Genomic DNA, 108,054 nt, shown 5'->3' on the forward strand with positions numbered 1-108,054 from the left:
ACATCATGAAATGCGCCGCTGAAAACATCATTCCGTCCACCGTGGAGCTGGGTGGCAAGTCGCCGAACATCTTCTTCGAAGACATCATGAAGGCCGAGCCAAGCTTCATCGAAAAAGCCGCCGAAGGCCTGGTGCTGGCGTTCTTCAACCAGGGCGAAGTCTGCACCTGCCCTTCCCGCGCCCTGGTGCAAGAGTCGATCTACGACGACTTCATGAAAGTCGTGATGAAGAAAGTGCTGTCGATCAAACGTGGCGACCCGCTGGACACCGACACCATGGTCGGCGCCCAGGCGTCCGAGCAGCAATTCGACAAAATCCTTTCGTACCTGGAAATCGCCAAGGGCGAAGGCGCCGAGCTGCTGACCGGCGGCAAGGTGGAAAAACTCGAGGGCAACCTGGCGACCGGGTATTACATCCAGCCGACCCTGCTCAAGGGCACCAACAAAATGCGCGTGTTCCAGGAAGAAATCTTTGGCCCGGTGGTGAGCATCACCACCTTCAAGGACGAAGCCGAAGCCCTGGCCATCGCCAACGACACCGAGTTCGGCCTGGGTGCCGGCCTCTGGACCCGCGACATCAACCGCGCCTATCGCATGGGCCGCGCCATCAAGGCCGGTCGCGTGTGGACCAACTGCTACCACCTGTACCCGGCACATGCTGCGTTCGGCGGTTACAAGAAGTCCGGCGTCGGTCGTGAAACCCACAAGATGATGCTCGATCACTATCAGCAGACCAAAAACCTGCTGGTGAGCTACGACATCAATCCGTTGGGCTTCTTCTAATCCGGCGCGATACCGCGTAACGGCTATCGCGAGCAAGCTCGGCTCCTACAGGACTGCGTTGTACCTGTAGGAGCATGGCTTGCCAGCGATGGCGTCCTCAATGACACCGAAAAACATTGCCCTGCCGCTCTGGCACGGGCTTTGCGTGCCCGCTCTACACGAAAATTTCGTACTTGAAAGTCCAACAAATCAAAAAATAAAAAAGACAGCGAGGACTTATGACTTCTACTACACAGCTCAAACCCACACTCGGCACCCTGCATTTATGGGGCATTGCCGTCGGCCTGGTGATTTCCGGCGAGTACTTCGGCTGGAGTTACGGCTGGGGCACCGCAGGGACCCTGGGTTTCCTCGTCACCGCTCTGATGGTGGCGACGATGTACACCTGTTTCATCTTCAGTTTCACCGAATTGACTACCGCGATTCCCCACGCGGGCGGGCCGTTTGCCTACAGCCGACGGGCCTTCGGTGAGAAAGGCGGACTGATCGCCGGCATCGCCACGCTGATCGAATTCGTCTTTGCCCCCCCGGCGATTGCCATGGCCATCGGCGCCTACCTCAATGTGCAATACCCTGAACTTGACCCCAAGATCGCCGCCGTTGGCGCCTATTTCGTGTTCATGGGCTTGAATATCCTCGGCGTCAGCATCGCCGCGACGTTTGAACTGGTCGTCACCGTGCTGGCGGTCGCCGAATTGCTGGTGTTCATGGGCGTCGTTGCGCCGGGCTTCAGCTTCAGTAATTTCGCGCTTAACGGCTGGTCGGGCGCCAACGAGTTCACCATGGGCTCGATTCCCGGCATCTTTGCGGCGATCCCCTTTGCGATCTGGTTTTTCCTTGCGATTGAAGGCGCGGCGATGGCGGCTGAAGAAGCCAAGGACCCGAAACGTACGATTCCCAGGGCGTATGTCAGTGGCATTCTGACCCTGGTGTTCCTGGCCATCGGCGTGATGGTGATGGCGGGCGGCGTTGGCGACTGGCGTCAACTGGCGAACATCAACGATCCGTTGCCTCAGGCAATGAAAGCCGTGGTCGGCAACAATTCGAGCTGGATGCACATGCTGGTGTGGATCGGCCTGTTCGGTCTGGTGGCGAGTTTCCACGGGATCATTCTTGGCTACTCGCGACAGTTCTTTGCGCTGGCCCGGGCCGGTTACCTGCCACGCGGCCTGGCCAAGCTCTCGCGCTTCCAGACCCCGCACCGGGCGATCCTGGTCGGCGGCGTGATCGGCATCGCGGCGATCTACAGCGACGGCCTGGTCAATCTGCAAGGCATGACCCTGACGGCAGCAATGATCACCATGTCGGTATTCGGTGCCATCGTGATGTACATCATCAGTATGCTGAGCCTGTTCAAACTGCGTAAAACCGAGCCGAACCTTGAACGCACCTTCCGCGCGCCGGGCTATCCGATCGTGCCGGGGATTGCGCTGTTCCTGGCGGTGGTGTGCCTGGTGGCGATGGCCTGGTTCAACACACTGATCGGGTGTGTGTTCCTCGGGTTTATGGCTGCCGGTTACCTGTATTTCCAATTGACCGCCAAGCAGCGCTTCGATGCGCCGGCGGACGCGATGCTCGAAGGCGTCTGAGTTGCACCGGCGCCGGGCTGATTGCCGGCGCCTGCCCTATTGAAGTGCACGCAGTTTCCATGTGGGAGCGGGCTTGCTCGCGAAGGCGGAGTGTCATTCACCACCCATGTTGAATGTCAGTCTGCCTTCGCGAGCAAGCCCGCTCCCACAGGGGTTCGGCGGTGTATTTGAGTTGTTTATAGAATCAGGAGGACCCCGTCCCATGGCCGCATTTTCCCATTCCGTCGGCGCCCAGACCTATCGCTTCGACAGCCTCAAGGACGTCATGGCCAAGGCCAGTCCGGCGCGTTCCGGGGACTTTCTGGCCGGCGTCGCCGCCCTCAACGATGGCGAGCGGGTGGCCGCGCAAATGGCCCTCGCCAACATCCCGCTCAGCCACTTCCTGCAAGAAGTACTCATTCCGTACGAGGCCGATGAAGTCACCCGACTGATCATCGACACTCACGACAAACAAGCCTTCGCCGCCGTCAGCCACCTCACCGTCGGCGGCTTTCGCGACTGGCTGCTCAGCGATGCCGCCGACGAACAGAGCCTGCGCGCCCTCGCGCCAGGCCTGACCCCGGAAATGGCCGCTGCCGTGTCGAAGATCATGCGCGTGCAGGATCTGGTGCTGGTCGCGCAGAAAATCCGCGTGATCACCCGGTTCCGCGGCACGATGGGCCTGCGCGGTCGGCTATCCACTCGCCTGCAACCCAACCACCCCACCGACGAACCCGCCGGTATCGCCGCGAGCATTCTCGACGGCCTGCTGTACGGCAACGGGGACGCGATGATCGGCATCAACCCGGCCACCGATAGCATCGCCTCCATCTGCGCCATGCTGGAAATGCTCGACGCGATCATCCAGCGCTACGAAATTCCTACACAAGCCTGCGTGCTGACCCACGTCACCACGTCCATTGAGGCCATAAATCGCGGTGTTCCGCTGGACCTGGTGTTCCAGTCGATCGCCGGCACCGAAGCGGCCAACGCCAGTTTCGGGATCAACCTGAACGTGCTGCAGGAAGGTTACGACGCCGGTTTGAGCCTGAATCGCGGCACGCTGGGGAAGAACCTGATGTATTTCGAGACCGGCCAAGGCAGCGCCCTGTCAGCCAATGCCCACCACGGCATCGATCAACAGACCTGCGAAACCCGCGCCTACGCCGTTGCGCGACATTTCAAACCGTTCCTGGTGAACACCGTCGTAGGATTCATCGGCCCCGAATACCTCTACAACGGTAAACAGATCATCCGCGCCGGTCTCGAAGACCACTTCTGCGGCAAGCTCCTGGGCGTGCCCATGGGCTGCGACATCTGTTACACCAACCACGCCGAAGCCGACCAGGACGACATGGACACCCTGCTGACCCTGTTGGGCGTGGCCGGGATCAACTTCATCATGGGCATCCCCGGCTCCGACGACATCATGCTCAACTACCAGACCACGTCGTTCCACGACGCGCTTTACGCCCGCCAGACCCTGGGCCTGAAACCTGCGCCGGAATTCGAACAATGGCTGGCGAGAATGGGCATTTTCACCCAGGCAGACGGCAAGATTCACTTCGGCGACAGCCTGCCGCCGGCCTTCCGCCAAGCAATGGGGCAACTGGGATGAGTGTTGAAATGGACAAACCACCTGCCGATCCAGAAAACCCGTTACTGGAACTGCGCCGCCTGACACCGGCACGGATTGCCTTGGGTCGAACCGGCACCAGCATGCCGACCAGTGCGCAGCTGGATTTCCAGTACGCCCACGCTCAGGCACGGGATGCGGTGCACTTGCCGTTCGATTCTGCGGGGCTCAGCGCACAACTGGCTGAACGCGGGCGTGCCAGTTTGCGGCTACACAGCGCCGCTACGGACCGGAACAGTTATTTACAACGCCCCGATCTGGGGCGAAAGCTCAGTGATGAGTCGGCTCAGACACTGCGCGACTACGCATTGGCCAATCCCGGCGATGTCGATCTGGCCATTGTCGTTGCCGATGGGTTGTCGGCGCTGGCCGTTCATCGCCACACCCTGCCGTTTCTGGCGCGGATGGAAGATCAGATTGTGAATGACGGCTGGTCCGTCTCACCGGTCATTCTGGTGGAGCAGGGGCGGGTCGCCGTAGCTGACGAGATCGGCGAACTGCTGGGTGCGAAAATGGTGGTGATTCTGATCGGCGAACGCCCTGGCCTCAGTTCCCCGGACAGCCTGGGGCTGTATTTCACCTACAATCCAAAGGTCGGGCTGACGGATGCCTATCGCAACTGCATCTCCAACGTCCGACTCGAAGGCCTGAGTTACGGCATGGCGGCACACCGTTTGCTGTATTTGATGCGCGAGGCCTGTCGGCGGCAGTTGTCAGGGGTCAATCTGAAGGACGAAGCCCAGGTTCTGACACTGGAGTCGGACGCCGGAGCGGACAAGAAAGGTAATTTCCTACTGAGCCCGTCGGATGCCTGAACCGTTTCCGCATTGCGTTTCTGATTCAGTTTCAGGCAGGATCGATGCACGGCCGCCAGGGTTTCCCGTCGCCGTCACCACGTAAGACAGCCACTTGAAGACGAGACCTACCATGCGGATTATTCAAGCGACCCTCGAACACCTGGACCTGTTGACGCCGTTATTCGTCAAATATCGCGAGTTTTATGGCTCCCTGGCTTATCCGGACTCGTCCCGGGCGTTCCTTGAAAAGCGCCTGCGTCGCAAGGAGTCGGTGATCTACCTGGCCCTGGCCGATGACGACAGCAACAAACTGATGGGTTTCTGTCAGTTGTATCCGAGCTTTTCGTCCCTTTCGCTGAAGCGCGTGTGGATCCTCAACGACATCTACGTCGCCGAAGAGGCTCGCCGCCAGTTGGTGGCCGACAACCTCATCCGCACCGCGAAAAAAATGGCCAAGGAAACCAACGCTGTACGCATGCGCGTTTCCACCAGCAGCAATAACGAAGTCGCGCGCAAAACCTACGAATCCATCGGATTCAAGGAAGACACCGAGTTCAAGAACTACGTGTTGCCGATCAGCGACGAGCTGTAAGCCAAAAAGATCGCAGCCCTTATGGGTAAGGCCCTGTGGCTGCGATCGTCTTATCACTGCGCTCCGAAATTCCCCGCTACAAACTCAACGCGCTTTTCACTTCTCAGATCGTATAATGCCGACCTTTCCGGCTCGTAAGAAAAACTACACCCGTCTGTAGGCTTTCGCGAAGTCATCCGCACAGGCCTGCAGAGTCGGGCCGTCACCACAGGTGCTCTCCATGGATTTCAACCCGCTCGACATTATCCTGCATCTCGATGTGTACCTCGATTTGCTGGTAAACAACTACGGGACATGGATTTACGCCATTTTATTCCTGGTGATCTTCTGCGAAACCGGTCTGGTGGTGATGCCGTTCCTGCCGGGCGATTCCCTGCTGTTCATCGCTGGCGCAGTAGCCGCCGGCGGCGGCATGGACCCGGTGCTGCTGGGTGGCCTGCTGATGTTGGCGGCAATCCTTGGCGACAGCACCAACTACCTGATAGGACGAACGGCCGGCGAGCGTTTATTCAGGAACCCGAATTCGAAAATCTTCCGCCGCGACTACCTGCAACAAACCCACGACTTCTACGACAAGCACGGCGGTAAAACGGTGACGTTGGCGCGCTTCATGCCGATCATTCGCACCTTTGCACCGTTTGTCGCCGGCGTGGGCAAAATGCCTTACCCGCGTTTCTTCGCTTTCAGTGTTTTGGGCACGATCCTCTGGGTGGGCGGTCTGGTGACCCTCGGTTACTTCTTCGGCAACGTACCGTTCATCAAAAAGAACCTGTCGCTGCTGGTCGTGGGCATCATCCTGGTGTCGCTGCTACCGATGATCATCGGCATGATCCGCAGTCGCCTTGCTAACGCCGCATCCAAAACTCAATCGCACTGATTCACCATGTGGTCCCTTAGCGCCTGGCGTCGCCGGCGCATCCTGGCCAAGCATCCGGTTGCCGACGACATGTGGCAACGGGTGCGCCATCACCTGAGTTTTCTCGATGGCATCAGCGCCGCCGAAGACCAGTGGCTGCGCGAAGCCAGCGTGCTGTTCCTCCAGGACAAACACCTGACCACCCTGCCCGGCGTCGAGCTCCACCAGGAGCAACGCCTGCTGCTCGCCGCTCAGGCGCAACTGCCGCTGCTACACTTGGGCGATCTGAACTGGTATCAGGGCTTCCATGAAATCGTCCTCTATCCTGACGACTTCCTCAGCCCCCAGCGCCATCGCGATGCCAGCGGCGTCGAACACGAATGGGACGGCGAACACAGCGGTGAAGCCTGGCAGCAAGGCCCAATCATCCTCGCCTGGCCCGGCGTGATGGCCAGCGGTGGCTGGGAAGGCTACAACCTGGTGATCCACGAACTCGCGCATAAACTCGACATGCTCAACGGCGACGCCAACGGCCTGCCGCCGCTGCACACCGACATGCGGGTCAGCGATTGGGCCAAGGTCATGCAAGAGGCCTACGACGATCTAGATCGGCAACTGGAGCGCAATCCCGACGCTGACACCGCTATCGACCCGTACGCGGCGGAAAACCCCGCCGAGTTTTTCGCGGTCACCAGCGAGTACTTCTTCAGCGCCCCGGATTTGCTGCACGAGGCGTATCCTCAGGTCTATGAGCAGCTGAAGCTGTTTTATCGTCAGGACCCTCTGGCGCGGCTGCGGCAACTTCTGGCCGAAGACCCGGTCTATCAGGCACGCGACTAGTGTCCTGTCTCACCGATACGTTGCTCTTTTGACGAGTGGCCGTTGTGGCCAGGCAAGGCGCCGCGACGAGTCATAGCTGGCTATGGCGAGGATCGGCAACGCAGCATGACCACAACGGACGCCGTCAAAAAGCGACAGTATCGGTGAGACAGGACACCCGGGTCTCTACGACCTCTGGTACATAGCATCGGCGGCGGAATATGCCTATAATCGCCGCCACTTTTTGGTCAATCCGGCCAAGTGTTTTTGGTCAACTAACGGGGGCACCGCCCAATGAGCTACAGCAAGATTCCGGCTGGCAAAGACCTGCCGAACGACATCTACGTCGCGATCGAGATTCCGGCCAACCACGCGCCGATCAAATACGAAATCGACAAAGACAGTGATTGCCTGTTCGTTGACCGTTTCATGGCCACCCCGATGTTCTACCCGGCCAACTACGGCTTCATCCCGAACACCCTGGCTGACGACGGTGACCCCCTCGACGTGCTGGTCGTGACCCCTTACCCGGTTGCTCCAGGTTCGGTTATCCGCGCTCGCCCAATCGGCATCCTGCACATGACCGACGATGGCGGCGGCGATGCCAAAGTCATCGCAGTCCCACACGACAAGCTGTCCCAGCTGTACGTCGACGTGAAAGAATGCAGCGACCTGCCACCGCTGCTGATTCAGCAGATCGAGCACTTCTTCGCGAACTACAAAGACCTCGAAAAAGGCAAATGGGTGAAGATCGAAGGTTGGGGCGACTCAGAAGCCGCTCGCACCGAGATCATGAAGTCGGTTGCTGCCTATAAAGGCTGATAACCGTCTCTCACGAACGGCTATAACGAAGAACCCCGGCTGATCCGGGGTTTTTTGTGGGCGTTTGAAAATCATGTTCAACAGCACATTTAACGGGCGGGCAAACCGGTTTTTTCTTGTTTAATTTTTACAAAAGACGTCTTACATCAGGACTTAAATTTCACGCCACATTTGAACGTTTTGTTGAATCAAAGCCTTATGCCGCACGGCTAGACTCGTGTTTATGAAAAAGAACAAAACCTGCGGCCCACGATTCAGAATGCTCCTGAAAGAGCTACAAATCACGACAACGAGATTTGCCGAATTCCTGGGCATTTCCGACCCTCAAACTGTCCATAACTGGTATACCCGCGGCGTTCCCGACTACCGCATGGAAGATGTCGCCAGAAGACTGTCCGTGAACACTGAATGGCTGAAAACCGGCGAAGGACCGCAAGACGCCAGGGCATTGCACCTGATCGACGCATCAGGCAATACCTTCGACGCACAGTCAATCCGGGGCACCTATCGGGTCATCGACCCAGTCGACATCGAACTACCCTTTTACAAAGAAGCGGCCACCGCCCCCGGCTCCGACAAAACCCATGTCATCAAAGACCCCAGCGAATCGATCCGCTTCCCGCGCAGCGATCTTGATTCCCTGGAAATCAACCACGCCGATGCCATCTGCGCCCGCATGGTCGGCAACAGCATGGCCGAAAGAATTGAAGATGGCTCCATCGTCGCCATCGACCGCGGGCTCACGCAAATTGTCGACGGAGAGATTTACGCAATCGAGCACGACGGCATGTTGCGCATCAAATACCTGAGCCGGGTACCAGGCAACGCGATACGCATGCGCAGCCACAACAGCTCCGATTACCCGGATGAAGTCTTCAGACCTCCGCAAATCGAAGAACAACAAATAAGGGTGCTGGGATGGGTGTTCTGGTGGTCGACCCTGAATAAACGCAGGCCACCGATACCTTTTCTGTAAACACATAGCGCTGTAGCACCTGGCGAAGCTGTGGCGAGGGGATTTATCCCCGTTGGGCTGCGAAGCGGCCCCTGTTTTTCCAGCCACACCGTGTCCAATGAATTACGACGGCTTCGCCGCCGAACGGGGCGGTGCGACGTTTCACTAAATCCCCTCGCCACAGCTTCGCCAGCTGCTACACGTAACCGCAATAGCTCTAGGTCGCACACCACGCTGGGAATTCCCCCAAAAAATCAGTATGCTGCGCCCCACATTTGCGCATCGACCCGCCTCGCGGCGTCAGATCGCACCGACAAGGCAGATGACTTTCTCGCCAAGTCCCACAGCCGGACGCAAGATCCGGGTGTACGTTTTGAAGGCTGGCGCGGTTTACCAAAAATGATCCAAGCCAGTCCCCGAGAAGCCGGCCACAAGCCGGCTTTTTAATGCCTGCGAAAAAGTGAGCCTCAACGATTAGCGAGCTAGATCGACATCCCGCGCTGATCCAGCTCGTCAGCCGTTGGCAAATCAGACTGAAGCAGGTTGTTCTCATGCATGAATCCAGCTGAAGCACATTTCCATTTAGTACCTGATGGTACCTGCGCTGCCTAATCGGCAAGACCTGTTAAATTCGCTCAGTCGATTTTGCTCTTGAGTTCGCCGGTGACTACCGTGTGTTGCTCCACAGCTCACGCGCCCGCTGAGCAGGCGCTAAAAAGTGAGGGGGGATGATAGCGCTTGGGTAAAGCTTTCTATGCCAGACGGCGGAATTTATTGCGCAGGGATGTTCTGTAGGACGAAAGCCTTTCTATACACAGTGGCTTACGTTTTATCAGCGCCAACGCCTCCCTCGCGCGGGATACCTGAATGGACGTTAACTTATACTCGCCCGCCAATCAGCACAAAACCGTAGCCATCACAGGGAAGCGTCCATGTCCGTTCCAACTTACGATCAGTTCATCGAGCCCATCCTGCGGTTTCTCGCCACAAAACCCGATGGGGCACCCGCTCGGGATGCCTATGAAGCTGCAGCAAAAATGTTGCAACTGACTTTAGAGCAGCGTGAAGAACTGATCACCAGTGGGCAGACGACCTATAAAAACAGAGCGGGCTGGGCACACGATCGGCTGAAGCGTGCCGGCCTTTCCAGCAGTGCCAAACGCGGGTATTGGAAATTGACTGATGCCGGTATGGCCTACGCCAAGGAACATCCAGCCCCCATGTCGGCCGGCGCGGTGGAACATTTAGCCATTGGCTATATGAATGTGAAGCTGAAGGTTGCACCGGACGCGGCACCGCTTGATGACGAAACACCTGTTGAACCTGACGCCACCTCCGCGACCGCCAGCCCAGATGATCGGCTTGAACAAGCCCTCCAGGAATTGCGTGATGCCACAGCGGCCGATCTATTGGATAACTTGTTACAGGTCAGCCCCAACCGCTTCGAAGTGATCGTACTGGATGTGCTTCATCGCCTGGGATACGGTGCTAGCCGCAATGACCTGCAGCGTGTCGGTGGGTCTGGGGATGCCGGTATTGATGGAATCATTTCGCTCGATAAACTGGGGCTCGAGAAGGTTTATGTCCAAGCCAAGCGTTGGCAGAACACAGTGGGGCGTCCTGAGTTGCAGGCATTCTACGGGGCACTCGCCGGGCAAAAGGCTAAGCGCGGGGTGTTCATCACAACCTCTGGTTTCACGGCACACGCTGTCGACTTTGCTAAATCGGTGGATGGGATTGTGTTGGTTGATGGCACGCGACTGGTGCATCTGATGATGGATCATGAGGTGGGGGTTACGTCGCGATTGTTGCGGCTGCCGGCGTTGGATCGTGATTATTTTGATGAGGAGTGAATAGCACCTATTGCCGACATGGCCCATTTTTCCGTGGGATGGTCTTTCCAATGATCAGATTTACCCAAGGCAACCTTCTGGAAGCCAAAACCGAAGCCCTCGTAAATACGGTGAACACCGTGGGCGTGATGGGCAAAGGTATCGCGTTGATGTTCAAAGAGCGCTTCGCGGAGAATTACCGTCTTTATTCGGCTGCCTGCAAGGCCGGCGAGGTAGAAACCGGCAAGGTTCACGTAACGGCAGTCAACGAGCTCGACGGTCCTCGCTGGATCGTAAACTTTCCTACCAAACGTCACTGGCGATCACCGTCGCAGATGGCGTGGATTCCCGAAGGCTTGCACGATCTGCGTCGCTTCCTGATTGAAAACGATGTGAAGTCCGTGGCGGTTCCACCTCTAGGTGCCGGTAACGGTGGTTTGAAATGGCCTGAGGTTCGCGAACAAATTGTTGATGTCTTGAGTGATCTGGATGTCGATGTGTTGGTATTTGAGCCTTCCAATCAGTATCTGAACGTCGCCAAACGTAGCGGCGTGGAAAAACTCACGCCTGCTCGCGCACTCATCGCCGAACTGGTCCGACGCTACTGGGTTTTAGGTATGGAATGCAGCCTGCTTGAGATTCAGAAACTGGCCTGGTTCCTGGAGCGTGCCATTGAGAAGCTACCAGACACTGAAAACCCACTGAATCTTAAGTTTGTTGCTCATAAATATGGGCCATATGCCAATCGGCTGGAGCATCTGCTCAATAACCTGGATGGCAGCTATTTGCATTGTGACAAGCGCATCAGTGATGCGGGTATCAGCGATGTGATCTGGTTTGACCAAGAGCGCAAAGCCTTTTTGCAAACCTATCTAAAAACAGAGGCCAAGGAGTATTCCGAAGCCTTGGAGCGCACTGCTGAGTTAATCGACGGCTTTGAGTCGCCCTTCGGCATGGAATTGCTGGCGACGGTCGATTGGCTACTGAGTCAGGAGGGGGTATCTCCGACCGTTCCTGCTGTGCGTGAAGCGTTGAAGCATTGGGATGGCGGAGCTGGTGCTGCCGCTCGCAAGAGCAGACTGTTCGAAGATTCGGCGCTTGATATCGCTCTCAAACGCCTGACATCCAGTAGTTTTAGGCCTGAAATGGCTGCCTGATAACCTCACTACCGTCGATGATTGTCCAACAACCGTTGGACAGTTAGGGAACGGCTTGTAGCACCTCAGCGAGCAAAGGTCTGTCTGGATCATCTCGACTGTTCAGCTGCCAAATTAGACGACGCCTGAACACTCCGAAATTGGTCAGCAGCCTGCTGACTAATTCTGTCTGATCGCTTTCAAGCAATTGGGCTGCAAGCTGCTGCCCAATTCAATTGTGCAAGAGCTACTTGCACAATCACCCCTCACGGATAACTAAACCCCTTAACCAACGTCAACTCCCCCACCGCCCGCATCGGCACCAGGAACGTCTCCATCTTCTCGTTCGGCGTCCCCTCCTCCGTAATCACCGTCACCTGTGCCGTCGTCAGCGGCTGAACCGCCTCCTCCTGCCCCTCATCATCACTGCGATACCCGCCCCCAAAGTAGTTCACATAGACGAGGTATTGGCCTTTGATCGGCGCCGGCATGGCGAAGATTTCCGGGCCATAGCCCGTCGTCACGTCCACATCGAGCGCAGCACCGTTAGGCGCAACGCGGTCGCCGTACCAGATGTGGGCGCCGTCGGGGGTGATGAGGTGCAAGTCGAGGTCGGTGCCGTCACTGTCCCAAGCCAGTAGCACCCGCAACTTCGCCGGAGTGGCCCCGCCGCTGGCGTTGAGGAATTGCGTGCGATGCCGCTGCTGGCCATCGGGGCTGCGGACTTCGACGCTGTTGCTGCCATTGGGGAATGAGAACGGGCGATCAAAGCGTCCGGCAGGATCGATCTTCAGCGGCATGCTGACGCCGTTGACGATCAACCGGCCCGGCTCTCCGGACTTGGGCGTCGCGTTGATTTGCCCGGTGATGCGTGCAGTGTTGGCCTGCCCCACCGGGGTGTTCACCGAGGAGGCCGGGTAGTTGACGATCTGGCGAAAGTTTTCGCCATCGCCTTCAGGCGCGCCAGTGCGCCAGCCGCCAACGGGGGTGTCGAGTTTGGCGGCGCTTTCGGCGGCGAACGTCGTCGGCCATACGCAAAAGGAGCAGAGGAACAGGAGGACCTGTGGATAACGGAGTTTCATGGCCTATTCCAGCAAGAGGTGGCGGGCGAGCCCTTCGATGTAGGTTTCATCCTGGCCGTTGGGGTGTGCTTCGAAGGCCAGGTGCAGGTATTCGTGGGTCAGGTCGAGGCGGTCTTGCAGCGACAACACGCCGCGCACGTAGATGCGCTGGCGTTCGCGGTCGACATAGGGACGGCCGAAGGCCAGACGGCAGACGGCGAAGGTGCTGACTTCGTTGTAGCCAACCTCGCTTTCCAACCGCGGACGCCAGCCGCGGCGTTGACTCTGCAGCCAGTCTTGCGCGGCGGGGAGCGCTTCGCAGGAAGCGACTGGATTGTCCCAGCGGCTTAGGCTCGCGCGGGGGTAGGCGTGGAGCAGGATGGCGTCGTAGCGTTGGCCGGCGTTGGCTTGTTCGACGGCTTGCTGCCAGGAGAGTTTGTCCGGGCCGGGCTGGTCGGAGTGGTAGGTGACGGTGCTGCCGGCGAGGACCAGGTCGCTGGTCCAGGCGGCGATGTCGCGTGACTCGGCGGTGGCTGGACGTGGGGCGACGCGTTGCCGGCTGCTGCTGTCGTCGATGCTCAGGCAGTCGCCGTGGCGGGTAGCGTTTTGCAGCAGGTACGTGCGGATGGCAATGGCCAAAGCTTTGGCGGCTTCGGCGGGTTCGGGTCTGGCTTCGCGCTGGAGGACGCGGGCGACGTATTCTTCGCGGTCCAGACGGGCGATCAGTTGGTCTTTCAGCAAAAACAGTTCGCCGTCGCTGTGGATATCGAGTTGGTTGCCATTGGTGAATTCGACGCGGTAATCGCCCAGCAAGGGGCCGGACTCAACCACACGATCCCCCGTCAGAACGCGCCCGATGGGATAGCGTGAAAACAGCCCCACCTCGACACACCGTCCAGCATCCGAAGGCCAATCCACCGGCAACACCGAAGCCAACGCCCCACCGTAGTGACGCAAGACCATTTGACTGGTCCCACGCCCACCCGCCCAAACCGGCGTGCCATCCGCCGTCCACCCGGCAAAACCGCCCTGACGCGACGAAGGGTCCTGATCCCCCAACCAGCTCCAGGTTTTCACCCGCAACCGGCCACCGAGTTCGCCCACGACATTGCCGTCAGCCGCATTCAACACCACATCCAGCAACACCCGCCGCGCTTGATCCTGCGCCGGCATCACGGCCAGCATTCGCAGCAACTCAGTCACTGAAACGCGCGTGGAAGGCTGCAACGAAGCCAAATCCAGCAACCACTCCGGTGCCTGCCGCGCCTGCCAATACGTGCGCCAGTCAGCGCCAGCAATGCCTAGCCGCTGCGGTTCAAAGTACAAACCGCACGACTTCACCAAGGCCTGATCGCGCTCAATCTTGCCGCCCGCCGTGCAGCAGTAAACTTCATCTTTCGACTGACCGCGACATTCGTAAGCCGGCTCATGGGCATTGGTATCCACCAGCCAGCCGTACACAAACAACTTCCACACACTGCCCAACGGCGTCTGCAGATCAGCAGGCAACGGCTCGCGCGCGATCACCTGAGTCTGGCTCAAGGACAGCAACTCACCCTTAAAGGCCAGCCGCAGCGGCGGCTCCTGCGCGGTTGCCAGCGCAGGGATCAAGCACAGCAGCCACCAGACCAGAGGTCGGGTCATGTCAGTTGACCGTGACCTGGCCAAGCGCCGGTTTCTGTTCCTGGGCCTGATGCTGTGGCGCGTAAACCTGAGTGAAACGCACCGGCGGCAGGTTGAACTGGCCCTTCTGCGAGAAACGCACCAAATGACGCAGGCGCAATTCACCACTCAAGGCATCGACCGGAATGGCATAGGCCATCTGCCCCGACTCGAAACGCGCCTTCTCCAACGCGGACGGTTCGGTGCCAGTCTTGCCCATGAGTTTGATGCCCCACGTGGTGCGCTCGACATCGGCGCCCGGTGGCAACGGCACTTCGAGCAAGCCGTAGCGCAGCGGTTTCGCGGCTTTGCTGGTGATGATCACTTCGTCCAGATACAGGCTGTCGCTGGACAACGGCTTGGCACCCACCGCTTCCAGTTTGAAGGTGAAGGCTTCGTCGCCCGGCACCAGACGCGACAGGCGACGGGTGATGGTCACGGCCATCGGATCGACCAGCGGTTGTTGGGTCTGAAAGCTCAACGCCGCTTGCAACGGACGCTCTTGCGCACCGGTCAGCGACAGCACTGCGGGCACCGGCGCAGCACCCTGCCACGTCCAATAAATCTCCCCGGTATCACCGTATTTTTTCTTCCAGCCTTCACCCGGTGCCAGTGCAATGGTAGGCGAAGCCTGCTCGATGCTGCGTTGCAACCAGGTCAGCGCCAATGCGCGTTCCAGGGTCGATTGCTGTGGCAACAGTCGTTGCAACAATGCTTGCGCGTGAGCCTGATCGAAGGCTTGCAGCGACAGGTTCAAGGCTTCGGCAAACGGCTGCGAACTGACCGCCAATCGTTGTTGCGCGTCTGGCAATTGACGACTGAAGGCGTCCGGCAGAGTCACCTTCGATTGCTTAGCCAACGAGGCCGTCAGCGCACGAGCAGCTGCCAGACCGAGCGCCGAATCCGGATCGCTCATGACGATGCTGTCTTCACCATCGTCCATCAGGTTCGCCGCATTACCTTCGCCCGCTTTCGACAGGTCATCCATCAAACCGCTGAGCAAGGTGTTCACCGGCAATTGCATCTGTTTGGCGAACGACAGAATCAGCGCTCTCTGCAACAGTGGCGTGTTTTTCGCCTGCTTCGAATAGACTTCCAGCACTCGCTGCCAATGCTCCGGCGGCAGGCTCAGTTCCAAGGCTTTGCTGGCGTGCCAGTCGGCGTAGTAAGCGTAAGCGGTGAGGAATGCATCCGGCTCGCCGTCCATGCCCCACCAGGTGAAACTCGCCGAAGGCCCGGCCATTTGCACCAGGCGCAGACGGCTGTTCTGCATGATCAGGCGCAAGCGATCGCGGATTTGCGGATTCGACGACAAGGTCGGATACGCGATGCTCAGCGGCAGCAAACGACTGGCCGTTTGTTCGACGCCGCCGTACGGGTAACTCAACAGATCGTCGAGTGCCGAGCGGAACAGCGCTTGCGGACTGTCATCCAGACGCAGGCGAATATCCGTCGCGTCTGCTGGCAAGGTCAGCGGCGTATCACCGCTGGCCGCGTCCAGGCTTTGGTTCTGAGTCACCTGCCAACCTTCGCCGGTCGCGGTCAGCCGCACAGCCAAGGCATCAGCCGTTTTGCCGTCCTGCACCAGTTCAGCCGTCCACTCGCCACTGGCCAACGCGAACGCCGGCAGCGCGATGTAGTTGATGCCGTTGTTCAGCGTCACGGGGACGCGTTGTTCGGCACCAGCGAAATGAATCACCAGCTCAGCCTTGACCGGTTTCTCAGCCTGACTGAACGCGAACACGCCGAGATCCGGTTTGTCGCCGTTGCGGAATTTGGTCGGGCCGCTCCACTTCAGGTACAGCGGTTTTTCCGAACGCACGAATTGCTTCTTCTGCCCGACCTGACCGTCCTCGGCGATGGCGCGGGCGGTGATGCGCCAGCGGGTCAGCGAGTCCGGCATCTTGAAGGTGAAACGGGTTTTGCCGTTGGCGTCGGTGATCAATTCCGGCTGCCACGCGGCAGTGTCGACGTCTTCACGACGCGGCCGCTCCAGCACTTTCACGCCGCGCTCGCTACGATTGGCTTTACCCGGCGCGCCAGGGCTGCCCGGCAATGCCACGTCGTAGCTGATGAACGACAGGCTGGCGCTGGTGCGCACGTTGTTGCGGCGCGGGTGGTAGAAAAACTGGTCGATGGTCGGCGCAACTTCCGGTTGCAACGCGTAGACCATTTCGTCGACCACGCTGACCGTCAGGTGCGCTGGAACAGGCTTGCCAGCGAACTGCGTGGTCAAGTCCACCGACACGGTATCGCCCGGCTGATACGCCTCTTTATCGGTGACGATGGCCACGTCAATCTGCGGCGCGATCACCTTGATGCCGGCGTTCTGGAAGCTGTACTGACCGCCCTTGGTGTACAGCACGGAGAACGTCAGGTTCGGCGCAAAGTTGTCTTTCACCGGGATCCGCGCGCGGTATTGGGTCTCGCTGAGTTTTTCCATCTTCAGCCAGTCGCCGCCCTTGGACAGCAGCGCTGTGGCCTCGACCTTGTCACGCTCCAGCGACAGCAGCGCATCGCTGATCGGCTCAGGGAACGTGATCAATGCCAGGGCTTCGTCGCCAGCCTTGTACTCGGGTTTATCGAGGACAATTTCCACGGTGCCCGGCACGGCTTTGACGCCGTCGCCCGTGACCGAATGACCGGTGGCGCCCACCACGCGGCCATGGTCATCCTTCAACGTCAGGTTGTAAGTACCCGGACGGTCGAAGGCCAGGGTGAAGCCTTTGTCTTTCGCGGCAAGTTTGCCTTCACCGGTGCTCTGGTCTTCCAGGCGCACCCAGCTGTAGCTGCTCGGCGTGACCGCTTTGCTTTGCTCGCTGCCGCCTTCGTTCAAGTAGCTGAACGCAACCTTGTCGCCCACCGCGCTAAAACGCTGAGGCGCGCGCAGGCTGAAACTCGCCGCGCCGCGGTCGATGAGGATTTCCTTGGTGGTCTTGACCCGATACGCCGCGCCATCGCTGGCGAACACGGTGAGCATGTAACGGCTCGGCTTCTCGGCCGCCGGCAGATCCAGCGTCGCGTTGCCCTTGGCGTCGGTGGTCAGTTCGGTGCTGGTCAGCTCCACCGGGAATTGCCCGAGGTATTGCAGTTCGTTGTCGACCATCGACAGTTGTTGGGCGCGCAGGCTCAGGCTCAACTTGGCGTTGGCCACCGGTTTACCGTCCGGGTACAGCAGCACGAGGCTGCCCTTCACCGGTTCGCCGGTACGGTAATCCTGCTTGGCCAGGTTCAGGGAAATCTCGAAGTGCGGCTTGATGTATTCGGCGACACGGAAGGCGCTGCTGTAGGCCTGATCCTTGTAGCTGAAACGCAGCTCGTAACCGCCCGCTACCGCGTTATCCGGCAACTGGAAACGGCCTTGAGTGCCCGCCTTGGAATCGAGTTTCAGCGCCAGCGATTGCAGCGCCGTGCCGGTGGCATCGAGTACGGTCACGTTGACGTCGGCCGCAGTCGGCAGCACCGAGTCGCGGGCATTCTTGAACTCGCGACCGACGATCTTCAGCGACACCCAATCCCCCGGCCGATACAGCGGCCGGTCGGTGAAGGCATAGAGTTTGGTGTCGTAGATTTCGCTGTCGTAATAGAAGTTTTCGGAGACAAACACCCCGCCCTCTTCGTCCTCGCCAATCACGAAGGAACGCTCAGGGCTGACGTGTTTCAGACGCAGCAAACCATCGGCATCGGTAGCGCCACTGCTCATCACGCCGAGGCCATCGGTCCACAGCACATTCACCTTTGGCACCGAACTGCCTTCATGCTTGCGCGCGGCCCACACCAGCAATTCATCACCGGCAATCTTGCTCACGGCCACGGTGTTGGAGACGAAGACCATGGTGGTCGCACGGTACTTGCCGATCAGCGCTTCCACCAGGTACAGACCCGGTTTCAGATTGCCCAACGGAATGTACACGTTGCCCGGTGCAACGCTGACGAACTCGCTGGAAGATCCGGCCAGGTTCACGCCTTCAGGCGGCTGGATCGGTTTGGCCTGCCACAGCGGATAGCGGAATTGGCTGACCACCGGCAAGCCCGGAATCAGCGCAAATTGCGGCTGAGCATCGTAAGGCGTTGGCGCGGCCATGGCGGCGCCCATCTTCAGTTCCGGCACTTCCTCGGTGACTTGCTTACGCGATTCGTAGGAGAACGCGCGCTGCATCACCCGACGGGATTTGCGGTACCAGTTGTCCCACAGGTACGCGAGGGTGTTCGACAGGCCTTCACCCTTGAACTGACCGTCGCTGACCACGCGGTGCAGGTTCTTCTGGCGCTTGAGGAAATCCAGCGGCTTGTCGATGCGGTACACGCGAATGTCAGCGCCGCCGTAAGGCTCCATGCGGAACCGACGATAATCGCGACCCGGCGCTTCGAGGCGAACCATCGCCTGTTCGTCGCTGGCAAAACTGCTGTCGGCCAGCAGGAAAAAGCTTTCACCGGCCACCGGCGTGTAGCCGCTCGGCTCGACGGTGTCTTCGGCGTTGACCGCCGAAAACGGCAGCACCAGGACCAACAGCAGGGACAGAAAACGCAGCATGCGGGCACCGATCATTGGGAGAGAAAGTTCAGTCGATAGACGCCGATGAAGTTGGGGTTGGCTGCGTCGGGTATCCATCGGGTGTCCTTCCATGTCATGAGTTGCTGCAGGCTTGCGGAGCGCATGCCGTTGTCAGTCGGGGTGGTGGTGCCGGTGTGATAGGCGATGTAGCGGCCCATCCAGATCATCAGGTGCTGGTCGTCGCCCTGATCGAAAAACATCAGGTCGCCGGGCCGGGCTTGCGCCAAATCGCGGCCGACCAAATGGCTGTTGAACTGAATCAGTTTGATTGCGTTGACGTACGGGCCGACCTTGCCGCCGCCCTGCTGCCATTGCTGGGCCAGGCCGCGTTGCGCCTCGCTGAGTTGCAGTTCTGGCGGCAGGTAACGGTTGGACAGGCCATTGCTGCGCAGCCATTTGTCGTCATGGACTTTCAGCGCTTCGTTGGCGGCGAAACGGACCAGGCCCGCGCAGTCCTGCTGATACCAGCGCGGGCTCGGGCCTTGGGTCAGTTGCTCCTGGGCGATGCGCACGAACCAGGCGCGGAACACCTGGGATTGCTGCACGTCCAGCGGCGGCGCCTCAGTGGCAAATGCCCGGGTGCCCAGCAGCAACGCCAGCAGGCCGAGGCCTCGGATAAGGGCTGTCACAGGGCTTTCCATTCCAGCGGCAGCCATTGCCAGTGGCCGTCCGGCTCACTGCCCTTTGGCAAGGTCAGGGCGTATTTGCCGTAGCCGCCGAGTTTGCGCAGTTTCGGGATCAGGTAGGTTTGCGCGGCGTTGTAAAACACCGGTTCCATGTCCTGCGGCAGGCTGTCGAGGGTTTCCTGTTGCATCAGTTGCGCCATCGAATCCGGGCCGAAGTAGACCGGCATCAGCAGGTCTTTCGGTACCACGTCGGCCATCGGCGGGAAGCGTTTGTCGAGGGTGCCGAGGGCTTTGTCCACGAGCTTGTCGTCGAGGGAAAACAGCAGCGTCGAACCGTGGCGCGCCAGGCTGACTTTCATGAACGCCTTGCCGGTGATCGCGTCCGGGTTCTCGGCATCCTTGGCCTTGTAAGGACCGAAGTTGGAGCTGACTTGGCGCTGCCATTGGTGGGTTGGGCCTTGCTGTTTCTCGATCACCGGGAACGCGTGCTCTTCGACGTTGCCTTCGTAGGCGCCGACCATCGAGCCGAACAGATTGCCCAGGTCGCCGTCGAGTTTGGCGCTGTCGTCATCGTTCAGGCTGGCCACTAACAGCGGCGTGTACAACCGCGAATCTGCGTACCAGCACAGGCCAGCGGCACCGGCCATGTGTTCGGTCAGGGCCTGGGCCACTGTTTCTTCGGCGCCGAGTTTTACCAGCAATGGTTTTTGCTGCTCTGCGGCGAGCGGCAAGGCGACGCAGGCACTGGCGCCCATCGGCATGGCTTGCCAGATCGGCTTGAAATCGAAGTTCGGCTGTTCGTCCAGTTCATCCATGGCCAGGAAGCTGTGCCAGCCCTTGTCGTCCATGTCGAAACGCAGCCCGGCGAAGTTCGGGATGAAACGCTGGTAACCCATGGCCAGGACGCTGGAATTGACCGACAGGCGTTGTTTCACTTCAGGCGCGCGTGGTGGCAGGCCGAAAGCTTCGGGGAACAGTTTCTGGCCGCCGAGCAATGCTTCCAGCGATTCAGTCGACACCATGCCGGGTTCTTCGACCGGACCGTGGCCGGCCTCATACAGCTTGGCCGGATTGGACAGCACCACCAGTTTGTCGCCATGAGAGGCGAACAGCAGCGCTTTACTGTGGTTGTAGGTGAGTTGATAAAGCGGCACCACATCGCCGGCAACCTTGATTTCAGCCAACTGGGTCAGCTGCGAATCATCCAGCGCTACTTTCGCCAGCGGCTCCAGCACCTTGGCCAGACCACCGCGATCCATCACCAACAAAAAGTCTTTCAGGCGACCATCCGCCCCACGCCACAACGCCACGTCTGCCGGTTGATCGAAGAGCTGCTCGATCAGGCTGTCCTGCAACTTCAGGTCATGTTCGTAAATGATCCGCCGCAGACTGCCGATCAAGCCGAGGCGATCGGCGTGCGCTTCGTAATAGAAGACGAAATCTTCGGTCAGGGTTTCCTTGAGGAACGGCACCGCCAGCAAATCCTTGGGCAACTGGCTCAAGGAGTGGGTTTCGAGCAGACCGTCCGGGCGGCTCATGCCCAGTTTGTCACTGGCCAACTGCGCCGGGGGCGCCTTGGGTTTGTGCATGAACCAGCCCAACCCGGCCGCGACGCCGGCCACCAGGACCAGCCCTACTACCAGAGCCGGCCAGCGGCGAGGAGTTTTGGCTGCAGGCGTTTCGGCGGCCGGAGAAACAGTGTTATCGCTCATGTTCACAAAACCCGATGTCATCCGTGGAGCGGGATGTTTAATAGTTGAAAGTCTTGACCAGCAGCAGGTCACCGATGGCCCGCAGGGGCACGATGAAGGTCTCGCGTTTTTCGTCGACGGTGTTTTCGTTGAGCACCAGGTTGATCTGCGAGGTGATCACCTCGTTCTGGTTGCTGGTCTCATCGAAGTTATAGCCGCCACTGCCAAAGTTGCCCCAATAGTTCACGTAAACCAGATAAGTGCCATGCATCGGCGCGGTCATGGTGAACATTTCCGGGCCGGGACCATCGACACCGTCCGGGTCCAGACCGCCGCCGTTGCTCATCGCCGGGCGAGCCCAGAACGCATGCTGGCCGTCGGGGGTAATGATGTGCAGGTCGAGTTCGGCTTTCGGGTCATCCCAGCCCAACACCACGCGAATCCGCGCCGGGGTGCGCAGGTTGTTGGCTTCATAGAATTGAACGCGCTTGAGGGATTGGCCTTCAGCGCTGCGTACTTCAACGCTGTTGGAGCCGGCGCCGAACGCATACGGCCGGGCGAAACGCCCTTGATCGTCGGTGTACAGATTCAGCGGATTGCCGTTGACGGCCAGGGTGTGCGGCCCTCGCTGAGTGCCGATGGCCTTGAGCTGGCCCTGGATCATGGTGCGATTGCGCTGCACGCCCCGGTCGATGGGCGGCGTCGGATAGGCAACTTGAGGATATTCGCTGCGATCGAGCAGGCCGTTGTAGCGCCAGCCCCCGACCGGCTCCGACAACTCGGCCGTCGGCTCGGCCCAGGCAGCGGTCGCGCAGACGAGCCCCATCAGCAATAGAAGAAATGAACGCATGTGACGCCTCCTGCCATGCATAACGAAACCTTGCGCCCGATCCTCGGCGCGTTACAGATCCAAAAACTGCGTTTCGTCAGAAAGACCCATGACTATCGGGTCGTAGAAGGCGCGAAGATTAGCCATTCGGCGGTTTTTTAACAATCAGATACATCTATTTTTGCGGTGGAATTCACGCTGTCAGGTGGACGGTGAGCCGAATAGGCGTCATATTCGGCTCACTATATGAGCCGAATAACATTTCTATTCGGCTCACCCACTCCAAGAGTACCGAGTTCATGGCACCTCACTGGATCTGGCAGCAGCCCGACTGGCCCAATTTCAACTGGCAAGCAGAGCGGTTGGGGCCGTTTTTGCGCGAGTGTGTCCAAGCCCAAGGGCGATTGATGGGCATGGCGAGTTCAGTGGGCAGTTCGCTGAGCGCTCAGAGCGAACTGGATGCACTGTTGCAGAACATCGTGACCTCATCCGCCATTGAGGGTGAGCAGCTCAATGTCGGCTCGGTTCGCTCCTCTTTGGCGCGACGGCTGGGCCTGGAGCTGGTCGATGGCAATAATGTCAGCCAGCGCAGTGAAGGGCTGGCGCAGTTGATGCTCGACGCCACTCAGCATTTCGCTGAACCGCTGACGCTGGAGCGATTACTGGATTGGCACGAATGGCTGTTTCCCGAACAAGAGACCGATCTCGCCGCCCGGCCGATCCGTGTCGGTGCGCTACGCGGCGATGATCCGATGCAAGTGGTGTCCGGCCGCCTCGACAGACCAACCGTTCACTTCGAAGCCCCGCCTCGTCAGGGCCTTGAGCGACAGCTCGACACCTTCCTCACCTGGTTTACCGCCAGCCGAAATCAGGCGGGACTTGATCCATTGCTGCGGGCCGGCATCGCGCACTTCTGGTTTGTCACACTGCACCCTTTCGACGATGGCAACGGTCGCCTGACGCGAACGATCACCGATCTGGCATTGGCTCAGGGTGAAGACCAAGCCATCCGTTTCTATGCCATGTCCGCGAGTATTCTCGAAGACCGGTCCGGCTATTATCGAGTGCTCGAAGCCTGCCAGAAAGCCACGCTGGATATCACCGAGTGGCTGGAATGGTTTCTGCAAACCCTGCTGCGCAGCTTGCAACAGGCCATGGCGCGGATCGAAAGCGTGCTGGGTAAGGCGCGTTTCTGGCAGGCGCACCGGGAATCAGAGCTTTCAACCGAGCAAACCAAGGTGCTGAACCGCTTGCTCGATGGTGGGGAGCGAGGTTTCTCGGAGTGCATCAGTGCGGCGCAGTATCAGGCCGTGGCGAAGGTATCCAAAGCTACCGCAACCCGTCATCTGACCGATTTGTTGGAGAAAGGATGCCTCATACGTCTGCCCGGTGGTGGGCGCAGTACCCGCTATCAAATCAGCTATCCCGATGATTCAACACAGTAACCTGCTGCAACACACAACTGTGGCGAGGGGATTTATCCCCGTTGGGTCGCGAAGCGGCCCCCAGCGTCCGGCCAAACAGACCGAGTTGTCCGGATTGACGACTGCTTCGCAGCCGAACGGGGCGATGCGGCGTTCCGCTAAATCCCCTCGCCACAGGGTTGGTTTACTGGGGAAATACAGCGGTTGAGTCCCCCGCTCATTTGCCCATAACCCCCATGTCTGCTAGTGTCGCGCCGGTTTAACGTCAACCGGAAATAGCCGCCATGGCCCGCAAAAAAGCTGCACTGGATTTCGAACAATCTCTCGCCGACCTGCAAACGCTGGTAGAGCGTCTGGAGAACGGCGAATTGTCGCTGGAAGACTCGCTGACGGCTTTCGAGCAAGGCATCGGTCTGACCCGCGATTGCCAGGCGGCGCTGGCCCAGGCCGAGCAAAAGGTTCAAGTGCTGCTCGAGCGTGATGGCGAGCTGGCCGAGGAACCCTTCGACGCGGATCAGCCAGAATGATTGCAGCGTATTCGGCGACCAGCCAGGCCCGCGTCAACGCAGCACTGGAAACCCTGTTCAGCGCGCCAAGCCCTGAGCTCGCGCGTCTGTACGAAGCCATGCGCTACAGCGTGATGAATGGCGGCAAACGGGTCCGCCCGCTGCTGGCCTACGCCGCCTGCGAAGCGCTGGGCGGCCAGGCTGAGCACGCCAACGGCGCAGCGTGCGCGGTGGAGCTGATTCACGCTTATTCCCTGGTGCATGACGATTTGCCGGCCATGGACGACGACGATCTGCGTCGTGGCCAGCCGACCACTCACAAAAAATTCGATGAAGCCTGCGCGATTCTGGCCGGTGACGGCTTGCAGAGCCTGGCCTTCAGCGCCCTGCTCGATCCACGCCTGAGCAACTCTGACGCTGCTCTCATCTCCGATCACCTCCGCCTGCAAATGGTCAGTGCTCTGGCATTGGCCGCAGGCCCGGCCGGTATGGTCGGCGGTCAAGCCATCGACCTTGGTTCGGTCGGTCTGAAGCTCGATCAACAAGCCCTCGAATACATGCACCGGCACAAGACCGGCGCGCTGATCGAGGTCAGCGTCAAACTCGGCGCCCTGGCCAGTGGCCGCGCGGAGAAGGACGAACTGAAGTCTTTGCAGACTTATGCACAGGCCATCGGCCTGGCGTTCCAGGTGCAGGACGACATTCTCGACGTCGAAAGCGATACCGAAACCCTCGGCAAGCGCCAAGGCGCCGACATTGCTCGCGACAAGCCGACTTATCCGGCTCTGCTCGGCCTCGACGCCGCCAAGGCTTACGCCCTGGAACTGCGCGATCAGGCCCTGCACGCGCTGCGACCGTTTGACGCGGCGGCCGAGCCTTTGCGCGATCTGGCCCGGTACATCGTCAATCGCCGCAGCTGACGGCGTATCTGCCAAAAAAAACCAACGCGTGGGCAGGGGGCGATGCATCAGGTAAACTGCCGCATCTTTTATACCTATAACGATTCGCCTGATGCCCACGACGTTTCATGAGATTCCCCGCAAGCGCCCGACCACGCCCCTGCTCGACCGTGCCAACACGCCGGACGGCCTGCGCCGGTTAGGCGAGGCCGAGCTGGAAACCCTGGCTAATGAGTTGCGCCTGGAATTGCTCTACACGGTCGGTCAGACCGGCGGGCATTTCGGTGCTGGCCTGGGCGTCATCGAGCTGACTATCGCGCTGCATTACGTCTTCGACACCCCGGACGACCGGCTGGTGTGGGACGTGGGTCATCAGGCCTATCCGCACAAAATCCTCACCGGCCGTCGCGAGCGCATGGGCACCCTGCGTCAGAAGGACGGCGTCGCGGCCTTCCCGCGTCGTTCCGAGAGCGAGTACGACACCTTTGGCGTCGGCCACTCCAGCACCTCGATCAGCGCAGCGCTGGGCATGGCCATAGCCGCCCGCCTGCAAAACAGTGATCGCAAGGCGATTGCCGTGATCGGCGATGGCGCATTGACTGCCGGCATGGCCTTCGAGGCACTAAACCATGCGCCGGAAGTGAACGCCAACATGCTGGTGATCCTCAACGACAACGACATGTCGATCTCGCGCAACGTCGGCGGGCTGTCGAACTATCTGGCGAAAATCCTTTCCAGCCGCACTTACGCGAGCATGCGTGAAGGCAGCAAAAAGGTCCTGTCGCGCCTGCCCGGCGCCTGGGAAATCGCCCGTCGCACCGAAGAATACGCCAAAGGCATGCTGGTTCCCGGCACGCTGTTTGAAGAGCTGGGCTGGAACTACATCGGCCCGATCGATGGCCACGACCTGCCGACCCTGATCGCCACCCTGCGCAACATGCGCGATCTGAAAGGCCCGCAGTTCCTGCACGTCGTCACCAAGAAAGGCAAAGGCTTCGCTCCGGCGGAAGTCGACCCGATCGGTTACCACGCGATCACCAAACTCGAACCGCTGGACGCTCCGGCCGCCGCGCCGAAGAAAGCGGGCGGACCGAAGTATTCCGGCGTATTCGGTGAATGGCTATGCGACATGGCCGCGTCTGATCCGCGTTTGGTGGGCATCACTCCCGCGATGAAGGAAGGCTCCGATCTGGTGGCCTTCAGCGAGCGTTTCCCGCTGCGCTACTTCGATGTGGCGATTGCCGAACAACACGCTGTGACCCTCGCTGCCGGCATGGCTTGCGAAGGCGCGAAACCGGTGGTGGCGATTTATTCGACGTTCCTGCAACGTGGCTATGACCAATTGATTCATGACGTCGCGGTGCAAAACCTCGACGTACTGTTCGCCATCGACCGCGCGGGTCTGGTGGGCGAAGACGGCCCGACTCACGCGGGCAGCTTCGACCTGTCGTTCCTGCGCTGCATCCCCGGCATGCTGGTGATGACCCCTAGCGACGAAAACGAACTGCGCAAAATGCTCACCACTGGCCACCTGTTCAACGGCCCGGCGGCGGTGCGTTATCCGCGCGGTTCTGGCCCGAACGCGACGATCGAGAAAAACCTCGAGCCGATCGAAATCGGCAAGGGTGTGGTTCGTCGCCAGGGCAGCAAAGTCGCCCTGCTGGTGTTCGGCGTGCAACTGGCCGAGGCGCTGAAAGTCGCCGAGACGCTGGATGCCACCGTGGTCGACATGCGTTTCGTCAAACCGCTCGATGAAGCACTGGTGCGCGACATCGCTGGTAGCCATGAATTGCTGGTGACCATCGAAGAGAACGCGATCATGGGCGGTGCCGGTGGCGCCGTCAGCGAGTTTCTCGCCCGCGAAAACATCCTCAAGTCGATGCTGCACCTGGGCTTGCCGGACAGTTACGTCGAGCACGCCAAGCCTGCGCAAATGCTGGCCGAATGCGGGCTGGATGAGGCCGGGATCGAAGCGTCGGTGCGTGAGCGCCTGCAACTGCTGAACCTCTAATTCTCTAGCTACACGCAAAACCCTGTGGGAGCGGGCTTGCTCGCGAATGCGGTGGATCAGTCGATATCAATGTTGACTGACCCACCGCATTCGCGAGCAAGCCCGCTCCCACATTTGATTTGTGTTCGCTTTAAAGTGCCAACGGATTGCCCGATGAAACTCTCCCGCCTCGCCCTGACGCTGACCCTTCTGCCGGCCGGCCAACTGCTGGCCGACACCTTCGAACGCGATCAGGCCCTGAAACTTCCCGACGTGCTGATCAGCGCCAACCGTCAGGTCGAAGCGCGCAATGACAGCAGCGCCGCCAACACCGTGTTCACCCGCGAAGACATTGATCGTCTGCAACCGAGCAGCGTGACTGACTTGCTGCGTCGTGTGCCGGGTGTGCAAGTCGGGCAAACCGGCGGGCGCGGCAGTCTGCCGGGGATTTACATTCGCGGCACCAAGTCGGCCCAAAGCCTGGTGCTGGTCGACGGCCAGCGCATCGGCAACGCCACCTCGGGCGACAGCAACCTGCAACACATCAACATTGAACAGGTCGAGCGCGTGGAAGTGTTGCGCGGCTCCCGCTCGGTGATATATGGCAGCGATGCGATTGGCGGAGTGATCCAGATCTTCACTCGTCGCGGCGGCGAGCAAGGCCTGCAACCGCGAATGCACGTGGGCTTTGGCAGCCACCAGACCTGGGAACGCAGCCTCGGGCTGTCCGGCGGCGACGAGCAGACCCGATTCAACCTCGGCGCCAGCCTCGATGAAACCGCCGGCATCAATCGCACCCGCGAGTCGTATCCCAGCGATGGCGATCACGACGAGTACCGCAACCAATCGATGAGTCTGAGCCTGAGTCACGCCCTCACCGATGACATCGAAATCGGCGCCAACCTGTTGGATAACCGTGGCAAAAGTGAGTTCGACAATCCGTTCGGCCGCTTCGACATGGACACGTTCGAGTCAGTCCAGCAACAGCCCTACAGCGACTTCGCGGTGAGCAGCGTCAGCAGTTACGTCGATGCACGGATCAATGACCTGTGGAAAACCCGCGTCGAGTTCGGCCACAGCGAAAACCGCGAGAAGACTTTGGACAAGCTCAGTGACGAACAAAGCGTGTTCAACACTTACCGTGATTCGGTGAACTGGCAGAACGACCTGACCCTCGACGCGCGCAACAGCCTGATCCTCGGCGGCGACTGGTACGAGGACCGGGTCAACAGCAGCACGCCATTCGACGAGGACAGCCGCTGGAACCGTGCCGCGTTCATTCAGCATCATTACCAGGCGGATAGCTTCTCCACCGAACTGGGCCTGCGCCGCGATCAGAACCAGCAGTTCGGCGGCCAGAACAGCTGGAGCGGCACCTTCACCTTGCCGCTGAATCCGGACAACGATGTGCTGCTGACCTACAGCGAAGGCTTCCGCGCGCCGACGTTCAACGATCTGTATTACCCCGACTTCAGTAATGCGGACCTGAAACCCGAAACCTCGAAAAGCTATGAGCTGCAATGGCGCAGTCAATTGACCGACACCGCTCGCCTGGAAGCCTCGCTTTACCGTACGGACCTGGAAGACGCGATTATTTTCGGCAGTAACAACCAGCCGCAGAACGTCGCGCAGGCACGCATCAACGGTTTCGAAGCGGCGTTGAAACAGGAACTGTTCGGCTGGCAGAGCAACCTCGGCGTGGCGATCATCGACCCGCGGGATCGCGACAGCGGCCACACCCTGGCTCGGCGCGCGCGGCGGACCATGAGCCTGGATCTGGATCGGCAGTTCGACCGGCTAGGGCTCGGCGCCAGCTGGCAGGCTGTGAGCAGCAGCTATGACGATGAGAACAATCAGCAGCCGTTGGGCGGGTACGCGTTGCTGGGGTTGCGCAGCAGTTGGGAGTTGAATCGGGAGATCAAGCTTGAGCTGAAGGTCGATAACTTGCTGGACAAGGGTTACAGCCGGGCGCTGTACAGCCATGACGACAGTCAGTATGGGTACCGCGAGGAAGGTCGGGCGTGGATGTTTGGGGTGACCTGGACACCGGAATTCTAAAGACTGGCGCAGTCACCTGTGGCGAGGGGATTTATCCCCGTTCGGCTGCGAAGCAGTCGTAAACCTGTGGATGCGGTGTGACTGCAGCCATTGGCGGCCGCTTCGCAGCCCAACGGGGATAAATCCCCTCGCCACGTAAATCCCCTCGCCACAGGTCACCGGTCGGGCGCAATCACCTGGCACAACTTGGCCGTCGCATCGATCATCTGCCCGCTCGGCCGCTCCAGCCCCTTATCCGCTACCAACAGCAATTGCCCCTGCACCACCGCTGCCACCTGCGGCCAGGCTTTCCACGCATCGAGTTGCGCCTGATCACTGGCCAGAATCACCTCGGGATTGCGCTGCAAAACCGCTTCAATACTGACCTGCGGCGCCGGCAGGGTCAGGTCGGCAAAGACGTTACGAGCCCCGCACACTTCAAGCGCATCGCTGATGATCTGCCCGCCGCCAACGGTGTACAGCGGCCGATCCCAGACCTGATAAAACACCCGCAATGGCAGCTCTCGACGATAACGCTGGCGCAACGAATCCAGCCGCTGACGCAACTTCTCGGCCAATGAAACACCACGTTCCGGACGGCCGAGTTGTGAGGCAATGGCCTCAATCTGCGCAGTGAGTTGTTCGAGGTTGTGAGGTTCAGCAACGTAGGTCGGGATGTTTAACCGCTTGAGTTGCTCACGCTGGGCCGGGCCAACGCTGCCGGGCCAGAGCAACAGCAGATCGGGCTGGAGGCTGAGCAACTGCTCCATGTCCAGCTGACCATAGCGGCCAACCGAAGGCAGGTGTTTGAGCTCGGCAGGACGCTCACCGGCATCCAGCACACCCACCAGCAGGTCGGCTGAACCCAGCTCAACAACGATTTCAGAGAGCGATGGCGCGAGGCTGACAACGCGTTCGACCGCAGCCGCCGGTCCACTGACGGCCAGCAGCAAAACCGCCAGCCAGACGGGCCGCATCAGCCGAGTTGACGCGGAATACGGTAGAGGTAAAACAGCACCAGGGTCGACAGCGCCAGCAGCATCAACGGCACGGCTTCGAGGCCGACGAACACCGCCAGCGCGCCGATCCAGGCCGGCAGGCCGGCAGCCAGGAACGCCGTGCGACGCTTGGCAGCCAAGGCGATCCAGGCAGCAGGTTCTTCTGGGGTATCGAGGGCTTTTTGAGTGGCGATCAGCGCGTGTTTGTAGCCGCCAAAGAATTTCAGGCTGACAAACATCGACGCCACACCGGCGATGAAAAACGGCATCGCCAGCACCGGCAGGATCGCCTCGCTCTGGCCAAATACACCATTGATCACGAACAGCGGCACCAAGGCCAGCGCCAGGTATTGCCACCAATTGACGGACAGTCGCCGCCTGACCTGACCGCGGGTCACGCCCGGTCAGCCTCACCCTGGTGCTCGTTGCCCATCATGTGGTCGAGCTTGCTGGCCTTGGTGGCCAGGTAGAGTTTGTTGTGCGGGTTATGGCCGGTGTGCAGCGGCACGCGCTCGGCGACCACGATGCCCATGTCGGTCAAGGCTTTGACCTTGCGTGGGTTGTTGGTCATCAGACGCAGGGATTTCACGCCCAGGTGCTCCAGCATCGGCAGGCACATGGCGTAGTCGCGCTGATCGGCGGCAAAACCCAACTGTTCGTTGGCTTCAACAGTATCGGCGCCGCCATCCTGCAATTCATAGGCGCGGATCTTGTTCAGCAGGCCAATGCCGCGACCTTCCTGACGCAAGTACAGCAATACGCCACGGCCCTCACGGGCGATGGCCTGCAAGGCGGCCTCGAGTTGCGAGCCGCAGTCGCAACGCTGGCTGAACAAGGCATCGCCGGTCAGGCATTCAGAATGCAACCGGCCGAGTACCGGGGCACCATCGGCAAACTCACCCAGGCTCAGCACAACGTGCTCGCGCCCGTTTTCTTCATCGAGAAAGCCGTGCATGGTGAATTGCGCAAAAGGCGTTGGCAGCTTGGAAGCGGCGACAAAAACGACAGGCACCGGTGTGCTCCTGATCAATAAGTACTGGAGATTCGCAGACGCGGCATTGTAACAGCACGTTCCGACAGACGCTTAGGCTGAATTATGGGGCATAACAATCAAAAAGTTAGATCTCAAGCCATCACAGCCCCCCTGCGGGAGTAAGCCTGCTCGCGATTGCGGTCTGTCTTTCACCATTGATGTCGACTGATACACCGTCATCGCGAGCAGGCTCGCTCCCACAGGGTTAATCAAGCGCTGCAGGGTTCGCGCTTAGTTCGAGTCGAACGGATAGGGTTGTTTCCAGCGCTCGAAGATCGGTTTCAACTGGCCGCTTTTCACCAGTTGCTCCATGCGTTGGTCGAACAGCGCCATCAGTGTCCGGGCCTTGGGGGTCTTGGCAAAGCACAGATACAACGGCAATTCCGCAATGTGAGTGCGACGGAACTGCGTCGGATCCTTGGCCCGCTTGAGGACATAGTCGACTTCGGTCAGCGCGTCGATGTAAAAGTCGGCGCGGTTGCGGGTCAACATCGACAAAATCCCGGTACGCCGCAGTACTTCGTTATAGCGGCGTACGTTGGGCAGGTAATCCTGATAGTCGTAGCCGCGGACCCAGGCCAGTCGATAGTTGCCCAGGGTTTCCGGGGTCGGCGCGGGGTTGCTGGCCAGCCCCAGGGCATAAATGTGATCGGTATCGAAGTTCCAGTGCGGATAGAGCAGATCGCTGGACTCATCAAGATAGGAGCCGACACAGGCATCCACTTCACCGCGCTGGGCCAGGCCCATGGAGCGCACGTAAGGTTCGCTGCGGATGTCCAGCTTGACCCCCGCCGGCTCGAAGACTTCGCGCAATACATCCCAGCCCAGACCGTGGCCATCGGCGGCGGTGTAGTCTTCCCAGTCTTCGCTGGCCAGATGAATCACCGACGGCGTCGTCACTGCATCGTCCGCCTGAACGAGCGAACTGAACACCACAAAAACCATCGCCACCAACCAGCGCCGAGCCATCCCTAGTCCTCTGTTTCGCCACTCAGGCGAAAAACCAAACCAACCCCTGCATCCCCAGCCACGCAAACACCCCGGCCAATACATCATCGAGCATGATCCCGACGCCGCCATGCACATGCCGGTCGATCCAGCGAATCGGCCACGGCTTGAGGATGTCGAAGAAGCGAAACATCAAAAACCCCGCCAGCAACCAGTACCAACCTTCCGGCACCAGCCACAGGGTGATCCACATCCCGACCATTTCGTCCCAGACGATGCCTTCGTGGTCATGCACCCGCAAATCGTCGGCGACCTTGCCGCACAGCCAGAAGCCAAACAGCATGGTGATGCCGAGCATCAGCCAGTAACCCCAATCGGGCAGCATCTGCCACAACGGAATAAAGGGTAGCGCAACTAACGACCCCCAGGTGCCCGGTGCTTTTGGCAAGGTGCCCGAGCCAAAGCCGAACGCCAGGAAGTGCCACGGATTGCGCCAGACCGACGGCGGTACGAATTCCGCCGGGACCTGTTTGGGATGATCTGTCACGGTGTCTCCCGAAAATGTTGATAGCCCCGGTTCTGCGGGGTGATGTCTTGTCCGTCGGCGTCCAGCAGCACTACACCCTGCCCCGTCACAACACGGCCGACCACATGGATCGGCCAGCCATCGGCCACCAGTTTCGGTAACTCGACAGGGGGCAAGGTAAAGGCCAGCACGTAATCATCACCACCGCTCAGGGCCGCGACTTCTGCACCTGATTGACCGAGGAAGGCGACCAAAGCGTTCGACAATGGCAGCGTGTGCCGTTCAATCTGAATGCCGACCTTCGATGCCAGGGCAATATGTCCGCAGTCCGCGAGCAGCCCGTCGGAGATGTCCAGCGCCGAGGTGGCTTTGCCGCGTAGCGCCTGACCCAACGCGAGTTGCGGCTGCGGCGACCAGTAATGTGCCAGCAGCGGATCGGCGATGGTGGCTTCAGCCGTACGCTGACCGAGCACCAGCGGCAATGCCCCCGCCGCGTTACCAAGCTCACCGCCAACGCACAGCAAGTCGCCTGGCTGCGCACCACTGCGGGTCAACGCCAGACCCGCCGGCACACGACCGAACACCGTCATGGTCAGGCTCAACGGCCCACGGGTGGTATCACCGCCCACCAGCGCCACACCGCAGCGCTGCGCCATGATGTTCAAACCACGGGCGTAGGCGTCCAGCCAATCGGCGGTCACCGTCGGCAAGGTCAGGGCAAGGGTAAAGGCAACGGGAGTGGCGCCCATGGCAGCCAGATCGCTGACGGCCACAGCCAGCGAGCGCTGACCGAGCAGAAACGGGTCGCAAGGATCTGCGAAATGCACACCGGCAACCAGTGTGTCGGTAGAAATGGCCAACTGCTCCCCGGGGGGAACAGCCAGCAAGGCGCAGTCATCGCCGATCCCGAGGGCAACGCCTTCGCCGCCCTGCGCACAAGGCGCGGCGGCGAAGAAATTGCGGATCAGCTCAAACTCGCCCATGGCATCTCCAAGCGCAGGTTAGCGCTTGAACGCCTTCACTTCAGCTTCACGCAGACGCGGGGCCAGCTTGTCGAGTACACCGTTGACGAACTTGTGGCCGTCGGTGGAACCGAAGACTTTCGCCAGCTCGATACCTTCGTTGATCACAACGCGGTATGGCACGTCGACGCGCTTGAGCAGTTCCCAGGTCGACAGGCGCAGGACGGCCAGTTCAACCGGGTCCAGCTCTTCGATGGTGATGTCCAGGCACGGCGTCAGTGCAGCGTCGATCTCAGGCTTGTGGGCCGGAACGCCATGCAGGATGTCGTGAAAGTAAGCGGCATCGACATCGCTGAAATCGTTATCGACCCGAAACTGCGCTTCGATCTCGTTCAAAGATTGCTTGGCCATGTGCCATTGGTACAGCGCCTGAGTCGCAAGCTGACGGGCTTCGCGACGCTTGACGCTTTTCGATGGCTTGCCGGCATCCGCAGGCTTTGGATCGCGCGGGTTGAAACGATCGCTTTCGTCGCTAATCACTTGGCCTCCAACTGCGCCAGCAGGCTGACCATTTCCAGAGCGGACAGGGCAGCTTCAGCACCTTTGTTACCGGCCTTGGTGCCGGAACGCTCGATGGCTTGCTCGATGGAATCAACGGTCAGCACGCCAAATGCAACTGGAACGCCGAACTCCATGGACACCTGGGACAGGCCTTTGGTGCATTCGCCAGCCACGTATTCGAAATGCGGAGTACCGCCACGAATGACCGCGCCCAGGGCGATGATTGCCGCGTATTCGCCCTTCTGAGCGACTTTCTGCGCAACCAGCGGAATTTCGAAGGCGCCAGGTGCGCGGATGATGGTGATGTCGCTTTCGCTCACGCCGTGGCGAACCAGGGCATCAACTGCACCGCTGACCAGACTTTCAACGACGAAGCTGTTGAAACGGCCTACTACCAAAGCGTAGCGGCCTTTAGGGGCGATGAAGGTACCTTCGATGGTCTTCAGGGTCATTCGTTAGATCTCTTAAAGAGCCGGGACGCGTCTCGTACGCGTCCCTCAGTGATATTAGCCACGAATACACGGCCGGAAAAAACCGCATTGCTGCTCGACTACACCCCAGTGGCGAGGGGATTTATCCCCGTTGGGCTGCGTAGCGGCCCCTATTTTTGGACTGCTACACAGTCCAACGGAGGATAAATCCCCTCCCCACAATGGGTGAACACCAGCAATACGAATCTCCGGGTCATTATTCGGAGGGCACGTATTCTACAACTTCCAGATCGAAACCGGATATCGCATTAAATTTCATCGGCGCACTCATCAGGCGCATTTTGCGTACGCCCAGGTCCCGAAGGATCTGCGAACCGGCACCCACGATGCTGTAGGTGGTCGGTTTTTTCGCCGGAACGTGCTCCGCGGTTTCGCGGATATGCGCCAGTAACACATCGCCATCGAGCGGGTGACCGAGCAACAGCACCACGCCACTGCCAGCCTCGGCAACCGCGGCCATCGCGGCGCGCAGGCTCCAGCGGCCAGGCTGCTTGACCATCAACAGGTCGCGCAGCGGGTCCATGTTGTGCACCCGAACCAGGGTCGGTTCTTCCGCGCACACAGTGCCCAGGGTCAGGGCCATGTGTACGTCGCCTTCCACGGAATCACGATAGGTCACCAGGTTGAATTGGCCCAGTTCGCTGTCCAGCGGCTGCTCGGCAATCCGCTGAACGGTACGTTCGTGGATCATCCGGTAGTGAATCAGGTCGGCGATGGTGCCGATCTTGATGTTGTGTTCGGCAGCAAACGCTTCCAGTTCCGCGCGGCGGGACATAGTGCCGTCGTCGTTCATCACTTCGCAGATCACGCCGCTCGGCTCGAAACCGGCCATGCGCGCCAGGTCGCACGCCGCTTCGGTGTGGCCGGCGCGAGCGAGGGTGCCGCCGGCCTGGGCCATCAGCGGGAAGATGTGGCCGGGGCTGACGATGTCTTCAGCCTTGGCTTCTTTCGCGGCGGCCGCTTGCACGGTGCGCGCACGGTCAGCAGCAGAGATGCCGGTGGTCACGCCGGTGGCTGCTTCGATGGACACGGTGAACTTGGTGCCGAAGCCGGAACCGTTGCGTGGCGCCATCAAGGGCAGTTTCAGCAGTTCGCAGCGCTCGCGGCTCATCGGCATGCAAATCAGGCCACGGGCGTGCTTGGCCATGAAGTTGATGTGTTCAGGCTGGCAGCACTCGGCGGCCATGATCAGGTCGCCTTCGTTCTCGCGGTCTTCGTCATCCATGAGGATGACCATCTTGCCTTGGCGGATGTCTTCAACCAGTTCTTCGATGCTATTGAGCGCCACAAGGCACCCCCCTTCTTTCAAAATTGAGTTTCAGGAATTGAGGTAGCCGTTCTCGGCCAGAAAGCTTTCAGTAATGTTCCCGGACTTTGCTGGCTCTGCGGCCTTGTCGCCCAACAACAGGCGTTCCAGATAACGGGCAAGCAAGTCAACTTCAAGATTCACCCGGCGACCTGGCTGGTAAGACGCCATGATGGTTTCGCTCAGGGTGTGCGGAATGATGGTCAGCATGAACTCGGCGCCATCGACCGCGTTCACGGTCAGGCTGGTGCCGTCGACGGTGATCGAGCCTTTATGGGCGATGTACTTGGCCAGCTCTTTGGGCGCGCGGATGCGAAACTCCACAGCGCGAGCATTTTCGGTACGGGCAACCACTTCGCCCACGCCATCGACATGGCCGCTGACCAGATGCCCGCCGAGGCGAGTGGTCGGAGTCAGGGCTTTTTCCAGGTTCACCGGGCTGCCGCTTTTCAGATCATTCATGGCGGTGCAGTCGAGGGTTTCGCGACTGACGTCCGCCGCAAAGCCGTTGCCTGGCAATTCAACCGCGGTCAGGCATACGCCGTTGACCGCGATGCTGTCGCCCAGTTTGACGTCGCTCAGGTCGAGCTTGCCGGTTTCTACGTATACCCGCACATCTCCGCCTTTTGGGGTCAATGCACGAATACTGCCGATGGATTCGATGATGCCGGTAAACATGGAGTCCTCCTCGAGAACAGGGCCGTCGCGTGGCGCAGGCCCGGAATTATACGCTCGCCGCTGGCGAAGGAATGGCGATGACTCGCCAGTCATCGCCAACCGCGCGGATTTCGGTGATTTTGAGTTCAGGCGCATCCTTCATTTGCGCGAGCGGCCAATCCAGCAACGGACGCGCAGACGAACCTAAAAACTTGCCAGCGATGAAAATCTGAAACTCGTCCACCAGCCCTTGCTGAGCGAAAGCCCCGGCCAGACGCGGCCCCGCTTCGACCAACACTTCGTTGACTCCGCGATTGGCCAGTTCGACCAGCAGTTTACGCAGGTCGACCAAACCATCCTCGCCCGCAACGATCAGGCATTCCGGACCATTGGCATATTGCTCTTCGATCGCCATGCACGTGGCGACCAGCGCCGGGCCAGCCTTGAAGAACGGGGCATCCAACGGCACTCGCAGACGGCCGTCGATCAACACACGCAGCGGCAGACGGCTCATGGCCAGGGCCGTTTGCTCAGGATCCAGGCCTAGTTCATCGGCACGCACGGTGAGACGGGCATTGTCCGCCAGCACCGTGTCGGCGCCGGTCAGCACCACGCTGGCCTGAGCGCGCAGGCGTTGTACCGCCGAACGCGCCGCAGGGCCGGTGATCCATTGGCTTTCGCCGCTTTCCATCGCCGTGCGACCGTCGAGGCTCATGGCCAACTTGACCCGCACGAACGGCAAGCCGTGTTCCATGCGCTTGAGGAAACCTTCATTGAGCTTGCGCGCGTCGCCTTCCAGCACGCCGCTTTCGGTAGCGATGCCAGCCTGGGCCAGGCGCTGCATGCCACGACCGGCAACCGACGGGTTCGGATCTTGCATCGCCGCGACGACCCGAGCCACACCGGCATGTACCAGCGCATCGGCACAAGGCGGCGTCCGTCCATGGTGGCTGCAAGGTTCGAGGGTCACGTAAGCGGTGGCGCCTCGAGCCTTATCACCGGCGGCACGCAGGGCGTGGACTTCGGCGTGGGGTTCGCCGGTGCGCACGTGCCAGCCTTCGCCGACAATTTGCCCGTCACGCACGATCACGCAGCCCACCCGAGGGTTGGGGTGGGTCGTGTAATGACCTTTACGCGCCAGTTCCAGCGCGCGGGCCATGTAATGGGCGTCGAGGATGGCTTGTTCGGAAGTGGGGGTCATTCTTTCACCGGCTCTCTGGCCAGGCGATCGATCTCTTCGCGGAACTCGTTGAGGTCCTGGAAGCGCCGATACACGGAGGCGAAACGAATGTAGGCGACTTCGTCGAGCTTTTGCAGCTCGGCCATCACCAGTTCACCGACGACAAGGGATTTAACCTCTCGCTCACCGGTGGCGCGCAGTTTGTGTTTGATGTGCACCAACGACGATTCCAGGCGCTCGACACTCACCGGGCGCTTCTCCAGCGCACGCTGCATGCCGGCGCGGAGTTTTTCTTCGTCGAACGGCTGGCGGCTGCCGTCGGTTTTGATCAGGCGCGGCAACACCAGTTCGGCCGTCTCGAACGTCGTGAAACGCTCGCCGCAGGCCAGGCATTCACGCCGGCGGCGTACCTGTTCGCCCTCGGCGACCAGACGCGAGTCGATGACCTTGGTGTCGTTGGCACCGCAGAAGGGACAGTGCATGGTGGCAGGCAACAAAAAAAGGGAGGGCCATGGTAGCGCATCCCCGTGGCAAGACAAGCCATAGGGTTTGCGGTATACAGACGGGCTATAGAGCTAGATCCATGGATTTCACCTTGCTGGAGCCGAAAATGTCCCTAAGACCGCTCGTTTTGCTCAGTCTTTTCAGCCTGCTGGTGGCCTGCAGCAGCGATGCGCCCAAGCCCCAGCCGCCGACGCCAGGCCCCGCGCCACAGGCCGCGCAGAAGAAAGCCAGGGAATCGGCCAACCTCGGCCCATTGCCCGCGTATCAGCGTGAATTGAGCGGCACCCTGCAAGGCGTGCCGGCCGACGCCGAAGTCGAACTGGCGTTGCTGGTGATCGATGACAAGGGCCGCCCGCAACAATTGTTGGCCAGCTCCAGCCTGATCGGCACCAATCAGGTTCTGCCGTTTCATCTGCGATTCAATCCGGAATCCTTTCCGGTCGGTGCCCGCGTTGAACTGCGCGGCCGCGCCAGCCAGTCCGGCCAGCTAATTTTGCACCTGCCGCCGCAGATCATCACGCAGCCAACGACGCAAGTACTGGGTCAGCTGCAATTCGTCAAAGCCCCATGATTGCACCGCTCAACCTGCAACAGGCGCTAGGTGAACTGCTCGGTGACGCACAGCTGGTTGCCTGTGAATTGCCGGACACCGATCTGAAGCTTTGGCTGATCGACGGCGACAACATGGACCGCGCGTTCAGCCCGGAAGAAACCCGGCGAATTCTCCATGAGCCGCCTTATTGGAGTTTTTGCTGGGCCAGTGGGCTAGCGGTCGCCCGTTATCTCGCCCAGAACCCGCACTGGGTCGAGGGCAAACGGGTGCTGGATTTCGGTGCCGGTTCCGGGGTGGCGGGGATTGCGGCGGTGAAGGCCGGAGCGCTGGAAGTAGTGGCTTGTGACCTGGACCCGCTGGCGATTGCCGCGTGTCGGGCGAATGCCGAACTCAATGACGTACACCTTGATTACTCGACGGATTTTTTCACCGAAGCGGATCGCTTTGATCTGATTCTGGTGGCCGATGTGCTGTACGACCGGGCAAATCTGCCGTTGCTCGATGAATTCCTCAGTCGCGGGCAGCAAGCCCTGGTGGCGGATTCGCGCGTGAGGGATTTTCGCCACCCGTTGTATGAACGCATCGAGATGCTGGAAGCGATGACCCTGCCCGATCTGGCCGAGCCCGAAGAGTTTCGGCATGTGAGTCTCTACCACGCCACCCGAGCCTGATCATTCCCACGCTCCGCGTGGGAATGCAGCCCGGGACGCTCCGCGTCCCAAAGCGGACGCAGAGCGTCCATTGAGGCATTCCCACGCAGAGCGTGGGAACGATCGGCACTCTGGCTTCCGGCCACCCCCGCCAAGTCGTATAGTTGCCCCATTCACGCTTTTACGAGATCCCCCATGAGTCAGGAAACGCCGTACATCTTCGACGCCACGACTGCCGATTTCGAGCAGTCGGTGATCGAGAACTCTTTCCACAAACCGGTGCTGGTGGACTTCTGGGCCGAATGGTGTGCGCCGTGCAAGGCGTTGATGCCGATGCTGCAAACCATCGCCGAGAGCTATCAGGGCGAGTTGCTGCTGGCCAAGGTCAACTGCGACGTCGAGCCGGACATCGTTTCGCGCTTCGGCATTCGCAGTCTGCCGACGGTGGTGCTGTTCAAGGACGGTCAGCCGGTGGATGGTTTTGCCGGTGCACAGCCGGAATCCGCCGTGCGCGCGATGCTTGAACCTCACGTGCAAATGCCACCGCCGACGGCTGCCGATCCGTTTGAGCAAGCTCAGGCGCTGTTCGATGACAACCGCTTTGCCGATGCCGAAGCCATCCTCAAAGTGCTGTTGGGCGAAGACAACACCAATGCCAAGGCGCTGATTCTCTACGCTCGCTGCCTCACCGAACGTGGTGAGCTGGGCGAAGCGCAAATCGTGCTCGACGCGGTCAAGACCGATGAACACAAGGCCGCGCTGGCCGGCGCCAAGGCGCAGATCCAGTTCCTCGGCCAGGCCAAGGATTTGCCGGATGCGGCAGACCTGAAAGCGCGTCTGGCAAAAAATCCGCAGGACGATGAAGCGGTTTATCAGCTGGCGATCCAGCAACTGGCCCGTCAGCAGTACGACGCGGCGCTGGATGGGTTGCTCAAGCTGTTCGTGCGCAATCGCAGCTACAGCGAAGGCCTGCCGCACAAGACCTTGCTGCAGGTGTTCGAACTGCTGGGCAACGATCACCCGCTGGTGACCACGTACCGTCGCAAGTTGTTTGCTGCGTTGTATTAACCCGTTCCGTAGGAGCACGGCTTGCCGGCGATGGCGATCTCAGGTACGCCATCGTCGGATCGCCGCCCGCAGCAAGCTGTGCTCCTACGCTGGCTCTTGCCAGCTGTAGAGCGGCGTATCGCCGCCGCTCGTCACTTTCACATCAGCGCAATGACGCAAACGCACCAGCAAGCGTTTGCCCGACGCCGCGCTACCGGTCAAACCTTCCAACTGATCCAGCAAATCCGGCCCGCTCAATTGCCCGGCCTTGCGCAGCAAATCCTTGGCGATCTGCCACAGCGCATCATCCTGATTGACCGGTTTTGCCGGCGCTGCACCGGCCTCCGGTTTCACCACCTGCAACTGCGCACCGAGCCGTGCCCAATCGCTGTCATCCATCTCCAGCGTCAAATCCACCGGCCAGTCGCCGATGCTTCCGCGTATTCGCAACATAAGTCTGCTCCTGCACATTTCTGGCTTGCATGCTCCCATGGGACTTGTGCAACGCCAAGCAGGCGGTCAAACTCTCGGCACTTACGTTATAAGATTACATAACAAATTCTTCATTTTACTTTTCGGAGACCCGCCATGCGCCGTCTGCTTCTCGCTCTGCCGTTTGCCCTGTTGCCGCTGGCCGTCGCCCACGCTGGCGATGAACATGATCATGAACACGGCAGCCTCGGCGCCCACGAACATGGTGTCGGTCGCCTGAACGCAGCGCTGGACGGACAGACCCTGGAGCTGGAACTGGAAAGCCCGGCGATGAATCTGGTGGGTTTCGAACACGCCGCCACCACCGACGCCGACAAAGCCAAAGTCGCCGTGGTTCGTGCGCAGCTGGAGAAACCGCTGGTGCTGTTCAACCTGCCGAAAGCCGCTGGTTGCGTGGTTGCGACTCAGGAACTGGAAAGTCCGCTGTTCGGCGACAAGCCAGATGCCGACGAAGAGGCCAAGGGCGAACATCACCACGACCACAGCGAAATCCACGCTCATTATCAATTCAGCTGCTCGGCACCGGGTGCGCTGAAAACCCTGGATCTGGGCAACATCTTCAACACCTTCCCGGCGACCCAGAAGATTCAGGTACAACTGATCAGCCCGAGCGGCCAGCAAGGCGTAGAAGTGACATCCAAGGCTGCCGCCCTGAAATTCTAAATTCACCGTAGAACCAATGTGGGAGCGAGCTTTGTGGCGAGGGGATTTATCCCCGTTGGACTGCGCAGCAGTCCCATTTTTTAGGGCCGCTTCGCGACCCAACGGGGCGGTGCGACGTTTCGCTAAATCCCCTCGCCACAAAGCTCACTCCCACAGGGGTTGGTGTTGGATGTGATATTGAGACAAGTCCCCCAAAACCCATGAAATCGGCGCTATGACCCAAGCACTCATCGAACTGTCCGACCTGGGCTTCAGTTGGCCCGGTCATCCGCCGCTGCTGGATATCCCGGCGTTTCGCCTGGAACCCGGCGAAACCCTGTTCCTCAAAGGCCCCAGCGGCAGCGGCAAGACCACCCTGCTCGGGCTGCTCGGCGGTGTGCAGAAGCCCAATCGCGGCAGCATCCGATTGCTGGGCCAGGAGCTGAGAAAACTCTCAGCCGGCGCTCGTGACCGCTTCCGGGTCAATCACACCGGCTACATCTTCCAGCAGTTCAACTTGCTGCCGTTTCTTTCGGTGCGCGAGAACGTTGAGTTGCCCTGCCACTTTTCCAAACTGCGCGCCGAACGGGCGATCCAGCGTCACGGCAGCGTCGATCAGGCGGCGGCCACCCTCCTCGCCCACTTGGGTCTGAAGGACGAGAGCATCCTAAGCCGTCGCGCCGATTCGCTGTCCATCGGCCAGCAGCAACGGGTGGCCGCTGCACGCGCGTTGATCGGTCAGCCTGAATTGGTGATCGCCGACGAACCGACTTCGGCCCTGGACTACGACGCTCGCGAGAATTTCATTCGCTTGCTGTTCGCCGAATGCCGCGAAGCCGGGTCAAGCCTGCTGTTCGTCAGCCATGACCAAAGCCTGGCACCGCTGTTCGATCGCCACCTGTCGCTGGCCGATCTCAATCGCGCCGCCACCCCGTCCGAGGTCTGAGATGTATTTGTTTCGTCTAGCCATGGCCAGCCTGGCTAACCGCCGTTTCACCGCGATCCTCACCGCGTTCGCCATCGCCCTGTCGGTCTGCCTGCTGCTGGCGGTGGAACGGGTGCGCACCGAGGCCAAGGCCAGTTTCGCCAGCACCATCAGCGGCACCGACCTGATCGTCGGCGCCCGTTCCGGCTCGGTGAACCTGTTGCTGTACTCGGTGTTCCGCATCGGTAACGCCACCAACAACATCCGTTGGGACAGCTTCGAGCACTTTGCCAACAACCCGAAAGTGAAGTGGGCAATCCCGATGTCCCTCGGCGACTCCCATCGCGGTTACCGCGTGATGGGCACCACCGAGGCGTATTTCGAGCATTACCAATACGGTCATCAGCAACACCTGGAATTGGCCGACGGCCGCGCCTTCGCCACCGATCCGTTCGAAGTGGTACTCGGTGCCGAAGTGGCCGATGCGCTGCATTACAAACTCGGCGACAAACTGGTGCTGGCCCACGGTGTGGCGGTGATCAGTCTGGTCAAGCACGACGACAAGCCGTTCACCGTGGTCGGTATCCTCAAACGCACCGGCACCCCGGTGGACCGCACGTTGCACATCAGCCTCGGCGGTATGGAAGCGATTCACATCGACTGGCATAACGGTGTGCCGGCGCGCGGCAACGGTCGGATCAGTGCCGATCAGGCGCGCAACATGGACCTGACGCCACAAGCGATCACCGCGTTCATGCTCGGCCTCAACAGCAAGATTTCGACCTTCGCACTCCAGCGTGAGATCAACGAATTCCGCGGTGAACCGATGCTGGCGATCCTCCCGGGCGTGGCGCTGCAAGAACTGTGGAGTTTGATGAGCACGGCGGAAAAAGCCTTGTTCGTGGTGTCGCTGTTCGTGGTGCTGACCGGACTGATTGGCATGCTCACGGCGATCCTCACCAGCCTCAACGAACGCCGTCGGGAGATGGCGATTCTGCGTTCGGTGGGCGCCCGGCCGTGGCACATCGCGACGCTGCTGGTGCTGGAGGCGTTTGCCTTGGCGCTGTCGGGCGTGATTGCCGGTGTGGCGCTGTTGTATGTGGGCATCGCCTTGGCCCAAGGTTATGTGCAAGCCAATTACGGCTTGTACCTGCCGCTGGCCTGGCCGAGCGAATATGAATGGACGCTGCTCGGTGGCATCCTGATCGCCGCGTTGCTGATGGGCAGCGTGCCGGCCTGGCGTGCGTATCGCCAATCCCTGGCCGATGGCCTGTCGATCCGTTTATGAGGACGTTGAACATGCCCCGCGTTGTGCTTGCGCTGTTGATGCTGATCGCCTTGCCCCTGTGGGCGGCCGAGCCGAAAGACCTGACCTGGTCAGAAATGATCCCACCGGACGCCGCGCCGGAAGTGCCGAACATGACGCCGCTGCACGACCTGTCGCAAATGGGCAACGCGTTGGCCGCCGAGTCGGCCCCCGCGGCCAAGCAAGACATGCCCAATGCGCCGGTGGTGAAAAGCCTCGACGGTCAGAACATTCGGCTGCCGGGCTACATCGTGCCGCTGGAAGTGAGTGAAGAAGGTCGCACTACCGAGTTTCTGCTGGTGCCTTATTTCGGCGCCTGCATCCACGTGCCGCCACCGCCTTCGAATCAGATCGTGCATGTCAAAAGCGAAGTCGGCGTGAAGCTGGATGAGCTGTATCAGCCGTACTGGATTGAGGGTGCGTTGGAGGTGAAAGCATCCACTAGCGAATTGGCGGATGCCGGGTATCAGATGCAGGCGGACAAGATTTATGTGTATGAGCTGCCGGAGTGAAACCGGTAGTTATGGAGTGTTTGATAGATAGCCTTCGCGAGCAAGCCCGCTCCCACATTTGATCTGTGCATCAGCACAAATCCCCTGTGGGAGCGGGCTTGCTCGCGAAGAGGCAATCAGCCGCACCACAAAAAATGAGCCATCACTGTTTCATTGAGCTGAGTCAAAAGACCGTATCAGACGCCTCCGTACCATTGGACATCAAACATTTTTAACGTCCTTTGGAGCCCTCCATGCACAAGTCTTTGCTCAGCGCTTCGCTGTTTGCCCTCGCGCTCGCAGCACCGTTAGCCTACGCCCACGAAGCCGGCGATATCATCGTTCGTGCCGGTGCAATCACCGTCAACCCGACAGCCGACAGCTCCAGCGTCAAGGTTGATCAAGGTCCGCTGGCCGGTACGAACCTGGGTGGCAAGGCCACCATGAGCAGCGACACGCAGCTGGGTCTGAACTTCGCTTACATGCTCGACAGCCACTGGGGGATCGAGCTGCTGGCGGCCTCGCCGTTCGAGCATGACGTGAAGCTCAAAGGCACCGCCCTGGGCGCAGCCAACGGCAAACTCGGTTCGCTGAAACACCTGCCACCGACGCTGAGCGTTGTGTACTACCCACTGGACTCGAAGTCGGCGTTCCAGCCGTATGTCGGTGCCGGTATCAACTACACCTGGATCTACGACGAGCACGTTGGCAGCGAAGCCAGCGCCAACGGCTTCAGCAATTTCAAGGCGGATAACTCCTGGGGCATGGCGTTCCAGGTCGGCGCCGACTACATGCTGACCGACACCATCATGATCAACGCCCAGGTGCGCTACATCGATATCGACACCACCGCGACCGTAGAAAACAACGCAGTGGCACAAGGCACTCGCGCCAAGGTCGATGTGGACGTAGACCCGTTCATCTACATGGTTGGCCTGGGTTACAAGTTCTAAACCCGCCACACAAAAAAAGGCGCCTCGCAAGGCGCCTTGATCGTTCCCACGCTCCGCGTGGGAATGCAGCCCGGGACGCTCCGCGTCCCATGCCGAAGCGGACGCAGAGCGTCCATTGAGGCATTCCCACGCAGAGCGTGGGAACGATCTATCAACCTCAGCGTCCCAGCAACCGCGCCAGGCCGACACGCATCGGTGTCTGTTCCGGGCAGGTAAAGCGCTCCAGCAAACGCTGATTGTTCGCTCGCGAGTGGCGGATGTCACCGGAGCGCGCCGGGCCATAGCTCACCGGCGGCAATGGACCGACCACCGCTTCAAGGGCTTCAAGCATTTGCTTGAGGGTCGTGGCCTGGTTCCAGCCGACATTGACCGCACCGACTTCGACCTGCGGCTTCTCGATGGCTTGCACCAGCAAGTCGACCAGGTCTTCGACGTAGACGAAATCGCGAGTCTGCTCACCATCACCGAACACCGTGATCGGCAGGCCCTTCTGCGCGCGTTCGCTGAAAATGCTGATCACCCCGGAGTACGGCGAGGACGGATCCTGGCGCGGGCCGAAGATGTTGAAGAAGCGGAAAATCACCGGTTCCAGACCATGCTGGCGACGGTAAAAATCGAAGTAATGCTCGCTCGCCAACTTGTCCGACGCGTAGGGCGTCAACGGTGCCTTGGGCGTGTCTTCGTCGATCGACTCGCCTTCGCCATTGTTGCCGTAGACCGCTGCACTGGACGCATACAGCACCCGCTTGACGCCGGTCTGGCGCATGGCTTCGCAGACATTCAGCGAACCAATGAAATTGCTTTGGTGAGTCTTCACCGGGTCATCCACCGACGCCTGCACCGACGCCTGCACCGACGCCACTGCGGCCAGGTGCGCCACAGCGCTGCAACCGAGCATCGCCCGCGCCACCAGCGCAGCATCGGCGACATCGCCCACGATCAGTTCGACGCCTGGATTGTCCAGCGGCAAGTTGCTGCGTTTGCCGGTAGAGAGGTCATCGAGAATGCGCACCGAATAGCCCTTGGCGAGTAAGGCATCGGTGAGGTGCGAACCGATGAAACCGGCGCCGCCGGTGATTAAAACAGGGCCGTCAGCCATGGCGATAAAACCTATCCAGTAAGCCCGGGAGTGCCGCACGCCAGGCGCGGGGCTTGATCCCGAAAGTGTGCAGAATTTTCTTGCAGGCCAGCACCGCGTGTTGCGGTTCTTCGGCGGCGTCGGGCCGGGCGGCGTGAGCCTGGGCGGTCGGCGCTTCGATGGCCAGCGGATGCAGGGCGCGTGCTTCGGTGAGGATCGCCTGCCCAAGCGCCAGCGGCGTGGTCGCCTCATGTCCGGCGTAATGATAGGTGCCCCACAGCGGCGCCGAGCAATCGAGTTGCTTGAGGACCGAGATGATCACTCGGGCGGCGTCATCCACCGGCGTCGGATTGCCCCGACGATCATCGGCCATCAGCAATTCTTCCGGTAGTTCGGCACGACCGAGGAAACGCCCGAGGGTGCCGTCGGGGCTGTCATCCAGCAACCATCCGAATCGCAGCAACACGTGTTGCGGGCAGGTGGCGCGAACGCTTTGTTCGATCCGCCACAAGGCCTGACCGCGCAGGCCCAAGGGTACCGGCTCGTCTTTTTCGCTGTAGGCCGTCGCCCGGGAACCATCGAACACCCGATAGCTCGACGGTTGCAGCAGCACGATGTTGTGATGCTGGCACAGTTCGGCCAGACGCTCGATCGCCCGTTCCTGCCCGGCCAGACGCTGTTCGCTGACCGTCTCCGCCTGAAACCAGTCGAAGTAATAGGCGAGGTTGATCAACGCGTCTGGACGGGTGTCGTCGAGCAGTTGCGTCAGGCTCGCGGCGTCCCAGCCGTCTTGCGGTGGGCGGGGGGCGAGGAAGCCGATATCTTCCTCCGCACCGAGGCGAATCAGCGCCTGCCCAAGGGCATTTCCGCCGCCCAGTAACATAAGGCGCATTCGCATAGAGTCAGCAGGCCCAGTCTGATTGAAACAATGGCTTTATCGACACCGCTTGCGGGCGATGCCGTCGATAGTTGCAGGAATCGTTGCATTTTGCGGGTTTAGTGCGCAACCGTCATCCGTAAAGTGTAGATCCCTGAGATATGCGCCGCCTGTTCCGGCCCTTTCGCGAGCAAGCCCGCTCCCACATTGGATCTCCTGTGTACCCATAATTTGTGTCCGACACCGTTCAAAGTGGGAGCGGGCTTGCTCGCGAAGGGGCCCTAAGGACCACCAGAGGGCTTGAGCGGTACTTGCATCTTCAGCCCCCCGCCCGCATAAATTGCTGCATGAATCTGCCAATCCCGACGGACAGCGCCCTGGCAGGCTTCCACCCCGCCGTCAGCGCCTGGTTCAGCAGCACCTTCCCGACGGTCACCGCCGCCCAGGCCCGGGCGTGGCCGTTGATCCGCCAGCACCGTTCGACCCTGGTCGCCGCACCCACGGGCTCCGGCAAGACCCTCACCGCGTTCCTCGCGGTCATCGACGATCTGGTCCACCGCGGCCTGGAAACTGAAGGCGGATTGCCGGATGAAACCCTGGTGGTCTACGTTTCGCCGCTAAAGGCCTTGTCCAACGACATTCAGATAAACCTGCAAAACCCGCTGGCCGGCATCACCGAGCAGTTACGCGAGATGGGCCTGCCGCAATTGCAGATCAACACTGCCGTGCGCACTGGCGATACACCGCAAAAAGACCGCTCGGCGATGCGCAAGACCGCGCCGCATATCCTGGTGACCACCCCGGAATCCCTTTACGTGCTGCTCGGCTCCGACTCCGGTCGACAAATGCTCAGCACCACGCGCACGGTGATCGTCGACGAAATTCACGCGATCGCCGCCAGCAAGCGCGGCAGTCACCTGGCCCTGAGCCTCGAGCGACTGCAAGCCTTGTGCGCGCAACCGCTGATGCGGATCGGCCTGTCTGCCACGCAAAAACCTATAGAAGCCGTCTCGCAATTTCTGGTTGGCCGTGATCGCGAGTGCGAAATCATCGACATCGGCCACGCCCGCCCGCGGGATCTGGACATCGAAGTGCCGCCCGTGCCGTTGTCGGCGGTGATGGCCAATGACATCTGGGAACTGGTCTACGACCGCCTCGCCGCCCTCGCCCGCGAACACCGCACCACGCTGATTTTCGTCAACACCCGACGCCTCGCCGAACGCCTGAGCCGTCACTTGAGCGAACGCCTCGGCAAGGACGCGGTGGCCGCTCACCACGGCAGTCTGGCCAAGGAATTTCGTCTCGATGCCGAACAGCGCCTCAAGCGCGGCGAGCTGCAAGTGCTGATTGCCACGGCGTCCCTGGAATTGGGGATCGATATCGGCGATGTCGACCTGGTCTGCCAGATTGCTTCGCCGCGTTCGATTGCCGGGTTTCTGCAACGGGTCGGCCGCTCCGGGCACCAGGTCGGCGGCACGCCCAAGGGCCGTTTATTCGCCACCACCCGCGACGACCTGATCGAATGCGCCGCCCTGCTCGACTGTGTGCGGCGCGGCGAACTCGACACTTTGCTGATCCCCAAGGCACCGTTGGATGTACTTGCGCAACAAATCATCGCCGAGGTCAGTTGCCAGGAATGGCAGGAGCAGGCGCTGCTGGAGATGTTCCGCAACGCCTCGCCCTACCGCGAGCTCGACGAAAAACACTACCAAGCGCTGCTGCAGATGCTCGCCGAAGGCTACAACGGTCGCCTGGGCATCCGCAGCGCTTACCTGCACCGCGACGCTGTAACCCGGACCCTGCGCGGTCGCCGGGGCGCCAAGCTGACGGCCGTGACCAGCGGCGGGACGATCCCGGACAACGCCGATTACAGCGTTTTACTCGAACCCCAAGGGTTGAACATTGGCAGCGTCAACGAAGACTTTGCGGTGGAAAGTATCGCCGGGGATATCTTCCAATTGGGCAACACCTCCTACCGGATTCTGCGCGTTGAAACCGGCAAGGTGCGGGTCGAAGACGCGCAGGGCCAACCGCCGACCATTCCATTCTGGCTCGGCGAAGCGCCAGGGCGCAGCGCTGAACTGTCGTTCGCCGTGGCCCGCCTGCAAGCACAACTCGATGAGCTGCTCGGCGCCACACCCGGTCACTTGCAGCCTGCGACCGACTGGCTGACCGATACCCTCGGTCTGAACCTGGCCAGTGCCGAACAATTGGTCGATTACCTGGCCCGTGCGCGCCTGACGTTGGGCGCCCTGCCGTCACAAGACACGTTGCTGATGGAGCGGTTTTTCGACGAGTCCGGCGGCACGCAATTGATCATTCACACGCCGTTCGGCAGCCGCATCAACCGCGCCTGGGGCCTGGCCTTGCGCAAGCGTTTTTGCCGCACCTTCAACTTCGAATTGCAGGCCGCCGCCAGCGAAGACGCCATCGTGCTGTCGCTGTCCACCGGCCACAGTTTTGAACTCGACGATGTCTGGCGCTACCTGCACAGCAACAGCGCCGAGCACACCCTGATCCAAGCCGTGATCGAGGCCCCGCTGTTCGGTGTGCGCTGGCGCTGGAATGCCGGGGTCGCGCTGGCGCTGCCACGCTACAGTGGCGGGCGCAAAGTCCCGCCGCAGATCCAGCGGATGAAAAGCGAAGACCTGATCGCCAGCGTGTTTCCCGACCAGATTGCCTGCGTGGAAAACCTCGCCGGCGAACGGGAAATTCCCGACCATCCACTGGTGGAACAAACCCTAGACGACTGCCTGCACGAGGCCATGGACAGCGAAGGCTGGCTGGCGTTGTTGCGGCGCATGGAGCGCGGTGAGATCCGCCTGATCAGCCGCGACCTGCCGGCGCCCTCGCCACTGGCAGCGGAAATTCTCAGCGCCCGGCCCTACACCTTTCTCGACGATGCGCCGCTGGAAGAGCGTCGCACTCAAGCAGTGCTCAACCGCCGCTGGAGCGATCCACAGTCCACCGACGACCTCGGTGCGCTGGATGCGGACGCGATTCAAGCCGTGCGCGAGGAAGCCTGGCCAACGCCCACTGGCGTCGATGAAATGCATGAGGCGTTGATGAGCCTCGCGTGCATCTCCGACGCCGAAGCCTTGGTTAATCCAGACTGGCTCGATTGGCTGAACGCCCTGGCCGACAGCGGTCGCGCCAGCCGCTTGCAAGTCAATACCGGGCAAGTGCTGTGGTTGGCACTGGAGCGGCTGACGTGCCTGAACGCGATTTATCCACACGCGATTTTGCAGCCACCGTTGCAGGCGTTGCCCGGGTTCGATGAAGTCTGGACGGCGGACGAAGCGGTGCTGGAAGTGATCCGTGCGCGACTCAGCGCGTTCGGTCCGCTACCGCTGAACGCGATTGCCGAACCGCTCGGACTACCGGCAACTCAAGTCACCCAGGCGTTGGCGCAACTGGAACGCGAAGGCTATGTGTTGCGCGGTCAATTCACCCCTGGCACGGCTGAGGAAGAATGGTGCGAGCGCCACCTGCTGGCGCGGATTCACCGCTACACCGTCAAGCGTCTGCGGCGGGAAATCGAGCCCGTGGCGTTGCAGGATTTCATGCGTTTCCTGTTCGACTGGCAGCATCTGTCCGCTGCAACTCAGGGTCAGGGCAACGCAGTATTGCCCGCGATAGTCGGTCAGTTCGAAGGCTACCCCGCCGCCGCTTCAGCCTGGGACAGCGATATTCTGCCGGCGCGAATAAAAGACTATTCAGCGAGTTGGCTGGATGACCTATGTCGCAGCGGCAAACTGGTGTGGACGCGGCTGACCGCACGCAACAAAAGCGCCAGCACGGCGCTGCGCAGCACACCGATTCTGCTGCTGCCGCGCAGTCAGGTCGGATTGTGGAGCGGATTGACCGAGCAGACGCCGGTCAGCGAACTGTCACCCAAGACGCAAAAAGTTTATGAAGCACTCAGCGAACACGGTGCGCTGTTCTTCGATGAGCTGATTCACGAGGCTCATCTGCTGCGCTCGGAACTGGAAATCGCCTTGCAGGAATTGGTCGGCGCCGGGTTGGTGAATGCCGACAGCTTCGCCGGTCTGCGAGCACTGATTACGCCGGCCAGCAAACGCCAGAATCGCAGCAGCCGACGCGGGCGCGGAGCGTTTGTCGGCGGGATGGACGATGCCGGGCGCTGGGCCTTGCTGCGACGCGGCGCGCAAGCTCCGATTGTGGATAACAAACGTCCGGCACCGACGCCGACCGACACCCTGGAACACATCGCCATGACCTTGCTCCGGCGCTACGGCGTGGTGTTCTGGCGCTTGCTGGAACGTGAAGCGGATTGGTTGCCGAGCTGGCGGGAATTGCTGCGCACGTTCCATCGGCTGGAAGCTCGGGGCGAGATCCGCGGCGGAAGGTTTGTCAGTGGCTTGGCCGGTGAACAGTTTGCGTTGCCCGAGGCCATACCGTTGCTGCGCGAGGTGCGACGACGGCCGCATGACGGGAGTTTGATTGCCGTGTGTGGGGTTGATCCACTGAACCTTGCCGGGACGCTTTTACCGGGTGCAAAAGTACCGGCATTGGCGAGTAATCGATTGGTGTATCGAGATGGATTGCCCGCTGCCGCCGAGATTGCCGGCAAGCAGATTTTCTTGCTGGAGTTGGATCAGCAAGACAGTACTGAGGTCCGTATCAAACTGATCCAGCATTGATGCTGTCTGGTCCGGCCCCTTCGCGAGCAAGCCCGCTCCCACAGGGGATCTGTGTCGGCCACAAAACCTTGCTCAGACACAGATCCCCTGTGGGAGCGGGCTTGCTCGCGAAGGGGCCAGTAAGCTCACTCAAATCATTGGGTTCTCGGCTGATCCGGCAGGAACACCGATGAATGCTCCGATGCAAGCCCATCGCTTTGCAGCGGCTCAACAGCCTGCCTGGGCATCAAGACCTGCTGTGGATAAGTCTGCGCGAAATGCACCCACGGACTGTTATCCACAAGCTTTTTCAAACGCTGATTGAACGCGCGACTCACCGCGTACTGCCCGCCCGACACCGTGCGGAACTGAGCCGTCAGCACCACGCCGTTAAGGTCCATCTTGTCGACACCAAACACATCCAACGACCCTTGCAGGTTGTACTTGAGGAACGCATCGTCGCGGATGGAATCCCCGGCCTCGCGGATCAATTCGATAGCCTTGTCGACATCGGTGTCATAAGTGAATTGCACCGAGAAAAACGCATAGGCGAATTGCCGCGATTGATTGGTCACGGCCTTGATCTGACCGAACGGCACCGAGTGCACAAACCCCTTGCCATCGCGCAGGCGCAAGGTGCGGATCGTCAGGCCTTCGACGGTGCCGGCGTGGCCAGAGTCGAGCACCACCCAATCGCCAATCGACAACGTGTCTTCGATGATGATGAACAACCCGGTGATCACGTCCTGCACCAGCTGCTGGGAACCGAAACCGATCGCCAGCCCCACGACTCCGGCACCGGCCAGAAAGGGTGCAACGTTGATCCCCAGGTTCGCCATGGTGGTGATGGCGCAGATCACCACCAGGACGATTTTGATCGCGTTGCGCAGCAGCGGCAGGATGGTTTTGACCCGGGTGCTGGGCTGGCGCGTCGAGCGTTTGCTGACAGGGGGTTTCAGGGCTTCCTGAATCGCCGTGTCCAACACCACCCAGACCATCCAGGTCACCAGGAAAATCAAACCGATTCGGCTCAGGGAATCACTGATCGCCCGGCCGACCGCATTGCTCACCGCAAACTCAAACAGCGACACCCCCCAGATGCGCCCCAGGACATCGATGAACACAATCGCCAGGGCGATGCGCAGCAACGCGTGCGAAAGGCTGATAAAGCGTTCTTTGTACGCACTGCTGCGGCGCACGGCCAACTCACTGCGCGACTTGAACAGGTGATGAAGCGACGTACTAAGAAACACCGTCGCAATCAGCAACACCGTGGTAAACAGCGCACAACGCAGGACTTTCTGGTTGTCATCGCCAATGCCGATCAGGTTGATTACCGACACCAGCACCATCAACAGAATCGGCCAGTACCAGAGCCCGGAAAAGATCCGCAGCATTTCACGCAAGGCCGGCTGGCTGAGGCGCTGGGCCAACGGCAAAATACTGATCAGATGGGCGACCGGACGGCGCATCTTGATCACCAAAATGCCAAAGGTGACCGAAGCCGCCACCCCAGTGAACACCGCGACGCTGCTGGTGAGATTGCCGCCGAGCAGGCGGGCGATCTGCGGGCTGGTCAAGCCGTCGCTCAGCGCCACGAGAAAGCCCATCAAAAACAGCGGTCGTGGGCTGTACCGACGAATAATCTGCACCGCCCGGCGCTTGTGGCCGGCGTTGAACAGCACTACCAGCGACAACAGCAACGACGCGGCGAAAATGCCGCTGCTGGTGGCATAGGCGAAACACAATGCCAGCGCCCGGCCGGCGGACACTTGCAGAAAGTGGCTGACATACAGCGTCAGCGGCAGGCTGATCAGCGCCGGAACCGTGTAGGGCAACACATAACCCAGTAATGCCTGACCGCGCTCGCGAGTCAGCAGCAGGCGGTTCTGGCACAGACGTTTGGCGAGCAGCCCGCCAAGCAACCAGAGCAGCGCGAAAACGCCAATCCACACACCGGACAACAGCAGGAAATCCCCCGCCACGCTCCAGCTTGAACGGGACGATGGATGATTGACCAGTTGATCCACCTCAACCGCTGCCCGGTCTGCCCGCAGACGCCAGGCGTCCAGCAGGTCCTCGTTGAGATCGAGTTTTCCCTGGACTTGATCAATGCTCGAACTGATGGCACCCAGCAAACCACCCTGTACCAGCGGTTCGGGGTGGGCCAGTGGTGTCGTGGCCGTGGCCGCCGCCGGCACACCCGGCAGTGCGGCAGCCTCCAGCTCGTTGCTGCCCAGAATCAACAATGCCCCCAGTAGTATCGCGGTCTTGAGCTTGAACAAACGCGGCGCTCCTGCAAAAGGGTCTGTAAGGAACTGATCGGGAAAGTGTAGGCAAGTTCGGTTTTGGCGGTGAGATAGCCCACCAATGCGACTCCCTGTGGCGAGGGGGCTTGCCCCCGTTCGACTGCGAAGCAGGCGTAAATCCATTGTTCGCGGTGTATCTGGAGAACACCGATTGACGGGTTTTGGGGCCGCTCCGCAGCCCAACGGGGGCAAGCCCCCTCGCCACAGGTAATTTTCAACCCGGGGTGATCTTTGCGCGTGAGGCAAATATCAAATGCCTATCCCTGTATTTTTCCACACAACCCAAACCCGGACACTGCGCTCCATCAATCAATCCACCGGAGTTGCAGCCATGCCCATTGCCTTGCTCGCGCTGACCCTCAGCGCCTTCGCCATCGGGACGACCGAGTTCGTCATCGTTGGCCTGTTACCCACCATCGGCGCCGACCTTGGCGTCAGCCTGCCGTCCGCCGGCCTGCTGGTCAGCCTCTACGCATTGGGCGTCGCCATTGGCGCCCCGGTGCTGACCGCCCTCACTGGCAAAGTCCCACGCAAATTGCTGCTGTTGTCGCTGATGGTGCTGTTCACCCTCGGCAACCTGCTGGCCTGGAAAGCGCCGAGCTACGAGTCGCTGATCATTGCGCGGATCGTCACCGGCCTGGCCCACGGGGTGTTCTTTTCGATTGGCTCGACCATCGCCACCAGCCTCGTGCCGAAGGAGAAAGCCGCCAGCGCGATCGCCATCATGTTCACCGGCCTGACGGTGGCGCTGGTCACCGGCGTGCCACTGGGGACGTTCATTGGCCAGCATTTCGGCTGGCGTGAAACCTTCCTCGCGGTGTCTGCACTGGGGGTTATCGCGTTCATCGGCAGCCTGCTTTACGTGCCGAAAAACATTGCCCACAGTAAACCGGCTTCACTGTTGCAGCAATTGCAGGTGCTCAAGCAACCCCGTCTGCTACTGGTATACGCCATGACCGCGGTCGGTTACGGCGGATCGTTCATCGCGTTTACCTTCCTGGCACCGATTCTCCAGGACATTTCCGGTTTCAGCGCCAGCACCGTCAGCCTGGTGTTGTTGGTCTACGGCATCTCGGTGGCCGTCGGGAATATCTGGGGCGGCAAACTGGCGGACAAACGCGGCCCGATCAGCGCCCTGAAAATCATCTTCGCCCTGCTCGCTGCCGTGTTGTTCATACTGACCTTTACCGCTGGCAACCCATGGCTGGCCCTGGCCACCGTGCTGGTCTGGGGTGCGGTTGCGTTCGGCAACGTACCGGGCCTGCAGGTTTACGTGGTGCGTCAGGCCGAACATCACACCCCGCATGCGGTGGACGTGGCGTCGGGCCTGAACATCGCCGCGTTCAACCTCGGCATTGCCGGTGGCGCGTGGGGCGGTGGCTTGATCGTTGCTCACATGGGCCTTATCCACACCGCATGGATCGGTGGTTTGGTGGTATTGGTCGCGTTGGCGCTGACCGCGTGGAGCGGTCGTCTTGATCGATTGGGGCCGGTATATGCCGATCCGGTTGAAGGTTTAACCCGAGTAGTCACAGGCCACTGATGCCCCCTGTGGGAGCGGGCTTGCCCGCGATGGCGGCGGCACATCCAGCGATGATGTGACTGACACACCGCTTTCGCGAGCAAGCCCGCTCCCACATTTGATCTGCGGTATTTTGTCGAGCGTGTACCGTCCGTAGTCCCGTCGAAACTTTCTCGCCCGCCCCACAGTCATCAAAAGACAGGGGCAGTCCGAAAGACCATCAGACGGGAGGCGATATGGCGGCGATCCACATCGGTATTTCAGGCTGGCGCTACACGCCCTGGCGGGGGGATTTCTACCCGAAGGGGCTGACCCACAAGCGCGAATTGCAATTCGCCTCACGGGCGGTCAACAGCATCGAAATCAATGGATCGTTTTACGCCCTGCAACGGCCCGAACGTTATGCCCAGTGGTACGCCGAAACCCCAAGGGGCTTCGTTTTCAGCGTCAAAGCCCCGCGTTTCATCACCCACATCAGGCGACTGCGGGACATCCATAAACCCCTGGCGAATTTCTTTGCGTCCGGGGTGCTGGAACTCAAGGAAAAACTCGGCCCGATCCTCTGGCAATTCCCGCCCAACTTCAAATTCGATGCCGAGTTGTTCGAGACCTTTCTCGAGCAGTTGCCCCACAACACCGAAGAGGCCGCCGCCCTCGCCCGCCAGCATGATTCGCACCTGAACGGTCACGCCAGCCTGAAGGCCCACGGAAAAAAGCCTTTGCGCCATGCCGTAGAAATCAGAAACGAGAGCTTCGTCGACCCCGCCTTCATCCGCCTGCTCAAACGCCACAATGCTGCGCTGGTGATCGCCGACACCGCCGGTAAATGGCCGTACCGCGAAGACCTCACCAGCGACTTCGTTTACCTGCGCCTGCACGGTGCCGAAGAACTCTATGCCAGCGGTTACACCCCCGAGGCTCTGAAGCGTTGGGGTGACCGGATCGAGGCCTGGTCCCACGGTCAGCAACCGCCCGACCCGCAGCTGATCGCCCCCCGGCAAAAGCCCAAGGCGCGCAAGTCCCGGGAAGTGTTTTGCTATTTCGACAACGACATCAAAGTCCGCGCGCCCTTCGATGCCCGCCGCTTGCTGGAGCGCTTTCATCTGGATAAAGACCTCGCCACCCGACCCGGTGAACGGGCCGCCGAAGGAGTGCTGTCATGAGCATTTCCGAACCGGTCGGCACCACCGACGAACAGCAACCCATCATCACCTCCGTGCGCCGCTTTACCGTGCTGACGGTCAACACACACAAGGGGTTCACCGCGCTCAACCGGCGTTTCATCCTGCCGGAATTGCGCGAAGCGGTGCGCAGCGTGTCCGCCGACGTGGTGTTTTTGCAGGAAGTCCACGGCACCCACGAACGTCATCCCCAGCGCTACAGCAATTGGCCGGCGATGCCGCAGTACGAATTCCTCGCCGACACCCTGTGGCCGCAGTTTGCCTATGGGCGCAACGCGGTCTATCCGGCGGGCGATCACGGCAATGCGCTGCTGTCGAAATTCCAGATCATTCGCCACGACAACCTCGACGTTTCCATCAGCGGTCACGAGAACCGCGGCATCCTGCATTGCGTGCTGCGCCTGCCCGGTGACGGCCAGGAAGTGCATGCCATTTGTGTGCATCTGGGTCTTCGCGAAACCCACCGCACCGAACAACTCAAGTTGCTGGCCCAGCGCCTCGAAGAACTGCCCAGCGATGCCCCGGTGATCGTTGCCGGTGACTTCAACGACTGGCGCCAGCGTGCCGATGCACTGCTCAAACCCAGCGGTCTACGGGAGGTTTTCGCCGAACTCCACGGCAAACCGGCGCGCAGTTTTCCAGCACGCTTGCCGGCATTGCGCCTTGACCGCATCTACGTGCGCAACCTCAAGGCCAGTCAGCCGCAAGTGCTGGCCGCGCGGCCCTGGTCACACCTTTCCGACCATGCACCGCTGTCGGTGGAGATCGAGCTTTGAGCAGCCCATCGATGGATAAAACCAACGTGGAGCACTTATCCACAACCCCGCCGATTCGTGAGCCGGGCGTGGTCGACGTCGAATATGGCTGGCAAGGCAACAACCGCGTAGAGCTGCTGGAAAACGGCGAAGCGTATTTCCCTCGGGTGTTCGAGGCGATGCGTCAGGCCAAGACTGAAATCCTCCTGGAAACCTTCATTGTGTTTGAGGACAAGGTCGGTGATGAGCTGCAGGAAGTACTGATCGCAGCCGCTCAACGCGGTGTGCGAATCACCGCCAGTCTCGATGGCTTTGGCTGCGGTGAACTGAGTACGGGGTACCTCGCCGCCCTGAGTGAGGCCGGCGTGCGCATCCAGATTTTCGACCCGGCGCCCAAAACACTGGGCATCCGCACCAACTGGTTCCGCCGCCTGCACCGCAAGATCGTGGTGGTCGACGGCACGATTGCGTTCATCGGCGGCATCAACTTTTCTGCCGACCATTTGGCTGACTTCGGCCCTGAGGCCAAACAGGATTATTCCGTTGAAGTGCAAGGCCCGGCGGTGGCCGACATCCATCACTTCGCCTTGCTGCAAAGCGGTCGCCCGGCTCGCGCCAAATACTGGTGGCAACGCCGCAGACAACGGCGCTCGGAGCTGGCGTTCACCGATCATGACGGCCAGGTTCGCCTGGTGTACCGCGACAACGGCGAACATCCGACCGACATCGAAGAGGTTTACCGACAGGTTCTTCGCACTGCCCAGCGCCGGGTGGTGATCGCCAATGCCTACTTCTTTCCGGGCTATCGCCTGCTGCGCGAGATCCGCAACGCGGCGCGCCGTGGCGTCGATGTGCGCCTCATCCTGCAAGGTCAGCCCGACATGATGGCGGCCAAACTCGCCGCGCGCATGACCTATGACTACCTGCTCAAATCCGGTGTGCAGATTTACGAATATTGCGACCGTCCGCTGCACGGCAAAGTCGCGCTGGTGGATGAGGATTGGAGCACGGTCGGTTCGAGTAACCTCGACCCGTTGAGCCTGTCCTTGAACCTGGAAGCCAATGTGTTGATCCGTGATCGCGCCTTCAACCGCGACCTGTTCGAGCGCCTCGAAGACCTGAGTAACAACCATTGCAAGGTCATGTCCGCAGACAAGTCCCCGCGCGGACGGGTCTGGCACATGACCGTCGGCTTTCTGGTGTTTCACTTCCTGCGGCACTTCCCGGCCTGGGCCGGTTGGCTGCCGGCGCACAAGCCGCGCCTGAAACCCTTTTCCCATTCCGCCGGGAGTGACACCTGATGAGCCACTCTGATACACAACCCGCGACCCACGCCGAAACGCCGGGCAAATCCCGCTGGAACCGCTGGAAACGGCCGCTGACAATGCTGTTTTTCCTGGCGCTGATCGTGCTGTTCACCCTGCTTGCCCAGCGCATCGAATGGGATGAAGTGTTCGACAACCTTGCAGATTTCAAGGTGCGTACGCTGATCATCGCCTCCGCTCTGACGTTGGTGAGTTTTCTGGTTTACGCCTGCTTCGACCTGATCGGCCGCACCTACATTCGCCAGGACCTGACGTGGAAGCAGATCCTGCCGGTGGGGATTATCAGCTATGCCTTCAACCTCAACCTGAGCGCGTGGGTCGGCGGCATTGCCATGCGCTATCGGCTGTATTCGCGACTTGGGGTGAGCAAGGGCAACATCGCGAAAATTCTCGGGTTGAGCCTGGCGACAAACTGGTTCGGCTACATGGTAATTGCCGGTGCAGTGTTCAGCAGCGGACTGGTGCGAATGCCGCCAGGCTGGAAGCTGAGCAGCGACGCCTTGCAAGGTGTGGGGGTGTTGTTGCTGCTGGTGAGCGCGGGGTACCTGGCAGCGTGTCAGTTTTCCAGGCGACGGGAGTGGGCGATTCGCGGGGTGGAAATCGACCTGCCGTCCCTGCGCATGGCGGTGCTGCAACTGGCCCTCGGGGCGCTGAACTGGTCGCTGATGGCGGCGGTGATTTTCACCTTGCTGCCGAGCAAGCTGGATTACCCACTGGTGCTTGGGGTGTTGTTGATCAGCGCGATTGCCGGGGTTATCACACACATTCCTGCCGGGCTCGGCGTGCTTGAAGCGGTGTTCGTGGCGCTGCTGCAACACGAAGTGTCCCGAGGCAGCCTGGTGGCCGGATTGCTGGCGTATCGGGCGATCTACTTCATCCTGCCGCTACTGATTACCCTGGTGATGTACCTGATCGTGGAAGCCAAGGCCAAGTCGTTGCGGATTTCGAAGAAACCGAGGCATTAGCCGTCCGTTTTTTCACGATGACTGAATAATGCTCAACCGCTCGCCCACCACCATCTCGGTGATCCAGCCCACCAGAATCGAGGTGTACGCCTGCTGCGAAACGGGTTCGCTCAAGGCGTGATCGGCGCCGTCGATAATCCGGTGAGTCAGCGAGTGCGTCTGCTGACAAGCCGCGCGGTAACTCATGATGGTTGCGTGCGGTACGTAGTCGTCAGTCTCTGACTCGACCAACAGCACATCCCCGGTGAATTGCGAACAGGCATGCAGCGCGCGATTGCTGTCGGCTCGGACGATCGTGCTGCGGTAATCACGTAAATCGAGCTTGTCCAGGTCACGTTTGGGCGTGTGCCATAGATCATCGCGATACAGCGCCGGCACCCGCAGCGCCAACCAGCGCACCGGACGCAATGAGGTCAGGATCGAGGCAAGATAACCGCCATAACTGGTGCCGACCACGGCAATCGCCGAGGTATCGAGCGCCGGGTGCGCGAGCAGGCGGTCATACGCCGCCAGCAGGTCGCGCAGGTTGTCTTCGCGCGTGACTCGATTCAGCGCAAGACCGGCCCCATCGGTGTGCCCGCGCAAGTCGAACGTCAGGCAAACGCAACCCAACCCGGCGATGCCTTTCGCCCGTTCCAGGTCCCGCTCCTGACTGCCGCCCCAACCGTGCACAAAGAGCACGCCGGGGACTTTTGATTTGGGGCTGAGAAAAGTCCCGACCATTTGCTCATCGTCGATGTCGATCTGAATGGTTTCGCTTCTAGCCGTCATAGGATTTAACCGTTACGTACTTGAGAAGAAAGTCACTGTTTTGCGCCGGCCCGCGATACACCTCGATGGCGTCCGGCGGCAGCGGCTGGTCGCTGTAGGTCTCGACCGAAGACACGCGAATCGCGCGCATGCCGGGGTCGTTGACAAAGCTCTGCAAGGCGGCAACTTCGGCGCTGCTGGCACCGCCCATCCGCCAGGACTGCTCGAGCACACCGCTGCGCGGTTTGCCGTTACTGTCCACGCCTTGGGCGATGTCGTAGTTGCGCCGCGAGGCGTAGAAACCGGGATAAGCCTCATCCGCGGCACGGTCGAACACTTGCGCTTGGCGGATCGCCAGCCGAACGTCGTCCGGCAGTTCCAGTTCGAGCAGATCGTCGTAGTCACCCCGCACCACCAGCAGGTTGGACCCTCCATAAACCTGCTCGCCCTGACCGTCTTCGGTCAAGTATTGATCACCGCAATAACTCAGCACCGTGTCGCCGATAAAACTCTGACCAACGCTGTGGGTGATCACGTGGTCCAGGTCCTGCTCCAGCACCACGCCTTCGGTGAACAGCGCTTTGGCCTCGGGCCTGGCGAGGATGGCATCGAACTGATCGAGGCTTTCGATCACTTCCTGACCGCGTCCGGCGCAGGCATGAATAGGCTTGATGCGGATCGGGCCGGTGTAGAGCAGGTGTTCTGCCGCGGGCCGCGCATCGTCCATGGAAAAAACACTGAGGCCGTCGAGCACCACGCTGCGCACACGTTCGCAAAACAACGGAGACCAGCCTTGCGGAGCGCGAGCATTTTTGTTGCGCAACCCGTGGCTGATGGCTTTGGTGCAGATGAAATCATGCTCAACGTAACCGCCCCACAAATCCTCCGGCCCCTTGACGCCCAATTGCCGGGCGGCAGCGGCGCCCACAAGTGTCTGGGTCGGCAACAGATACAGGTCTCGCCCGTTGTGCAGAGCCGGGTCGTAGCTGCCGCCGTATTTAAGCCCCAGGATCTGCGCCAGCCAACGGGCCAGCGCACGATTGGTTTCCACTTCGTGCAACGGAGCCTCGGCGTGCACGGAGTGGGCGACCACCAGTTTCTTGCGATTTGCCGGGGTCATGCGTCCCCCTTCAATCTGCGCGTGATGAATGTAGTTGAAGGGCTGCAGAGATCAGGCCAAGGGGAGCCGAAGACAAACGCTTTTCAAATCAGCCCGTTGCGAAAAACATGATGGCACCCTGCCTGTTTGATTCTGCACGACAGCCTTCAACATTCCTGCATTTTGCACGACCGAAGACGTACACAGATCAAAATGTGGGAGCGGCGGTGCGGCGATCCGACTTGCTCGCGAATGCAATCTGTCAGTCGATATTAATGCCGAATGACACACCGCATTCGCGAGCAAGCCCGCTCCCACATTTTTGTTCTTTTGTGATCTGGCTACCGAGCCACGGCTGAGGGTGTCACCCCAAACCGTGTCCGGTAGTCACTCGGCGCCAACCCGGTAATTTTCTTGAACGTCGCCCGAAACGCACTCGGATCCTGATACCCCACCGTCCAGGCAATGTGATCGATGGTGCCGTTGGTGAACTCGAGCATTTCCCGGGCTTTGCCAACCCGCAAGTGCTGGCAATACTCGGTGGGTTTGAGCCCGGTTGCCGCACGAAATCGACGCAGGAACGTGCGCTCTTCCAGCCCTGCCCGCTCGGCCATCGTCGCCACCGACACATCGGTCGCTCCGGTGCTTTGCAGCCAATGCTGGACCTTGAGAATCGAAGCATCGCCATGGTTGAGAATGGGTGAAAAATTGCTGCCGCATTCACTTGCGCTGTCGCTGTGTTCCACCACCAAAAACCGCGCGGTGCTGGTGGCGATACTCGGCCCCAGCAGACGGTTGACCAGACGCAAGCCCAGTTCGGACCAGGCCATCAGCCCCGCCGTGGTGATCAGGTCGCCGTCATCAACGATGGGTGTGTCGGCCTTGAGCTTGATCGCCGGATAACGCTCGGCGAAGGTTTTGGCCGAGGTCCAGTGGGTGGTGGCGCTACGACCGTCGAGCAGGCCGCTCTCGGCCAACAGAATCGACCCCACACAAACCCCGCCAAGTGTCGCGCCATTGGCATGTTGCTGACGCAGCCAGCGAAACAGCGCCTGCGGTGCCTGGCCTTCGGAAAAACCGGCAATCGACGGCGGGATCAACACCGCCACCAACGCACCGTCCGCAGCGGGATGACTGTCATAGACCCGCTCGGGCGCCTGATCGCCATCAACCTGCCAATGGCTGACCCGCAGCAACGGCAACTGCGCCGCCTGATGTTCGGCGGCAATCCGGTTCGCCACCCCGAACAAGTCCGTCAACCCATGCACCGCCGCCATCTGCGCACCGGGATAGATCAGCACACCCAGCTCGGCGATTGCCCTTTCTACATCCATTGTCAGTTTTCCCCCTTCTATTGTCGGTGCCGCCAATCCTCGGACGGCCTGCCAGACCCAATACTCCATTCCACACCAACAAGCTCTTCGAGGAAACAGTCATGGCCAAGCAAGCACTCATCGTAGTCGATATCCAAAATGACTACTTCCCCCAAGGCAAATGGCCGCTGGTCGGCGCCGACGCCGCCGCGGACAACGCTGCACGGCTGATCAAAGCCTTCCGCGACGCCGGTGATTCGGTGGTGCACATCCGCCACGAGTTCACCTCCGACGCGGCACCGTTCTTCACCCCGGGCTCCGAAGGCGCGAAGCTGCACCCCAAAGTCCTCAACCGTGCCGACGAGCCGGTCGTGCTCAAACACTTCGTCAACTCGTTCCGCGAAACCGATCTGAAATCGATCCTGGACGAGCAAGGCATCAAGGAACTGGTGGTCGTCGGCAGCATGAGCCACATGTGTATCGACGGCATCACCCGTGCCGCCGCGGATCTTGGTTACACCGTCACGGTGATTCACGACGCCTGCGCTACCCGTGATCTGGAGTTCAACGGCGTCACTGTCCCGGCAGCCCTCGTGCACGCCGCCTTCATGTCGGCCCTGGGTTTTGCCTACGCCAGCGTGGTGTCCACTGACGAGTTCCTGGCGGCGCATTACTGATCAACGCTTGCAATCCGACATTCCCCAACAAAGAAGGCCAGTCGCGTGCGCACGTGACTGGCCTTTTTTCTGAGACTTACGGCCGAAAAGCCGGATAATGGCGGCCAAATCGTCTAGCCGTTATTCTGGTAATCCCCCATGGAAATCAAGGTCAACTTTCTCGACAACCTTCGACTTGAAGCCAAGTTCGACGACTTCACGGTGGTGGCCGATCAACCTATCCGCTACAAAGGCGATGGCTCGGCACCGGGTCCGTTCGATTACTTCCTGGCGTCGTCGGCGTTGTGTGCGGCGTATTTCGTGAAGTTGTACTGCGACACTCGCAGCATCCCCACCGAAAACATCCGTCTGTCGCAGAACAACATTGTTGACCCGGAAAACCGCTACAACCAGATCTTCAAGATCCAGGTCGAGCTACCGGCGGACATCTCCGACAAGGACCGCCAGGGCATCCTGCGTTCCATCGACCGTTGCACCGTGAAAAAAGTGGTGCAAGCCGGGCCTGAGTTTGTGATCGAAGAAGTGGAAAACCTCGACGCCGATGCCCAGGCGTTGCTGATGCCTGCGTCTAATTCAGAGGCTCACACCTATATCGCCGGCAAGGATCTGCCGCTGGAGCAGACCATCGCCAACATGTCGGCCATTCTGGCGGACCTGGGCATGAAGATTGAAATCGCCTCGTGGCGCAATATCGTGCCCAACGTGTGGTCGCTGCATATCCGCGACGCGCACTCACCGATGTGCTTTACCAATGGCAAGGGTGCGACCAAGGAAGGCGCGTTGGCGTCGGCGTTGGGCGAGTTTATCGAACGACTCAACTGCAACTTCTTCTACAACGACCAGTTCTGGGGCGAAGACATCGCCAACGCTGCGTTTGTGCATTACCCGAACGAGCGCTGGTTCAAGCCTGGCCGCAAAGATGAACTGCCAAGTGAAATTCTCGACGAGTACTGCCTGAAGATTTACAACCGCGACGGCGAGTTACGTGGTTCCCACCTGATCGACACCAACTCGGGCAATGAAGAGCGCGGCATCTGCTCGCTGCCCTACGTGCGCCAGTCGGACGGCGAAGTGGTGTACTTCCCGTCCAACCTGATTGAAAACCTGTTCCTGAGCAACGGCATGAGTGCCGGTAACACGCTGGCCGAAGCCCAGGTGCAGTGCCTGTCGGAGATCTTCGAGCGCGCGGTAAAGCGCGAAATCATCGAAGGCGAATTCGCCCTCCCGGATGTGCCGGCCAGCGTGCTGGCGAAGTACCCCGCCATACTGGCCGGTATTCAGGCGCTGGAAGAGCAGGGATTCCCCGTGTTGGTGAAGGATGCGTCCCTGGGGGGTGAATTCCCGGTGATGTGCGTCACGTTGATGAACCCGCGTACCGGCGGTGTGTTCGCCTCGTTCGGCGCGCACCCGAGCCTGGAAGTGGCGCTGGAACGCAGCCTGACCGAATTGTTGCAGGGCCGCAGCTTCGAAGGCCTCAACGACCTGCCCCAGCCGACGTTTGAAGGCCATGCGGTGACCGAGCCGAACAACTTCGTCGAGCACTTTATCGACTCCAGCGGCGTGGTGTCGTGGCGCTTCTTCAGTGCCAAATCGGATTACGAATTCGTGGAGTGGGACTTCTCCGGCCAGGGTGAAAACTCGAATACCGAGGAAGCCGCGACCTTGTTCGGCATTCTCGAAGGCATGGGCAAGGAAGTGTACATGGCGGTCTACGAGCATATCGGCGCCAAGGCGTGCCGCATCCTGGTGCCGGACTATTCGGAAATCTATCCTGCGGACGATCTGATCTGGGACAACACCAACAAAGCGCTGTTCTTCCGCGCCGATATCCTCAACCTGCATCGCCTGGACGAAGAAGAACTGCAATCGCTGGTTGAGCGTCTGGTGGAAAGTGAGCTGGACGACTACACCGACATCACCAGCCTGATCGGCATCGAATTTGACGACAATACGGCGTGGGGTCAGCTGACGATTCTTGAGTTGAAGCTGCTGATTTATCTCGCCTTGCAGCAATATGAAGAGGCGAAAGAGGCGGTAGAAATGTTCCTGCAGTACAACGACAACACGGTTGAGCGTGGTTTGTTCTACCAGGCGGTCAATGTGGTGTTGGAGATGAAGCTGGACGAAGACCTGGAACTGGAAGACTACGAGGCCAACTTCCGTCGGATGTTTGGCAACGAGCGCACGGATGCAGCGATCGGATCGGTGGACGGCAGCGTGCGTTTCCATGGCTTGACGCCGACCAGTTTGAAACTGGAGGGGCTCGACAGGCACCTGCGGTTGATCGAAAGCTACAAGAAACTGCACTCGGCACGGGCCAATGTGACCGCGTTATCCAGTTAATAGCGCCAACAAAAAAGCGAAGCCAGGTGGCTTCGCTTTTTTGTTACTGACTGGATAGCTGCTTTTTAGAACGGAATATCGTCATCAAAGCTGTCGAAATCCGGAGCCGGTTGCGGAGCAGCCTGCTGTGGAGCCGGAGCCTGACGCGACTGTTGCGGTGCTGCCGACTGCTGCGGACGCGGAGCCTGTTGGCGTGGGGCTGGAGCGGACTGCTGGTAGTTATTGCCCCCGCCTTGTTGGTCGCCCTGCTGTGGACGGCCGCCCAACAGCTGCATGGTGCCTTGCATGTCGACCACGATTTCAGTGGTGTAACGCTTGATACCGTCTTTTTCCCACTCGCGGGTCTGCAGCTTGCCTTCGATGTAGACTTGCGAACCTTTACGCAGGTACTCGCCGGCGATTTCGGCCACTTTGCCGAACATCGACACACGGTGCCATTCGGTCTTCTCGACCTTCTGACCGGTTTGCTTGTCGGTCCACTGTTCGCTGGTCGCCAGACTCAGGTTGGTCACGGCGTTACCGTTAGGCAAGTAGCGAACTTCGGGATCCTGGCCGCAAGTGCCGACCAATATGACTTTGTTAACCCCACGGGCCATAACGTTCTCCTAGGCTACGCACGCTGCCCCGGCCGGGTTGTTCACCAGGCGTTCAAGGGTGGTGCGATCCAATAGTTCTGTGTCCAATTTGATGTAAATCGCCGCTTCATCAGCAACGATCACCGCATCTGTTACCCCTACGACGGCCTTCAGGCGCTCAACCAGACCCGCTTCGCGGATCGCCTCGGGCGACAACGGCAAGCGCAGGCTCGTGACATAAGGTGGTTCGCGCATGGTAACAGCAAAGGCCAGCCAGAGGGCAGCCAGGCCGGCGCATCCAAGGAATACAACCGACAAACCGCCATGCTGGAACAGCCAACCGCCGAGGATGCCACCGAGCGCCGAGCCAAGGAACTGGCTGGTGGAATAAACCCCCATCGCCGTGCCTTTGCCGCCTGCCGGTGAAACCTTGCTGATCAGCGATGGTAGAGAAGCTTCCAGCAAGTTGAACGCGGTAAAGAACACCACCGTTCCGATCACCAGAGCTCGCAAGCTATCGCCGAACTGCCAGAAGAATAGCTCAGTGAGCATCAGCGTCGTGACGGAACCGAGTAAAACTCGTTTCATTTTGCGTTTCTTCTCGCCGTAGATAATGAACGGGATCATGGCGAAGAAGGAAATCAGCAGCGCGGTCAGGTACACCCACCAATGCTGCTCTTTGGGCAGCCCGGCTTTTTCGACCAGCGCCAACGGCAACGCAACGAAGCTCGACATCAACATCGCGTGCAACACAAAAATGCCCAGGTCCAGACGCAGCAGGTCCGGGTGCTTGAGCGTCGGTATCAGCGCCTGGCGCGCAACACCGGACTCGCGGTGCTGCAACGGCCCGGTCGAGCGCGGCACCATGAACATCACGATCACGATGCCGAACAGCGCCATGCCGCCCGTGGCGAGGAACAATCCGGAGAGGCCGAAGGCGCGGGTCAGCAACGGTCCTACAACCATCGCGACAGCGAACGACAGACCGATCGTCATGCCAATCATGGCCATGGCTTTGGTCCGATGCTGTTCACGGGTCAGGTCTGACAGCAACGCCATCACCGCCGCGGAAATCGCCCCGGCGCCTTGCAGGATTCGTCCGGCGATCACGCCCCAGATCGAATCGGCATTGGCCGCCAGCACGCTACCGAGGGCGAAGACGATCAGCCCCAGGTAAATCACCGGACGACGGCCGATGCGGTCGGAAATGAAGCCGAAAGGAATCTGGAAGATCGCCTGGGTCAGGCCGTAAGCGCCAATCGCCAGCCCGATGAGGGCCGGGGTCGCTCCTGCCAGATCCATCCCATAGGTCGCCAGAACCGGCAACACCATGAACATGCCAAGCATACGGAAGGCGAACACCAGGGCCAGACCGCTTGCCGCGCGGGTCTCACTGCCACTCATGCGTTCGCTGTGGGGATCGTGCATGGAAAAACCTCATGTGAACCGGCGGCGATTCTACCAGTCCCATCGATTGACAGGGTATATCGCGACGCTTTGACGCGCTCTGCTGACAGACTCTTCATGTAAGGCTGCAACCCGCTCATTCGATAGTGTGCATCCATCCAGTATTTGGCCGTATACTCCTACGTTTTCGACGCCCGCCGAGCGAGGCCACTTTGGACAAGATCCTGATTCGTGGGGCCCGAACCCACAACCTGAAGAACATCGACCTGACCCTGCCACGGGACAAACTGATCGTCATCACCGGCCTGTCCGGATCCGGCAAATCGTCCCTGGCGTTCGACACGCTATACGCCGAAGGCCAGCGCCGCTACGTCGAATCGTTGTCGGCGTACGCCCGGCAATTTTTGTCGATGATGGAAAAACCTGACGTCGACACCATCGAAGGATTGTCGCCAGCCATTTCCATCGAACAGAAGTCGACCTCGCACAACCCGCGTTCGACGGTCGGCACCATCACCGAAATCTACGACTACCTGCGCCTGCTGTATGCCCGCGTGGGTATTCCGCGTTGCCCGGATCACGACATTCCGCTGGAAGCGCAGACCGTCAGCCAAATGGTCGACCTGGTCCTCGCCCAACCGGAGGGCAGCAAACTCATGCTGCTGGCCCCGGTGATCCGCGAGCGTAAAGGCGAACACCTTTCGGTCTTCGAAGAACTGCGCGCCCAGGGCTTTGTGCGAGCCCGGGTCAACGGCAGGCTCTGTGAGCTGGACGAATTGCCGAAGCTGGATAAGCAGAAGAAGCACTCGATCGATGTGGTGGTCGACCGCTTCAAGGTCCGCGCCGACCTGCAACAGCGCCTGGCCGAATCGTTCGAAACCGCGCTGAAGCTGGCGGACGGCATCGCCCTGGTCGCGCCAATGGACGACGAGCCCGGCGAAGAAATCATCTTTTCCGCGCGCTTCGCCTGCCCGATCTGCGGTCATGCCATCAGCGAGCTGGAACCCAAGCTGTTCTCCTTCAACAACCCGGCTGGCGCTTGCCCGACTTGCGATGGCCTGGGGGTCAAGCAATTCTTCGACATCAAGCGATTGGTCAATGGCGAACTGACGCTCGCAGAAGGCGCGATTCGTGGCTGGGACCGGCGCAACGTCTATTACTTCCAGATGCTCGGCTCGTTGGCTTCGCACTACAAGTTCAGCCTGGAAGTGCCGTTCAACGAACTGCCCGCCGATCAGCAGAAGTTCATCCTGCACGGCAGCGGGTCGCAGAACGTTGACTTCAAATACCTGAACGACCGTGGCGACATCGTCAAACGCTCGCACCCGTTCGAAGGCATCGTGCCGAACCTGGAACGCCGCTACCGCGAAACCGAGTCCGCCTCGGTGCGTGAAGAGCTGGCCAAGTTCCTCAGCACCCAGCCTTGCCCGGATTGCCGCGGTACTCGCCTGCGTCGTGAGGCTCGGCACGTTTGGGTGGGCGAGAAAACTCTTCCTGCGGTGACCAATCTGCCGATTGGCGATGCCTGTGAATACTTCGGCGTGCTGAAGCTCACTGGCCGTCGCGGTGAAATTGCCGACAAGATTCTCAAGGAAATTCGCGAGCGATTGCAGTTCCTGGTCAACGTTGGCCTGGACTATTTGTCGCTGGATCGCAGTGCCGACACATTGTCCGGTGGTGAAGCGCAGCGTATCCGTCTGGCCAGCCAGATCGGCGCAGGCCTGGTGGGCGTTCTGTACATTCTCGACGAACCGTCAATTGGTTTGCACCAGCGGGACAACGATCGGCTGCTCGGCACCCTCAAGCACCTGCGGGACATTGGCAACACGGTGATCGTGGTCGAGCACGACGAAGATGCGATTCGCCTGGCTGACTACGTGGTGGATATCGGTCCGGGCGCAGGTGTACACGGCGGGCACATTGTCGCCGAAGGGACGCCAGCCGAAGTCATGGCTCATCCAGATTCACTGACCGGCAAATACTTGTCGGGCCGGGTGAAGATTGCAGTCCCGGCCAAACGCACGCCGCGTAACAAGAAGTTGTCGCTGTCCCTCAAGGGCGCCCGTGGCAACAACTTGCGCAATGTCGATCTGGACATTCCAATCGGCCTGCTGACCTGTGTAACCGGCGTGTCCGGTTCGGGCAAGTCGACGCTGATCAACAACACCCTGTTCCCGCTTAGCGCTACGGCATTGAACGGTGCGACGACGCTCGAAGCGGCCGCTCACGACAGCATCAAAGGCCTGGAGCATCTGGATAAGGTTGTCGACATCGACCAGAGCCCCATCGGTCGAACGCCACGCTCCAACCCGGCGACCTACACCGGGTTGTTCACACCGATTCGCGAACTGTTCGCCGGTGTGCCGGAGTCCCGCTCCCGCGGTTATGGTCCTGGACGCTTCTCCTTCAACGTGAAGGGCGGACGTTGCGAAGCGTGTCAGGGCGATGGCCTGATCAAGGTGGAAATGCACTTCCTGCCGGACATCTATGTCCCGTGCGACGTCTGCAAGAGCAAGCGCTACAACCGCGAAACCCTGGAGATCAAGTACAAGGGCAAGAACATCCACGAAACCCTCGAGATGACGATCGAGGAAGCGCGGGTGTTCTTCGACGCGGTTCCGGCCCTGGCGCGCAAGCTTCAGACGCTGATGGATGTCGGCCTGTCGTACATCAAGCTCGGGCAATCAGCGACCACGCTGTCAGGTGGCGAAGCCCAGCGGGTGAAGCTGTCCCGTGAACTGTCCAAGCGCGATACCGGCAAGACGCTGTATATCCTCGATGAGCCGACGACCGGCCTGCACTTCGCGGATATTCAGCAGCTGCTCGACGTCTTGCATCGATTGCGCGACCACGGCAACACTGTGGTGGTGATCGAACATAACCTTGATGTCATCAAAACCGCTGACTGGTTGGTGGACCTGGGGCCGGAAGGCGGTTCCAAGGGTGGACAGATCATTGCCGTCGGCACGCCAGAGGAAGTGTCGGAGATGAAACAGTCGCACACCGGCTTCTATCTCAAACCGCTGCTGGCTCGCGACAAGGCTTGAATCACGGCCAAGAAAAAGCCCCTGTCACTTTGTCGGTGACAGGGGCTTTTTTGTGTCTTGTGTCTGTAGGAGCAAAGCTTGCTCGCGATGGCGATTTCGAAGACGCCATCGCAGGCAAGCCGTGCTCCTACAAAGCAGAATCAGAACTGCGATTGCAGGTAATTCTCCAGACCAATCAACTTGATCAGACCCATCTGCTTTTCAAGCCAGTAGGTGTGGTCTTCTTCGGTGTCATGCAATTGAACCCGCAGCATCTCGCGGCTGACATAGTCCTTGTGCTGCTCGCAGAGCTCGATGCCCTTGCAGAGCGCGGCGCGGACCTTGTATTCCAGTCGCAGGTCAGCGGCGAGCATGTCCGGCACGGTAGTGCCGACATCAAGGTCGTCCGGACGCATGCGCGGCGTGCCTTCGAGCATCAGAATCCGACGCATCAGGGCATCAGCGTGCCCGGCTTCTTCTTCCATTTCGTGGTTGATACGTTCGTAGAGCTTGGTGAAACCCCAGTCCTCATACATCCGCGAATGGACGAAATATTGATCACGCGCCGCCAGTTCGCCGGTCAGCAACGTGTTGAGGTAATCGATTACGTCTGGGTGGCCTTGCATCGCCCTACATCTCCCTGCTTGAAAGTCTGTAGTCTGAACCAAGCAGACTGTTTGGTCACTCTGCCTACGCGATAAAAGCGAAGATATTCTGAGAAAAGTGGTTTAAATAACGCAAAAACCGCCCTAATGAGGGCGGTTCTGCTTCTCGTTTAGACTTCGTTAAGCTGTACGCCCAACGCCTTTGCGATTGCTTCTCCATACGCCGGGTCGGCCTTGAAGAAGTGCTGTAGTTGACGATCAACCACGTCTCCGGAAACCCCTGCCATTGCACCAGCAATGTTGTTTATCAGCAGCGTTTTCTGCGCATCGCTCATCAGACGGAACAGCGCACCCGCGTGGCTGTAGTAGTCAGTATCATCGCGATGATCGTAACGATCGGCCGCACCACTCAGCGCCAGCGCTGGCTCTGCATAGCGAGGCGCTTGTTTCGGCGATTCGATGTAGCTGTTCGGCTCGTAGTTAGGTGTCGCACCGCCATTGCTGCCAAACGCCATCGAACCGTCGCGCTGATAGCTGTTCACCGGACTGCGAGGTGCGTTCACCGGCAGCTGCTGGTGGTTGGTGCCAATGCGGTAGCGGTGAGCATCGGCGTAAGCGAACACTCGACCTTGCAGCATGCGGTCAGGCGACAAACCGACACCTGGGACCATGTTGCTCGGCCCGAACGCCGCTTGCTCGACCTCAGCAAAATAGTTCTGCGGGTTGCGGTTAAGCTCCAACTCGCCCACTTCGATCAGCGGAAACTCTTTTTGCGACCAGGTCTTGGTCACGTCAAACGGGTTCTCGTAGTGCGCTGCGGCCTGAGTCTCGGTCATGATCTGGATGCACACGCGCCATTTCGGAAAATCACCGCGCTCGATCGCGCCGAACAGATCACGCTGTGCGTAATCGGGATCGGTACCAGCTAGGCGCGCCGCATCTGCCGGAGTCAGGTTTTTGATCCCTTGCTTGGTCTTGTAGTGCCACTTCACCCAGTGACGTTCGCCATTGGCGTTAATCAGACTGTAGGTGTGGCTGCCGAAGCCGTGCATGTGACGGTAGCCATCGGGGATGCCACGGTCCGAGAACAGAATGGTGACCTGGTGCAACGCCTCAGGTGAGTGCGACCAAAAGTCCCACATCATTTGCGCGCTTTTCAGATTGCTTTGCGGCAGACGTTTCTGGGTATGAATAAAGTCCGGGAATTTCAAAGGATCGCGGATGAAGAACACTGGCGTGTTGTTGCCGACGATGTCCCAGTTGCCTTCTTCGGTGTAGAACTTCAGTGCGAAACCACGTGGATCGCGCTCGGTGTCAGCCGAACCACGCTCACCGCCCACGGTGGAAAACCGCAGGAAGGTTGGGGTTTGCTTGCCGACAGACTCAAACAGTCTGGCGCTGGTGTACTCGGTGATGTTCCGAGTGACGGTGAACGTACCGTAAGCACCCGAACCTTTGGCGTGTACGCGGCGCTCAGGAATGTTTTCGCGGTTGAAGTGAGCAAGTTTCTCGATCAGGTGAAAGTCGTCGAGCAGCAGTGGGCCACGAGGACCGGCGGAACGAGAATTCTGGTTATCAGCGACAGGAGCGCCACTGGCGGTGGTAAGGGTTTTATTTGGGCTCATGCGATATCTTCCTTTGTCAGTCTTTCCTACTGCCGGCTAATCGGCTGAGAGGGAGTATTGACCATCACCATGACACCATCAAATTCATTAAATTGTGAGAATCGATAGATAAATACTAATGAGGCTTTATCGCCTGGGCTTTTTGATACTTTTCGAGCGCGCACAAAAAACCGGGCACTAGGCCCGGTTCTTCGTTTCAGACTGACGTCTTACTCAGCGGATACAGCTTCACCACCGGCAGGACGATCAACCAACTCGACGTACGCCATAGGCGCGTTGTCGCCAGTGCGGAAGCCGCACTTGAGGATGCGCAGGTAGCCACCCTCACGGGTAGCGTAACGCTTGCCCAGGTCGTTGAAGAGCTTACCAACGATAGCTTTCGAACGAGTACGGTCGAAAGCCAGACGGCGGTTAGCCAGGCTGTCTGTCTTGGCCAAAGTGATCAGCGGCTCAGCAACGCGACGCAGTTCTTTAGCTTTCGGCAGTGTAGTTTTGATCAGCTCGTGCTCGAACAGCGACACTGCCATGTTTTGAAACATGGCCTTGCGGTGCGAGCTAGTGCGGCTCAGGTGACGACCACTTTTACGATGACGCATGGTTCATTCCTTACCAAACACAACGTTCGGTGATTACGACGATCAGGCAGTCGCCTTGTCGTCCTTCTTAAGACTTGCAGGCGGCCAGTTGTCGAGGCGCATGCCGAGGGACAGACCGCGGGAGGCCAGAACGTCCTTGATTTCAGTCAAGGATTTCTTGCCAAGGTTCGGAGTCTTCAACAGCTCTACTTCGGTACGCTGAATCAGGTCACCGATGTAGTAGATGTTTTCCGCCTTAAGGCAGTTAGCCGAACGTACAGTCAGTTCCAGATCGTCAACCGGGCGAAGCAGGATCGGATCGATCTCATCTTCCTGCTCGACAACCACTGGCTCACTGTCACCTTTGAGGTCGACGAACGCAGCCAACTGCTGTTGCAGAATGGTTGCAGCGCGGCGAATAGCCTCTTCAGGATCCAGAGTACCGTTGGTTTCCAGATCAATAACCAGCTTGTCCAGGTTAGTACGCTGCTCGACACGGGCGTTTTCCACCACGTATGCGATACGGCGAACCGGGCTGAACGAAGAGTCAAGCTGCAAGCGACCGATGCTGCGGCTTTCGTCTTCATCGCTCTGACGCGAGTCTGCCGGTTCATAACCACGACCACGAGCTACGGTGAGCTTCATGTTCAGGGCGCCGTTAGACGCCAGGTTAGCGATTACGTGATCGGGGTTAACGATCTCGACATCATGATCCAGCTGAATATCGGCAGCGGTAACCACCCCCGAACCCTTCTTCGACAAGGTCAGCGTAACTTCGTCACGGCCGTGCAGCTTGATAGCCAGACCTTTAAGGTTCAACAGGATTTCAATTACGTCTTCCTGTACACCTTCGATGGCGCTGTACTCATGGAGCACACCGTCAATCTCGGCCTCGACTACTGCGCAGCCGGGCATTGAGGACAACAGGATGCGGCGCAGCGCGTTGCCCAGGGTGTGGCCAAAACCACGCTCGAGAGGCTCGAGAGTGATCTTGGCGCGGGTTGGACTGACAACCTGCACATCAATATGGCGGGGTGTCAGGAACTCATTTACCGAAATCTGCATGGATGCACCTATTTTCTAGCCCTTACTTGGAGTAGAGCTCGACAATCAGGCTTTCGTTGATGTCGGCGGACAGATCACTGCGAGCTGGAACGTTCTTGAAAACGCCCGACTTCTTCTCAGTGTCTACTTCTACCCATTCTACGCGGCCACGTTGGGCACACAGATCGAGAGCTTGGACAATGCGAAGTTGGTTCTTTGCTTTCTCGCGAATCGCGACCACGTCACCAGCACGAACCTGGTACGACGGCACGTTTACGGTCTGACCGTTAACGCTTACGGATTTGTGCGATACCAGCTGACGGGATTCGGCACGAGTAGAGCCAAAACCCATACGGTATACGACGTTGTCCAGACGGCATTCGAGCAGTTGCAACAGGTTTTCGCCAGTTGCACCTTTCTTGCCAGCAGCTTCTTTGTAGTAGCCGCTGAATTGACGCTCGAGAACGCCGTAGATACGACGGACCTTCTGCTTTTCACGCAGTTGGGTGCCGTAATCGGACTGGCGACCGCGGCGTTGGCCGTGGATACCAGGTGCTGCTTCAATGTTGCACTTCGATTCGATCGCGCGCACGCCGCTCTTCAAGAAGAGATCGGTGCCTTCGCGACGAGCGAGTTTGCATTTTGGACCAATGTAACGAGCCATTCTTTACAATCTCCTGGATTACACGCGGCGCTTCTTCGGCGGACGGCACCCGTTGTGCGGGATTGGCGTCACGTCGGTGATGCTGGCGATCTTGTAGCCACAGCCGTTCAAAGCGCGGACTGCAGATTCACGACCTGGGCCTGGACCTTTGACGTTGACGTCGAGGTTTTTCAGGCCGTATTCCAGCGCAGCTTGACCAGCACGTTCAGCAGCTACTTGAGCAGCAAACGGGGTGGACTTGCGGGAACCGCGGAAACCCGAACCACCGGAGGTAGCCCAGGAAAGAGCGTTACCTTGACGGTCGGTGATGGTCACGATTGTGTTGTTAAAAGACGCGTGGATGTGGGCGATGCCATCAACCACTGTCTTTTTGACTTTTTTACGAGGACGAGCAGCAGGTTTAGCCATGATTAATTTCCTGTCGATTCGCTGGGGCGATTACTTGCGGATCGGCTTACGCGGACCTTTACGGGTACGCGCGTTAGTCTTGGTACGCTGACCGCGTACTGGAAGACCACGACGATGACGCAGACCGCGATAGCAACCGAGGTCCATCAAACGCTTGATTTTCATGTTGATTTCGCGACGCAGGTCACCTTCAGTGGTGAACTTCGCCACTTCGCCACGCAGCTGTTCAATCTGCTCGTCGCTCAGATCTTTGATCTTTGCGGCTGGGTTTACCCCAGTCACTGCACAGATCTTCTGTGCAGTAGTGCGACCAACACCATAGATGTAGGTCAGCGAGATAACAGTATGCTTGTTATCTGGAATGTTAACGCCTGCAATACGGGCCATTCAGTGGGACTCCAATTGACAGCTACCTACGCCCCGGAAGCCAAGAAATAGGGCGCGAGATAATATCGCTGTAATAACAAATAATCAACCCGGTAGCGCACTAGCTACCGGGCTTGAAGCACAATCACACTCAGCCTTGGCGCTGTTTGTGACGCGGTTCCGCGCTGCAAATTACTCGAACAACACCTTCGCGGCGAATAATCTTGCAGTTACGGCACAGCTTTTTCACCGATGCACGAACTTTCATCACCAACTCCTCGAACCTTATGGGTACTCAGCGCAACATGCCGCTGCCGTAACCCTTCAGGTTGGCTTTCTTCATCAGGGATTCGTACTGGTGCGAAACGAGGTGCGATTGTACTTGGGACATGAAGTCCATCACAACCACGACGACGATCAGCAACGAGGTCCCGCCAAGGTAGAACGGTACGTTTGCTGCAACCACCAGGAACTGGGGCAGCAAGCACACGGCCGTCATGTAAAGAGCACCGAACATGGTCAAGCGAGTCAGAACGCCATCAATGTAGCGCGCAGACTGCTCACCTGGACGGATGCCCGGAATAAAGGCACCGGACTTCTTCAGGTTTTCCGCTACGTCTTTCGGATTGAACATCAACGCCGTATAGAAGAAGCAGAAGAAAATAATCCCTGCACTAAACAGCAGAATATTCAACGGCTGACCAGGAGCGATCGACTGCGAGATGTCCTGCAACCAGCCCATACCTTCAGACTGGCCGAACCAGGCACCCAACGAAGCCGGGAACAGCAAAATGCTGCTCGCGAAAATGGCCGGAATAACACCGGCCATGTTCACCTTCAGCGGCAAGTGGCTAGTCTGCGCAGCGAAGACCTTGCGGCCCTGCTGACGCTTGGCGTAGTGAACAGCAATACGACGCTGACCACGCTCAATGAACACCACGAAACCGATAATCGCTACTGCCAGCAAACCGATGGCAACCAGGGCGAAGATGTTGATATCACCCTGACGCGCAGACTCGAAAGACTGCCCGATCGCTCTCGGAAGACCGGCGACGATACCCGAAAAAATCAACATCGAGATACCGTTGCCAACACCACGCTCAGTAATCTGCTCACCCAGCCACATCATGAACATCGCACCAGCCACAAAAGTGGATACCGCGACGAAATGGAAGCCAAAGTCACCAGTGAACGCAACGCCCTGCCCCGCCAGACCAATGGACATGCCAATTGCCTGAACGAGAGCGAGAACGACAGTGCCGTAGCGGGTGTACTGGCTGATCTTGCGACGGCCAGCTTCACCTTCCTTCTTCAACTGTTCCAGCTGCGGGCTCACGGCGGTCATCAGCTGCATGATGATCGATGCCGAAATGTACGGCATGATCCCCAGTGCAAAGATGCTCATCCGTTCCAGCGCGCCGCCGGAAAACATGTTGAACAAGCTAAGAATGGTCCCCTCATTCTGTCGAAACAGGTCCGCGAGTCGGTCCGGGTTGATACCTGGAACCGGGATGTGTGCGCCTATTCGGTAGACGATAATCGCCAGGAACAGAAAACGCAGACGAGCCCAGAGTTCAGACATACCGCCTTTGCCGAGCGCAGAGAGAGCACCTTGCTTAGCCATTTATTCCTCGAACTTGCCGCCAGCTGCTTCGATAGCCGCACGCGCACCTTTGGTGGCGCCGATTCCCTTTCCGATGGTGACAGCGCGAGTAACTTCGCCGGACAGCATGATTTTCACACGCTGAACGTTGACGTTGATCACGTTGGCATCTTTCAAGGACTGCACGGTGACGATGTCGCCTTCCACTTTAGCCAGCTCGGACAAACGCACTTCTGCGCGATCCATGGCTTTCAGGGAAACAAAACCGAATTTCGGCAGGCGACGATGCAGCGGCTGTTGACCGCCTTCAAAGCCTGGAGCAATGGTGCCACCGGAGCGGGAGGACTGACCTTTGTGGCCACGGCCACCGGTCTTGCCCAAACCACTACCGATACCACGGCCCGGACGATGCTTTTCGCGACGGGAACCCGGCGCTGGACTCAGATCATTGAGTTTCATCGATTAACCCTCGACACGCAGCATGTAGTAAGCCTTGTTGATCATCCCGCGATTCTCGGGAGTATCAAGTACTTCTACAGTGTGACCGATGCGACGCAGACCCAGACCCTTAACGCACAATTTGTGGTTAGGGATGCGGCCGGTCATGCTTTTGATCAGCGTAACTTTTACGGTAGCCATGATCAGAAGATCTCCTTGACGCTTTTGCCACGCTTGGCGGCAATGGATTCAGGAGACTGCATAGCTTTCAAACCTTTGAAAGTGGCGTGAACCACGTTTACCGGGTTAGTCGAGCCGTAGCACTTGGCCAGAACGTTCTGAACGCCAGCAACCTCGAGGACAGCACGCATAGCGCCGCCAGCGATGATACCGGTACCTTCAGAAGCAGGCTGCATGTACACCTTCGAAGCGCCGTGACCGGACTTCATTGCGTACTGCAGAGTGGTGCCGTTCAGATCAACTTGGATCATGTTGCGGCGAGCAGCTTCCATTGCCTTCTGGATCGCAGCAGGCACTTCACGCGACTTGCCACGGCCGAAGCCAACACGCCCTTTACCATCACCAACCACGGTCAACGCGGTGAAAGTGAAGATACGGCCGCCTTTAACGGTTTTGGCTACGCGGTTAACTTGAACCAGCTTCTCGATGTAGCCTTCGTCGCGCTTTTGGTCGTTATTTGACATAACTTAGAACTCCAGCCCAGCTTCACGAGCAGCATCAGCCAGCGCCTTGACGCGGCCGTGGTACTTGAAGCCAGAGCGGTCGAAAGCCACCTGCGAGACGCCAGCGGCTTTAGCACGCGTAGCGACCAGCTGGCCAACCTTAGTGGCCGCGTCGATGTTGCCAGTGGCGCCATCACGCAGTTCTTTATCCAAAGTCGAGGCAGATGCCAGGACTTTGTTGCCGTCGGCCGAAATGACCTGGGCGTAAATGTGCTGCGACGAGCGGAACACGCAGAGACGCACGACTTCTAGTTCGTGCATTTTCAGGCGTGCTTTGCGAGCGCGACGCAGTCGAGTAACTTTTTTGTCGGTCATTTGCTATGCCCTACTTCTTCTTGGCTTCTTTACGACGGACGACTTCGTCCGCGTAGCGCACACCTTTGCCTTTGTACGGCTCTGGTGGACGGAAGTCGCGGATCTCGGCGGCCACTTGACCTACCAGCTGCTTATCGATACCCCGGATCAGGATGTCGGTTTGGCTAGGAGTCTCAGCGGTGATGCCTTCCGGCAGTTCATAATCCACTGGGTGCGAGAAGCCAAGAGCCAGGTTCAGCACTGTGCCTTTTGCTTGCGCTTTGTAACCAACACCGACCAGCTGGAGCTTGCGCTCGAAGCCTTGGCTTACGCCTTGGACCATGTTGTTTACCAACGCACGAGTGGTACCAGCCATTGCGCGAGTTTGTTGATCGCCATTGCGAGCAGCGAAACGCAGCTCACCAGCTTCTTCAACGATCTCAACGGACGAATGGATGTTCAGTTCGAGAGTGCCCTTGGCACCCTTCACCGAAAGCTGTTGGCCTGCGAATTTGACTTCGACACCGGCTGGCAGCTTAACGGGGTTCTTAGCGACGCGTGACATGCTTATCCCCCCTTAGAACACAGTGCAAAGAACTTCGCCGCCGACACCGGCAGCGCGCGCAGCACGATCCGTCATCACACCTTTGTTGGTGGAGACGATAGACACACCGAGACCGCCACGAACTTTTGGCAGATCATCGACGGACTTGTACTGACGCAGGCCTGGACGGCTAACGCGCTTCACTTCTTCGATGACCGGACGGCCTTCGAAGTATTTCAGCTCGATAGACAGCAGTGGTTTGATTTCGCTGCTGATCTGATAACCCGCAATGTAACCTTCGTCCTTCAGGACTTTGGCAACAGCTACCTTCAAAGTAGAAGATGGCATGCTTACGACGGACTTTTCAGCCATCTGGGCATTACGGATTCGAGTTAGCATGTCCGCTAACGGGTCCTGCATACTCATGGGCTAGACGCTCCTAATACAAAAAAATTAGCCTTGCGGCTACTACTTGTCGCCGAGCTCATCCATGCGGAAAAAGCACGGGCTCAGGCGAGCCGGGTATTCTAGACACACCCCACAAATGAATCAAGCCCCAAAAGGGGCTTGATTCAAGTTCAAGGTCACCGGTGGTCAGGATCTTGCGATCCCGAACACCGAGACTTTGATAGTGCTTACCAGCTGGCTTTAACCAGACCAGGTACGTCACCACGCATTGCAGCTTCACGCAGCTTGTTACGGCCAAGGCCGAACTTGCGGTAAACGCCGTGTGGACGACCGGTCAGGCGGCAGCGGTTACGCATGCGCGAGGCGCTTGCGTCACGTGGCTGCTTCTGCAGAGCTACTGTAGCTTCCCAACGCGCTTCTGGACTTGCGTTCAGATCAACGATGATAGCTTTCAGTGCTGCACGCTTCTTGGCGTACTTGGCAACCGTGAGCTGACGCTTCAGCTCGCGGTTTTTCATGCTCATCTTGGCCATTTTCCTACTCCAATCAGTTGCGGAACGGGAATTTGAAAGCACGCAACAGGGCGCGACCTTCATCATCGTTCTTGGCAGTGGTGGTCAGGGTAATGTCCAGACCGCGGAGAGCATCGATCTTGTCGTAGTCGATTTCCGGGAAGATGATCTGCTCTTTAACGCCCATGCTGTAGTTACCACGACCATCGAAGGACTTGGCATTCAGGCCGCGGAAGTCGCGAACCCGAGGCAGGGAGATCGACAGCAGACGATCCAGGAACTCGTACATACGCTCACGGCGCAGGGTCACTTTGACGCCGATCGGCCAACCTTCACGGACTTTAAAGCCAGCGATGGATTTCCGAGCGTAGGTCACAACGACTTTTTGGCCGGTGATCTTTTCCAGGTCGGCAACAGCATGCTCGATGACTTTTTTGTCACCGACCGCTTCGCCCAGACCCATGTTCAGGGTGATTTTTGTAACGCGTGGAACTTCCATCACGTTCGAAAGCTTAAGTTCTTCCTTAAGCTTCGGTGCGATTTCCTTCCAGTAAATCTCTTTTAGTCGTGCCATGGTCTTCTACCTAGCAGTGTTCAAGCATCAACCGCTTTTTGGGTCGACTTGAAGACACGAATTTTCTTGCCGTCTTCTACTTTGAAACCAACGCGGTCAGCCTTGTTGGTTTCGCCGTTGAAAATGGCGACGTTAGAAGCGTCCAGTGGAGCTTCTTTTTCGACGATACCGCCTTGTACGCCCGACGCCGGGTTAGGCTTGGTATGACGCTTAACCAGGTTCAGACCACCAATAACCAGACGGTTATTAGCGAGAACCTTAAGCACCTTACCGCGCTTACCTTTGTCTTTGCCGGCGATCACGATGATCTCGTCGTCACGACGAATCTTTTGCATGTCGGATCTCCTTACAGCACTTCTGGGGCGAGCGAGACGATCTTCATGAACTTCTCAGTACGAAGTTCACGGGTCACTGGCCCAAAGATACGGGTGCCGATCGGCTCTTGCTTGTTGTTCAGAAGAACAGCAGCGTTGCCATCAAAGCGGATAATGGAGCCATCAGCACGACGTACGCCGTGACGAGTGCGGACTACAACAGCAGTCATCACTTGGCCTTTTTTCACTTTACCGCGAGGAATTGCTTCCTTCACGGTAACTTTGATGATGTCACCGATACCAGCGTAACGACGATGGGAGCCACCCAGCACCTTGATGCACATAACACGGCGAGCGCCACTGTTATCGGCCACATCGAGCATGGATTGAGTCTGAATCATATAATTTCTCCGACCCCTAGTCCTTAGACTTCCACAGCGCGTTCGAGAACATCAACCAATGCCCAAGACTTGGTCTTGGCCAGCGGACGAGTTTCACGAATAGTGACTTTGTCGCCGATGTGGCACTGATTGGTTTCGTCGTGCGCGTGCAGCTTAGTCGAACGCTTAACGTATTTACCGTAGATCGGGTGCTTAACGCGACGCTCGATCAGAACGGTGATGGTTTTGTCCATCTTGTCGCTGACAACACGGCCAGTCAGCGTACGGACAGTTTTTTCGGCTTCAGCCATGATTACTTACCTGCCTGCTGGTTAAGCACAGTCTTCACGCGAGCGATGTCACGTTTAACTTGCGAGAGCAGATGAGACTGCCCCAACTGGCCAGTTGCTTTCTGCATACGCAGATTGAACTGGTCGCGCAGCAGGCCGAGCAGTTGCTCGTTCAGCTGCTGTGCGGATTTTTCACGAAGTTCATTCGCTTTCATCACATCACCGTCCGTTTAACAAAGGCGGTGGCGAGCGGCAGCTTTGCAGCAGCCAGGGCAAAAGCCTCACGCGCCAGCTCTTCAGTAACACCCTCGATTTCATACAGGACTTTGCCTGGCTGAATCTGGGCAACCCAGTACTCCACACTACCCTTACCTTTACCCATCCGAACTTCGAGTGGCTTTTTGGAAATAGGCTTGTCCGGGAATACACGGATCCAGATCTTGCCGCCACGTTTAACGTGACGGGTCAGAGCACGACGCGCTGACTCGATCTGACGAGCGGTGAGACGACCACGAGCTACAGACTTCAGCGCGAACTCGCCGAAGCTGACTTTGCTACCGCGCTGAGCCAGACCACGGTTGTGGCCTGTCATCTGCTTGCGGAACTTCGTACGCTTTGGTTGCAACATTTGGCGTACCCCTTACTTAGCAGCTTTTTTACGAGGCGCTGGTGCTTGTGGCTTCAGTTCTTCTTGGCGACCACCAATTACTTCGCCTTTGAAGATCCAAACCTTTACACCGATCACACCATAAGTGGTGTGAGCTTCGTAGTTGGCATAGTCGATGTCGGCACGCAGGGTGTGCAGTGGCACACGACCTTCGCGATACCATTCAGTACGTGCGATTTCAGCACCGCCGAGACGACCGCTCACTTGGATTTTGATGCCTTTGGCACCAATGCGCATGGCGTTCTGTACAGCGCGCTTCATAGCGCGACGGAACATTACGCGACGCTCCAGCTGCTGAGCTACGCTCTGCGCAACCAACATACCGTCGAGCTCCGGCTTGCGGATTTCTTCGATATTGATGTGCACAGGCACACCCATTTGTTTGGTCAGGTCCTGACGCAGTTTCTCAACATCTTCACCTTTCTTCCCGATAACGATACCTGGACGAGCGGTGTGGATGGTGATACGTGCAGTTTGAGCCGGACGATGGATATCGATACGGCTTACGGACGCGCTTTTTAGTTTGTCTTGGAGATACTCACGCACCTTCAGATCAGCGAACAAATAGTCCGCATAAGTCCGACCGTCTGCGTACCAGACGGAGGTGTGCTCCTTGACGATTCCCAGGCGAATGCCAATGGGATGTACTTTCTGACCCATCTCTTCGACTCCGTTACTTGTCAGCAACCTTGACAGTGATATGGCAAGACCGCTTGACGATGCGATCAGCACGGCCTTTGGCACGTGGCATGATTCGCTTCAGCGAACGCCCTTCGTTGACGAAAACGGTGCTGACTTTAAGGTCATCAACGTCTGCGCCTTCGTTATGCTCGGCGTTGGCTACGGCCGACTCCAGCACTTTCTTCATGATCTCGGCGGCTTTCTTACTGCTGAAAGCCAACAGGTTGAGCGCTTCGCCCACCTTCTTCCCGCGGATCTGGTCGGCGACCAAGCGGGCTTTCTGGGCGGAGATTCGAGCGCCCGACAACTTAGCGGCTACTTCCATCGTTCCTTACCCCTTAACGCTTGGCTTTCTTGTCTGCCACGTGCCCACGATATGTGCGGGTACCGGCAAACTCGCCCAGTTTGTGGCCGACCATGTCTTCGTTCACGAGAACTGGAACATGTTGACGACCGTTATGAACTGCAATGGTCAAACCGACCATTTGTGGCAGGATCATCGAACGACGCGACCAGGTTTTAACTGGTTTGCGATCGTTCTTTTCCGCCGCCACTTCGATCTTCTTCAGTAGGTGAAGATCAATAAAAGGACCTTTTTTCAGAGAACGTGGCACTGTCGTATCCCTCTATTTACTTGCGACGACGGACGATCATTTTGTCGGTACGCTTATTACCACGAGTCTTCGCGCCCTTAGTCGGGAAGCCCCATGGCGATACCGGATGACGACCACCAGAGGTACGACCTTCACCACCACCATGTGGGTGGTCAACCGGGTTCATGGCAACACCACGAACGGTTGGGCGAACGCCACGCCAGCGTTTGGCACCAGCTTTACCCAGCGAACGCAGGCTGTGCTCGGAGTTCGAGACTTCACCCAGGGTCGCGCGGCATTCAGCCAGCACTTTACGCATCTCACCAGAACGCAGACGCAGGGTCACGTAGACACCTTCACGAGCGATCAGCTGAGCCGAAGCACCAGCGGAACGAGCGATTTGTGCGCCTTTACCTGGCTTCAATTCGATGCCGTGTACGGTGCTACCAACTGGAATGTTACGCAGTTGCAGAGCGTTGCCCGGCTTGATCGGTGCCAGGGCACCTGCGATCAGCTGGTCGCCAGCACTCACGCCTTTAGGGGCGATGATGTAGCGACGCTCGCCATCTGCGTACAGCAGCAGAGCGATGTGAGCAGTACGGTTTGGATCGTATTCAATACGCTCGACAGTGGCAGAGATGCCATCTTTGTCGTTGCGACGGAAATCGACCAGACGATAATGCTGCTTATGGCCACCACCGATGTGACGAGTGGTAATACGACCATTGTTGTTACGACCACCAGTCTTCGATTTTTTCTCGAGCAGCGGTGCGTGAGGAGCGCCTTTATGCAGCTCCTGGTTGACCACCTTGACCACAAAACGGCGGCCAGGGGAAGTCGGTTTGCATTTAACGATTGCCATGATGCACCCCTTCCTTACTCAGCACTGCTGCTGAAATCGAGATCTTGGCCTGGCTGAAGGGAGATAACTGCCTTCTTCCAGTCATTACGCTTGCCCAGACCGCGAGCAGTGCGCTTGCTCTTACCCAGAACATTCAGGGTAGTAACACGCTCTACTTTCACGCTGAACAGACTTTCGACGGCCTTCTTGATTTCCAGCTTGGTTGCGTCAGTTGCAACCTTGAAAACGAACTGGCCTTTCTTGTCAGCCAGAACCGTAGCCTTCTCGGAAACGTGCGGGCCAAGCAGAACTTTAAATACGCGTTCCTGGTTCATCCCAGCAGCTCCTCGAATTTCTTCACGGCCGACACGGTGATCAACACCTTGTCGTATGCGATCAGACTAACTGGATCGGAACCTTGCACGTCACGTACATCAACGTGTGGCAGGTTACGAGCAGCCAGGTACAGGTTCTGATCAACCACTTCAGACACGATCAAGACGTCAGCCAGGCCCATGCCGGTCAGTTTGTTCAGCAGATCTTTGGTCTTCGGTGCATCAACAGCGAAGTCCTGAACCACAACCAGACGATCAGTACGCACCAGCTCAGCAAGGATGGAACGCATTGCTGCGCGATACATCTTCTTGTTCAGCTTCTGGGTGTGATCCTGAGGACGAGCTGCGAAAGTGGTACCGCCGCCACGCCAGATTGGGCTACGGATAGTACCGGCACGAGCACGGCCAGTACCTTTCTGACGCCATGGGCGCTTACCGCCACCACGAACGTCGGAACGGGTCTTTTGCTGCTTGCTACCTTGACGGCCGCCGGCCATGTAGGCCACGACTGCTTGGTGAACCAGCGTCTCGTTGAATTCGCCGCCAAATGTCAGTTCGGAAACTTCGATCGCTTGAGCGTCATTTACATTTAATTGCATGTCAGCTTCCCCTTAACCGCGAGCCTTGGCTGCTGGACGTACAACCAAGTTGCCGCCAGTAGCGCCAGGAACAGCGCCCTTGACCAACAACAGATTGCGTTCAGCGTCCACGCGCACTACTTCGAGGGACTGCACGGTCACGCGCTCAGCGCCCATATGACCGGACATTTTTTTGCCCTTGAATACACGACCAGGAGTCTGGCACTGGCCGATAGAGCCTGGAACGCGGTGGGATACGGAGTTACCGTGGGTATTATCTTGCCCGCGGAAATTCCAACGCTTGATCGTACCCTGGAAGCCTTTACCTTTGGACTGACCGGTTACATCAACCAGTTGACCAGCGGCGAAGATTTCAGCGTTGATCAGATCGCCGGCCTGGTACTCGCCTTCTTCAAGACGGAATTCCATTACGGTACGACCAGCGGCAACGTTCGCTTTAGCGAAGTGGCCAGCTTGAGCAGCTGTAACACGCGAAGCACGACGCTCGCCTACAGTGACTTGCACTGCACGATAGCCATCGGTCTCTTCAGTTTTGAACTGGGTGACGCGATTCGGTTCGATCTCAATGACCGTGACCGGAATGGAGACACCTTCTTCGGTGAAAATACGGGTCATACCGCATTTACGACCGACTACACCAATAGTCATGTTGTAAACCTCATGAGTGTACGGGGCTTTCACCCGCTATGGCCGCCCATTTCAGAGCGTTACACGACTAAGACCGAGTCTTAGCCGAGGCTGATCTGCACTTCCACACCGGCCGCAAGATCAAGCTTCATAAGAGCATCAACGGTTTTATCCGTTGGCTGGACGATGTCCAGAACGCGCTTATGAGTACGGATCTCATACTGGTCACGCGCGTCTTTGTTGACGTGCGGGGAGACCAGAACGGTGAACCGCTCTTTACGGGTAGGCAGTGGAATTGGACCACGCACTTGAGCACCAGTACGTTTCGCGGTTTCCACGATTTCCTGGGTGGATTGGTCGATCAGGCGATGGTCAAAAGCCTTCAACCTGATACGGATTTGCTGATTTTGCATTGGATTTCAGACTCCGGCTGCTATTCCCAGCGAGCGCAATACGCCCGTTAAAAGGAGGCGCAATTCTATAGACGGGCTACTACAGTGTCAACCCAATAAAAAAGCCCCCGCTAGGCGGGGGCTTTTTCAAGTCATCACTTATTAAGCGATGATTTTGGCTACGACGCCAGCGCCGACGGTACGACCGCCTTCACGAATAGCGAAACGCAGACCATCTTCCATTGCGATGGTTTTGATCAGGGTGACAACCATTTTGATGTTGTCGCCTGGCATTACCATTTCAACGCCTTCCGGCAGTTCGCAGTTACCGGTCACGTCAGTGGTCCGGAAGTAGAACTGTGGACGGTAGCCTTTGAAGAACGGAGTGTGGCGACCGCCTTCTTCTTTGCTCAACACATACACTTCAGCTTCGAAGGTAGTGTGCGGCTTAACCGAACCTGGCTTGACCAGAACCTGGCCACGCTCAACGTCGTCACGCTTGGTGCCGCGCAGCAGCACGCCGCAGTTCTCGCCAGCACGACCTTCGTCGAGCAGCTTACGGAACATTTCAACACCGGTGCAGGTGGTGACGGTAGTGTCACGCAGACCAACGATTTCCAGTGGATCCTGAACCTTGACGATACCGCGCTCGATACGGCCAGTTACAACAGTACCGCGACCGGAGATCGAGAATACGTCTTCGATTGGCATCAGGAACGGCTTGTCGATAACACGAACTGGATCTGGGATGTAGCTGTCCAGAGTTTCTACCAGACGCTTAACAGCGGTGGTACCCATTTCGTTGTCGTCTTGGCCGTTCAGGGCCATCAGAGCCGAACCAATGATGATCGGAGTGTCATCACCTGGGAAGTCGTAAGTGCTCAGCAGATCGCGCACTTCCATCTCAACCAATTCCAGCAGCTCAGCGTCGTCAACCATGTCAGCCTTGTTCAGGAAGACAACGATGTACGGAACGCCAACCTGACGGGACAGCAGGATGTGCTCACGGGTTTGTGGCATCGGACCATCAGCGGCCGAGCAAACCAGGATAGCGCCGTCCATCTGGGCAGCACCGGTGATCATGTTCTTCACATAGTCAGCGTGACCTGGGCAGTCAACGTGAGCGTAGTGACGGATCGCCGAGTTGTATTCAACGTGTGCGGTGTTGATGGTGATACCGCGAGCCTTTTCTTCCGGAGCGCTATCGATTTTGTCGAAAGCAACAACAGCCGAACCGAAAACTTCGGAGCAGACGCGAGTCAGAGCAGCGGTCAGCGTGGTTTTACCGTGGTCGACGTGACCGATGGTGCCAACGTTGACGTGCGGGAGGGTACGGTCAAATTTTTCTTTAGCCACGACAATTAACTCCTAGCCTAAAGGGGCTGATTCAGCCTTGTTTTTTGGTAACGGTTTCGACGATGTGCGACGGAGCCGTATTGTATTTTTTGAATTCCATAGAGTAGCTTGCGCGACCTTGGGACATGGAACGAACGTCGGTTGCGTAACCGAACATTTCACCCAACGGAACCTCGGCGCGAATAACTTTGCCGGAAACCGTGTCTTCCATACCCAGGATCATGCCACGACGACGGTTAAGGTCGCCCATCACGTCACCCATATAGTCTTCAGGCGTAACAACCTCTACCGCCATGATCGGCTCAAGCAACTCACCACCGCCCTTCTGGGCCAGCTGCTTGGTCGCCATGGAGGCAGCCACCTTAAACGCCATCTCGTTCGAGTCGACGTCGTGGTAGGAACCATCAAACACGGTAGCCTTCAGGCCGATCAGCGGATAGCCGGCGACAACGCCGTTCTTCATCTGCTCTTCGATACCCTTCTGGATAGCCGGGATGTATTCCTTAGGAACCACACCACCCACTACTTCGTTCAGGAATTGCAGACCTTCCTGACCTTCGTCAGCAGGAGCAAAACGAATCCAGCAGTGACCGAACTGGCCACGACCGCCGGATTGGCGAACGAACTTGCCTTCAATTTCGCAGCTCTTCGTGATGCGCTCACGGTACGAAACTTGAGGCTTACCGATGTTGGCTTCGACGTTGAACTCACGGCGCATCCGGTCAACCAGGATGTCCAGGTGCAACTCGCCCATGCCGGAGATGATCGTTTGACCAGTCTCTTCATCAGTCTTGACGCGGAAAGACGGGTCTTCCTGAGCAAGTTTGCCCAGAGCGATACCCATTTTTTCCTGGTCGTCCTTGGTCTTAGGCTCTACGGCAACCGAAATAACCGGCTCCGGGAAGTCCATGCGAACCAGGATAATTGGCTTGTCAGCGTTGCACAAAGTTTCACCAGTGGTGACGTCCTTCATGCCGATCAAGGCCGCGATGTCACCAGCGCGTACTTCCTTGATTTCTTCACGGGCGTTTGCGTGCATTTGCACCATACGACCCACGCGCTCTTTCTTGCCTTTAACCGAGTTGATCACGCCGTCGCCGGAGGCCAACACGCCCGAGTAAACTCGAACAAAGGTCAAGGTACCCACGAATGGGTCGGTAGCGATCTTGAACGCCAGAGCCGAGAACGGCTCGCTGTCGTCTGCGTGACGCTCCATTTCCTTGGTCTCGTCATCCGGGTCAGTACCCTTGATGGCAGGAATGTCGGTAGGAGCAGGCAGGTAGTCGATAACGGCGTCGAGAACCAGGGGAACACCCTTGTTCTTGAAGGAAGAACCGCAAACAGCCAGAACGATCTCACCAGCGATAGTACGCTGACGCAGAGCGGCCTTGATTTCCGCGTTGGTGAGTTCTTCACCTTCGAGGTACTTGTTCATCAGCTCTTCGCTGGCTTCGGCCGCAGCCTCAACCATGTTGCCGCGCCACTCGTCAGCCAGTTCCTGCAGTTCAGCAGGGATAGGCTTGCGAACTGGAACCATGCCTTTGTCAGCGTCATTCCAGTAAACAGCTTCCATGGCGATCAGATCGATCTGACCCTGGAAGTTATCTTCGGAACCGATAGCCAACTGGATTGGCACCGGAGTGTGACCCAGACGCTGCTTGATCTGACCGATCACGCGCAGGAAGTTTGCACCAGCACGGTCCATCTTGTTTACGTAAACAAGACGTGGAACGCCGTATTTGTTGGCTTGACGCCATACGGTTTCCGACTGAGGCTCAACACCCGAGGTGCCGCAGAACACAACGACCGCGCCATCGAGTACACGCAGGGAACGCTCAACTTCAATAGTGAAGTCAACGTGGCCCGGGGTATCAATAACGTTGAAGCGGTATTGGTCTTTGTGCTGCTTCTCGGAACCCTGCCAGAAGGCGGTAATAGCAGCAGAAGTAATGGTAATACCACGCTCCTGCTCCTGCACCATCCAGTCTGTGGTCGCGGCGCCGTCATGCACCTCGCCCATCTTGTGACTTTTGCCAGTGTAAAAAAGGACGCGCTCGGTGGTGGTGGTCTTACCAGCATCCACGTGAGCAACGATACCAATGTTACGGTAGCGATTAATCGGTGTAGTACGAGCCATAAAGCCCTCGCAAAATTAGTGACGCTAAAATTAGAAGCGGTAGTGCGAGAAAGCCTTGTTGGCTTCAGCCATGCGGTGCACGTCTTCACGCTTCTTAACTGCAGCACCTTTACCTTCGGCAGCGTCCAACAGTTCGCCAGCCAAACGCAGAGCCATAGACTTCTCGCCGCGCTTGCGGGCGAAGTCTACCAACCAGCGCATTGCCAGGGCGTTACGACGGGACGGACGAACTTCAACCGGAACCTGGTAAGTAGCACCGCCTACACGGCGCGACTTTACTTCGACCAGCGGAGCGATGGCGTCGAGAGCTTTCTCGAAGATTTCCAGGGGGTCGCTGTTCTTGCGTTCTTTAACCTTCTCCAGCGCGCCATAAACGATACGCTCGGCAACGGCTTTCTTGCCGCTTTCCATTACGTGGTTCATGAACTTGGCCAGGATTTGGCTTCCGTATTTTGGATCGTCAAGCACTTCGCGCTTGGCTGCTACGCGTCTTCTTGGCATGGATAAGCCCTCAAACGGTCTTCAGGTTCGCTCGGAATCGGTGCCCTTTCGGGACGCCTCCGACCTTACTCTTATCGACTCAGAAAAATAGAAAATCAGTTTTTACAAAAAGCCACTACTACTTAGGCTTCTTGGTACCGTACTTCGAACGACCCTGGTTACGACCTTTAACGCCGGAAGTATCCAAAGAACCGCGTACGGTGTGGTAACGAACACCTGGCAAGTCTTTTACACGACCGCCGCGGATCAGTACCACGCTGTGCTCTTGCAGGTTGTGGCCTTCACCGCCGATGTACGAGGAAACCTCGAAACCGTTGGTCAGACGCACACGGCATACTTTACGCAGTGCCGAGTTAGGTTTTTTCGGCGTGGTGGTATACACACGGGTGCATACGCCACGACGTTGCGGGCAGTTCTGCAGCGCAGGCACGTCGGATTTCTCGACGATACGCTTACGCGGCTGACGTACCAGCTGGTTGATAGTTGCCATCTACTAGCTCCACTGTTGTCTTGCGACGCTATTGTCTTGCAAGAAAAGCAAAATGGCAGGAACGAATTCCCGCCAAATTTAGGGGTACAAGAGTCTAAAGAGGATCTTGCCCCCAGTCAAGGCAAGGCCCCGACCTCCCCGCTCATCCAACCTCGACAAATTGTCTCGATTCGATGAACGGAATGGCCAGGGCCTTACGCTCATTTACCGCAGAACTCAGTTACCGCTCGAGTTCAGCGCTTCGGTCAGTGCAGCTTCCACTTCACTGGCGCTTACGCGCAACGGTTTGTCAGCATCACGGCGGCGCTTGCGCTCGCTGTGATAAGCCAGACCGGTACCAGCCGGGATCAGACGACCCACGACCACGTTTTCTTTCAGGCCGCGCAGGTAATCGCGCTTGCCGGTTACCGCCGCTTCGGTCAGTACGCGAGTGGTTTCCTGGAAGGAAGCCGCCGAGATGAACGATTCGGTGGACAACGACGCCTTGGTGATACCCAGCAGCACGCGAGTGAACTTGGAAACGAATTTCTCGTCGCCAGCCAAACGCTCGTTCTCTACCAGAACGTGAGTCAACTCCATCTGGTCGCCCTTGATGAAAGTCGAGTCGCCAGATTCAGCGATTTCAACCTTACGCAACATCTGACGCAGGATGGTCTCGATGTGCTTGTCGTTGATCTTCACGCCTTGCAGACGATAAACGTCCTGGATCTCGTTTACGATGTACTTGGCCAGCGCACTCACACCCAGCAGACGCAGGATGTCGTGTGGATCGCTCGGGCCGTCGGAGATAACTTCGCCGCGGTTTACCTGTTCGCCTTCGAAGACGTTCAGGTGACGCCACTTTGGAATCAGCTCTTCGTACGGATCGGAGCCATCGTTCGGAGTGATAACCAGACGGCGCTTGCCCTTGGTCTCTTTACCGAACGCGATGGTGCCGCTGACTTCAGCCAGAATCGAGGCTTCTTTCGGACGACGTGCTTCGAACAAGTCGGCAACACGCGGCAGACCACCAGTGATGTCACGGGTCTTCGAAGTCTCTTGCGGGATACGAGCGATAACATCACCGATCGCAATCTTCGCGCCATCCGCTACACCAACCAGGGCGTTAGCAGGCAGGAAGTACTGAGCAATTACGTCAGTACCCGGCAGCAAGAGATCCTTGCCGTTGTCATCAACCATCTTCACTGCAGGACGAATATCTTTACCGGCAGCTGGACGGTCTTTGGCGTCGAGTACTTCAATGTTGGTCATACCGGTCAATTCGTCAGTCTGACGCTTGATCGTGATGCCTTCTTCCATGCCCACGTAGGTCACGGTACCTTTCATTTCGGTAACGATTGGGTGAGTGTGCGGATCCCACTTGGCCACGATTGCGCCAGCGTCGACCTTGTCACCTTCTTTAACCGAAATCACAGCACCGTACGGCAGCTTGTAACGCTCGCGCTCACGCCCGAAGTCATCAGCGATTGCCAGTTCACCGGAACGGGACACAGCAACCAGGCAACCATCCACTCGCTCAACGTGCTTCAGGTTATGCAGACGGACGGTACCGCCATTCTTCACCTGAACGCTGTCGGCTGCGGAGGTCCGGCTTGCCGCACCACCGATGTGGAACGTACGCATGGTCAGCTGGGTACCCGGCTCACCGATGGACTGGGCAGCGATAACGCCGACCGCTTCACCGATGTTCACCTGGTGACCACGAGCCAAGTCACGGCCGTAGCACTTGGCGCAAATGCCGTAGCGGGTTTCGCAGCTGATCGGCGAACGCACGATCACTTCGTCGATGCTGTTCAGCTCGATGAACTCGACCCACTTCTCGTCTACCAGCGTGCCGGCAGGAACGATGATTTCTTCGGTACCTGGCTTGAACACGTCACGGGCAATAACACGACCCAATACGCGCTCACCCAGCGGCTCAACAACGTCACCGCCTTCAATGTGCGGAGTCATTACCAGGCCATGTTCGGTGCCGCAATCGATCTCGGTTACTACCAGATCCTGCGCCACGTCTACCAGACGACGAGTCAGGTAACCGGAGTTCGCAGTTTTCAACGCGGTATCCGCCAAACCTTTACGAGCACCGTGAGTGGAGATGAAGTACTGAAGTACGCTCAAACCTTCACGGAAGTTCGCAGTAATCGGCGTTTCGATGATGGAACCGTCCGGCTTGGCCATCAGGCCACGCATACCCGCGAGCTGACGGATCTGCGCAGCAGAACCCCGTGCGCCCGAGTCGGCCATCATGTACATCGAGTTGAAAGACTCTTGGTCGACTTCGACACCGTGGCGGTCGATGACTTTCTCTTTCGAGAGGTTGGCCATCATTGCCTTGGAAACTTCGTCGTTCGCCTTGGACCAAAGGTCGATCACTTTGTTGTACTTCTCGCCCTGGGTTACCAGGCCGGAGGCGTACTGACTTTCGATCTCTTTCACTTCATCAGTAGCAGCATTGATGATGCGGGCTTTTTCATCCGGGATAACGAAGTCGTTAACACCGATGGAAACGCCAGAAATGGTCGAATAGGCAAAACCGGTGTACATCAACTGGTCAGCGAAGATCACGGTCTCTTTCAAACCAACCACGCGGTAGCACTGGTTGATCAGCTTGGAGATCGCCTTTTTCTTCATTGGCTGGTTGACGACGTCGTACGACAGGCCAGGCGGAACAACCTGGAACAACAGCGCACGGCCGACAGTGGTGTCGACGATACGGGTGTTCTTGACGCTGCCACCATCACGATCGTTGACGGTTTCGTTGATCCGCACTTTGACTTTAGCGTGCAGTGCGGCTTCGCCGGCACGGAACACACGGTCAACTTCTTGCAGATCCGCAAACACACGACCTTCGCCCTTGGCGTTGATCGCTTCACGAGTCATGTAGTACAGACCCAATACAACGTCCTGCGACGGAACGATGATTGGCTCACCGTTGGCTGGCGACAGAATGTTGTTGGTCGACATCATCAACGCACGCGCTTCCAACTGGGCTTCCAGTGTCAGCGGTACATGCACGGCCATTTGGTCGCCGTCGAAGTCGGCGTTGTACGCAGCACAGACCAGAGGGTGCAGCTGGATAGCCTTACCTTCGATCAGTACCGGTTCAAACGCCTGGATACCCAGACGGTGAAGGGTCGGTGCACGGTTGAGGAGAACCGGGTGTTCACGGATCACTTCAGCGAGAACGTCCCAAACCTCTGGCAGCTCGCGCTCAACCATCTTCTTGGCAGCTTTGATTGTGGTAGCGAGACCACGCATTTCCAGCTTGCCAAAAATGAACGGCTTGAACAGCTCGAGAGCCATTTTCTTCGGCAGACCGCACTGGTGCAGACGCAGGGTCGGACCTACGGTAATTACCGAACGACCGGAGTAGTCAACACGCTTACCGAGCAAGTTCTGACGGAAACGACCCTGTTTACCCTTGATCATGTCAGCCAGGGATTTCAGAGGACGCTTGTTGGAACCAGTGATAGCGCGGCCACGACGCCCGTTATCGAGCAGTGCATCGACAGCTTCCTGCAACATACGCTTTTCGTTGCGCACGATGATGTCCGGAGCGGACAGATCAAGCAGGCGCTTCAAGCGGTTGTTACGGTTGATCACTCGACGATACAGATCGTTGAGGTCGGAAGTCGCGAAGCGACCGCCATCCAGCGGGACCAGTGGACGCAGATCTGGCGGCAGAACCGGCAGAACGGTCAGCACCATCCATTCTGGAAGGTTGCCGGAACCCTGGAAGGCTTCCATCAACTTCAGACGCTTGGACAGCTTCTTGATTTTGGTTTCGGAGTTGGTTTGCGGAATTTCTTCACGCAGACGGCCAATCTCGTGTTCCAGATCGATAGCGTGCAGCAGTTCACGGACAGCTTCGGCACCCATGCGGGCATCGAAATCGTCGCCGAACTCTTCCAGCGCTTCGAAGTACTGCTCATCGTTGAGCAGCTGACCTTTTTCAAGGGTGGTCATGCCTGGATCGATAACGACATAGCTCTCGAAGTAGAGAACGCGCTCGATATCACGCAAGGTCATGTCCATCAGCAAGCCGATACGCGACGGCAGCGACTTCAGGAACCAGATGTGGGCAACCGGCGAAGCCAGTTCGATGTGCGCCATGCGCTCACGACGAACTTTGGCCAGCGCGACTTCAACGCCGCACTTCTCGCAGATCACACCGCGGTGCTTCAAGCGCTTGTACTTACCGCACAGGCACTCGTAATCCTTTACCGGGCCAAAGATCTTGGCGCAGAACAGGCCGTCACGCTCAGGTTTGAACGTACGGTAGTTGATGGTTTCCGGCTTTTTAACTTCACCGAACGACCACGAACGGATCATCTCAGGCGATGCCAATCCAATACGGATGGCGTCGAACTCTTCGACTTGACCCTGGTTTTTCAGCAAATTCAGTAGGTCTTTCAAGGCCTTTCCTCCTGGCGGAGCAGAGAGCGGGCAATCCTGCCCCGCTCTCGATTCGCGTCACGTGTTATTCGGTTTCCAGATCGATATCGATGCCGAGGGAACGAATTTCCTTGATCAACACGTTGAAGGACTCGGGCATGCCCGGCTCCATACGGTGATCGCCATCCACGATGTTTTTGTACATCTTGGTACGGCCGTTCACATCGTCCGACTTCACTGTGAGCATTTCTTGCAGAGTGTAAGCAGCACCGTATGCTTCCAGTGCCCAGACCTCCATCTCCCCGAAACGCTGACCACCGAACTGCGCCTTACCACCCAGCGGCTGCTGGGTAACCAGGCTGTAGGAACCGGTAGAACGAGCGTGCATCTTGTCGTCTACCAAGTGGTTCAGCTTCAGCATGTACATGTAGCCAACAGTAACCGGGCGCTCGAACTTGTTGCCGGTACGGCCGTCGGTCAGCTGCATCTGGCCGCTTTCTGGCAGGTCTGCCAGTTTCAGCATGGCCTTGATTTCGCTTTCCTTGGCGCCGTCGAACACTGGAGTGGCCATTGGAACGCCGCCACGCAGGTTCTTCGCCAGATCCAGGATTTCCTGGTCGGAGAAGCTATCCAGATCTTCGTTACGACCGCCGATCTGGTTGTAGATCTCGTCGAGGAATTTACGAAGCTCAGCGACTTTGCGCTGTTCTTCGATCATCCGGTTGATCTTCTCGCCCAGACCTTTAGCCGCGAGGCCCAGGTGGGTTTCAAGGATCTGACCAACGTTCATACGCGAAGGTACGCCCAACGGGTTGAGGACGACGTCGACCGGGGTGCCATTGGCATCGTGCGGCATGTCTTCAACCGGCATGATCACGGAGACCACACCTTTGTTACCGTGACGACCGGCCATCTTATCGCCCGGCTGGATGCGGCGACGGATTGCCAGGTAAACCTTGACGATTTTCAGCACGCCTGGAGCCAGGTCATCGCCCTGCTGCAGTTTGCGCTTCTTGTCTTCGAACTTGTCGTCCAGCAGACGGCGGCGATCAACGATGTAGGCCTGAGCCTTCTCGAGCTGCTCGTTCAGAGCATCTTCAGCCATGCGCAGTTTGAACCACTGACCATGCTCAAGACCGTCGAGAACTTCGTCGGTGATTTCCTGACCTTTCTTCAGACCGGCGCCGCCTTCGGCTTTGTGGCCGACCAGAGCGGAACGCAGACGTTCGAAAGTTGCGCCTTCGACGATACGGAACTCTTCGTTCAGGTCCTTGCGGATCTCGTCGAGCTGAGTCTTCTCGATCGACAGTGCGCGAGCATCACGCTCAACGCCGTCGCGGGTGAAGACCTGTACGTCGATGACGGTACCCTTGGTGCCGGTAGGCACACGCAGGGAGGTGTCTTTAACGTCGCTGGCTTTTTCACCAAAGATGGCACGCAGCAGTTTTTCTTCCGGAGTCAGTTGGGTCTCGCCTTTCGGAGTGACCTTACCAACCAGGATGTCGCCTGCGCCAACTTCAGCACCTACGTAAACGATACCGGCTTCGTCCAGCTTGTTCAGTGCAGCTTCACCCACGTTCGGGATGTCTGCAGTGATTTCCTCTGGCCCAAGCTTGGTGTCACGTGCCACACAGGTCAGTTCCTGAATGTGGATCGTGGTAAAGCGGTCTTCTTGAACAACTCGTTCCGACAGGCAGATGGAGTCTTCGAAGTTGTAACCGTTCCAGGCCATGAACGCGATGCGCATGTTCTGACCCAGCGCCAGTTCACCCATGTCGGTGGACGGGCCGTCAGCCATGATGTCGCTACGCTGAACCCGATCACCTTTACGCACCAGCGGACGCTGGTTGATGCAGGTGTTCTGGTTGGAGCGGGTGTATTTGGTCAGGTTGTAGATGTCGACACCAGCTTCACCGGTTTCAACTTCATCATCAGCAACACGAACCACGATACGGCTGGCGTCGACGGAATCGATAACGCCACCACGACGAGCCACGACGCAAACGCCGGAGTCACGAGCTACGTTACGCTCCATGCCAGTACCGACCAGCGGCTTGTCAGCGCGCAGAGTTGGTACAGCTTGACGCTGCATGTTCGAACCCATCAACGCACGGTTGGCGTCATCGTGCTCGAGGAACGGGATCAGCGACGCTGCAACCGAAACTACCTGCTTCGGAGAAACGTCCATCAAGGTGACGTCTTCCGGCGCCTTGACGGTGAACTCGTTCAAGTGACGAACAGCTACCAGCTCGTCGATCAGCATCTTCTTGTCGTTCATCGTGGCCGAAGCCTGAGCGATCACGTGATCAGCTTCTTCGATGGCGGACAGGAACACGATCTCGTCGGTGACCAGAGCGTCTTTCACCACACGGTATGGGCTTTCGAGGAAGCCGTACTGGTTGGTGCGCGCATAAGCGGCCAGGGAGTTGATCAGACCGATGTTCGGACCTTCCGGCGTTTCAATCGGGCATACACGACCGTAGTGAGTCGGGTGTACGTCACGAACTTCAAAGCCAGCACGTTCACGAGTCAAACCGCCAGGGCCGAGTGCAGAAACACGACGCTTGTGGGTGATCTCGGACAGCGGGTTGTTCTGGTCCATGAACTGGGAAAGCTGGCTGGAACCGAAGAACTCTTTCACCGCCGCAGCCACTGGCTTGGCGTTGATCAGGTCTTGCGGCATCAGGCCTTCGCTTTCAGCCATCGACAGACGCTCTTTGACCGCACGCTCAACACGTACCAGGCCAACGCGGAACTGGTTCTCGGCCATTTCGCCTACGCAGCGAACACGACGGTTACCCAGGTGGTCGATGTCATCGACGATGCCTTTACCGTTACGGATGTCGACCAGAGTCTTCAGCACAGCAACGATGTCTTCTTTGCACAACACGCCCGAACCTTCGATCTCGGTACGACCGATACGACGGTTGAACTTCATCCGGCCGACCGCAGACAGGTCATAGCGCTCAGGACTGAAGAACAGGTTGTTGAACAGAGTTTCGGCAGCGTCTTTGGTTGGCGGCTCGCCTGGACGCATCATGCGATAGATCTCGACCAGCGCTTCCAATTGGTTGCTGGTGGAGTCGATCTTCAGCGTATCGGAAACGAACGGACCGCAGTCGATATCGTTGGTGTACAGAGTTTCGATGCGAACAACCTGGGACTTGGCGATTTTTGCCAGGATCTCGGTGTTCAGCTCAGTGTTGCACTCTGCCAGGATTTCGCCGGTTGCCGGATGCACGATGACCTTGGCGGTAGTGCGACCCAGGACGTAGTCCAGAGGCACTTGCAGCTCTTTGATCCCGGCTTTTTCCAGCTGGTTGATGTGGCGAGCAGTGATACGACGACCTTGCTCGACAATAACCTTGCCTTTGTCATCCAGGATATCCAGGACAGCAATTTCACCACGCAGGCGGTGCGGCACCAGTTCCAGGCTGAGGTTTTCACCTTGCACGTGGAAGACGTTGGTGGTGTAGAACGCGTCGAGCACTTCTTCAGTGGTATAGCCGAGCGCGCGCAGCAGTACCGATGCAGGCAGCTTGCGACGACGGTCGATACGCACGAATACGCAGTCTTTCGGGTCGAACTCGAAGTCCAACCACGAACCGCGGTAAGGAATGATACGCGCCGAGTACAACAGTTTGCCGGAGCTGTGCGTCTTGCCACGGTCGTGGTCGAAGAACACGCCCGGGGAACGGTGCAGCTGGGAAACGATTACACGCTCGGTACCGTTGATTACAAAGGTACCGTTCTCAGTCATCAGGGGGATTTCACCCATGTAGACTTCTTGCTCTTTGATGTCCTTGATCGCTTTGTTCGACGATTCTTTGTCGAAAATGATCAGGCGCACTTTTACCCGCAAAGGTACGGCGTAAGTTACACCGCGCAATACGCATTCTTTGACATCAAATGCCGGTTCGCCCAGGCGATAACCGACGTACTCCAGCGCAGCATTGCCGGAGTAGCTGATGATCGGGAAAACGGATTTGAAGGCCGCATGCAGGCCCACGTCGCGGAACTGATCTTTAGTCGCTCCCGCTTGCAAGAATTCACGATACGAATCCAGCTGGATGGCCAGGAGGTACGGCACATCCATGACGTCCGGCAACTTGCTAAAGTCCTTGCGGATACGTTTTTTCTCAGTATATGAGTAAGCCATCAGCGTTCCCCAGCTTGGTCACCTGCTTGTTTGGCCCCTCCCGACGGGAGCAGCCAGAAAATCGTGCAAACCCCATGGTTTGCGCCACCGCATCGGGTGGTTACAGCTCGTTATCAGCACCGACCCAGTCGGCTGCCAATAACGGAAAAAGGCCGGTGGCAAGAGCCACCAGCCATCAGCCTTTCGCTTAACGCTCGGGCTGGAGACGCAAAGTCGATGCTTACTTCAGCTCGACTTTAGCGCCTGCTTCTTCCAGAGTGGCTTTTGCTTTGTCAGCTGCGTCTTTCGAAACAGCTTCCAGAACAACGCCAGGAGCGCCGTCAACTACAGCCTTGGCTTCTTTCAGGCCCAGACCGGTCAGTTCACGTACTGCCTTGATCACGTTAACTTTCTTCTCGCCAGCTTCCAGCAGCATGACGTTGAATTCAGTTTGTTCTTCAACTACGGCAGCGACAGCAGCTGGACCAGCGGAAGCAGCGGCAGCGGAAACGCCGAACTTCTCTTCCATGGCCTTGATCAGCTCAACGATTTCCAGAACGGATTTTTCGCCGATTGCTTCGATGATTTGGTCGTTAGTCAGAGACATGACTATAAATTCCTGTATTGGGGTGACAGCCTACGCGGCCATCGAAATAAACAATAAACGCTGAAAGGAGTCGCTCAGCCTTAGGCTGCGGCAGCTTCTTTCTGGTCGCGAAGAGCCGCCAGAGTACGAGCCAATTTGCTGGTTGCGCCTTGAATCACGCTCATCAGCTGAGAAATTGCTTCGTCACGGGTCGGCAGGCTTGCCAGTACGTCGATCTGATTAGCTGCGAGGAACTTGCCCTCGAACGCAGCTGCCTTGATCTCGAACTTATCCTGACCTTTTGCGAACTCTTTGAAGATACGAGCAGCAGCGCCCGGATGATCTTTGGAGAATGCAATCAAGGTCGGGCCAGTGAACACGTCGTTGAGCACGTCATATTGAGTGCCAGCAACGGCGCGCTTGAGCAGAGTGTTACGTACAACACGTACGTAAACGCCAGCTTCACGAGCCTCTTTACGGAGTCCGGTCATAGCGCCTACTGTTACGCCACGGGCATCAGCCACGACAGCGGACAGAGCAACTTGGGCAGCCTTGTTGACTTCAGCGACGATGGCCTTCTTGTCTTCAAGTTTAATTGCCACGGGAAAAACTCCTGCTTGTTACCGTTTCATCCAACCGAGGCCAGATGTCGTTTTGGTGTCTGATTCGGTAAGGAACCGGGAGCACCATCTGCGTAGGCTTGAGGTTTAAGACTTGCGTCGCCTACGGTCTTGGATAGCCCCCGCCAGGCAGGGACCCCAATCTTTCAATTGGCGCAATCGCTTGCGCCAACCTGTGTCTTACGCGTCGAGCGAACCTTGGTCGATGACCAGGCCTGGACCCATGGTGGTGCTCAGGGTAACGCGCTTGACGTAAATACCTTTCGAGGAAGCTGGCTTGATACGCTTCAGATCAGCGATCAGGGCTTCAACGTTTTCCTTCAGCTTGACGGCGTCGAAACCGACTTTGCCAACGGAGGTGTGGATGATGCCGTTTTTGTCGGTGCGATAACGAACCTGACCAGCCTTGGCGTTTTTAACCGCGGTAGCTACGTCTGGCGTTACAGTGCCGACTTTAGGGTTAGGCATCAGGCCGCGCGGGCCCAGGATCTGACCCAACTGACCAACAACGCGCATAGCATCCGGGGATGCGATAACTACGTCATAGTTCAGGTCGCCGCCTTTCATTTCGGCAGCCAGATCGTCCATACCTACACGGTCAGCGCCGGCAGCCAAAGCGGCCTCAGCAGCTGGACCCTGGGTGAACACTGCAACGCGAACGGTCTTGCCAGTGCCGTGTGGCAGCACAGTAGCGCTACGAACGACCTGGTCGGATTTACGCGGATCAACACCCAAGTTTACAGCAACGTCAAACGACTCGCTGAACTTGACAGTCGACAGCTCAGCCAGCAGAGCAGCAGCGTCTACAAAGTTGTAGGACTTGCCTGCTTCGATTTTGCCGGCGATAGCCTTTTGACGCTTGGTCAACTTAGCCATTACACACCCTCCACGTTAAGGCCCATGCTACGAGCAGAACCGGCGATAGTACGCACGGCCGCGTCCATATCAGCTGCAGTCAGATCCGCGTTTTTGGTTTTCGCGATTTCTTCCAGCTGAGCACGGGTAACGGTGCCAACCTTAACGGTGTTCGGACGAGCGGAACCGCTAGTCAGACCAGCAGCTTTCTTCAGCAGAACCGAAGCAGGTGTGGATTTGGTTTCGAAAGTGAAGCTACGGTCGCTGTAGACAGTGATGATCACTGGAGTCGGCAGACCTGGTTCAATACCCTGAGTACGGGCGTTGAAAGCCTTGCAGAATTCCATGATGTTCACGCCGTGCTGACCCAGAGCAGGACCAACAGGTGGGCTTGGGTTAGCCTGAGCGGCCTTCACTTGCAGCTTGATGTAAGCGGTAATCTTCTTGGCCATGAGGCACTCCAATTACGGGTTCGAACGCCTCGAAAGGCTCCCCGGTTACTTGCGCGTTTATCCCAGTGACGACAAAACCCCACAGCCTAGGGCTGCGGGGTTGGGATGCTTGCTCAGCTAGACTTTTTCGACCTGGCTGAACTCTAGCTCTACCGGAGTAGAGCGACCGAAAATGAGCACTGCCACTTGGATCCGGCTCTTCTCGTAGTTAACTTCTTCGACCGTGCCAGTAAAGTCGGCAAACGGACCGTCATTGACACGTACCGATTCACCTGGCTCGAACAACGTCTTCGGCTTCGGCTTGTCGCTACCATCAGCAACACGACGCAGAATCGCTTCTGCCTCTTTATCTGTGATAGGTGCAGGCTTATCAGCAGTACCGCCAATAAAACCCATCACCCGAGGAGTATCCTTGACCAAGTGCCAAGTACCCTCATTCATGTCCATCTGAACCAGCACATAACCTGGGAAGAACTTGCGCTCGCTTTTGCGTTTCTGGCCATTACGCATTTCAACCACTTCTTCAGTGGGAACCAGAATTTCGCCAAAGCCATCTTCCATGCCAGCCAGCTTTACGCGCTCTACCAACGAGCGCATGACATGCTTCTCGTAACCGGAGTAAGCATGCACAACGTACCAACGCTTAGCCACGGGACACCCTTAGCCGACAATCAAGGAAACAAGCCAGCCGAGCAGGGAATCAAGCCCCCACAACAGCAACGCCATAACCAGAACAACAGCCACAACGATCAACGTGGTCTGCGTGGTTTCTTGGCGAGTTGGCCATACGACTTTACGAATCTCGGTGCGAGCTTCCTTAACCAGTACAAAGAAAGACTTGCCCTTGACTGTCTGCAGGCCTACAAAGGCAGCTACAGCAGCAATGGCGAGCAAAGCAAGTACGCGGTACAGGATCGGCGAAGCAGAGTAATACTGATTGCCAACAACGCCAACAACCACCAAAGCAACTACTACTAGCCACTTGAGCAGATCGAAGCGAGAGCCTTGAGCTTCAGCTTTAGGAGTCATCTATGAAGATCCTGTGAAAAGAAAGCCAGATACACCAAGTGAATCTGGCAGGTCAGGAGGGAATCGAACCCCCAACCTACGGTTTTGGAGACCGTCGCTCTGCCAATTGAGCTACTGACCTAAAACAAAATCAGGCCGACCATTATGCCGGCCCGAAAAAGACATTACAACAATTTACTCGATAACCTTAGCAACGACACCAGCGCCGACGGTACGACCGCCCTCACGAATGGCGAAACGCAGACCATCTTCCATTGCGATGGTTTTGATCAGAGTGACAGTCATCTGAACGTTGTCACCCGGCATCACCATTTCAACGCCTTCTGGCAATTCGCAGTTACCGGTCACGTCCGTGGTACGGAAGTAGAACTGTGGACGGTAACCCTTGAAGAACGGAGTATGACGACCGCCTTCTTCCTTGCTCAGAACGTAAACCTCTGCAGTGAACTTGGTATGAGGCTTGACAGTGCCCGGCTTGACCAGAACCTGGCCACGCTCAACATCATCACGCTTAGTACCACGCAGCAATACGCCGCAGTTCTCGCCAGCACGACCTTCGTCGAGCAGCTTGCGAAACATCTCAACACCAGTGCAAGTAGTTTTGACAGTGTCACGAAGACCAACAATCTCAACTTCTTCCTGAATGCGGACAATGCCACGCTCAACACGACCAGTCACAACAGTACCGCGACCGGAGATCGAGAAAACATCCTCGATCGGCATCAGGAACGGCTTATCAATAGCTCGCTCAGGCTGCGGAATGTAGCTATCCAGAGTCTCGACCAACTTCTTGACGGCAGTAGTACCCATCTCGTTGTCGTCTTGACCATTCAGCGCCATCAGCGCCGAACCAATGATGATTGGAGTGTCATCACCCGGGAAATCGTAAGTACTCAGCAGGTCGCGTACCTCCATCTCAACCAGCTCAAGCAACTCCGCGTCATCAACCATGTCAGCCTTGTTCAGGAAGACAACAATGTACGGAACGCCAACCTGGCGGGACAGAAGGATGTGCTCACGAGTTTGCGGCATCGGACCATCAGCGGCCGAGCAAACCAGAATCGCGCCATCCATCTGAGCAGCACCGGTAATCATGTTTTTTACGTAATCAGCGTGACCTGGACAGTCAACGTGTGCGTAGTGACGCACGGCCGAATCGTACTCAACGTGAGCGGTGTTGATGGTGATACCACGAGCTTTTTCTTCAGGGGCGCTATCGATCTTGTCGAAGTCAACCTTTGCCGAACCGAAAACTTCGGAGCAGACGCGGGTCAAAGCAGCAGTCAGAGTAGTTTTACCGTGATCGACGTGACCAATAGTACCAACGTTGACGTGCGGCTTATTACGTTCGAACTTTTCCTTAGCCATCAAAATCACCCCTAGGAGAAGAATTGAGCAGGTCAAACAAGCCATTAAAACAAAGGCAGATATTTTCATATCTGCCTTGTTATATGGAGCTCTTGAGCGGATTTGAACCGCTGACCTCACCCTTACCAAGGGTGTGCTCTACCAACTGAGCTACAAGAGCGTAACGCTATGCAGGATCTGCAAACTTGGAGCGGGTAGCGGGAATCGAACCCGCATCATCAGCTTGGAAGGCTGAGGTTCTACCACTAAACTATACCCGCGGAGCTTGCAGCTCTCGCTAAAAATGGTGGAGGGGGAAGGATTCGAACCTTCGAAGTCGTAGACGTCAGATTTACAGTCTGATCCCTTTGGCCGCTCGGGAACCCCTCCTAAGCGAGCCGGCATTCTATATCATGCCAGCCTTCTGTCAAGCATTTTCTCATTAAAAACCTGAGGTTAGCTGCGTTGACGTCACTTTACGGCGTTAACCATTAAAGGTCTTCACTGCGAAGCGGGCGCCATTCTATGCAAACTAATCGGCGGGTGCAACCCCTCCGCACGGCATTATTTTATGTTTTAACTCATTGAATTCTCTAGAAAGGTTTTTCAGCTGCGAGTCATCTAGCCAACGCCGGCTTTCTGGTGCCACACGCACCCAGTAACCATCAGACCCTGGAGGAGCCCTCAGCAAGGACTCGAACTTGATTTCCATGCCACTCAATCGCCGCTCAACCGCCTGAGCTGCCTCCTGACGAGTAAAGCCGCCAAGATAGAGGCATCCATCGTCTGCCTGGACAGGCTTTCCTTTATCACGAGCCGCGTCAGTCGTCTCACTCAACAAGCGAATATCCTGCTGCGCCCCCCGATACAAATTCAAAGGGGTTACATCCTTCGCACGCAGAGGAGCCTCTTGTTGGTGCCAGATGTAATAGAACACATTGAGAACAAGCAGCAGCAGAAACAACCAACGCATAAAAACCTCAGGACAAGGGGCACGCCATCGCCAAACCTACAAACACCAGATCAGGAACTACCCTGGCCTCAGGCACAATCCCGGAAACCAGGTCTGCATCTCCTCCAGTGAGAAATACAACAAAATCATCCCCCCAATAGCTACGCGCCAACTCTAGCTGCGTCAGGACAAAGCCTCTCAGCATCAACGAGCACCCCCGCTCGACCGCTTCGACAGTTGTCCGACCAGGAACGAGACTTTCCAGAGCGCGCTCGGCGGCTAGATCACCATAACGAATTCTACGAGTATGGGTACGCAATTGGTTTCGCATCAGCGGCATACCCGGACATATAAACCCTCCGAGATGCTCTCCATTCCTGGAGATGAAGTCCGCAGTAACCGCCGTACCAAAATCAAGCACAAGACAAGCACCTGAGGCCAGATGGAATCCCCCGAGCATCGCCAGCCAACGGTCGAGCCCTAACCGCTCGAACTCCTCATAGCCATTACGAACTCCGGACATTTCCCGGGACGGCGCCGCGCATACCACCGACACACCAAAAGCTTCTGTCAGCAGAGAAATCAGGGCACTGGTTTCTTCGGCAGTCCTGACACTGACCAACCGACAAAACTTGAGAGCGAGCCCCTTGAGCGCTTTCAAACTCTCCAACAACGCGAGGTCCGAATCAACGACCCCCTCGCCGACCACCCGCCGAACATCCGCGTCAAGCACACGCCACTTGATAAAACTGTTTCCGCAGTCGAGCTCAAGAATCATCACGCAACCTCAGACTGAGCTCACCACCACTAAAGACTTTTTCCACACCACCCACCTTCAAGCGTAGAGCACCTTGACTATCAATACCCAGCACTTCGCCTTCTATGTGGTTAACGCCTGCGATCAACGACACGGCTCGCCCCTGCCAGAGATGATTTTGCTCCCACTCTGCCTGGATAGGCGAAAATCCGTCGACTTGATGACGACACAGATATGCCTGGAGCATCGCACCCAACTCCCCGACCAAGTGATTTCGATCAAACACCTTGCCCGACTCTAGCCGCATGGACGTCCATTGCTGATCAACCTCATCGGTAATCTGCATGTTCACATTAATTCCCACACCCAGCACAACGTGACACACATCGGCAGGATCCCCCACCAACTCGAGCAATATCCCGGCAATCTTCTTCTGACCCACCAGAACATCGTTGGGCCACTTCAATCCAACCCCCGAAATACCAAGCTCTCGCAAGGCCTGCATGACGGCGAGCCCAACAACTAGACTCAAGCCTTCCAGCTGACGCATTCCACCGTCAATACGCAGCACGAGACTGTAATAGATGTTTTCCGCGAATGGGCTCGCCCACTTTCGTCCACGCCGCCCGCGACCTGCGGTTTGCCGTTCCGCGAGCACCAGAAAGGGCGCCGCTTGACCCCGCTCTATGGCGCGCAAAGCCTCGGCATTAGTGGAGTCAATTGAATCGAAAACCAGGATGGGCCAATCACAAGAAGGCGCCTGCTCTCTTATCTCGACAGGATCAAGCAGCGTCAATGGCGCAGCCAGTTGATAGCCGCGCCCCCGCACCTTATGAATGGATAATCCCAGCTCAGCTTCTAAATGCTGAAGCTGCTTCCAAACGGCACTACGACTGACACCCAAGGCGACGCCCAAGGCCTGACCCGAATGGAATCGGCCATCTTTAAGAAGCTTTAACAATGTCAGCATGCAAGTCTCGCCTCACAATGAGGCCCGCATGATAGCCATGCCCCGCGCCATTGCATAGAAACCCTACAGGTCAGTTTTCCTGCGGGCAAAACAAAACCCCTACCTGCATACGCAGATAGGGGTTTCGGAATTTAATCTTGACGATGACCTACTCTCACATGGGGAAACCCCACACTACCATCGGCGATGCATCGTTTCACTG

At 58.3% G+C, this 108,054-nt stretch carries 106 protein-coding genes and 4 tRNA genes (1 of these 110 only partly in view); 33 read left to right on the forward strand and 77 right to left on the reverse strand.

All coding sequences use genetic code 11. From position 1 onward, the window contains the following. The 11 genes from KW848_RS17410 to KW848_RS17460 form a co-directional block, all read left to right on the forward strand. On the forward strand, nucleotides 1-782 hold the 3' portion of the coding sequence (locus tag KW848_RS17410) for an aldehyde dehydrogenase family protein (RefSeq protein ID WP_024164580.1). Its footprint begins 739 nt before the window's first position; only the last 782 of its 1,521 coding nucleotides appear in the window; its start codon lies beyond the left edge, outside the window; the stop codon is at nucleotides 780-782. A 218-nt stretch (nucleotides 783-1,000) separates the two neighbouring features. Further along, a complete protein-coding gene (gene eat / locus KW848_RS17415) occupies nucleotides 1,001-2,371 on the forward strand; it encodes an ethanolamine permease (protein ID WP_192410805.1) in 1,371 nt (456 codons plus the stop codon). Nucleotides 2,372-2,573: 202 nt separating this feature from the next. Then, a complete protein-coding gene (locus KW848_RS17420) occupies nucleotides 2,574-3,968 on the forward strand; it encodes an ethanolamine ammonia-lyase subunit EutB (protein ID WP_218537569.1) in 1,395 nt (464 codons plus the stop codon). Between the two features lie 8 nt (nucleotides 3,969-3,976). Continuing rightward, nucleotides 3,977-4,801 (forward strand): ethanolamine ammonia-lyase subunit EutC, encoded by an 825-nt coding sequence (gene eutC / locus KW848_RS17425; protein ID WP_218537570.1) that lies wholly within the window; start codon nucleotides 3,977-3,979, stop codon nucleotides 4,799-4,801. 112 nt (nucleotides 4,802-4,913) lie between these two features. Further along, nucleotides 4,914-5,375, forward strand: a complete 462-nt coding sequence (locus tag KW848_RS17430) for an N-acetyltransferase (RefSeq protein WP_008153569.1) — start codon at nucleotides 4,914-4,916, stop codon at nucleotides 5,373-5,375. Nucleotides 5,376-5,595: 220 nt separating this feature from the next. Further along, entirely contained in the window at nucleotides 5,596-6,252 is a 657-nt protein-coding gene (locus tag KW848_RS17435; protein ID WP_218537571.1) for a DedA family protein, read from the forward strand. 6 nt (nucleotides 6,253-6,258) lie between these two features. Continuing rightward, nucleotides 6,259-7,071: a zinc-dependent peptidase gene (locus KW848_RS17440; RefSeq protein WP_218537572.1), complete on the forward strand. Its 813-nt coding sequence runs from the start codon at nucleotides 6,259-6,261 to the stop codon at nucleotides 7,069-7,071. Nucleotides 7,072-7,344: 273 nt separating this feature from the next. Further along, nucleotides 7,345-7,872, forward strand: a complete 528-nt coding sequence (ppa, locus tag KW848_RS17445) for an inorganic diphosphatase (protein WP_008153565.1) — start codon at nucleotides 7,345-7,347, stop codon at nucleotides 7,870-7,872. A gap of 223 nt (nucleotides 7,873-8,095) precedes the next feature. Next, entirely contained in the window at nucleotides 8,096-8,848 is a 753-nt protein-coding gene (locus tag KW848_RS17450; protein ID WP_218537573.1) for a S24 family peptidase, read from the forward strand. A gap of 911 nt (nucleotides 8,849-9,759) precedes the next feature. Then, nucleotides 9,760-10,680, forward strand: a complete 921-nt coding sequence (locus tag KW848_RS17455) for a restriction endonuclease (RefSeq protein ID WP_218537574.1) — start codon at nucleotides 9,760-9,762, stop codon at nucleotides 10,678-10,680. A 50-nt stretch (nucleotides 10,681-10,730) separates the two neighbouring features. Next, nucleotides 10,731-11,816 carry a macro domain-containing protein gene (locus KW848_RS17460; RefSeq protein ID WP_218537575.1) on the forward strand — a complete coding sequence of 362 codons (1,086 nt, stop codon included), beginning with the start codon at nucleotides 10,731-10,733 and terminating at the stop codon, nucleotides 11,814-11,816. A 245-nt stretch (nucleotides 11,817-12,061) separates the two neighbouring features. Here the strand turns inward: KW848_RS17460 and KW848_RS17465 are convergent, their stop codons facing one another. The 6 genes from KW848_RS17465 to KW848_RS17490 are packed head-to-tail and all read right to left on the reverse strand — an operon-like array spanning nucleotide 12,062 to nucleotide 22,240. Beyond that, a complete protein-coding gene (locus KW848_RS17465; RefSeq protein WP_218537576.1) occupies nucleotides 12,062-12,877 on the reverse strand; it encodes a YfaP family protein in 816 nt (271 codons plus the stop codon). Nucleotides 12,878-12,880: 3 nt separating this feature from the next. Continuing rightward, on the reverse strand, nucleotides 12,881-14,500 hold the full coding sequence (locus tag KW848_RS17470; protein ID WP_218537577.1) for a DUF2300 domain-containing protein: 1,620 nt from the start codon (nucleotides 14,498-14,500) through the stop codon (nucleotides 12,881-12,883). Between the two features lies 1 nt (nucleotide 14,501). Beyond that, nucleotides 14,502-19,067 (reverse strand): alpha-2-macroglobulin, encoded by a 4,566-nt coding sequence (locus tag KW848_RS17475; protein WP_218537614.1) that lies wholly within the window; start codon nucleotides 19,065-19,067, stop codon nucleotides 14,502-14,504. Continuing rightward, complete coding sequence (locus tag KW848_RS17480) at nucleotides 19,064-19,714, reverse strand: DUF1175 domain-containing protein (protein WP_095131398.1); 651 nt, start codon at nucleotides 19,712-19,714, stop codon at nucleotides 19,064-19,066. Before KW848_RS17480 ends, KW848_RS17475 begins: the two co-directional genes overlap by 4 nt. Next, nucleotides 19,699-21,411 carry a DUF2138 domain-containing protein gene (locus tag KW848_RS17485; protein ID WP_218537578.1) on the reverse strand — a complete coding sequence of 571 codons (1,713 nt, stop codon included), beginning with the start codon at nucleotides 21,409-21,411 and terminating at the stop codon, nucleotides 19,699-19,701. The genes KW848_RS17480 and KW848_RS17485 overlap by 16 nt, the downstream gene beginning before the upstream one ends. Before the next feature lie 37 nt (nucleotides 21,412-21,448). Further along, nucleotides 21,449-22,240 carry a YfaP family protein gene (locus KW848_RS17490; RefSeq protein ID WP_192410795.1) on the reverse strand — a complete coding sequence of 264 codons (792 nt, stop codon included), beginning with the start codon at nucleotides 22,238-22,240 and terminating at the stop codon, nucleotides 21,449-21,451. A gap of 278 nt (nucleotides 22,241-22,518) precedes the next feature. On the opposite strand from KW848_RS17490, the gene KW848_RS17495 reads away from it, so the two are divergent. From KW848_RS17495 to KW848_RS17515, 5 genes are all read left to right on the forward strand, one after another. Further along, a complete protein-coding gene (locus KW848_RS17495; RefSeq protein WP_218537579.1) occupies nucleotides 22,519-23,664 on the forward strand; it encodes a Fic family protein in 1,146 nt (381 codons plus the stop codon). Nucleotides 23,665-23,927: 263 nt separating this feature from the next. Next, nucleotides 23,928-24,170: an exodeoxyribonuclease VII small subunit gene (locus KW848_RS17500; protein WP_007894317.1), complete on the forward strand. Its 243-nt coding sequence runs from the start codon at nucleotides 23,928-23,930 to the stop codon at nucleotides 24,168-24,170. After that, entirely contained in the window at nucleotides 24,167-25,069 is a 903-nt protein-coding gene (gene ispA, locus KW848_RS17505; RefSeq protein WP_218537580.1) for a (2E,6E)-farnesyl diphosphate synthase, read from the forward strand. The genes KW848_RS17500 and ispA overlap by 4 nt, the downstream gene beginning before the upstream one ends. A gap of 91 nt (nucleotides 25,070-25,160) precedes the next feature. Next, on the forward strand, nucleotides 25,161-27,059 hold the full coding sequence (gene dxs, locus KW848_RS17510) for a 1-deoxy-D-xylulose-5-phosphate synthase (RefSeq protein WP_218537581.1): 1,899 nt from the start codon (nucleotides 25,161-25,163) through the stop codon (nucleotides 27,057-27,059). A gap of 153 nt (nucleotides 27,060-27,212) precedes the next feature. Continuing rightward, complete coding sequence (locus tag KW848_RS17515) at nucleotides 27,213-29,096, forward strand: TonB-dependent receptor domain-containing protein (RefSeq protein WP_218537582.1); 1,884 nt, start codon at nucleotides 27,213-27,215, stop codon at nucleotides 29,094-29,096. A 155-nt stretch (nucleotides 29,097-29,251) separates the two neighbouring features. On the opposite strand, the gene KW848_RS17520 is transcribed toward KW848_RS17515, so the two are convergent. From KW848_RS17520 to nrdR, 12 genes are all read right to left on the reverse strand, one after another. Further along, the gene (locus KW848_RS17520) at nucleotides 29,252-30,052 is read right to left on the reverse strand and encodes a cobalamin-binding protein (protein ID WP_218537583.1); all 801 of its coding nucleotides are present in this window, start codon (nucleotides 30,050-30,052) and stop codon (nucleotides 29,252-29,254) included. After that, a complete protein-coding gene (locus tag KW848_RS17525) occupies nucleotides 30,052-30,471 on the reverse strand; it encodes an MFS transporter (RefSeq protein WP_218537584.1) in 420 nt (139 codons plus the stop codon). Before KW848_RS17525 ends, KW848_RS17520 begins: the two co-directional genes overlap by 1 nt. Continuing rightward, the gene (gene ribA / locus KW848_RS17530; protein ID WP_111451202.1) at nucleotides 30,468-31,085 is read right to left on the reverse strand and encodes a GTP cyclohydrolase II; all 618 of its coding nucleotides are present in this window, start codon (nucleotides 31,083-31,085) and stop codon (nucleotides 30,468-30,470) included. Before ribA ends, KW848_RS17525 begins: the two co-directional genes overlap by 4 nt. 252 nt (nucleotides 31,086-31,337) lie before the next feature. Continuing rightward, on the reverse strand, nucleotides 31,338-32,075 hold the full coding sequence (locus KW848_RS17535; RefSeq protein ID WP_218537585.1) for an ABC transporter substrate-binding protein: 738 nt from the start codon (nucleotides 32,073-32,075) through the stop codon (nucleotides 31,338-31,340). Between the two features lie 22 nt (nucleotides 32,076-32,097). After that, a complete protein-coding gene (locus KW848_RS17540; RefSeq protein ID WP_008153532.1) occupies nucleotides 32,098-32,601 on the reverse strand; it encodes a phosphatidylglycerophosphatase A in 504 nt (167 codons plus the stop codon). Continuing rightward, nucleotides 32,598-33,563, reverse strand: coding sequence for a thiamine-phosphate kinase (gene thiL, locus KW848_RS17545; protein ID WP_192410790.1), 966 nt, complete (start codon nucleotides 33,561-33,563; stop codon nucleotides 32,598-32,600). Before thiL ends, KW848_RS17540 begins: the two co-directional genes overlap by 4 nt. A gap of 18 nt (nucleotides 33,564-33,581) precedes the next feature. Beyond that, the gene (gene nusB / locus KW848_RS17550; protein ID WP_008153530.1) at nucleotides 33,582-34,082 is read right to left on the reverse strand and encodes a transcription antitermination factor NusB; all 501 of its coding nucleotides are present in this window, start codon (nucleotides 34,080-34,082) and stop codon (nucleotides 33,582-33,584) included. Then, nucleotides 34,079-34,555, reverse strand: a complete 477-nt coding sequence (gene ribE, locus KW848_RS17555) for a 6,7-dimethyl-8-ribityllumazine synthase (protein WP_074871273.1) — start codon at nucleotides 34,553-34,555, stop codon at nucleotides 34,079-34,081. The genes nusB and ribE overlap by 4 nt, the downstream gene beginning before the upstream one ends. 235 nt (nucleotides 34,556-34,790) lie before the next feature. After that, nucleotides 34,791-35,882, reverse strand: a complete 1,092-nt coding sequence (gene ribBA, locus KW848_RS17560) for a bifunctional 3,4-dihydroxy-2-butanone-4-phosphate synthase/GTP cyclohydrolase II (protein WP_008153526.1) — start codon at nucleotides 35,880-35,882, stop codon at nucleotides 34,791-34,793. Nucleotides 35,883-35,912: 30 nt separating this feature from the next. After that, entirely contained in the window at nucleotides 35,913-36,578 is a 666-nt protein-coding gene (locus KW848_RS17565) for a riboflavin synthase (protein WP_218537586.1), read from the reverse strand. A 46-nt stretch (nucleotides 36,579-36,624) separates the two neighbouring features. Beyond that, the gene (ribD, locus tag KW848_RS17570) at nucleotides 36,625-37,758 is read right to left on the reverse strand and encodes a bifunctional diaminohydroxyphosphoribosylaminopyrimidine deaminase/5-amino-6-(5-phosphoribosylamino)uracil reductase RibD (protein WP_218537587.1); all 1,134 of its coding nucleotides are present in this window, start codon (nucleotides 37,756-37,758) and stop codon (nucleotides 36,625-36,627) included. Further along, on the reverse strand, nucleotides 37,755-38,219 hold the full coding sequence (gene nrdR, locus KW848_RS17575) for a transcriptional regulator NrdR (RefSeq protein WP_003228656.1): 465 nt from the start codon (nucleotides 38,217-38,219) through the stop codon (nucleotides 37,755-37,757). Before nrdR ends, ribD begins: the two co-directional genes overlap by 4 nt. Nucleotides 38,220-38,347: 128 nt before the next feature. Between nrdR and KW848_RS17580 the strand changes: the two genes are divergently transcribed. The 3 genes from KW848_RS17580 (at nucleotide 38,348) to trxA (ending at nucleotide 40,512) form a co-directional block, all read left to right on the forward strand. Further along, nucleotides 38,348-38,812 (forward strand): hypothetical protein, encoded by a 465-nt coding sequence (locus KW848_RS17580; RefSeq protein ID WP_111451242.1) that lies wholly within the window; start codon nucleotides 38,348-38,350, stop codon nucleotides 38,810-38,812. After that, the gene (locus tag KW848_RS17585) at nucleotides 38,809-39,465 is read left to right on the forward strand and encodes a methyltransferase (RefSeq protein ID WP_192410786.1); all 657 of its coding nucleotides are present in this window, start codon (nucleotides 38,809-38,811) and stop codon (nucleotides 39,463-39,465) included. Before KW848_RS17580 ends, KW848_RS17585 begins: the two co-directional genes overlap by 4 nt. Before the next feature lie 174 nt (nucleotides 39,466-39,639). Further along, nucleotides 39,640-40,512, forward strand: coding sequence for a thioredoxin (gene trxA, locus KW848_RS17590; RefSeq protein WP_218537588.1), 873 nt, complete (start codon nucleotides 39,640-39,642; stop codon nucleotides 40,510-40,512). Between the two features lie 84 nt (nucleotides 40,513-40,596). Here the strand turns inward: trxA and KW848_RS17595 are convergent, their stop codons facing one another. Beyond that, complete coding sequence (locus KW848_RS17595) at nucleotides 40,597-40,944, reverse strand: hypothetical protein (protein WP_218537589.1); 348 nt, start codon at nucleotides 40,942-40,944, stop codon at nucleotides 40,597-40,599. A gap of 135 nt (nucleotides 40,945-41,079) precedes the next feature. Between KW848_RS17595 and KW848_RS17600 the strand changes: the two genes are divergently transcribed. From KW848_RS17600 to KW848_RS17620, 5 genes are all read left to right on the forward strand, one after another. Beyond that, nucleotides 41,080-41,646 (forward strand): DUF2796 domain-containing protein, encoded by a 567-nt coding sequence (locus tag KW848_RS17600; RefSeq protein WP_218537590.1) that lies wholly within the window; start codon nucleotides 41,080-41,082, stop codon nucleotides 41,644-41,646. A gap of 214 nt (nucleotides 41,647-41,860) precedes the next feature. Continuing rightward, nucleotides 41,861-42,571 (forward strand): ABC transporter ATP-binding protein, encoded by a 711-nt coding sequence (locus tag KW848_RS17605; protein WP_218537591.1) that lies wholly within the window; start codon nucleotides 41,861-41,863, stop codon nucleotides 42,569-42,571. 1 nt (nucleotide 42,572) lies between these two features. Then, on the forward strand, nucleotides 42,573-43,838 hold the full coding sequence (locus tag KW848_RS17610; protein WP_024164579.1) for an ABC transporter permease: 1,266 nt from the start codon (nucleotides 42,573-42,575) through the stop codon (nucleotides 43,836-43,838). Between the two features lie 11 nt (nucleotides 43,839-43,849). Further along, nucleotides 43,850-44,368 carry a DUF3299 domain-containing protein gene (locus tag KW848_RS17615; protein ID WP_218537592.1) on the forward strand — a complete coding sequence of 173 codons (519 nt, stop codon included), beginning with the start codon at nucleotides 43,850-43,852 and terminating at the stop codon, nucleotides 44,366-44,368. 233 nt (nucleotides 44,369-44,601) lie between these two features. Further along, on the forward strand, nucleotides 44,602-45,300 hold the full coding sequence (locus KW848_RS17620; RefSeq protein ID WP_218537593.1) for an OmpW family protein: 699 nt from the start codon (nucleotides 44,602-44,604) through the stop codon (nucleotides 45,298-45,300). A 157-nt stretch (nucleotides 45,301-45,457) separates the two neighbouring features. Here KW848_RS17620 and KW848_RS17625 read toward each other — a convergent pair whose 3' ends face one another. Together KW848_RS17625 and KW848_RS17630 are read right to left on the reverse strand one after the other, a co-directional pair. After that, on the reverse strand, nucleotides 45,458-46,399 hold the full coding sequence (locus tag KW848_RS17625) for an NAD-dependent epimerase/dehydratase family protein (RefSeq protein WP_218537594.1): 942 nt from the start codon (nucleotides 46,397-46,399) through the stop codon (nucleotides 45,458-45,460). Next, nucleotides 46,392-47,276 (reverse strand): sugar nucleotide-binding protein, encoded by an 885-nt coding sequence (locus tag KW848_RS17630; RefSeq protein ID WP_046047341.1) that lies wholly within the window; start codon nucleotides 47,274-47,276, stop codon nucleotides 46,392-46,394. Before KW848_RS17630 ends, KW848_RS17625 begins: the two co-directional genes overlap by 8 nt. Before the next feature lie 326 nt (nucleotides 47,277-47,602). Here KW848_RS17630 and KW848_RS17635 point away from each other — a divergent pair, with 326 nt between their 5' ends. Next, nucleotides 47,603-51,919 (forward strand): DEAD/DEAH box helicase, encoded by a 4,317-nt coding sequence (locus KW848_RS17635; protein ID WP_218537595.1) that lies wholly within the window; start codon nucleotides 47,603-47,605, stop codon nucleotides 51,917-51,919. A 134-nt stretch (nucleotides 51,920-52,053) separates the two neighbouring features. On the opposite strand, the gene KW848_RS17640 is transcribed toward KW848_RS17635, so the two are convergent. Continuing rightward, on the reverse strand, nucleotides 52,054-54,183 hold the full coding sequence (locus KW848_RS17640) for a mechanosensitive ion channel family protein (protein WP_218537596.1): 2,130 nt from the start codon (nucleotides 54,181-54,183) through the stop codon (nucleotides 52,054-52,056). 355 nt (nucleotides 54,184-54,538) lie between these two features. Between KW848_RS17640 and KW848_RS17645 the strand changes: the two genes are divergently transcribed. The 5 genes from KW848_RS17645 to KW848_RS17665 all read left to right on the forward strand — a co-directional run bounded on the left by KW848_RS17645 (nucleotide 54,539) and on the right by KW848_RS17665 (nucleotide 59,955). Beyond that, nucleotides 54,539-55,750 carry an MFS transporter gene (locus KW848_RS17645; RefSeq protein ID WP_218537597.1) on the forward strand — a complete coding sequence of 404 codons (1,212 nt, stop codon included), beginning with the start codon at nucleotides 54,539-54,541 and terminating at the stop codon, nucleotides 55,748-55,750. A 215-nt stretch (nucleotides 55,751-55,965) separates the two neighbouring features. After that, entirely contained in the window at nucleotides 55,966-56,892 is a 927-nt protein-coding gene (locus tag KW848_RS17650; RefSeq protein ID WP_218537598.1) for a DUF72 domain-containing protein, read from the forward strand. After that, nucleotides 56,889-57,686, forward strand: coding sequence for an endonuclease/exonuclease/phosphatase family protein (locus tag KW848_RS17655; RefSeq protein ID WP_008145514.1), 798 nt, complete (start codon nucleotides 56,889-56,891; stop codon nucleotides 57,684-57,686). The genes KW848_RS17650 and KW848_RS17655 overlap by 4 nt, the downstream gene beginning before the upstream one ends. Then, complete coding sequence (gene clsB, locus KW848_RS17660) at nucleotides 57,683-58,966, forward strand: cardiolipin synthase ClsB (RefSeq protein WP_218537599.1); 1,284 nt, start codon at nucleotides 57,683-57,685, stop codon at nucleotides 58,964-58,966. The genes KW848_RS17655 and clsB overlap by 4 nt, the downstream gene beginning before the upstream one ends. Further along, nucleotides 58,966-59,955 carry a lysylphosphatidylglycerol synthase domain-containing protein gene (locus KW848_RS17665; RefSeq protein WP_218537600.1) on the forward strand — a complete coding sequence of 330 codons (990 nt, stop codon included), beginning with the start codon at nucleotides 58,966-58,968 and terminating at the stop codon, nucleotides 59,953-59,955. Before clsB ends, KW848_RS17665 begins: the two co-directional genes overlap by 1 nt. Before the next feature lie 12 nt (nucleotides 59,956-59,967). Here KW848_RS17665 and KW848_RS17670 read toward each other — a convergent pair whose 3' ends face one another. The 3 genes from KW848_RS17670 to KW848_RS17680 form a co-directional block, all read right to left on the reverse strand. Continuing rightward, on the reverse strand, nucleotides 59,968-60,726 hold the full coding sequence (locus KW848_RS17670) for a S9 family peptidase (RefSeq protein WP_218537601.1): 759 nt from the start codon (nucleotides 60,724-60,726) through the stop codon (nucleotides 59,968-59,970). Beyond that, nucleotides 60,716-61,825 carry a DUF3182 family protein gene (locus tag KW848_RS17675; RefSeq protein WP_218537602.1) on the reverse strand — a complete coding sequence of 370 codons (1,110 nt, stop codon included), beginning with the start codon at nucleotides 61,823-61,825 and terminating at the stop codon, nucleotides 60,716-60,718. The genes KW848_RS17670 and KW848_RS17675 overlap by 11 nt, the downstream gene beginning before the upstream one ends. 320 nt (nucleotides 61,826-62,145) lie before the next feature. Next, entirely contained in the window at nucleotides 62,146-63,138 is a 993-nt protein-coding gene (locus KW848_RS17680) for a GlxA family transcriptional regulator (protein ID WP_218537603.1), read from the reverse strand. 101 nt (nucleotides 63,139-63,239) lie between these two features. Here KW848_RS17680 and KW848_RS17685 point away from each other — a divergent pair, with 101 nt between their 5' ends. Together KW848_RS17685 and KW848_RS17690 are read left to right on the forward strand one after the other, a co-directional pair. Continuing rightward, nucleotides 63,240-63,794, forward strand: a complete 555-nt coding sequence (locus tag KW848_RS17685) for a cysteine hydrolase family protein (protein WP_218537604.1) — start codon at nucleotides 63,240-63,242, stop codon at nucleotides 63,792-63,794. A 138-nt stretch (nucleotides 63,795-63,932) separates the two neighbouring features. Next, nucleotides 63,933-66,137, forward strand: a complete 2,205-nt coding sequence (locus KW848_RS17690; RefSeq protein ID WP_111451225.1) for an OsmC domain/YcaO domain-containing protein — start codon at nucleotides 63,933-63,935, stop codon at nucleotides 66,135-66,137. 65 nt (nucleotides 66,138-66,202) lie between these two features. Here KW848_RS17690 and KW848_RS17695 read toward each other — a convergent pair whose 3' ends face one another. Together KW848_RS17695 and KW848_RS17700 are read right to left on the reverse strand one after the other, a co-directional pair. Then, the gene (locus tag KW848_RS17695; protein WP_008145505.1) at nucleotides 66,203-66,733 is read right to left on the reverse strand and encodes a single-stranded DNA-binding protein; all 531 of its coding nucleotides are present in this window, start codon (nucleotides 66,731-66,733) and stop codon (nucleotides 66,203-66,205) included. A gap of 9 nt (nucleotides 66,734-66,742) precedes the next feature. Continuing rightward, nucleotides 66,743-68,140 carry an MFS transporter gene (locus tag KW848_RS17700; protein WP_008145504.1) on the reverse strand — a complete coding sequence of 466 codons (1,398 nt, stop codon included), beginning with the start codon at nucleotides 68,138-68,140 and terminating at the stop codon, nucleotides 66,743-66,745. A 191-nt stretch (nucleotides 68,141-68,331) separates the two neighbouring features. Between KW848_RS17700 and uvrA the strand changes: the two genes are divergently transcribed. Further along, nucleotides 68,332-71,166 carry an excinuclease ABC subunit UvrA gene (uvrA, locus tag KW848_RS17705; RefSeq protein WP_092277418.1) on the forward strand — a complete coding sequence of 945 codons (2,835 nt, stop codon included), beginning with the start codon at nucleotides 68,332-68,334 and terminating at the stop codon, nucleotides 71,164-71,166. A gap of 140 nt (nucleotides 71,167-71,306) precedes the next feature. Here the strand turns inward: uvrA and bfr are convergent, their stop codons facing one another. The 50 genes from bfr to birA form a co-directional block, all read right to left on the reverse strand. Continuing rightward, nucleotides 71,307-71,771 carry a bacterioferritin gene (gene bfr / locus KW848_RS17710; RefSeq protein ID WP_076029558.1) on the reverse strand — a complete coding sequence of 155 codons (465 nt, stop codon included), beginning with the start codon at nucleotides 71,769-71,771 and terminating at the stop codon, nucleotides 71,307-71,309. Between the two features lie 149 nt (nucleotides 71,772-71,920). Next, nucleotides 71,921-73,375, reverse strand: coding sequence for a catalase (locus tag KW848_RS17715; protein WP_218537605.1), 1,455 nt, complete (start codon nucleotides 73,373-73,375; stop codon nucleotides 71,921-71,923). Nucleotides 73,376-73,584: 209 nt separating this feature from the next. Continuing rightward, nucleotides 73,585-73,971 (reverse strand): 50S ribosomal protein L17, encoded by a 387-nt coding sequence (rplQ, locus tag KW848_RS17720; protein WP_008145500.1) that lies wholly within the window; start codon nucleotides 73,969-73,971, stop codon nucleotides 73,585-73,587. 42 nt (nucleotides 73,972-74,013) lie between these two features. Then, nucleotides 74,014-75,015, reverse strand: a complete 1,002-nt coding sequence (locus KW848_RS17725) for a DNA-directed RNA polymerase subunit alpha (protein ID WP_003186012.1) — start codon at nucleotides 75,013-75,015, stop codon at nucleotides 74,014-74,016. Nucleotides 75,016-75,037: 22 nt separating this feature from the next. After that, nucleotides 75,038-75,658, reverse strand: a complete 621-nt coding sequence (rpsD, locus tag KW848_RS17730) for a 30S ribosomal protein S4 (protein ID WP_003210056.1) — start codon at nucleotides 75,656-75,658, stop codon at nucleotides 75,038-75,040. A gap of 18 nt (nucleotides 75,659-75,676) precedes the next feature. Continuing rightward, nucleotides 75,677-76,066: a 30S ribosomal protein S11 gene (rpsK, locus tag KW848_RS17735; protein ID WP_002555466.1), complete on the reverse strand. Its 390-nt coding sequence runs from the start codon at nucleotides 76,064-76,066 to the stop codon at nucleotides 75,677-75,679. Nucleotides 76,067-76,096: 30 nt separating this feature from the next. Then, nucleotides 76,097-76,453: a 30S ribosomal protein S13 gene (gene rpsM, locus KW848_RS17740; RefSeq protein WP_003186020.1), complete on the reverse strand. Its 357-nt coding sequence runs from the start codon at nucleotides 76,451-76,453 to the stop codon at nucleotides 76,097-76,099. A 130-nt stretch (nucleotides 76,454-76,583) separates the two neighbouring features. Next, the gene (gene rpmJ, locus KW848_RS17745) at nucleotides 76,584-76,700 is read right to left on the reverse strand and encodes a 50S ribosomal protein L36 (RefSeq protein ID WP_002555468.1); all 117 of its coding nucleotides are present in this window, start codon (nucleotides 76,698-76,700) and stop codon (nucleotides 76,584-76,586) included. Between the two features lie 27 nt (nucleotides 76,701-76,727). Beyond that, nucleotides 76,728-78,056: a preprotein translocase subunit SecY gene (secY, locus tag KW848_RS17750; RefSeq protein ID WP_003228718.1), complete on the reverse strand. Its 1,329-nt coding sequence runs from the start codon at nucleotides 78,054-78,056 to the stop codon at nucleotides 76,728-76,730. Further along, on the reverse strand, nucleotides 78,057-78,494 hold the full coding sequence (rplO, locus tag KW848_RS17755) for a 50S ribosomal protein L15 (protein ID WP_007896782.1): 438 nt from the start codon (nucleotides 78,492-78,494) through the stop codon (nucleotides 78,057-78,059). Nucleotides 78,495-78,497: 3 nt separating this feature from the next. Continuing rightward, nucleotides 78,498-78,674, reverse strand: coding sequence for a 50S ribosomal protein L30 (gene rpmD, locus KW848_RS17760; protein ID WP_003186033.1), 177 nt, complete (start codon nucleotides 78,672-78,674; stop codon nucleotides 78,498-78,500). A gap of 2 nt (nucleotides 78,675-78,676) precedes the next feature. Beyond that, complete coding sequence (rpsE, locus tag KW848_RS17765) at nucleotides 78,677-79,177, reverse strand: 30S ribosomal protein S5 (protein WP_007943782.1); 501 nt, start codon at nucleotides 79,175-79,177, stop codon at nucleotides 78,677-78,679. 3 nt (nucleotides 79,178-79,180) lie between these two features. Further along, nucleotides 79,181-79,531 carry a 50S ribosomal protein L18 gene (gene rplR, locus KW848_RS17770; RefSeq protein ID WP_003186037.1) on the reverse strand — a complete coding sequence of 117 codons (351 nt, stop codon included), beginning with the start codon at nucleotides 79,529-79,531 and terminating at the stop codon, nucleotides 79,181-79,183. A gap of 10 nt (nucleotides 79,532-79,541) precedes the next feature. Continuing rightward, a complete protein-coding gene (gene rplF / locus KW848_RS17775) occupies nucleotides 79,542-80,075 on the reverse strand; it encodes a 50S ribosomal protein L6 (RefSeq protein ID WP_007896774.1) in 534 nt (177 codons plus the stop codon). Between the two features lie 12 nt (nucleotides 80,076-80,087). Next, on the reverse strand, nucleotides 80,088-80,480 hold the full coding sequence (gene rpsH / locus KW848_RS17780) for a 30S ribosomal protein S8 (protein ID WP_003186040.1): 393 nt from the start codon (nucleotides 80,478-80,480) through the stop codon (nucleotides 80,088-80,090). Nucleotides 80,481-80,689: 209 nt separating this feature from the next. Next, nucleotides 80,690-80,995: a 30S ribosomal protein S14 gene (gene rpsN, locus KW848_RS17785; protein ID WP_003176414.1), complete on the reverse strand. Its 306-nt coding sequence runs from the start codon at nucleotides 80,993-80,995 to the stop codon at nucleotides 80,690-80,692. A gap of 13 nt (nucleotides 80,996-81,008) precedes the next feature. After that, nucleotides 81,009-81,548: a 50S ribosomal protein L5 gene (gene rplE / locus KW848_RS17790; RefSeq protein ID WP_003176415.1), complete on the reverse strand. Its 540-nt coding sequence runs from the start codon at nucleotides 81,546-81,548 to the stop codon at nucleotides 81,009-81,011. 20 nt (nucleotides 81,549-81,568) lie between these two features. After that, nucleotides 81,569-81,883 carry a 50S ribosomal protein L24 gene (gene rplX / locus KW848_RS17795; protein ID WP_008145498.1) on the reverse strand — a complete coding sequence of 105 codons (315 nt, stop codon included), beginning with the start codon at nucleotides 81,881-81,883 and terminating at the stop codon, nucleotides 81,569-81,571. A gap of 11 nt (nucleotides 81,884-81,894) precedes the next feature. Next, entirely contained in the window at nucleotides 81,895-82,263 is a 369-nt protein-coding gene (gene rplN, locus KW848_RS17800) for a 50S ribosomal protein L14 (RefSeq protein ID WP_002555479.1), read from the reverse strand. A 23-nt stretch (nucleotides 82,264-82,286) separates the two neighbouring features. Then, nucleotides 82,287-82,553, reverse strand: a complete 267-nt coding sequence (gene rpsQ, locus KW848_RS17805; protein WP_003176419.1) for a 30S ribosomal protein S17 — start codon at nucleotides 82,551-82,553, stop codon at nucleotides 82,287-82,289. Nucleotides 82,554-82,555: 2 nt separating this feature from the next. Beyond that, nucleotides 82,556-82,747 (reverse strand): 50S ribosomal protein L29, encoded by a 192-nt coding sequence (gene rpmC / locus KW848_RS17810; RefSeq protein ID WP_002555481.1) that lies wholly within the window; start codon nucleotides 82,745-82,747, stop codon nucleotides 82,556-82,558. Beyond that, nucleotides 82,747-83,160 (reverse strand): 50S ribosomal protein L16, encoded by a 414-nt coding sequence (gene rplP, locus KW848_RS17815; RefSeq protein ID WP_008145497.1) that lies wholly within the window; start codon nucleotides 83,158-83,160, stop codon nucleotides 82,747-82,749. Before rplP ends, rpmC begins: the two co-directional genes overlap by 1 nt. A gap of 12 nt (nucleotides 83,161-83,172) precedes the next feature. After that, a complete protein-coding gene (gene rpsC / locus KW848_RS17820) occupies nucleotides 83,173-83,859 on the reverse strand; it encodes a 30S ribosomal protein S3 (protein WP_003176422.1) in 687 nt (228 codons plus the stop codon). Nucleotides 83,860-83,872: 13 nt separating this feature from the next. Further along, the gene (rplV, locus tag KW848_RS17825; protein ID WP_003103908.1) at nucleotides 83,873-84,205 is read right to left on the reverse strand and encodes a 50S ribosomal protein L22; all 333 of its coding nucleotides are present in this window, start codon (nucleotides 84,203-84,205) and stop codon (nucleotides 83,873-83,875) included. Nucleotides 84,206-84,218: 13 nt separating this feature from the next. Continuing rightward, nucleotides 84,219-84,494: a 30S ribosomal protein S19 gene (gene rpsS, locus KW848_RS17830; RefSeq protein WP_002555486.1), complete on the reverse strand. Its 276-nt coding sequence runs from the start codon at nucleotides 84,492-84,494 to the stop codon at nucleotides 84,219-84,221. 16 nt (nucleotides 84,495-84,510) lie between these two features. Beyond that, the gene (gene rplB / locus KW848_RS17835) at nucleotides 84,511-85,335 is read right to left on the reverse strand and encodes a 50S ribosomal protein L2 (protein ID WP_003176423.1); all 825 of its coding nucleotides are present in this window, start codon (nucleotides 85,333-85,335) and stop codon (nucleotides 84,511-84,513) included. Nucleotides 85,336-85,349: 14 nt separating this feature from the next. Continuing rightward, nucleotides 85,350-85,649, reverse strand: a complete 300-nt coding sequence (rplW, locus tag KW848_RS17840) for a 50S ribosomal protein L23 (protein WP_002555488.1) — start codon at nucleotides 85,647-85,649, stop codon at nucleotides 85,350-85,352. Then, on the reverse strand, nucleotides 85,646-86,248 hold the full coding sequence (rplD, locus tag KW848_RS17845) for a 50S ribosomal protein L4 (RefSeq protein ID WP_218537606.1): 603 nt from the start codon (nucleotides 86,246-86,248) through the stop codon (nucleotides 85,646-85,648). Before rplD ends, rplW begins: the two co-directional genes overlap by 4 nt. 12 nt (nucleotides 86,249-86,260) lie before the next feature. After that, nucleotides 86,261-86,896 carry a 50S ribosomal protein L3 gene (gene rplC, locus KW848_RS17850; protein ID WP_003186059.1) on the reverse strand — a complete coding sequence of 212 codons (636 nt, stop codon included), beginning with the start codon at nucleotides 86,894-86,896 and terminating at the stop codon, nucleotides 86,261-86,263. A gap of 80 nt (nucleotides 86,897-86,976) precedes the next feature. After that, nucleotides 86,977-87,288 carry a 30S ribosomal protein S10 gene (gene rpsJ / locus KW848_RS17855; RefSeq protein WP_003186070.1) on the reverse strand — a complete coding sequence of 104 codons (312 nt, stop codon included), beginning with the start codon at nucleotides 87,286-87,288 and terminating at the stop codon, nucleotides 86,977-86,979. A 141-nt stretch (nucleotides 87,289-87,429) separates the two neighbouring features. Next, nucleotides 87,430-88,623: an elongation factor Tu gene (gene tuf, locus KW848_RS17860; protein WP_111451228.1), complete on the reverse strand. Its 1,194-nt coding sequence runs from the start codon at nucleotides 88,621-88,623 to the stop codon at nucleotides 87,430-87,432. 31 nt (nucleotides 88,624-88,654) lie between these two features. After that, a complete protein-coding gene (gene fusA / locus KW848_RS17865; protein WP_033059466.1) occupies nucleotides 88,655-90,760 on the reverse strand; it encodes an elongation factor G in 2,106 nt (701 codons plus the stop codon). Nucleotides 90,761-90,790: 30 nt separating this feature from the next. Beyond that, nucleotides 90,791-91,261, reverse strand: coding sequence for a 30S ribosomal protein S7 (rpsG, locus tag KW848_RS17870; protein WP_002555493.1), 471 nt, complete (start codon nucleotides 91,259-91,261; stop codon nucleotides 90,791-90,793). A 118-nt stretch (nucleotides 91,262-91,379) separates the two neighbouring features. After that, entirely contained in the window at nucleotides 91,380-91,751 is a 372-nt protein-coding gene (rpsL, locus tag KW848_RS17875) for a 30S ribosomal protein S12 (RefSeq protein ID WP_002555494.1), read from the reverse strand. Between the two features lie 216 nt (nucleotides 91,752-91,967). Then, the gene (gene rpoC, locus KW848_RS17880; RefSeq protein ID WP_111451230.1) at nucleotides 91,968-96,167 is read right to left on the reverse strand and encodes a DNA-directed RNA polymerase subunit beta'; all 4,200 of its coding nucleotides are present in this window, start codon (nucleotides 96,165-96,167) and stop codon (nucleotides 91,968-91,970) included. A 64-nt stretch (nucleotides 96,168-96,231) separates the two neighbouring features. After that, nucleotides 96,232-100,305 (reverse strand): DNA-directed RNA polymerase subunit beta, encoded by a 4,074-nt coding sequence (gene rpoB, locus KW848_RS17885; protein ID WP_095131480.1) that lies wholly within the window; start codon nucleotides 100,303-100,305, stop codon nucleotides 96,232-96,234. Nucleotides 100,306-100,525: 220 nt separating this feature from the next. Continuing rightward, nucleotides 100,526-100,891, reverse strand: coding sequence for a 50S ribosomal protein L7/L12 (rplL, locus tag KW848_RS17890; RefSeq protein ID WP_008145490.1), 366 nt, complete (start codon nucleotides 100,889-100,891; stop codon nucleotides 100,526-100,528). Between the two features lie 80 nt (nucleotides 100,892-100,971). After that, nucleotides 100,972-101,472 carry a 50S ribosomal protein L10 gene (rplJ, locus tag KW848_RS17895; RefSeq protein WP_008145489.1) on the reverse strand — a complete coding sequence of 167 codons (501 nt, stop codon included), beginning with the start codon at nucleotides 101,470-101,472 and terminating at the stop codon, nucleotides 100,972-100,974. Nucleotides 101,473-101,670: 198 nt separating this feature from the next. Continuing rightward, the gene (gene rplA, locus KW848_RS17900; RefSeq protein WP_007896626.1) at nucleotides 101,671-102,366 is read right to left on the reverse strand and encodes a 50S ribosomal protein L1; all 696 of its coding nucleotides are present in this window, start codon (nucleotides 102,364-102,366) and stop codon (nucleotides 101,671-101,673) included. Further along, nucleotides 102,366-102,797, reverse strand: a complete 432-nt coding sequence (gene rplK / locus KW848_RS17905) for a 50S ribosomal protein L11 (protein WP_003210097.1) — start codon at nucleotides 102,795-102,797, stop codon at nucleotides 102,366-102,368. Before rplK ends, rplA begins: the two co-directional genes overlap by 1 nt. A gap of 117 nt (nucleotides 102,798-102,914) precedes the next feature. Further along, on the reverse strand, nucleotides 102,915-103,448 hold the full coding sequence (gene nusG / locus KW848_RS17910; protein ID WP_007896622.1) for a transcription termination/antitermination protein NusG: 534 nt from the start codon (nucleotides 103,446-103,448) through the stop codon (nucleotides 102,915-102,917). A 9-nt stretch (nucleotides 103,449-103,457) separates the two neighbouring features. Further along, a complete protein-coding gene (secE, locus tag KW848_RS17915; protein WP_008145488.1) occupies nucleotides 103,458-103,826 on the reverse strand; it encodes a preprotein translocase subunit SecE in 369 nt (122 codons plus the stop codon). Between the two features lie 45 nt (nucleotides 103,827-103,871). Then, nucleotides 103,872-103,947: transfer RNA gene (locus KW848_RS17920), tRNA-Trp, on the reverse strand. A 53-nt stretch (nucleotides 103,948-104,000) separates the two neighbouring features. Beyond that, nucleotides 104,001-105,194, reverse strand: coding sequence for an elongation factor Tu (gene tuf / locus KW848_RS17925; protein WP_007896619.1), 1,194 nt, complete (start codon nucleotides 105,192-105,194; stop codon nucleotides 104,001-104,003). An 84-nt stretch (nucleotides 105,195-105,278) separates the two neighbouring features. Then, nucleotides 105,279-105,354, reverse strand: a tRNA-Thr gene (locus KW848_RS17930). Between the two features lie 26 nt (nucleotides 105,355-105,380). Further along, nucleotides 105,381-105,454: transfer RNA gene (locus KW848_RS17935), tRNA-Gly, on the reverse strand. 24 nt (nucleotides 105,455-105,478) lie between these two features. Beyond that, nucleotides 105,479-105,563 (reverse strand) — tRNA-Tyr (locus KW848_RS17940). Nucleotides 105,564-105,705: 142 nt separating this feature from the next. Next, on the reverse strand, nucleotides 105,706-106,146 hold the full coding sequence (locus tag KW848_RS17945) for a hypothetical protein (protein ID WP_192410768.1): 441 nt from the start codon (nucleotides 106,144-106,146) through the stop codon (nucleotides 105,706-105,708). A 7-nt stretch (nucleotides 106,147-106,153) separates the two neighbouring features. Continuing rightward, entirely contained in the window at nucleotides 106,154-106,903 is a 750-nt protein-coding gene (locus KW848_RS17950; protein ID WP_218537607.1) for a pantothenate kinase, read from the reverse strand. After that, the gene (gene birA / locus KW848_RS17955) at nucleotides 106,893-107,852 is read right to left on the reverse strand and encodes a bifunctional biotin--[acetyl-CoA-carboxylase] ligase/biotin operon repressor BirA (RefSeq protein WP_218537608.1); all 960 of its coding nucleotides are present in this window, start codon (nucleotides 107,850-107,852) and stop codon (nucleotides 106,893-106,895) included. The genes KW848_RS17950 and birA overlap by 11 nt, the downstream gene beginning before the upstream one ends. Nucleotides 107,853-108,054: the final 202 nt, after the last annotated feature.

The organism is Pseudomonas sp. PDM25 (assembly GCF_019219045.1).
GTDB lineage: Bacteria > Pseudomonadota > Gammaproteobacteria > Pseudomonadales > Pseudomonadaceae > Aquipseudomonas.

Bases quoted from the DNA above. Each gene is read 5' to 3' on its own strand.
- KW848_RS17535 (WP_218537585.1), bottom strand. From the start codon at position 32,075: ATGGCTCGGCGCTGGTTGGTGGCGATGGTTTTTGTGGTGTTCAGTTCG.
- KW848_RS17625 (WP_218537594.1), bottom strand. From the start codon at position 46,399: ATGGCTGACGGCCCTGTTTTAATCACCGGCGGCGCCGGTTTCATCGGT.
- KW848_RS17655 (WP_008145514.1), top strand. From the start codon at position 56,889: ATGAGCATTTCCGAACCGGTCGGCACCACCGACGAACAGCAACCCATC.
- rplR (WP_003186037.1), bottom strand. From the start codon at position 79,531: ATGACCGACAAAAAAGTTACTCGACTGCGTCGCGCTCGCAAAGCACGC.
- rplP (WP_008145497.1), bottom strand. From the start codon at position 83,160: ATGTTGCAACCAAAGCGTACGAAGTTCCGCAAGCAGATGACAGGCCAC.
- secY (WP_003228718.1), bottom strand. From the start codon at position 78,056: ATGGCTAAGCAAGGTGCTCTCTCTGCGCTCGGCAAAGGCGGTATGTCT.
- rplK (WP_003210097.1), bottom strand. From the start codon at position 102,797: ATGGCCAAGAAGATTACCGCTTACATCAAGCTGCAAGTGAAGGCCGCT.
- thiL (WP_192410790.1), bottom strand. From the start codon at position 33,563: ATGGGCGAGTTTGAGCTGATCCGCAATTTCTTCGCCGCCGCGCCTTGT.
- trxA (WP_218537588.1), top strand. From the start codon at position 39,640: ATGAGTCAGGAAACGCCGTACATCTTCGACGCCACGACTGCCGATTTC.
- KW848_RS17520 (WP_218537583.1), bottom strand. From the start codon at position 30,052: ATGCGGCCCGTCTGGCTGGCGGTTTTGCTGCTGGCCGTCAGTGGACCG.
- KW848_RS17580 (WP_111451242.1), top strand. From the start codon at position 38,348: ATGTCCCTAAGACCGCTCGTTTTGCTCAGTCTTTTCAGCCTGCTGGTG.
- rplO (WP_007896782.1), bottom strand. From the start codon at position 78,494: ATGAAACTCAATGATCTGAGTCCAGCGCCGGGTTCCCGTCGCGAAAAG.
- KW848_RS17725 (WP_003186012.1), bottom strand. From the start codon at position 75,015: ATGCAGATTTCGGTAAATGAGTTCCTGACACCCCGCCATATTGATGTG.
- KW848_RS17615 (WP_218537592.1), top strand. From the start codon at position 43,850: ATGCCCCGCGTTGTGCTTGCGCTGTTGATGCTGATCGCCTTGCCCCTG.
- KW848_RS17500 (WP_007894317.1), top strand. From the start codon at position 23,928: ATGGCCCGCAAAAAAGCTGCACTGGATTTCGAACAATCTCTCGCCGAC.
- rpmJ (WP_002555468.1), bottom strand. From the start codon at position 76,700: ATGAAAGTTCGTGCATCGGTGAAAAAGCTGTGCCGTAACTGCAAGATT.
- KW848_RS17480 (WP_095131398.1), bottom strand. From the start codon at position 19,714: ATGGAAAGCCCTGTGACAGCCCTTATCCGAGGCCTCGGCCTGCTGGCG.
- rplC (WP_003186059.1), bottom strand. From the start codon at position 86,896: ATGACTATTGGTGTAGTCGGTCGTAAATGCGGTATGACCCGTATTTTC.
- KW848_RS17690 (WP_111451225.1), top strand. From the start codon at position 63,933: ATGGAAATCAAGGTCAACTTTCTCGACAACCTTCGACTTGAAGCCAAG.
- rplA (WP_007896626.1), bottom strand. From the start codon at position 102,366: ATGGCTAAGTTGACCAAGCGTCAAAAGGCTATCGCCGGCAAAATCGAA.
- KW848_RS17695 (WP_008145505.1), bottom strand. From the start codon at position 66,733: ATGGCCCGTGGGGTTAACAAAGTCATATTGGTCGGCACTTGCGGCCAG.
- rpsJ (WP_003186070.1), bottom strand. From the start codon at position 87,288: ATGCAAAATCAGCAAATCCGTATCAGGTTGAAGGCTTTTGACCATCGC.
- KW848_RS17420 (WP_218537569.1), top strand. From the start codon at position 2,574: ATGGCCGCATTTTCCCATTCCGTCGGCGCCCAGACCTATCGCTTCGAC.
- KW848_RS17945 (WP_192410768.1), bottom strand. From the start codon at position 106,146: ATGCGTTGGTTGTTTCTGCTGCTGCTTGTTCTCAATGTGTTCTATTAC.
- KW848_RS17650 (WP_218537598.1), top strand. From the start codon at position 55,966: ATGGCGGCGATCCACATCGGTATTTCAGGCTGGCGCTACACGCCCTGG.
- eutC (WP_218537570.1), top strand. From the start codon at position 3,977: ATGGACAAACCACCTGCCGATCCAGAAAACCCGTTACTGGAACTGCGC.
- KW848_RS17635 (WP_218537595.1), top strand. From the start codon at position 47,603: ATGAATCTGCCAATCCCGACGGACAGCGCCCTGGCAGGCTTCCACCCC.
- rplL (WP_008145490.1), bottom strand. From the start codon at position 100,891: ATGTCTCTGACTAACGACCAAATCATCGAAGCAATCGGCGAAAAATCC.
- KW848_RS17700 (WP_008145504.1), bottom strand. From the start codon at position 68,140: ATGCACGATCCCCACAGCGAACGCATGAGTGGCAGTGAGACCCGCGCG.
- rplQ (WP_008145500.1), bottom strand. From the start codon at position 73,971: ATGCGTCATCGTAAAAGTGGTCGTCACCTGAGCCGCACTAGCTCGCAC.
- KW848_RS17565 (WP_218537586.1), bottom strand. From the start codon at position 36,578: ATGTTTACCGGCATCATCGAATCCATCGGCAGTATTCGTGCATTGACC.
- tuf (WP_007896619.1), bottom strand. From the start codon at position 105,194: ATGGCTAAGGAAAAGTTCGAACGTAATAAGCCGCACGTCAACGTTGGT.
- KW848_RS17605 (WP_218537591.1), top strand. From the start codon at position 41,861: ATGACCCAAGCACTCATCGAACTGTCCGACCTGGGCTTCAGTTGGCCC.
- dxs (WP_218537581.1), top strand. From the start codon at position 25,161: ATGCCCACGACGTTTCATGAGATTCCCCGCAAGCGCCCGACCACGCCC.
- rpsG (WP_002555493.1), bottom strand. From the start codon at position 91,261: ATGCCAAGAAGACGCGTAGCAGCCAAGCGCGAAGTGCTTGACGATCCA.
- ppa (WP_008153565.1), top strand. From the start codon at position 7,345: ATGAGCTACAGCAAGATTCCGGCTGGCAAAGACCTGCCGAACGACATC.
- birA (WP_218537608.1), bottom strand. From the start codon at position 107,852: ATGCTGACATTGTTAAAGCTTCTTAAAGATGGCCGATTCCATTCGGGT.
- KW848_RS17685 (WP_218537604.1), top strand. From the start codon at position 63,240: ATGGCCAAGCAAGCACTCATCGTAGTCGATATCCAAAATGACTACTTC.
- rpsL (WP_002555494.1), bottom strand. From the start codon at position 91,751: ATGGCAACTATCAACCAGCTGGTACGTCAGCCGCGTAAGCGTATCGTC.
- KW848_RS17440 (WP_218537572.1), top strand. From the start codon at position 6,259: ATGTGGTCCCTTAGCGCCTGGCGTCGCCGGCGCATCCTGGCCAAGCAT.
- rplN (WP_002555479.1), bottom strand. From the start codon at position 82,263: ATGATTCAGACTCAATCCATGCTCGATGTGGCCGATAACAGTGGCGCT.
- rpmC (WP_002555481.1), bottom strand. From the start codon at position 82,747: ATGAAAGCGAATGAACTTCGTGAAAAATCCGCACAGCAGCTGAACGAG.
- KW848_RS17680 (WP_218537603.1), bottom strand. From the start codon at position 63,138: ATGGATGTAGAAAGGGCAATCGCCGAGCTGGGTGTGCTGATCTATCCC.
- KW848_RS17610 (WP_024164579.1), top strand. From the start codon at position 42,573: ATGTATTTGTTTCGTCTAGCCATGGCCAGCCTGGCTAACCGCCGTTTC.
- ispA (WP_218537580.1), top strand. From the start codon at position 24,167: ATGATTGCAGCGTATTCGGCGACCAGCCAGGCCCGCGTCAACGCAGCA.
- rplV (WP_003103908.1), bottom strand. From the start codon at position 84,205: ATGGAAGTAGCCGCTAAGTTGTCGGGCGCTCGAATCTCCGCCCAGAAA.
- KW848_RS17715 (WP_218537605.1), bottom strand. From the start codon at position 73,375: ATGAGCCCAAATAAAACCCTTACCACCGCCAGTGGCGCTCCTGTCGCT.
- rplX (WP_008145498.1), bottom strand. From the start codon at position 81,883: ATGCAAAAGATTCGTCGTGACGACGAGATCATCGTGATCGCCGGCAAA.
- fusA (WP_033059466.1), bottom strand. From the start codon at position 90,760: ATGGCTCGTACTACACCGATTAATCGCTACCGTAACATTGGTATCGTT.
- KW848_RS17665 (WP_218537600.1), top strand. From the start codon at position 58,966: ATGAGCCACTCTGATACACAACCCGCGACCCACGCCGAAACGCCGGGC.
- KW848_RS17515 (WP_218537582.1), top strand. From the start codon at position 27,213: ATGAAACTCTCCCGCCTCGCCCTGACGCTGACCCTTCTGCCGGCCGGC.
- rplW (WP_002555488.1), bottom strand. From the start codon at position 85,649: ATGAACCAGGAACGCGTATTTAAAGTTCTGCTTGGCCCGCACGTTTCC.
- KW848_RS17620 (WP_218537593.1), top strand. From the start codon at position 44,602: ATGCACAAGTCTTTGCTCAGCGCTTCGCTGTTTGCCCTCGCGCTCGCA.
- rpsH (WP_003186040.1), bottom strand. From the start codon at position 80,480: ATGAGTATGCAGGACCCGTTAGCGGACATGCTAACTCGAATCCGTAAT.
- KW848_RS17595 (WP_218537589.1), bottom strand. From the start codon at position 40,944: ATGTTGCGAATACGCGGAAGCATCGGCGACTGGCCGGTGGATTTGACG.
- rpsC (WP_003176422.1), bottom strand. From the start codon at position 83,859: ATGGGTCAGAAAGTACATCCCATTGGCATTCGCCTGGGAATCGTCAAG.
- KW848_RS17465 (WP_218537576.1), bottom strand. From the start codon at position 12,877: ATGAAACTCCGTTATCCACAGGTCCTCCTGTTCCTCTGCTCCTTTTGC.
- KW848_RS17495 (WP_218537579.1), top strand. From the start codon at position 22,519: ATGGCACCTCACTGGATCTGGCAGCAGCCCGACTGGCCCAATTTCAAC.
- KW848_RS17950 (WP_218537607.1), bottom strand. From the start codon at position 106,903: ATGATTCTTGAGCTCGACTGCGGAAACAGTTTTATCAAGTGGCGTGTG.
- secE (WP_008145488.1), bottom strand. From the start codon at position 103,826: ATGACTCCTAAAGCTGAAGCTCAAGGCTCTCGCTTCGATCTGCTCAAG.
- KW848_RS17490 (WP_192410795.1), bottom strand. From the start codon at position 22,240: ATGCGTTCATTTCTTCTATTGCTGATGGGGCTCGTCTGCGCGACCGCT.
- rpsD (WP_003210056.1), bottom strand. From the start codon at position 75,658: ATGGCTCGTTACATTGGTCCAAAATGCAAACTCGCTCGTCGCGAAGGC.
- rpsK (WP_002555466.1), bottom strand. From the start codon at position 76,066: ATGGCTAAACCTGCTGCTCGTCCTCGTAAAAAAGTCAAAAAGACAGTG.
- rpsN (WP_003176414.1), bottom strand. From the start codon at position 80,995: ATGGCCAAGATGAGCATGAAAAACCGCGAGCTGAAGCGTCAGCTCACG.
- KW848_RS17670 (WP_218537601.1), bottom strand. From the start codon at position 60,726: ATGACGGCTAGAAGCGAAACCATTCAGATCGACATCGACGATGAGCAA.
- KW848_RS17600 (WP_218537590.1), top strand. From the start codon at position 41,080: ATGCGCCGTCTGCTTCTCGCTCTGCCGTTTGCCCTGTTGCCGCTGGCC.
- rpsQ (WP_003176419.1), bottom strand. From the start codon at position 82,553: ATGGCTGAAGCCGAAAAAACTGTCCGTACGCTGACTGGCCGTGTTGTC.
- rpsM (WP_003186020.1), bottom strand. From the start codon at position 76,453: ATGGCCCGTATTGCAGGCGTTAACATTCCAGATAACAAGCATACTGTT.
- rplE (WP_003176415.1), bottom strand. From the start codon at position 81,548: ATGGCACGACTAAAAGAGATTTACTGGAAGGAAATCGCACCGAAGCTT.
- KW848_RS17485 (WP_218537578.1), bottom strand. From the start codon at position 21,411: ATGAGCGATAACACTGTTTCTCCGGCCGCCGAAACGCCTGCAGCCAAA.
- KW848_RS17645 (WP_218537597.1), top strand. From the start codon at position 54,539: ATGCCCATTGCCTTGCTCGCGCTGACCCTCAGCGCCTTCGCCATCGGG.
- bfr (WP_076029558.1), bottom strand. From the start codon at position 71,771: ATGCAAGGCCACCCAGACGTAATCGATTACCTCAACACGTTGCTGACC.
- KW848_RS17470 (WP_218537577.1), bottom strand. From the start codon at position 14,500: ATGACCCGACCTCTGGTCTGGTGGCTGCTGTGCTTGATCCCTGCGCTG.
- nrdR (WP_003228656.1), bottom strand. From the start codon at position 38,219: ATGCACTGTCCCTTCTGCGGTGCCAACGACACCAAGGTCATCGACTCG.
- KW848_RS17675 (WP_218537602.1), bottom strand. From the start codon at position 61,825: ATGACCCCGGCAAATCGCAAGAAACTGGTGGTCGCCCACTCCGTGCAC.
- KW848_RS17460 (WP_218537575.1), top strand. From the start codon at position 10,731: ATGATCAGATTTACCCAAGGCAACCTTCTGGAAGCCAAAACCGAAGCC.
- rpmD (WP_003186033.1), bottom strand. From the start codon at position 78,674: ATGGCTACCGTAAAAGTTACGCTGATCAAAAGCATGACCGGCCGCATC.
- rpoB (WP_095131480.1), bottom strand. From the start codon at position 100,305: ATGGCTTACTCATATACTGAGAAAAAACGTATCCGCAAGGACTTTAGC.
- rpsE (WP_007943782.1), bottom strand. From the start codon at position 79,177: ATGTCAAATAACGACCAAAAGCGCGACGAAGGCTACATCGAGAAGCTG.
- KW848_RS17450 (WP_218537573.1), top strand. From the start codon at position 8,096: ATGAAAAAGAACAAAACCTGCGGCCCACGATTCAGAATGCTCCTGAAA.
- eat (WP_192410805.1), top strand. From the start codon at position 1,001: ATGACTTCTACTACACAGCTCAAACCCACACTCGGCACCCTGCATTTA.
- KW848_RS17435 (WP_218537571.1), top strand. From the start codon at position 5,596: ATGGATTTCAACCCGCTCGACATTATCCTGCATCTCGATGTGTACCTC.
- KW848_RS17585 (WP_192410786.1), top strand. From the start codon at position 38,809: ATGATTGCACCGCTCAACCTGCAACAGGCGCTAGGTGAACTGCTCGGT.
- KW848_RS17475 (WP_218537614.1), bottom strand. From the start codon at position 19,067: ATGATCGGTGCCCGCATGCTGCGTTTTCTGTCCCTGCTGTTGGTCCTG.
- KW848_RS17430 (WP_008153569.1), top strand. From the start codon at position 4,914: ATGCGGATTATTCAAGCGACCCTCGAACACCTGGACCTGTTGACGCCG.
- ribD (WP_218537587.1), bottom strand. From the start codon at position 37,758: ATGACCCCCACTTCCGAACAAGCCATCCTCGACGCCCATTACATGGCC.
- KW848_RS17630 (WP_046047341.1), bottom strand. From the start codon at position 47,276: ATGCGAATGCGCCTTATGTTACTGGGCGGCGGAAATGCCCTTGGGCAG.
- rplB (WP_003176423.1), bottom strand. From the start codon at position 85,335: ATGGCAATCGTTAAATGCAAACCGACTTCCCCTGGCCGCCGTTTTGTG.
- KW848_RS17455 (WP_218537574.1), top strand. From the start codon at position 9,760: ATGTCCGTTCCAACTTACGATCAGTTCATCGAGCCCATCCTGCGGTTT.
- ribE (WP_074871273.1), bottom strand. From the start codon at position 34,555: ATGACCCTGAAGACCATCGAAGGTACCTTCATCGCCCCTAAAGGCCGC.
- rplF (WP_007896774.1), bottom strand. From the start codon at position 80,075: ATGTCACGCGTCGCTAAGAACCCCGTTAAGCTGCCAGCCGGTGTCGAA.
- rplD (WP_218537606.1), bottom strand. From the start codon at position 86,248: ATGCAATTAAATGTAAATGACGCTCAAGCGATCGAAGTTTCCGAACTG.